111 protein-coding genes and 2 tRNA genes (2 of these 113 only partly in view) are annotated in these 112,388 nt (G+C 60.8%); 51 read left to right on the top strand and 62 right to left on the bottom strand.

All coding sequences use genetic code 11. The features are described from left to right. The 7 genes from K3819_RS01060 to K3819_RS01090 all read left to right on the top strand — a co-directional run. On the top strand, window positions 1-509 hold the 3' portion of the coding sequence (locus K3819_RS01060) for an alpha/beta hydrolase (RefSeq protein WP_007952774.1). The gene continues 73 nt to the left of window position 1, outside the view; only the last 509 of its 582 coding nucleotides appear in the window; its start codon lies off the left edge, out of view; the stop codon is at window positions 507-509. A gap of 56 nt (window positions 510-565) precedes the next feature. Then, window positions 566-1,498 carry a sigma 54-interacting transcriptional regulator gene (locus K3819_RS01065; protein ID WP_221398475.1) on the top strand — a complete coding sequence of 311 codons (933 nt, stop codon included), beginning with the start codon at window positions 566-568 and terminating at the stop codon, window positions 1,496-1,498. A 166-nt stretch (window positions 1,499-1,664) separates the two neighbouring features. Next, window positions 1,665-2,462 carry a MetQ/NlpA family ABC transporter substrate-binding protein gene (locus K3819_RS01070; RefSeq protein ID WP_011331930.1) on the top strand — a complete coding sequence of 266 codons (798 nt, stop codon included), beginning with the start codon at window positions 1,665-1,667 and terminating at the stop codon, window positions 2,460-2,462. Between the two features lie 462 nt (window positions 2,463-2,924). After that, on the top strand, window positions 2,925-3,590 hold the full coding sequence (locus tag K3819_RS01075) for an amino acid ABC transporter permease (RefSeq protein WP_007918712.1): 666 nt from the start codon (window positions 2,925-2,927) through the stop codon (window positions 3,588-3,590). Further along, on the top strand, window positions 3,571-4,230 hold the full coding sequence (locus K3819_RS01080; RefSeq protein WP_007952770.1) for an amino acid ABC transporter permease: 660 nt from the start codon (window positions 3,571-3,573) through the stop codon (window positions 4,228-4,230). The genes K3819_RS01075 and K3819_RS01080 overlap by 20 nt, the downstream gene beginning before the upstream one ends. Further along, the gene (locus K3819_RS01085; protein WP_085611219.1) at window positions 4,227-5,024 is read left to right on the top strand and encodes an amino acid ABC transporter ATP-binding protein; all 798 of its coding nucleotides are present in this window, start codon (window positions 4,227-4,229) and stop codon (window positions 5,022-5,024) included. The genes K3819_RS01080 and K3819_RS01085 overlap by 4 nt, the downstream gene beginning before the upstream one ends. Continuing rightward, window positions 5,021-5,899, top strand: coding sequence for a transporter substrate-binding domain-containing protein (locus K3819_RS01090; RefSeq protein WP_085611218.1), 879 nt, complete (start codon window positions 5,021-5,023; stop codon window positions 5,897-5,899). The genes K3819_RS01085 and K3819_RS01090 overlap by 4 nt, the downstream gene beginning before the upstream one ends. Here K3819_RS01090 and K3819_RS01095 read toward each other — a convergent pair. Beyond that, window positions 5,896-7,056, bottom strand: coding sequence for an AAA family ATPase (locus K3819_RS01095; protein ID WP_221398476.1), 1,161 nt, complete (start codon window positions 7,054-7,056; stop codon window positions 5,896-5,898). The genes K3819_RS01090 and K3819_RS01095 overlap by 4 nt on opposite strands. Window positions 7,057-7,200: 144 nt before the next feature. Here K3819_RS01095 and K3819_RS01100 point away from each other — a divergent pair, with 144 nt between their 5' ends. The 3 genes from K3819_RS01100 to K3819_RS01110 are packed head-to-tail and all read left to right on the top strand — an operon-like array spanning window position 7,201 to window position 12,415. Beyond that, window positions 7,201-8,304 carry an efflux RND transporter periplasmic adaptor subunit gene (locus tag K3819_RS01100; RefSeq protein WP_085667647.1) on the top strand — a complete coding sequence of 368 codons (1,104 nt, stop codon included), beginning with the start codon at window positions 7,201-7,203 and terminating at the stop codon, window positions 8,302-8,304. Next, entirely contained in the window at window positions 8,301-9,365 is a 1,065-nt protein-coding gene (locus K3819_RS01105) for an efflux RND transporter periplasmic adaptor subunit (protein ID WP_085611216.1), read from the top strand. The genes K3819_RS01100 and K3819_RS01105 overlap by 4 nt, the downstream gene beginning before the upstream one ends. Next, on the top strand, window positions 9,362-12,415 hold the full coding sequence (locus K3819_RS01110; protein ID WP_085611215.1) for an efflux RND transporter permease subunit: 3,054 nt from the start codon (window positions 9,362-9,364) through the stop codon (window positions 12,413-12,415). Before K3819_RS01105 ends, K3819_RS01110 begins: the two co-directional genes overlap by 4 nt. A 26-nt stretch (window positions 12,416-12,441) precedes the next feature. Here the strand turns inward: K3819_RS01110 and K3819_RS01115 are convergent, their stop codons facing one another. Then, the gene (locus K3819_RS01115; protein WP_221398477.1) at window positions 12,442-13,071 is read right to left on the bottom strand and encodes a bifunctional 2-polyprenyl-6-hydroxyphenol methylase/3-demethylubiquinol 3-O-methyltransferase UbiG; all 630 of its coding nucleotides are present in this window, start codon (window positions 13,069-13,071) and stop codon (window positions 12,442-12,444) included. 216 nt (window positions 13,072-13,287) lie between these two features. On the opposite strand from K3819_RS01115, the gene K3819_RS01120 reads away from it, so the two are divergent. Next, window positions 13,288-14,691: a hypothetical protein gene (locus tag K3819_RS01120; RefSeq protein WP_221398478.1), complete on the top strand. Its 1,404-nt coding sequence runs from the start codon at window positions 13,288-13,290 to the stop codon at window positions 14,689-14,691. A 30-nt stretch (window positions 14,692-14,721) separates the two neighbouring features. On the opposite strand, the gene K3819_RS01125 is transcribed toward K3819_RS01120, so the two are convergent. The 11 genes from K3819_RS01125 to K3819_RS01175 all read right to left on the bottom strand — a co-directional run bounded on the left by K3819_RS01125 (window position 14,722) and on the right by K3819_RS01175 (window position 26,143). Beyond that, window positions 14,722-15,366: a methionine ABC transporter permease gene (locus K3819_RS01125; protein WP_221398479.1), complete on the bottom strand. Its 645-nt coding sequence runs from the start codon at window positions 15,364-15,366 to the stop codon at window positions 14,722-14,724. Beyond that, window positions 15,356-16,480, bottom strand: coding sequence for a methionine ABC transporter ATP-binding protein (locus tag K3819_RS01130; RefSeq protein ID WP_221398480.1), 1,125 nt, complete (start codon window positions 16,478-16,480; stop codon window positions 15,356-15,358). Before K3819_RS01130 ends, K3819_RS01125 begins: the two co-directional genes overlap by 11 nt. A gap of 2 nt (window positions 16,481-16,482) precedes the next feature. Continuing rightward, window positions 16,483-17,292, bottom strand: coding sequence for a MetQ/NlpA family ABC transporter substrate-binding protein (locus tag K3819_RS01135; protein ID WP_007952748.1), 810 nt, complete (start codon window positions 17,290-17,292; stop codon window positions 16,483-16,485). Between the two features lie 67 nt (window positions 17,293-17,359). Beyond that, window positions 17,360-18,712, bottom strand: a complete 1,353-nt coding sequence (locus tag K3819_RS01140; RefSeq protein WP_085611211.1) for an LLM class flavin-dependent oxidoreductase — start codon at window positions 18,710-18,712, stop codon at window positions 17,360-17,362. Beyond that, window positions 18,712-19,905, bottom strand: coding sequence for an SfnB family sulfur acquisition oxidoreductase (locus K3819_RS01145; protein WP_221398481.1), 1,194 nt, complete (start codon window positions 19,903-19,905; stop codon window positions 18,712-18,714). Before K3819_RS01145 ends, K3819_RS01140 begins: the two co-directional genes overlap by 1 nt. A 38-nt stretch (window positions 19,906-19,943) precedes the next feature. Next, window positions 19,944-21,185 (bottom strand): SfnB family sulfur acquisition oxidoreductase, encoded by a 1,242-nt coding sequence (locus K3819_RS01150; RefSeq protein WP_039764545.1) that lies wholly within the window; start codon window positions 21,183-21,185, stop codon window positions 19,944-19,946. A gap of 266 nt (window positions 21,186-21,451) precedes the next feature. Further along, window positions 21,452-22,216, bottom strand: a complete 765-nt coding sequence (locus K3819_RS01155; RefSeq protein ID WP_221398482.1) for a hypothetical protein — start codon at window positions 22,214-22,216, stop codon at window positions 21,452-21,454. 456 nt (window positions 22,217-22,672) lie between these two features. After that, window positions 22,673-23,422 (bottom strand): L-cystine ABC transporter ATP-binding protein TcyN, encoded by a 750-nt coding sequence (tcyN, locus tag K3819_RS01160; protein ID WP_064382730.1) that lies wholly within the window; start codon window positions 23,420-23,422, stop codon window positions 22,673-22,675. A gap of 4 nt (window positions 23,423-23,426) precedes the next feature. After that, window positions 23,427-24,092, bottom strand: coding sequence for a cystine ABC transporter permease (gene tcyL / locus K3819_RS01165; protein ID WP_221398483.1), 666 nt, complete (start codon window positions 24,090-24,092; stop codon window positions 23,427-23,429). After that, window positions 24,092-24,892, bottom strand: a complete 801-nt coding sequence (gene tcyJ / locus K3819_RS01170) for a cystine ABC transporter substrate-binding protein (RefSeq protein ID WP_221398484.1) — start codon at window positions 24,890-24,892, stop codon at window positions 24,092-24,094. Before tcyJ ends, tcyL begins: the two co-directional genes overlap by 1 nt. 246 nt (window positions 24,893-25,138) lie before the next feature. Further along, complete coding sequence (locus K3819_RS01175) at window positions 25,139-26,143, bottom strand: D-cysteine desulfhydrase (protein WP_085647938.1); 1,005 nt, start codon at window positions 26,141-26,143, stop codon at window positions 25,139-25,141. A gap of 190 nt (window positions 26,144-26,333) precedes the next feature. Between K3819_RS01175 and epsC the strand changes: the two genes are divergently transcribed. After that, a complete protein-coding gene (gene epsC, locus K3819_RS01180; RefSeq protein WP_007952730.1) occupies window positions 26,334-27,260 on the top strand; it encodes a serine O-acetyltransferase EpsC in 927 nt (308 codons plus the stop codon). 289 nt (window positions 27,261-27,549) lie between these two features. Next, window positions 27,550-29,511: a choline transporter BetT gene (gene betT / locus K3819_RS01185; RefSeq protein WP_172829513.1), complete on the top strand. Its 1,962-nt coding sequence runs from the start codon at window positions 27,550-27,552 to the stop codon at window positions 29,509-29,511. A 24-nt stretch (window positions 29,512-29,535) separates the two neighbouring features. Here betT and K3819_RS01190 read toward each other — a convergent pair whose 3' ends face one another. Both K3819_RS01190 and K3819_RS01195 read right to left on the bottom strand, forming a co-directional pair. Beyond that, window positions 29,536-29,796 carry a hypothetical protein gene (locus tag K3819_RS01190; RefSeq protein ID WP_007952727.1) on the bottom strand — a complete coding sequence of 87 codons (261 nt, stop codon included), beginning with the start codon at window positions 29,794-29,796 and terminating at the stop codon, window positions 29,536-29,538. A gap of 199 nt (window positions 29,797-29,995) precedes the next feature. Then, window positions 29,996-31,033, bottom strand: a complete 1,038-nt coding sequence (locus K3819_RS01195) for a LacI family DNA-binding transcriptional regulator (protein WP_221398485.1) — start codon at window positions 31,031-31,033, stop codon at window positions 29,996-29,998. A gap of 206 nt (window positions 31,034-31,239) precedes the next feature. Between K3819_RS01195 and K3819_RS01200 the strand changes: the two genes are divergently transcribed. The 3 genes from K3819_RS01200 to mgrA are packed head-to-tail and all read left to right on the top strand — an operon-like array spanning window position 31,240 to window position 35,863. Beyond that, window positions 31,240-33,465: a TonB-dependent receptor gene (locus K3819_RS01200; RefSeq protein ID WP_221398486.1), complete on the top strand. Its 2,226-nt coding sequence runs from the start codon at window positions 31,240-31,242 to the stop codon at window positions 33,463-33,465. A gap of 1 nt (window position 33,466) precedes the next feature. Further along, window positions 33,467-34,786 (top strand): LLM class flavin-dependent oxidoreductase, encoded by a 1,320-nt coding sequence (locus K3819_RS01205; protein ID WP_221398487.1) that lies wholly within the window; start codon window positions 33,467-33,469, stop codon window positions 34,784-34,786. Window positions 34,787-34,825: 39 nt separating this feature from the next. Continuing rightward, window positions 34,826-35,863: an L-glyceraldehyde 3-phosphate reductase gene (mgrA, locus tag K3819_RS01210; RefSeq protein ID WP_221398488.1), complete on the top strand. Its 1,038-nt coding sequence runs from the start codon at window positions 34,826-34,828 to the stop codon at window positions 35,861-35,863. 160 nt (window positions 35,864-36,023) lie between these two features. On the opposite strand, the gene tauD is transcribed toward mgrA, so the two are convergent. The 7 genes from tauD to K3819_RS01245 form a co-directional block, all read right to left on the bottom strand. Continuing rightward, window positions 36,024-36,866, bottom strand: a complete 843-nt coding sequence (tauD, locus tag K3819_RS01215) for a taurine dioxygenase (protein WP_221398489.1) — start codon at window positions 36,864-36,866, stop codon at window positions 36,024-36,026. A gap of 57 nt (window positions 36,867-36,923) precedes the next feature. After that, window positions 36,924-37,763 carry a taurine ABC transporter permease TauC gene (tauC, locus tag K3819_RS01220; protein ID WP_102687495.1) on the bottom strand — a complete coding sequence of 280 codons (840 nt, stop codon included), beginning with the start codon at window positions 37,761-37,763 and terminating at the stop codon, window positions 36,924-36,926. Further along, on the bottom strand, window positions 37,760-38,554 hold the full coding sequence (gene tauB / locus K3819_RS01225; RefSeq protein WP_011331959.1) for a taurine ABC transporter ATP-binding subunit: 795 nt from the start codon (window positions 38,552-38,554) through the stop codon (window positions 37,760-37,762). The genes tauC and tauB overlap by 4 nt, the downstream gene beginning before the upstream one ends. Before the next feature lie 16 nt (window positions 38,555-38,570). Then, a complete protein-coding gene (tauA, locus tag K3819_RS01230) occupies window positions 38,571-39,548 on the bottom strand; it encodes a taurine ABC transporter substrate-binding protein (protein ID WP_134021957.1) in 978 nt (325 codons plus the stop codon). Between the two features lie 276 nt (window positions 39,549-39,824). Beyond that, on the bottom strand, window positions 39,825-41,408 hold the full coding sequence (gene gshA, locus K3819_RS01235) for a glutamate--cysteine ligase (protein WP_221398490.1): 1,584 nt from the start codon (window positions 41,406-41,408) through the stop codon (window positions 39,825-39,827). Between the two features lie 317 nt (window positions 41,409-41,725). Further along, window positions 41,726-42,109, bottom strand: a complete 384-nt coding sequence (locus tag K3819_RS01240; protein WP_064592728.1) for a PaaI family thioesterase — start codon at window positions 42,107-42,109, stop codon at window positions 41,726-41,728. Beyond that, the gene (locus K3819_RS01245; RefSeq protein ID WP_221398491.1) at window positions 42,109-44,433 is read right to left on the bottom strand and encodes a Tex family protein; all 2,325 of its coding nucleotides are present in this window, start codon (window positions 44,431-44,433) and stop codon (window positions 42,109-42,111) included. The genes K3819_RS01240 and K3819_RS01245 overlap by 1 nt, the downstream gene beginning before the upstream one ends. 360 nt (window positions 44,434-44,793) lie before the next feature. Between K3819_RS01245 and ompR the strand changes: the two genes are divergently transcribed. Further along, window positions 44,794-45,534, top strand: coding sequence for a two-component system response regulator OmpR (ompR, locus tag K3819_RS01250; protein ID WP_007952694.1), 741 nt, complete (start codon window positions 44,794-44,796; stop codon window positions 45,532-45,534). Window positions 45,535-45,648: 114 nt separating this feature from the next. After that, window positions 45,649-46,962: an ATP-binding protein gene (locus tag K3819_RS01255; protein ID WP_039764576.1), complete on the top strand. Its 1,314-nt coding sequence runs from the start codon at window positions 45,649-45,651 to the stop codon at window positions 46,960-46,962. A gap of 76 nt (window positions 46,963-47,038) precedes the next feature. Here the strand turns inward: K3819_RS01255 and rimK are convergent, their stop codons facing one another. From rimK to K3819_RS01270, 3 genes are all read right to left on the bottom strand, one after another. Continuing rightward, window positions 47,039-47,944, bottom strand: a complete 906-nt coding sequence (rimK, locus tag K3819_RS01260; protein WP_007949201.1) for a 30S ribosomal protein S6--L-glutamate ligase — start codon at window positions 47,942-47,944, stop codon at window positions 47,039-47,041. After that, window positions 47,941-48,360, bottom strand: coding sequence for an ATP-dependent zinc protease (locus K3819_RS01265; protein WP_230737646.1), 420 nt, complete (start codon window positions 48,358-48,360; stop codon window positions 47,941-47,943). The genes rimK and K3819_RS01265 overlap by 4 nt, the downstream gene beginning before the upstream one ends. A gap of 76 nt (window positions 48,361-48,436) precedes the next feature. Then, a complete protein-coding gene (locus K3819_RS01270) occupies window positions 48,437-49,216 on the bottom strand; it encodes an EAL domain-containing protein (RefSeq protein ID WP_085611198.1) in 780 nt (259 codons plus the stop codon). A 116-nt stretch (window positions 49,217-49,332) separates the two neighbouring features. Here K3819_RS01270 and K3819_RS01275 point away from each other — a divergent pair, with 116 nt between their 5' ends. Then, on the top strand, window positions 49,333-49,740 hold the full coding sequence (locus tag K3819_RS01275; protein WP_221398492.1) for an RNA-binding S4 domain-containing protein: 408 nt from the start codon (window positions 49,333-49,335) through the stop codon (window positions 49,738-49,740). Between the two features lie 66 nt (window positions 49,741-49,806). Here the strand turns inward: K3819_RS01275 and K3819_RS01280 are convergent, their stop codons facing one another. After that, window positions 49,807-50,607: a phosphatase PAP2 family protein gene (locus K3819_RS01280; protein WP_064592738.1), complete on the bottom strand. Its 801-nt coding sequence runs from the start codon at window positions 50,605-50,607 to the stop codon at window positions 49,807-49,809. A 104-nt stretch (window positions 50,608-50,711) separates the two neighbouring features. On the opposite strand from K3819_RS01280, the gene hslO reads away from it, so the two are divergent. Both hslO and K3819_RS01290 read left to right on the top strand, forming a co-directional pair. Next, window positions 50,712-51,614, top strand: a complete 903-nt coding sequence (hslO, locus tag K3819_RS01285; RefSeq protein ID WP_011331968.1) for an Hsp33 family molecular chaperone HslO — start codon at window positions 50,712-50,714, stop codon at window positions 51,612-51,614. Between the two features lie 181 nt (window positions 51,615-51,795). Further along, window positions 51,796-53,337, top strand: a complete 1,542-nt coding sequence (locus tag K3819_RS01290; protein WP_064382748.1) for a phosphoenolpyruvate carboxykinase — start codon at window positions 51,796-51,798, stop codon at window positions 53,335-53,337. A 172-nt stretch (window positions 53,338-53,509) separates the two neighbouring features. On the opposite strand, the gene K3819_RS01295 is transcribed toward K3819_RS01290, so the two are convergent. From K3819_RS01295 to K3819_RS01315, 5 genes are all read right to left on the bottom strand, one after another. Continuing rightward, the gene (locus K3819_RS01295; protein WP_007952681.1) at window positions 53,510-53,782 is read right to left on the bottom strand and encodes a type II toxin-antitoxin system RelE/ParE family toxin; all 273 of its coding nucleotides are present in this window, start codon (window positions 53,780-53,782) and stop codon (window positions 53,510-53,512) included. Next, the gene (locus K3819_RS01300) at window positions 53,782-54,225 is read right to left on the bottom strand and encodes a hypothetical protein (RefSeq protein WP_085611243.1); all 444 of its coding nucleotides are present in this window, start codon (window positions 54,223-54,225) and stop codon (window positions 53,782-53,784) included. The genes K3819_RS01295 and K3819_RS01300 overlap by 1 nt, the downstream gene beginning before the upstream one ends. Before the next feature lie 157 nt (window positions 54,226-54,382). Then, on the bottom strand, window positions 54,383-54,682 hold the full coding sequence (locus K3819_RS01305) for a hypothetical protein (protein WP_039764593.1): 300 nt from the start codon (window positions 54,680-54,682) through the stop codon (window positions 54,383-54,385). Between the two features lie 347 nt (window positions 54,683-55,029). Then, window positions 55,030-56,157, bottom strand: coding sequence for a hypothetical protein (locus K3819_RS01310; protein ID WP_085611197.1), 1,128 nt, complete (start codon window positions 56,155-56,157; stop codon window positions 55,030-55,032). Between the two features lie 102 nt (window positions 56,158-56,259). Next, a complete protein-coding gene (locus K3819_RS01315; RefSeq protein WP_085611196.1) occupies window positions 56,260-56,541 on the bottom strand; it encodes a hypothetical protein in 282 nt (93 codons plus the stop codon). Between the two features lie 304 nt (window positions 56,542-56,845). On the opposite strand from K3819_RS01315, the gene K3819_RS01320 reads away from it, so the two are divergent. Continuing rightward, window positions 56,846-57,349, top strand: coding sequence for a polysaccharide deacetylase (locus tag K3819_RS01320; RefSeq protein ID WP_221398493.1), 504 nt, complete (start codon window positions 56,846-56,848; stop codon window positions 57,347-57,349). Between the two features lie 17 nt (window positions 57,350-57,366). Here K3819_RS01320 and K3819_RS29335 read toward each other — a convergent pair whose 3' ends face one another. Beyond that, window positions 57,367-57,501, bottom strand: a complete 135-nt coding sequence (locus K3819_RS29335) for a hypothetical protein (RefSeq protein ID WP_256575320.1) — start codon at window positions 57,499-57,501, stop codon at window positions 57,367-57,369. Window positions 57,502-57,735: 234 nt separating this feature from the next. On the opposite strand from K3819_RS29335, the gene K3819_RS01325 reads away from it, so the two are divergent. The 3 genes from K3819_RS01325 (at window position 57,736) to K3819_RS01335 (ending at window position 61,460) form a co-directional block, all read left to right on the top strand. Continuing rightward, window positions 57,736-59,664 carry an ATP-dependent DNA helicase RecQ gene (locus K3819_RS01325; protein WP_221398494.1) on the top strand — a complete coding sequence of 643 codons (1,929 nt, stop codon included), beginning with the start codon at window positions 57,736-57,738 and terminating at the stop codon, window positions 59,662-59,664. Between the two features lie 109 nt (window positions 59,665-59,773). Beyond that, window positions 59,774-60,997, top strand: coding sequence for a 3-hydroxyacyl-CoA dehydrogenase (locus K3819_RS01330; protein WP_064592753.1), 1,224 nt, complete (start codon window positions 59,774-59,776; stop codon window positions 60,995-60,997). A 31-nt stretch (window positions 60,998-61,028) separates the two neighbouring features. Continuing rightward, window positions 61,029-61,460: a thioesterase family protein gene (locus K3819_RS01335; RefSeq protein WP_039764604.1), complete on the top strand. Its 432-nt coding sequence runs from the start codon at window positions 61,029-61,031 to the stop codon at window positions 61,458-61,460. Between the two features lie 65 nt (window positions 61,461-61,525). On the opposite strand, the gene K3819_RS01340 is transcribed toward K3819_RS01335, so the two are convergent. From K3819_RS01340 to K3819_RS01355, 4 genes are all read right to left on the bottom strand, one after another. After that, the gene (locus tag K3819_RS01340; RefSeq protein ID WP_011331978.1) at window positions 61,526-62,005 is read right to left on the bottom strand and encodes a YMGG-like glycine zipper-containing protein; all 480 of its coding nucleotides are present in this window, start codon (window positions 62,003-62,005) and stop codon (window positions 61,526-61,528) included. A gap of 235 nt (window positions 62,006-62,240) precedes the next feature. Continuing rightward, window positions 62,241-64,589 (bottom strand): FdhF/YdeP family oxidoreductase, encoded by a 2,349-nt coding sequence (locus K3819_RS01345; RefSeq protein ID WP_064592755.1) that lies wholly within the window; start codon window positions 64,587-64,589, stop codon window positions 62,241-62,243. Continuing rightward, entirely contained in the window at window positions 64,586-65,425 is an 840-nt protein-coding gene (gene fdhD, locus K3819_RS01350) for a formate dehydrogenase accessory sulfurtransferase FdhD (protein WP_085611193.1), read from the bottom strand. The genes K3819_RS01345 and fdhD overlap by 4 nt, the downstream gene beginning before the upstream one ends. Window positions 65,426-65,517: 92 nt before the next feature. Then, window positions 65,518-66,405 (bottom strand): LysR family transcriptional regulator, encoded by an 888-nt coding sequence (locus K3819_RS01355; protein WP_085611192.1) that lies wholly within the window; start codon window positions 66,403-66,405, stop codon window positions 65,518-65,520. Window positions 66,406-66,542: 137 nt separating this feature from the next. Between K3819_RS01355 and lysM the strand changes: the two genes are divergently transcribed. Continuing rightward, complete coding sequence (gene lysM / locus K3819_RS01360) at window positions 66,543-66,983, top strand: peptidoglycan-binding protein LysM (protein ID WP_039764611.1); 441 nt, start codon at window positions 66,543-66,545, stop codon at window positions 66,981-66,983. A gap of 102 nt (window positions 66,984-67,085) precedes the next feature. On the opposite strand, the gene yrfG is transcribed toward lysM, so the two are convergent. Further along, window positions 67,086-67,748: a GMP/IMP nucleotidase gene (gene yrfG, locus K3819_RS01365; protein WP_221398495.1), complete on the bottom strand. Its 663-nt coding sequence runs from the start codon at window positions 67,746-67,748 to the stop codon at window positions 67,086-67,088. A gap of 88 nt (window positions 67,749-67,836) precedes the next feature. On the opposite strand from yrfG, the gene nudE reads away from it, so the two are divergent. Both nudE and cysQ read left to right on the top strand, forming a co-directional pair. Beyond that, the gene (gene nudE / locus K3819_RS01370; protein ID WP_064592763.1) at window positions 67,837-68,406 is read left to right on the top strand and encodes an ADP compounds hydrolase NudE; all 570 of its coding nucleotides are present in this window, start codon (window positions 67,837-67,839) and stop codon (window positions 68,404-68,406) included. A gap of 1 nt (window position 68,407) precedes the next feature. Continuing rightward, the gene (gene cysQ / locus K3819_RS01375; RefSeq protein WP_221399651.1) at window positions 68,408-69,241 is read left to right on the top strand and encodes a 3'(2'),5'-bisphosphate nucleotidase CysQ; all 834 of its coding nucleotides are present in this window, start codon (window positions 68,408-68,410) and stop codon (window positions 69,239-69,241) included. Between the two features lie 13 nt (window positions 69,242-69,254). On the opposite strand, the gene K3819_RS01380 is transcribed toward cysQ, so the two are convergent. The 4 genes from K3819_RS01380 to rfbC all read right to left on the bottom strand — a co-directional run bounded on the left by K3819_RS01380 (window position 69,255) and on the right by rfbC (window position 73,596). Beyond that, complete coding sequence (locus tag K3819_RS01380; RefSeq protein ID WP_085611190.1) at window positions 69,255-69,710, bottom strand: thioesterase domain-containing protein; 456 nt, start codon at window positions 69,708-69,710, stop codon at window positions 69,255-69,257. Window positions 69,711-69,750: 40 nt separating this feature from the next. Then, window positions 69,751-71,139: a sigma-54 dependent transcriptional regulator gene (locus tag K3819_RS01385; protein ID WP_007952638.1), complete on the bottom strand. Its 1,389-nt coding sequence runs from the start codon at window positions 71,137-71,139 to the stop codon at window positions 69,751-69,753. Further along, a complete protein-coding gene (locus K3819_RS01390) occupies window positions 71,136-72,944 on the bottom strand; it encodes an ATP-binding protein (RefSeq protein WP_085611189.1) in 1,809 nt (602 codons plus the stop codon). The genes K3819_RS01385 and K3819_RS01390 overlap by 4 nt, the downstream gene beginning before the upstream one ends. Window positions 72,945-73,050: 106 nt before the next feature. After that, window positions 73,051-73,596, bottom strand: coding sequence for a dTDP-4-dehydrorhamnose 3,5-epimerase (gene rfbC, locus K3819_RS01395; protein WP_221398496.1), 546 nt, complete (start codon window positions 73,594-73,596; stop codon window positions 73,051-73,053). 180 nt (window positions 73,597-73,776) lie between these two features. Here rfbC and K3819_RS01400 point away from each other — a divergent pair, with 180 nt between their 5' ends. The 9 genes from K3819_RS01400 (at window position 73,777) to K3819_RS01440 (ending at window position 83,375) form a co-directional block, all read left to right on the top strand. Continuing rightward, a complete protein-coding gene (locus K3819_RS01400) occupies window positions 73,777-76,689 on the top strand; it encodes an aminotransferase (protein ID WP_085611187.1) in 2,913 nt (970 codons plus the stop codon). 177 nt (window positions 76,690-76,866) lie between these two features. Continuing rightward, the gene (aguA, locus tag K3819_RS01405; protein ID WP_007952634.1) at window positions 76,867-77,973 is read left to right on the top strand and encodes an agmatine deiminase; all 1,107 of its coding nucleotides are present in this window, start codon (window positions 76,867-76,869) and stop codon (window positions 77,971-77,973) included. Window positions 77,974-78,218: 245 nt separating this feature from the next. Further along, window positions 78,219-78,431, top strand: coding sequence for a hypothetical protein (locus K3819_RS01410; RefSeq protein WP_065257771.1), 213 nt, complete (start codon window positions 78,219-78,221; stop codon window positions 78,429-78,431). Window positions 78,432-78,674: 243 nt separating this feature from the next. After that, complete coding sequence (locus K3819_RS01415) at window positions 78,675-79,343, top strand: DsbA family protein (protein WP_221398497.1); 669 nt, start codon at window positions 78,675-78,677, stop codon at window positions 79,341-79,343. 299 nt (window positions 79,344-79,642) lie between these two features. Next, window positions 79,643-80,929 carry an OprD family porin gene (locus K3819_RS01420; protein WP_064592776.1) on the top strand — a complete coding sequence of 429 codons (1,287 nt, stop codon included), beginning with the start codon at window positions 79,643-79,645 and terminating at the stop codon, window positions 80,927-80,929. A gap of 233 nt (window positions 80,930-81,162) precedes the next feature. Then, on the top strand, window positions 81,163-81,909 hold the full coding sequence (locus K3819_RS01425; RefSeq protein WP_011331995.1) for a 2OG-Fe dioxygenase family protein: 747 nt from the start codon (window positions 81,163-81,165) through the stop codon (window positions 81,907-81,909). A 79-nt stretch (window positions 81,910-81,988) separates the two neighbouring features. Further along, complete coding sequence (locus tag K3819_RS01430; protein WP_007952618.1) at window positions 81,989-82,366, top strand: GNAT family N-acetyltransferase; 378 nt, start codon at window positions 81,989-81,991, stop codon at window positions 82,364-82,366. Next, window positions 82,363-83,079 carry an AzlC family ABC transporter permease gene (locus tag K3819_RS01435; RefSeq protein ID WP_074689485.1) on the top strand — a complete coding sequence of 239 codons (717 nt, stop codon included), beginning with the start codon at window positions 82,363-82,365 and terminating at the stop codon, window positions 83,077-83,079. Before K3819_RS01430 ends, K3819_RS01435 begins: the two co-directional genes overlap by 4 nt. Next, entirely contained in the window at window positions 83,058-83,375 is a 318-nt protein-coding gene (locus K3819_RS01440) for an AzlD domain-containing protein (protein WP_007952614.1), read from the top strand. Before K3819_RS01435 ends, K3819_RS01440 begins: the two co-directional genes overlap by 22 nt. Here the strand turns inward: K3819_RS01440 and K3819_RS01445 are convergent. Beyond that, the gene (locus K3819_RS01445) at window positions 83,292-84,218 is read right to left on the bottom strand and encodes a LysR family transcriptional regulator (protein WP_011331998.1); all 927 of its coding nucleotides are present in this window, start codon (window positions 84,216-84,218) and stop codon (window positions 83,292-83,294) included. The two genes, K3819_RS01440 and K3819_RS01445, sit on opposite strands and share 84 nt — an antisense overlap. Window positions 84,219-84,888: 670 nt before the next feature. Here K3819_RS01445 and K3819_RS01450 point away from each other — a divergent pair. From K3819_RS01450 to K3819_RS01460, 3 genes are read left to right on the top strand one after another with little or no spacing between them, the layout of a single operon-like run. Continuing rightward, window positions 84,889-85,107, top strand: coding sequence for a 4-oxalocrotonate tautomerase family protein (locus K3819_RS01450; protein WP_007952610.1), 219 nt, complete (start codon window positions 84,889-84,891; stop codon window positions 85,105-85,107). After that, window positions 85,104-85,748 carry a DsbA family oxidoreductase gene (locus tag K3819_RS01455; RefSeq protein ID WP_221398498.1) on the top strand — a complete coding sequence of 215 codons (645 nt, stop codon included), beginning with the start codon at window positions 85,104-85,106 and terminating at the stop codon, window positions 85,746-85,748. Before K3819_RS01450 ends, K3819_RS01455 begins: the two co-directional genes overlap by 4 nt. Window positions 85,749-85,781: 33 nt before the next feature. Then, complete coding sequence (locus K3819_RS01460; RefSeq protein ID WP_221398499.1) at window positions 85,782-86,492, top strand: SDR family NAD(P)-dependent oxidoreductase; 711 nt, start codon at window positions 85,782-85,784, stop codon at window positions 86,490-86,492. A 58-nt stretch (window positions 86,493-86,550) separates the two neighbouring features. Here K3819_RS01460 and K3819_RS01465 read toward each other — a convergent pair whose 3' ends face one another. Further along, entirely contained in the window at window positions 86,551-86,817 is a 267-nt protein-coding gene (locus tag K3819_RS01465) for a DUF3077 domain-containing protein (RefSeq protein WP_085702718.1), read from the bottom strand. Between the two features lie 456 nt (window positions 86,818-87,273). On the opposite strand from K3819_RS01465, the gene K3819_RS01470 reads away from it, so the two are divergent. Together K3819_RS01470 and K3819_RS01475 are read left to right on the top strand one after the other, a co-directional pair. After that, the gene (locus tag K3819_RS01470; RefSeq protein WP_041071532.1) at window positions 87,274-87,456 is read left to right on the top strand and encodes a type II toxin-antitoxin system HicA family toxin; all 183 of its coding nucleotides are present in this window, start codon (window positions 87,274-87,276) and stop codon (window positions 87,454-87,456) included. Window positions 87,457-87,487: 31 nt separating this feature from the next. Beyond that, window positions 87,488-87,913, top strand: a complete 426-nt coding sequence (locus K3819_RS01475) for a type II toxin-antitoxin system HicB family antitoxin (protein WP_221398500.1) — start codon at window positions 87,488-87,490, stop codon at window positions 87,911-87,913. Between the two features lie 129 nt (window positions 87,914-88,042). Here the strand turns inward: K3819_RS01475 and K3819_RS01480 are convergent. The 7 genes from K3819_RS01480 to K3819_RS01510 form a co-directional block, all read right to left on the bottom strand. Further along, window positions 88,043-88,118: transfer RNA gene (locus tag K3819_RS01480), tRNA-Thr, on the bottom strand. Between the two features lie 76 nt (window positions 88,119-88,194). Next, window positions 88,195-89,010, bottom strand: a complete 816-nt coding sequence (locus tag K3819_RS01485; RefSeq protein WP_085647974.1) for an FkbM family methyltransferase — start codon at window positions 89,008-89,010, stop codon at window positions 88,195-88,197. Between the two features lie 344 nt (window positions 89,011-89,354). Next, on the bottom strand, window positions 89,355-90,590 hold the full coding sequence (locus tag K3819_RS01490; protein WP_221398501.1) for a methyltransferase: 1,236 nt from the start codon (window positions 90,588-90,590) through the stop codon (window positions 89,355-89,357). Beyond that, complete coding sequence (locus K3819_RS01495) at window positions 90,571-91,260, bottom strand: ABC transporter permease (protein ID WP_039764656.1); 690 nt, start codon at window positions 91,258-91,260, stop codon at window positions 90,571-90,573. The genes K3819_RS01490 and K3819_RS01495 overlap by 20 nt, the downstream gene beginning before the upstream one ends. Then, window positions 91,257-91,952 (bottom strand): ABC transporter permease, encoded by a 696-nt coding sequence (locus tag K3819_RS01500; protein WP_085611179.1) that lies wholly within the window; start codon window positions 91,950-91,952, stop codon window positions 91,257-91,259. The genes K3819_RS01495 and K3819_RS01500 overlap by 4 nt, the downstream gene beginning before the upstream one ends. Window positions 91,953-92,030: 78 nt before the next feature. Beyond that, window positions 92,031-92,777: an ABC transporter substrate-binding protein gene (locus tag K3819_RS01505; protein WP_064592811.1), complete on the bottom strand. Its 747-nt coding sequence runs from the start codon at window positions 92,775-92,777 to the stop codon at window positions 92,031-92,033. Window positions 92,778-92,790: 13 nt separating this feature from the next. Then, a complete protein-coding gene (locus K3819_RS01510) occupies window positions 92,791-93,564 on the bottom strand; it encodes an ABC transporter ATP-binding protein (protein ID WP_007897462.1) in 774 nt (257 codons plus the stop codon). Between the two features lie 552 nt (window positions 93,565-94,116). Here K3819_RS01510 and gabP point away from each other — a divergent pair. After that, a complete protein-coding gene (gabP, locus tag K3819_RS01515; protein WP_085611178.1) occupies window positions 94,117-95,508 on the top strand; it encodes a GABA permease in 1,392 nt (463 codons plus the stop codon). Between the two features lie 70 nt (window positions 95,509-95,578). On the opposite strand, the gene K3819_RS01520 is transcribed toward gabP, so the two are convergent. From K3819_RS01520 to K3819_RS01530, 3 genes are read right to left on the bottom strand one after another with little or no spacing between them, the layout of a single operon-like run. Beyond that, a complete protein-coding gene (locus K3819_RS01520) occupies window positions 95,579-96,031 on the bottom strand; it encodes a hypothetical protein (RefSeq protein ID WP_039764661.1) in 453 nt (150 codons plus the stop codon). A gap of 6 nt (window positions 96,032-96,037) precedes the next feature. Continuing rightward, complete coding sequence (locus K3819_RS01525) at window positions 96,038-96,451, bottom strand: hypothetical protein (RefSeq protein ID WP_064592813.1); 414 nt, start codon at window positions 96,449-96,451, stop codon at window positions 96,038-96,040. 20 nt (window positions 96,452-96,471) lie between these two features. Next, window positions 96,472-97,425: an alpha/beta fold hydrolase gene (locus K3819_RS01530; RefSeq protein WP_221398502.1), complete on the bottom strand. Its 954-nt coding sequence runs from the start codon at window positions 97,423-97,425 to the stop codon at window positions 96,472-96,474. Window positions 97,426-97,690: 265 nt separating this feature from the next. Here K3819_RS01530 and K3819_RS01535 point away from each other — a divergent pair, with 265 nt between their 5' ends. Then, window positions 97,691-98,140 (top strand): carboxypeptidase regulatory-like domain-containing protein, encoded by a 450-nt coding sequence (locus tag K3819_RS01535; protein WP_221398503.1) that lies wholly within the window; start codon window positions 97,691-97,693, stop codon window positions 98,138-98,140. On the opposite strand, the gene K3819_RS01540 is transcribed toward K3819_RS01535, so the two are convergent. The 5 genes from K3819_RS01540 to K3819_RS01560 all read right to left on the bottom strand — a co-directional run bounded on the left by K3819_RS01540 (window position 98,137) and on the right by K3819_RS01560 (window position 102,347). Beyond that, window positions 98,137-98,475: a hypothetical protein gene (locus K3819_RS01540; protein WP_221398504.1), complete on the bottom strand. Its 339-nt coding sequence runs from the start codon at window positions 98,473-98,475 to the stop codon at window positions 98,137-98,139. The two genes, K3819_RS01535 and K3819_RS01540, sit on opposite strands and share 4 nt — an antisense overlap. 136 nt (window positions 98,476-98,611) lie before the next feature. Further along, a tRNA-Phe gene (locus tag K3819_RS01545) sits at window positions 98,612-98,687 on the bottom strand. A 104-nt stretch (window positions 98,688-98,791) separates the two neighbouring features. Then, complete coding sequence (locus K3819_RS01550) at window positions 98,792-99,064, bottom strand: oxidative damage protection protein (RefSeq protein ID WP_007952551.1); 273 nt, start codon at window positions 99,062-99,064, stop codon at window positions 98,792-98,794. Then, complete coding sequence (mutY, locus tag K3819_RS01555) at window positions 99,061-100,128, bottom strand: A/G-specific adenine glycosylase (RefSeq protein WP_085611174.1); 1,068 nt, start codon at window positions 100,126-100,128, stop codon at window positions 99,061-99,063. Before mutY ends, K3819_RS01550 begins: the two co-directional genes overlap by 4 nt. Continuing rightward, window positions 100,125-102,347, bottom strand: a complete 2,223-nt coding sequence (locus K3819_RS01560) for an AsmA family protein (protein ID WP_221398505.1) — start codon at window positions 102,345-102,347, stop codon at window positions 100,125-100,127. The genes mutY and K3819_RS01560 overlap by 4 nt, the downstream gene beginning before the upstream one ends. Window positions 102,348-102,701: 354 nt before the next feature. Between K3819_RS01560 and K3819_RS01565 the strand changes: the two genes are divergently transcribed. The 7 genes from K3819_RS01565 to K3819_RS01595 all read left to right on the top strand — a co-directional run bounded on the left by K3819_RS01565 (window position 102,702) and on the right by K3819_RS01595 (window position 108,533). Continuing rightward, complete coding sequence (locus tag K3819_RS01565) at window positions 102,702-104,366, top strand: OFA family MFS transporter (RefSeq protein ID WP_085611172.1); 1,665 nt, start codon at window positions 102,702-102,704, stop codon at window positions 104,364-104,366. 282 nt (window positions 104,367-104,648) lie between these two features. Further along, window positions 104,649-105,242, top strand: coding sequence for an imidazoleglycerol-phosphate dehydratase HisB (gene hisB, locus K3819_RS01570; RefSeq protein ID WP_039764670.1), 594 nt, complete (start codon window positions 104,649-104,651; stop codon window positions 105,240-105,242). After that, window positions 105,242-105,880: an imidazole glycerol phosphate synthase subunit HisH gene (gene hisH, locus K3819_RS01575; protein WP_007952546.1), complete on the top strand. Its 639-nt coding sequence runs from the start codon at window positions 105,242-105,244 to the stop codon at window positions 105,878-105,880. The genes hisB and hisH overlap by 1 nt, the downstream gene beginning before the upstream one ends. Further along, a complete protein-coding gene (locus K3819_RS01580) occupies window positions 105,881-106,141 on the top strand; it encodes a DUF2164 domain-containing protein (protein WP_011332018.1) in 261 nt (86 codons plus the stop codon). 42 nt (window positions 106,142-106,183) lie between these two features. After that, a complete protein-coding gene (gene hisA, locus K3819_RS01585) occupies window positions 106,184-106,921 on the top strand; it encodes a 1-(5-phosphoribosyl)-5-[(5-phosphoribosylamino)methylideneamino]imidazole-4-carboxamide isomerase (protein ID WP_064363356.1) in 738 nt (245 codons plus the stop codon). Between the two features lie 9 nt (window positions 106,922-106,930). Then, on the top strand, window positions 106,931-107,701 hold the full coding sequence (gene hisF, locus K3819_RS01590) for an imidazole glycerol phosphate synthase subunit HisF (protein WP_007897430.1): 771 nt from the start codon (window positions 106,931-106,933) through the stop codon (window positions 107,699-107,701). A gap of 76 nt (window positions 107,702-107,777) precedes the next feature. Next, window positions 107,778-108,533: an ABC transporter substrate-binding protein gene (locus K3819_RS01595; protein ID WP_085647985.1), complete on the top strand. Its 756-nt coding sequence runs from the start codon at window positions 107,778-107,780 to the stop codon at window positions 108,531-108,533. On the opposite strand, the gene K3819_RS01600 is transcribed toward K3819_RS01595, so the two are convergent. The 4 genes from K3819_RS01600 to K3819_RS01615 all read right to left on the bottom strand — a co-directional run. Then, window positions 108,514-109,887: a Vps62-related protein gene (locus K3819_RS01600; RefSeq protein ID WP_221398506.1), complete on the bottom strand. Its 1,374-nt coding sequence runs from the start codon at window positions 109,885-109,887 to the stop codon at window positions 108,514-108,516. The two genes, K3819_RS01595 and K3819_RS01600, sit on opposite strands and share 20 nt — an antisense overlap. A 116-nt stretch (window positions 109,888-110,003) precedes the next feature. Beyond that, entirely contained in the window at window positions 110,004-110,780 is a 777-nt protein-coding gene (locus K3819_RS01605) for a divergent polysaccharide deacetylase family protein (protein WP_085647987.1), read from the bottom strand. A 2-nt stretch (window positions 110,781-110,782) separates the two neighbouring features. After that, window positions 110,783-112,102 (bottom strand): S41 family peptidase, encoded by a 1,320-nt coding sequence (locus tag K3819_RS01610; RefSeq protein WP_011332024.1) that lies wholly within the window; start codon window positions 112,100-112,102, stop codon window positions 110,783-110,785. 31 nt (window positions 112,103-112,133) lie between these two features. Then, window positions 112,134-112,388: the 3' portion of a murein hydrolase activator EnvC gene (locus tag K3819_RS01615; protein ID WP_039764683.1), read on the bottom strand. It continues 1,032 nt past the right edge of the window; only the last 255 of its 1,287 coding nucleotides appear in the window; the start codon falls outside the window, past its right edge; its stop codon occupies window positions 112,134-112,136.

Raw genomic sequence — 112,388 nt, forward strand, 5'->3', positions numbered from 1 at the left:
ATTGGCAAAACAGCCTGCCCAACAGCGCGCGGGTGGAGCAGGCCGACTGGCTGACACCGCGTCGTGAAGACTGGGTCGCTGCGCTGGCCGAGGCGATTGCCGCCGACAGCTCGCCGGTGATTCTGATCGCGCACAGCCTGGGCTGCATCACCGTGGCGCACTGGGCGGCCACCGCGCCGCTGCATCATTTGCGTCAAGTGCGCGGGGCATTGCTGGTGGCGCCGGCAGATGTCGAGCGCCCGGCCTGCGTGCCGGCGCTGCGCAATTTCGCGCCGATCCCGACCGATCTGCTGCCCTTCCCGAGCCAGGTCGTCAGCTCCGACAACGACGCCGCCGTCAGTGCGCCGCGTGCGCTGGAGCTGGCGCGCAACTGGGGCGCCGAGGCGGGGATTCTCGCCGGCGCCGGCCATATCAACGTGAAGTCCGGGCATCAACGCTGGGAGCAGGGATTCGCTTATCTGTATCGCCTGCAAAACCGCATGGAACACCACGCCCGGCGCCGTGCCTGACCACTTTTGTTTTTTCAACGCCCCCGTCTCCCGGCGATTTGGGGCGGGAGTCTGCCATGAGTTTTGAAACCTTTGGCCAGCCGTTGCTGACCTTTCCCGATGCGGAAAAAAGTCCCCTGAGCATCCGCGCCAAGGCGCTGGTGTTCGTCGATCCACGCTCGCGCCAGTTGCGCGAGGAAATGGCCCAACTCGCACCGCGCTCGATCTCGGTGTTGATTCGCGGCGAGACCGGCACCGGCAAGGAATTGCTCGCCCGCCACATCCACCGCGCCAGTGATCGCAGCGGGCTGTTTGTCTCGGTCAATTGCGGGGCGATCAGCCCGACCTACGCCGATGCGGAGTTGTTCGGCTACGCCGCCGGCAGCTACAGCGGATCGGCCAGCAGTCGCGCCGGCTGGTTCGGCTCGGCCAACGGCGGCACCTTGTACCTGGACGAGATCGGCGACCTGCCGCTGCCGATCCAGATCAAATTGCTTTCCGCCCTGGAAAACCACGAAGTCACCCGCGTCGGTGCGCATCAACCGAGCCCGGTGGACGTGCGCCTGGTGGCGGCGACCAGCATCGATCTGGCCCAAGCGGTGGCGGCGGGGAAATTCCACGAGCGTCTTTATCACTATCTCAGGGAAGGGCATCTGGAACTGCCGGCATTGCGTGCGCGGGTCGGCGACATTCTGTCGTTGGCCGAGTACTTCCTCGGCATCTACAGCCAGCGCCTGGATCTTCCGGTGCCGCTGATCAGCGAAGCGGCGCAACAGGTGCTGGAGCAACACAGCTGGCCGGGCAATACCCGGGAGCTGGAAAACGTCATTCATTTTGCGTTGCTGGTGAGCACCGGCGACGAAATCCTGCCGGAGCACCTGAACCTGCCCGAGGTGTCTGGGCCGCTGGTTCAGATCGAACGTCAAGTGGCGAACATCAGCCTCAACGGCACTGCCGACGAACGTAAGGCATTGAAAGAATTGCTGTTGAGCCTGAGCGAGGCGTTGTAACCATTTTCTTCAACATGAACAAAATGGAATATGAAGCTGAATAAACGTTATTGTCCGGGAATAAAAAATCCCGGTATTGTCCGCTTCACGCCAGCAGTAGCACATCGCTGGCACATGTATTAATGCCGTCGTCGATGACGACCGTGATTTTCGATAAGGACACTGCATGAAAAAGGTTCTGTTGTTTACCGCATTGGCGGCTGCTCTGACTGCTTCCCTGGCCCAGGCCGGCGAGAAACTGGTGGTGGCCGCGACGCCGGTGCCGCACGCCGAGATCCTCGAATTGATCAAGCCGACCCTCGCCAAAGAAGGCGTGGATCTGGAAATCAAGGTCTTCACCGACTACGTACAGCCGAACGTACAGGTGGGCGAGAAGCGTCTGGACGCCAACTACTTCCAGACCAAGCCTTACCTGGACAGCTTCAACGCCGGCAAATACAAGGACGACAAGGCCAAGTACCTGGTGACCGTGCAAGGCGTGCACGTTGAACCGTTCGGTGGCTACTCGAGCAAGTACAAGACCCTGGCTGAACTGCCGGACGGCGCCACCATCGCCATTCCGAACGAAGGCAGCAACAGCGGTCGCGCTCTGATCCTGCTGCAGAAGGCTGGCCTGATCGAACTGAAAGATCCGAAGAACGCCCTGGCCACGCCGAAAGACATCGCCAAGAACCCGCACAACTTCAAGTTCAAGGAACTGGAGTCGGCCCTGCTGCCGCGTGTTCTGAAAGAAGTCGACCTGGACATGATCAACACCAACTACGCGCTGGAAGCCAAGTTGAACCCGACCAAGGACGCCCTGGTGATCGAAGGTGCGGATTCGCCTTACGTGAACTTCCTGGTTGCCCGTGAAGACAACAAGAACAGCGACGCCATCAAGAAACTGGCCGCTGCCCTGACCAGCCCTGAAGTCAAAGCGTTCATCGAGAAGAAGTACAACGGCGCGGTACTGCCGGCGTTCTGATCCGACGCAGCAGCAACCCCCTTCAAGGTTGAAAAAAAACGCCGATGACCAGCGATGGTCATCGGCGTTTTTTCTTGCGTGTGGCTGACTCAGGCAGCGCTGGTTTTCAGCGCCCTGCGCAAAGCCACCAGCCATTTCACGAAATCCTGCGGGTCCGGTCGCTGCGGCACTTTTACGTCCATGTTCTCTTCCTTGTTATGGGTTTGGCCGGGGAGTCTGGCCAAAAGCTGTTCGTCCTTGGAGGGCTTTCATGAAAAAAAGATCCGTCCTACAGCGAAAGGAAAAATAGCCTTCTTATTCTGTCGGGGCAAACTCGCAGGATAGTTTTTTGCGTGATATCAATATGCTTTAACGGTATTTAAATTCTTTTTCTTATGCCTTTAAAGTCGGTGCCTGCCGGACAGTTACCCGCTGTCCATGGACTGCACCATCGTCGCTTACCGAGCGGCGTCAGGATGTTTCATGACCTTCGATTACGCATTTATCCTCAGCACCCTGCCGGCGTTTCTTAAAGCCGTGGGCGTGACGCTGCAGGTCGGTTTGATCGCCATTGGCACCTCGCTGCTGGTGGCGTTGCTCAATGCGACGATTCTGGTGTTCCGCACGCCTTACCTGCAAAAACTGGTCGGCCTGTATGTGGAGCTGGCGCGCAACACACCGCTGCTGATCCAGCTGTTCTTCGTCTACTTCGCGTTGCCGGCCCTGGGAATCAAGGTTTCGGGATTCACCGCCGCGATCATCACCATGACGTTTCTCGGCGGCGCCTACCTCACCGAAGTGCTGCGCGCCGGCGTCGATGCGGTGCCCCAGGCGCAGCTTGAGTCCGGTCGCTCCATCGGTTTGTCCCACGGCCAGTTGCTGCGCTACGTGATCCTGCCGCAGGCGGGAATCCTCAGCCTGCCGTCGCTGTTCGCCAATTTCATTTTCCTGCTCAAGGAGACCACCGTGGTCTCGGCCGTGGCGGTGCCGGAAATTCTCTACACCACCAAGAGCTACATCGCGCTCTACTACAAAACCTATGAAATGCTCGCCGTGCTGACGCTGATCTGCGTGCTGCTGTTCCTGCCGCTGTCGCTGCTGTTGAGCCGTCTGGAAAGGAGGCTCCAGCATGGCCAGTTCGGGTCTTGAACTGCTCTGGGTGTCGTTGCCGCAATTGGCCAAAGGCGCCGGGCAAACCCTGTCGATCTCGTTCCTCAGTATCGCCATCAGCACCGTCGGCGGCGTGCTTTACGGTGTGCTGCGCACGCTCAACGTGACGTGGCTGAACGCGCTGCTGCGCATCTATCTGGAACTGTTCCGGGCGATCCCGGTGCTGGTCTGGTTGTACCTGCTGTTTTTCGGCTTGCCGATTTTCTTCGGCCTGAGCCTGCCGAGCTTCTGGTGCGCGGTGCTGGTGCTGTCGCTTTGGGGCGCCAGCGAGGTCGGCGAAGTGGCGCGCGGTGCGCTGCATTCGTTGCCGCGCGGGCAGCGTGAGGCGGGGCTGTCGATCGGCCTGAACGCGGCGCAGCTCTACGGTTACGTGCTGCTGCCCCAGGCGCTGAAACGCATGACGCCGCCGACCATCAACGTCTACACGCGGATCATCAAGACCAGTTCGCTGGCGGTGCTGATTGGCGTGGTGGATGTGATCAAGGTCGGTCAGCAGATCATCGAGCGCACCTACGAATCGGTGCTGATCTACGGCGCGCTGTTTCTGTTTTTCTTTTTTATCTGCTACCCGCTGTCGGCCGCCTCGCGCGTGCTGGAGCGGCGCTGGACGCAAGCATGAGCGCATTGATCGAGTTTCAGGGTTTCAACAAATTCTTCGGCGAACAGCAGGTGCTCAAGGGCATCGACCTGCAAGTGAAATCCGGCGAAGTCATCGTCATCCTTGGCCCCAGCGGTTGCGGAAAAAGCACACTGCTGCGTTGCCTCAACGGTCTGGAAACCGCCCACAGCGGTCACCTGAAATTCGCCGGCCGTGAATTGCTGGACAAGGCCACCGACTGGCGCGAAGTGCGTCAGCAGATCGGCATGGTGTTCCAGAGTTATCACCTGTTCCCGCACATGAGCGTGCTCGACAACCTGCTGCTCGGCCCGCTGAAAGTGCAAAAACGCCAACGCCGCGAAGCACAGCAACAAGTCGAAGCGTTGCTCGCGCGCGTCGGCCTGGCGGACAAGCGCGACGCCTTCCCGCGCCAGCTCTCCGGCGGCCAGCAGCAACGCATCGCCATCGTCCGCTCGTTGTGCATGAACCCGCGGGTCATGCTCTTCGACGAAGTCACCGCCGCCCTTGATCCGGAGATGGTCAAGGAAGTGCTGGAAGTGATTCAGGGCCTGGCCCGCGAAGGCATGACCCTATTGATCGTCACCCACGAAATGGCCTTCGCCCGCGCGGTGGCCGATCGCATCGTGTTCATGGATGGCGGGCGCATCCTTGAACAGAACCCGCCCGAGCTTTTCTTTACGAACCCGCAAACCGCACGCGCGCAGCAGTTCCTGGAGAAGTTCTCCTACGTCGAAGCGCTGACTTCAACGACTTCGCCCACAACGTCTCAAACCAAGGAACTGGAACTGCCATGAAAACTGCCAAAGCCTTATTCGCACTACCGCTGATCAGCCTCGCGCTGCTGGCCGGCTGCAACAAGACCGAAGAACCGGCCAAGCCGAAAGTCGCCAGCGAAAGCACCGCGCCGGCCGGTTACCTGGACAAGATCAAGGCCCGCGACAAGCTGATCGTCGGCGTATTCACCGACAAGCCGCCGTTCGGTTTCGTCAACGAAGCGGGGCGTTACGTCGGCTTCGATACCGACATCGGCCGTCAATTCGCCAAGGATCTGCTGGGCGATGAAAACAAGGTCGAGTTCGTGGCCGTGGAGCCGGCGAGCCGCATTCCGTTCCTGCAAAGTGACAAGGTCGACCTGATCCTCGCCAACATGACCGTGACTCCGGAGCGCAAGGAAGCGGTGGAATTCACCAACCCGAATCTCAAGGTCGCGGTGCAGGCGTTGGTGCCACAGAACAGCGAGGTGAAAAAACTCGACGACCTGGCGAGCCGCACCACCATCGTGACCACCGGCACTACCGCCGATATCTGGCTGACCAAAAACCATCCGGACTGGAAACTGCTGAAGTTCGAGAAAAACTCCGAGTCCCTGCAAGCCCTGGCCAACGGCCGTGGCGATGCCTACGCGCAGGACAATCTGGTGCTGTTCAGTTGGGCCAAGCAGAACCCGGGCTACCGTGTGCTGGACGAAAAACTTGGCGCCGAAGCGCCGATTGCGCCGGCGGTTAAGAAGGGCAACATCGAATTGCGCGATTGGGTGAACGCGGAGTTGGCCAAGCTGGGGGAGGAGAAATATCTGCTCAAGCTGTATGACCAATATGTGCGTAAAGAGCTGAGTGATGACACCAAGCCTGAGAGCGTGATTGTCGAAGGCGGGAAGTGGCAGGGCTAATCAGGCCAGTTCCACGCCGGCTCATCCAGAACCCTCTGCCCGACGATCTCCGTCTGGCCGAGGGTTTTTTCCAGCACGATGCAATTGCATTCCGAGTCTTCCTGCAACGCCGAAATCAATCGTCGGGCGTGGGACACCACCCACACCTGACACTGCTCTGACACTCGGATGATCAGGCGCGCCAGCGCCGGCAGCAGATCTGGGTGCAGGCTGGTTTCCGGTTCGTTCAGCACCATCAGCGACGGCGGGCGTGGCGTCAGCAGCGCGGCGACCAGCAGCAGATAACGCAACGTGCCATCCGACAGTTCCGCTGCCGACAACGGCCGCAACAACCCTTCCTGAAAGAACTCGATGGCGAAGCGGCCGCCCGCCAGCGGTGCGATGTTCAGCCGTGCGCCGGGAAAGGCGTCGCTGATCGCCGCCTGCAACGCCTCGGGATCGCCGATCTCGCGGATGGTCTGCAACGCAGCCGCCAGATCGCGGCCATCGTGATGCAGCACCGGCGTGCGCGTGCCCAGTTGCGGCTGGCGCACCGGGGCGTCGGCGTCACTGCGAAAGTGATCGTAGAAGCGCCAGCGGCGGATGAACTCGCGCATCTGGAACACCTCCGGCGAGGTGCGCAGGCTGCCGACCTGATCGAACAGGCTGTCGAAGTTTGGCGTGTGCTGGGCCAACACATCCCAGCTGCGACCCTCACGGGTGCGGATCATCGGCCCGTCGCGATCCACCAGCAGACTGGCCGGACGATAGAGCGGCCCGGCCCAGATGCATTCCTTTTTGATTTCCGGGTCGAGGGAAAAGAACGAAAGGCTCGGCTCCGGCAAGCCCAGGGCGATCGAATAGCTGAAATCTTCCCCGGCAAAGCCCAGGCGCAGGCGTTTGACGCCCTGGCGCACGGTGGACTGGATCGGCACCTCGCCGTTGCGCATGCGCCGGCTGATGGTTTCCGGCCCGGCCCAGAACGTCGAGTCGAGCCCGCCCTCACGGGCCAGCGCATTGACCACGCCGCCCTGAGCGGTTTCCGCCAACAGCCGCAGTGCCCGGTACAGGTTGGACTTGCCGCTGCCGTTGGGGCCGGTGATCAGGTTCAGACGGCCCAGCGGAATCACCAATTTATTGATCGAGCGGTAATTGGCCACCGCGAGGGTCTTGAGCATGAAAATCCTTCCTGGGTGCCCCGAAATCCGGGTCAGGATACTCCCTGCACAGAAATGCATATATCGCCCGGACGAAGGTTGAACCCTGTTCTAAGCTCACAGTCGTATCGTCACTTGCACGTTCGTACACAGGAAGGAGTCTGCATGGCGAGTCCCGGATTGAAAACAGCGGTCATGCTGAGTCTGCTCGCTTTATTGAGCGCATGCGGCGAGAAAAAGGCCCCCGCCGAATACCTGCCCCGGGTCTTCGTGCAGGAGGTGAACCCCGCCAATTACGCCGCCGCCGTGACCCTCACTGGCGACGTTCAGGCCCGTGTGCAGACCGAGCTGTCGTTCCGGGTCGGCGGCAAGATCATCCAGCGCATGGTCGATGTCGGTGACCGCGTCTCGGCCAGACAAGTGCTGGCCAAGCTTGATCCGAAGGATTTGCAGACCAACGTCGATTCCGCCCAGGCCCAGGTAGTGGCCGAGCAGGCGCGGGTCAAACAGAGCGCCGCCGCGTTCGTCCGCCAGCAGAAACTGTTGCCGAAGGGCTACACCAGCCAGAGCGAATACGATTCCGCGCAGGCCGCCTTGCGCAGCAGCCAGAGTGCCTTGAGCGCAGCGCAGGCGCAGTTGGCCAACGCCAAGGATCAATTGAGCTATACCGCGCTGATCGCCGATGCGCCGGGCGTCATCACTGAGCGTCAGGCCGAAGTCGGTCAGGTGGTTCAGGCCACGGCGCCGATATTCAGCCTGGCCCGTGACGGCGACCGCGACGCCGTGTTCAACGTTTATGAATCCCTGCTGGCCGAACGGCCGGCGGAGCGTTCGATTGTCGTCAGCCTGCTCGACAACCCCGCCATCAAGACCACCGGCACCGTGCGCGAAATCACCCCGGCTGTGTCCGCGCAGTCCGGCACGGTGCAGGTCAAGGTCAGCCTCGACAGCCTGCCGCAGGGGATGCAGCTGGGCTCGGTGGTGAGCGCCACGGCCAAGGGCACCGGCAAGTCGGCCGTTGAATTACCGTGGTCGGCGCTGACCAAGAACGTCAGCGATCCGGCGGTGTGGATGGTCGACGATAAAGGTGAAGCGCAGTTGCACAATGTCACCGTCAGCCGCTACCTGATCGGCAAGGTCATCATCAGCGAGGGCCTCAAGGGCGGGGAAAAAGTCATTGTCGCGGGTGGGCAGTTGCTGCATCCGGGCATGAAGGTCGAAATAGCCGAAAACACCTACAAGGATCTGCAACCGGGAGCACAGCCATGAAGCGTCTGGGGCTGTTATCCATTGGTGTGTTGCTGGCCGCCTGTTCGAAAAGCGAGCCACCGCCGGAGCCGGTACGGCCGGTGTTGTCGGTCAAGGTCGAAGCGATGAGCGAGGAAAACCTCGGGCGTTTCGCCGGCAGCATTCAGGCACGCTATGAAAGCAACACCGGTTTCCGTGTCGGCGGGCGCATTGCCAGCCGCAACGTCGATGTCGGCACCGAGGTTCAGAAGGGCACGCTGCTCGCCACCCTCGATCCGTCTGATCAGCAGAACCAGCTGCGTTCGGCCCAGGGCGACCTGGCCAGGGTTCAGGCACAGCTGATCAACGCCCAGGCCAATGCCCGCCGTCAGCAAGCGCTGTTCGACCGGGGCGTGGGTGCGCAGGCGCAACTGGACATTGCGATGACGGACCTGAAAACCACCCAAGCCTCGCTGGATCAGGCGCGGGCGGCGGTCAACCAGAGCAAGGATCAACTCGATTACACCCAGCTACGCTCGGACCACAAGGCGGTGGTCACCGCGTGGAATGCCGAGGCCGGGCAAGTGGTGACGGCGGGCCAGCAGGTGGTGACCCTGGCGCAACCGGACATCAAGGAAGCCGTGATCGATCTGCCGGACACCCTGGTCGATGAGATCCCATCCGACGTGGTGTTTCTGGTGGCCGGGCAGCTCGACCCGAGCATCAACACCACAGCCACCCTGCGCGAGATCGAACCCCAGGCACAAAGTGCGACGCGCACCCGCCGCGCACGGTTGACCCTGGCCAATACGCCCGACGGCTTTCGCCTCGGCACCGCGATCAGCGTCACCCTCAGCTCGGCGATCAAGCCGCGTATCGAATTGCCCGTCACCGCGTTGCAGGAGGTCGACGGAAAAGCGCGGATCTGGGTCATCGACACCCAGAGCAAAACCGTCAACCCGCGCGACGTCAGCGTGATCAGCCGCACCGATAGCAGCGTTGTACTTGCGGGGGGCGTGAAGAACGGCGAGCGTGTGGTCAGCGCCGGCGTCAACAGTCTCAAACCCGGACAATCCGTGAAACTTGACGAGGACAGTCAATGAAAGGCTCTTTCAATCTCTCCGAATGGGCCCTCAAGCATCAGTCTTTCGTCTGGTATCTGATGTTCGTCGCATTGCTCATGGGGGTGTTCTCCTACTTCAATCTGGGGCGCGAGGAAGACCCGTCGTTCACCATCAAGACGATGGTGATCCAGACCAAATGGCCGGGCGCGACCCAGGAAGAAACCCTCAAGCAGGTCACCGACCGCATCGAGAAAAAACTCGAAGAACTCGATTCCCTCGACTATGTGAAAAGCTACACGCGCCCCGGCGAATCGACGGTCTACGTGTACCTGCGCGATACCACCAGCGCCAAGGACATTCCGGAAATCTGGTACCAGGTGCGCAAGAAGATCGACGATATTCGCGGGCAGTTTCCCCAAGGCATTCAAGGGCCCGGGTTCAACGACGAGTTCGGTGACGTGTTCGGCTCGGTGTACGCCTTCACTGCCGACGGCCTGACCATGCGCCAGTTGCGCGATTACGTGGAACAGGCGCGGGCCGAGATCCGCAATGTCCCGGGGCTGGGCAAGATCGAAATGATCGGCCAGCAGGACGAAGTGATTTACCTGAACTTCTCTACCCGCAAACTGGCGGCGCTGGGCATCGATCAGCGTCAGGTGGTGCAGAGCCTGCAGTCGCAGAACGCCGTGACTCCGGCCGGTGTGATCGAGGCGGGCCCGGAGCGGATTTCTGTGCGGACTTCGGGCCAGTTCGCTTCGGAGAAAGACCTGGCCGAGGTCAATCTCAAGCTCAACGACCGCTTCTATCGCCTGGCAGACGTCGCCGACATCACTCGTGGTTACACTGATCCGGCCACACCGGAATTCCGTTTCGACGGCAAGCCGGCGATCGGGCTGGCGATTGCCATGCAGAAGGGCGGCAACGTTCAGGAGTTCGGCAAGGCCCTGCACAAGCGCATCGATGAACTGACCGCGGATCTGCCAGTCGGCGTCGGCGTGCACACGGTGTCCGATCAGGCCGTGGTGGTGGAGGAAGCCGTCGGCGGCTTCACCAGTGCCTTGTTCGAAGCGGTGGTGATCGTGCTGGTGGTCAGCTTCATCAGTCTCGGTGTGCGCGCCGGGCTGGTGGTGGCGTGCTCGATCCCGCTGGTGCTGGCGATGGTGTTTGTGTTCATGGAATACAGCGGCATCACCATGCAGCGGATTTCCCTCGGTGCTCTGATCATCGCCCTCGGCCTGTTGGTGGACGACGCGATGATCACTGTGGAAATGATGGTCACGCGCCTGGAAATGGGCGAGAGCAAGGAGGAGGCGGCGACGTTCGCCTACACCTCGACCGCGTTCCCGATGCTCACCGGTACGCTGGTGACGGTCGCCGGTTTCGTCCCCATCGGCCTCAACGCCAGTTCTGCCGGCGAGTACACCTACACGCTGTTCGCGGTGATTGCCGTGGCGATGATCGTGTCCTGGATTGTGGCGGTGTTCTTCGCCCCGGTGATCGGCGTGCACATTCTCAGTACCAACGTGAAAGCCCATGAAGCCGAACCGGGGCGCGTTGGCCGCGCATTCAACGGCGGTTTGCTGTGGTGCATGCGCAATCGCTGGTGGGCCATCGGCATCACCGTGCTGTTGTTTGTGCTGGCGGTGTTCTGCATGCGTTTTGTGCAGAATCAGTTCTTCCCGTCCTCGGATCGACCGGAAATCCTGGTCGACCTCAACCTGCCGCAAAACGCCTCGATCGACGAGACCCGCAAGGCCGTCGACAAGCTCGAGGCCACGCTCAAGGGCGACGCGGACATCGTGCGCTGGAGCACCTACATCGGCCAGGGTGCGATCCGTTTCTACCTGCCACTCGACCAGCAATTGCAGAACCCCTACTACGCGCAACTGGTGATCGTCAGCAAAGACTTTGAAGCCCGCGAGGCCTTGAGCCAACGCCTGCGCGAACGGCTGCACAAGGATTTCGTCGGCATCGGCAGCTACGTGCAGGCGCTGGAAATGGGCCCGCCGGTAGGGCGTCCGATCCAGTACCGGATCAGCGGCAAGGACATCGACCAGGTGCGCAAGCACGCCATCGACCTGGCGACTGAACTGGACAAGAACGAGCACATCGGCGAGATCATTTACGACTGGAACGAGCCGGGCAAAGTCCTGCGAATCGACATCGCCCAGGACAAGGCGCGCCAGCTCGGGCTGTCGTCCGAAGACGTGGCGAACCTGATGAACAGCATCGTCAGTGGCGCGCCGCTGACCCAGGTCAACGACGACATCTACCTGATCAACGTGGTCGGTCGCGCGGTGAGTTCGGAACGCGGTACGCCGGAAACCCTGCAGAACCTGCAGATCGTCACGCCCAACGGCACGTCGATCCCCTTGCTGGCCTTCGCCACGGTTCGTTATGAGCTGGAGCAGCCGCTGGTGTGGCGTCGTGACCGCTTGCCGACCATCACCATCAAGGCGTCGGTGCGTGACGAAATTCAGCCGACCGACCTGGTGAAACTGTTGAAGCCGTCCATCGACGCGTTCGCCGAAAAACTGCCCGTTGGCTACAAGGTCGCCACCGGCGGTACGGTCGAGGAGAGTGGCAAGGCCCAAGGACCGATTGCGAAAGTGCTGCCGTTGATGCTGTTCTTGATGGCGACGTTCCTGATGATCCAGCTGCACAGCGTGCAGAAGCTGTTCCTTGTGGCCAGTGTCGCGCCGCTGGGGTTGATCGGCGTGGTGCTGGCGCTGGTGCCGACCGGTACGCCGATGGGCTTCGTGGCGATCCTCGGGATTCTGGCCTTGATCGGCATCATCATCCGCAACTCGGTGATCCTTGTGACCCAGATCGACGAGTTCGAGCGCAAAGGCTATGCGCCGTGGGATGCGGTGGTGGAAGCCACCGAGCATCGACGTCGCCCGATCCTGCTGACCGCTGCCGCGGCGAGCATGGGCATGATCCCGATCGCCCGGGAAGTGTTCTGGGGGCCGATGGCCTACGCGATGATCGGCGGGATCGTGATTGCAACCCTGCTGACGCTGCTGTTTCTGCCGGCGCTGTATGTCGCCTGGTACAAGATTCGCGAGCCGAAGAAAGAGGCGCAGTAAGGCGAGCGCCTTGCGCTCATCGCCAACTACACGGTTTTGCGCCAGACACTCGCCAGCCAGGGCTGCTGCTCACGCGGCAGCCCCGCCGGCCGGTAGTAATGCTCAAGTTCGACAAACCCGGCAGCGGTCAACAATCCGCGCCAGGCTTCAAGATCGTGATACGAGCCGTAACGCGGTCCGTTCCAGCCCTCACGGTTATCCCCGTGCGGGTTGGAGCTGAACAACACGCCGCCCGGCTTCAATGTCCCGTGCAGCTGCTTCAGGACCCTTGGCAACTCCTGCAACGGCACATGAAACAGCACCGCATTGGCGAAGATGCCGTCGAAGCGTTCTGCCGGCAGATCCAGCTTCAGAAAGTCCTGACACCACACTTCACAACCACTGTCGTCCCGCGCCATTTGCGCGAATTTCTCCGCGCCATCAAGGCCGACGGCGAGGTGACCCATCCGCGTGAATGTCTGCAAATCCCGCCCCGGCCCGCAGCCGAAATCGAGAATGGAAAACGGCGCCTCACCCTGGATGTGCCGCAACAGGGCGTCGATGTTCTGGCTGACATCGTGATCGCGGGTGCCTTCACGAAAACCCTCGGCCACCGAGTTGTAGTGGCCGAGGGTGGTAGAGGTGATCTGTTCAAGATCGGTGGGGGTCTGCTTCATGGTCGTCATGGGCTGAAAGGAAGATCGGCAGACTATAAGCGCTTTCGCGGTTCAGAGGATCCAGATCCGGACAAAGCACAAAACGCCGGCTCAAGTGCAATACATATTTACCGCACCTGACCGTTCCCGATCGGTTGCAATAGCGCCCACGCGATAGACGACTAGCGCGATGTCTGCCCGATTTTTTCAGGGGGATTTACTCAACAAGGATTTTTCATGGGCAATACTCGAAAAACCTCCACCACGTCCTCCAGCCACAGCCTGGCAGACGCCATTGCACTGCGTAAAAGATCCGGTGCTGACTTTCCCGAGTACGAACCTGCGCACAAGAGTTTTCGGGACATGGATCAAACGGATGTGGAGGCCGTTCGCCAACCGGATATGCCAGACGCCGCAGTCATTGTTTCATCCCTGCCGACCGCCGAGATCCTGTCGGGTCGTTTCGGGGGCAGGACGCTTGCGGACTATCGCCTGAAAGCGCCGGCCACCCTGCCTGCGCCTGATGCCCTGGGGTTGAGGGTTATCAAGGGACGCACGTTCGTCGATGTCGCCCCCGGCGAGATTGTCCAGGTTCGGCAAACCGCAGCGGGCGGTGAATATCGCGCGACCTTGATGTCCGAGTGGACGGCTTCGGGACCGGTCCTGTTCTTCGATCCGCACAGCAAGATATGGTCGCCGGAACGGGCTCGGTCATCCGGCGACGCTGGCAATGTCATCGATATCGACATCGATGAGCTCATCCGCAATATCAGGAAAGATTCGGAAAAGCACAGTCGGGTCCACACCGGTATTGATGACGCGATCGAGCACGAGACAGCAAAGGAAGCCACGCTGACTGCACGGGGGCTGAAGCAGTTTCCACTGGATCAGGCTGCGATGGTCCGCACTGAGTTGCGAGTGGTCGAAAGCGTTTTCGCTGATGCCGTTCACGCCATTGGCATGAAATACGACGGTGCGAGCGCGGTTTACGAAAGTTTTTTTGGGGCAGGGCACCAGGCCGTGGCGCAGCAGTTTTCTGACTCGGTGGCGCGAGGTCTTGCGCTTTCCAGGGAGTACCAAGGGACCTGGGGCGAGGAAAAATTCTTCGCAGTGGAGGCTGAAAACAACAGCGCCGCCTGGATGTACAAGAAGGATTTTCATGGCCGGTTCTTCCTCAACCGCAAGTACATGCAGCAGGAGATTCTAGGCATGTCCCTGGGCCATGAAATGCTGCACACCAACCGCATCGACCGCTTCAGGACCATCGGTCCCAACGCCGCGGATTTCTTCTATCTGGGTGACAGCCAGCGTGGTTTGCTGAGTCTGGAGCCGCTGACCGTCTACGACATTCCGGAGCGCAGCGTTTCCGAAGTGATCATGCGCGGTGGATTGACAGTCGAGTACGTGAACGCTTTTACGGACGATCACGACAACCTGCTGTTCGGGATCAGTGATTATCTGGGGATCGGCGACGATCTGGATCTTCAGACGGCGGTCGGCCTGTTCAATGCAAATCCGGCGCTGCGCGCGCATTTGGCCGCGAACAACGCCGACAGCATTGTTTACGCGGCAAAAAGCATGCAGGCGCTGCATCGAAGCAAAACGGAATACGCGTGGCTCGACAGCCTGATCGATGATTGATGCCGGGGAGGGCAGCGCTCATCGATTGTTCTAGCGCTTGTTCAGCCCCCGCGCCAGACGATCGCCGCCCAGCTGAATCAGCGCCACCAGTGCCACCAGCAGCACGATCACGATCAGCATGATCTGGCTGTCGAAGCGCTGATAGCCGTAGCGATAGGCGATGTCACCCAGACCGCCGGCGCCAATCGCTCCGGCCATCGCCGATGAGTTGATCATCGTCACCAGGGTGATGGTGAAGCCACCGACAATCCCCGGCAGCGCCTCGGGCAGCAGCACATGCCAGACGATGTGCCAGCGCCGGCAGCCCATGGCCTGCGCGGCTTCGATCAGGCCGTAGTCGACTTCACGCAGGCTCACCTCGGCGATACGCGCAAAGAACGGCGTGGCCGCGATGGTCAGCGGCACGACGGCCGCCCACACGCCGTAGGTGGTGCCGACGATCAGGCGGGTGAACGGAATCAGCGCGACCATCAGGATCAGGAACGGGATCGAGCGAAACAGGTTCACGAACGCACCCAACGCGCGATTGAGCACCGGTGCTTCGTAGATCCCGCCCTTGTCGCTGGTGACCAGAATCACCGCCATTGGAATCCCCGCCAGCAGTGCGATCAGCGACGAAACGCCGACCATCAGAAACGTGTCGATAAAACCCTGCAGCAAGCGATCAAACCACATAACCCAGCACCTCCGCGCGTTGTGCCCATTGCCCGGCGCGCTCACGCAATTGCTCGGCATTCAGCTGCGAACCCGCGACCGCCAGCAACAGTTGCCCGAGCGCATGGCCCTGAATCCGTTCCACGCCGCCCTGGAGCAATTTCACCCGGCCACCGAGCGCGGCGAACAGCGCGGCCAGATCCGGTTCGTCCTGCTGGCTGCCGGTGAACTGCAAACGCAGCACCACAGATGCATCGGGCGACGACGGTTGTGCCTGCAAACGGCTTTGCAATTCTTCGAGCAAGGCGTGTTGCAGCGGCGCGAGCAAGGTCTGGCTGACCTCGTGTTGTGGGTTGCCGAACACTTCCCAGACCGGGCCCTGCTCGACGATGCGGCCGTGTTCGAGCACGACGACGCGATCGCAGATTTCCCGGATCACCGCCATCTCGTGGGTGATCAGCACGATGGTCAGGCCCAGGCGTTTGTTGATTTCGCGCAGCAGGCCGAGGATCGACTGGGTGGTTTCCGGATCGAGGGCCGAGGTGGCTTCGTCACACAGCAGAATATCCGGGTCATGCACCAGCGCGCGGGCGATGCCGACGCGCTGTTTCTGCCCGCCGGACAGCTGCGCCGGATACGCCTTGTGCTTGGCTTGCAGGCCCACCAGTTCCAGCAGTTCGCGCACCTTGTTCTCCCGCTGTTCCTTCGGGACGCCGGCGACTTTCAGCGGCAGTTCGACGTTTTGCCACACCGTTTTCGCCGACATCAGGTTGAAGTGCTGGAAGATCATGCCGATCCGCCGGCGCAGGGCGACGAGGCGATCCTCGTCGTACTCGCCGATGTCCACCTGATCGATCAACACCCGGCCCGAGGTCGGTTGTTCGAGGCGGTTGATGGTGCGGATCAGCGACGACTTGCCGGCGCCGCTGCGGCCGATGATGCCGAACACTTCACCGCGCTGGATCGCCAGGTCGATGCCTTGCAGGGCGGCGACCGGGCCGTGTTTGCCGTCGTAGGTTTTGCCGAGCCCGACGAAGCGCACATGAGCGCGATTCAGTTCAGGATGCAGTTCGGTGCGCTGTGCCAGCGCGGGTGGCTCTGGAAGATCCAGTCGCCGTTGGATGGCCGCGGTCATCCTCAGCTTTCCCAACCGGCCTGGTACAGCTTGCCGTGGGCCTTATCCAGTGCGGCGCGCACGGCCGGCGAATGCTGGTAGATGTCGACGAACTTGATCAGGCGCGGGTCGGTCTTGCTCTTCGGCTGGATCACGAACTGGATCACGTATTCCTTGTGGTCGAGGCCGTCGAACAGCAGCGCAGAGCCGGCATCGAAAGTTTTCGCCAGACGAATATAGGCCGGGTAGCCCTGGACCAGATCGGCGTCATCGTAGGCGCGCACCAGTTGCACGGCTTCGACTTGCAGGATCTTGATCTTCTTCGGGTTGGCGACGATGTCGTCTTCGGTAGCCTTGTAGCCGACGCCCGGTTTGAGGGTGATCAGACCGGCCTTGGCCAACAGTTGCAGGCCGCGTCCGCTGTTGATCGGGTCGTTGGCGATGGCGACGCTGGCGCCTTCCGGCAGCTCGTCGAAGCTTTTGTATTTCTTCGAGTACAGGCCGACGTTGTTGATGATCCCTGGCGCGAACGGCACGAGGTCGAAACCGGAGGCGGCCTTGGCGTTTTCCAGGAACGGGATGTGCTGGAAGTAGTTCACGTCGATGTCACCGGCGGCGAGGCTGACGTTCGGTGCGATCCAGTCGGTGAATTCCACCAGCTCGACTTTCAGGCCCTGTTTGGAGGCCTCTTCGACGGCGGCTTCCAGCGGAATCGCGAAGGCGGCGGTGGTGCCGATTTTCAACGGGGCATCTGCGGCGAACACCGCCGAGCTGAACAGGCCGAAGGCCAGGGCCAGTGCTTTGACTGGGTGGGACAGGAGCTTCTTGGTCATGGTGGTTTTCCAGTCAGTGAAATTAGCCTGATTCCCACGCCGAGCGTGGGAAGGATGAGTGCCGGGGTTAGTGTCGGTAGTGGGCGCCGGTGTGTTGCGGCGGCAGGTGCGCTTCGCCGTGAAACAGTTTTTCCCGCAGGCTGCCGGTGTCGTACGCGGTCTTGTACGAGCCGCGCCGTTGCAGTTCCGGAATCACCAGATCGATGAAATCCACATAGCTTTCCGGGGTGACGATGCGGGTCAGGTTGAAGCCGTCGAGGCCGGTTTCGGCGATCCACGATTCCAGTTCATCCGCCACTTGTTGCGGCGAGCCGACCACGGTGATGTAGCGCCCGCCCAGAGCGTGCTGATCGAGCAACTTGCGCCGGGTCCAGTCGTTGTTCTGCAGGTTTTTGGTGGCGGACTGGATGGCGTTGCTCTTCACGTACTGGATCGGTTCGTCGATTTCGTACTGGGAAAAGTCGATGCCAGTGGACGCCGAAAAATGCGCCACGCCTGCTTCGGCGCTGGCGTAGCTCAGGTATTCGGCATGCTTGGCCCAGGCCGCTTCCTCGGTCTCGCCGACGATCACATTGAGGCCCATGAACACCTTGATGTCCTCAGGATTGCGACCCGCTTCAACGGCGCTGGCGCGGACCTTGTCCACCTGCACCTTGGTCGACGGCTTGTTCTGGCCGCTGATGAACACGCACTCGGCATGCCGCCCGGCGAACAGCAGACCGCGATCCGAACTGCCGGCCTGGAACAGCACCGGCGTGCGCTGCGGCGACGGCTCGCACAGGTGATAACCCTCGACCTGATAGAACTCGCCCTTGTGTTCGACCTTGTGCACCTTGTCCGGCTGCGCGTAGATCCGCTGCTGTGGATCGTTGAGCACCGCCCCGTTTTCCCAGCTGCCTTCCCAGAGTTTGTAGAGCACTTCGAGGTACTCGTCGGCCTGGTCGTAACGCCGGTCGTGCTCGACCTGTTCGCTCAGGCCCATGGCCTTGGCGGCGCTGTCCAGGTAACCGGTGACGATGTTCCAGCCCACCCGTCCACGGCTCAGGTGGTCGAGGGTCGACATGCGTCGGGCGAACAGATACGGCGGCTCGTAGGTGAGGTTGGCGGTCAGGCCGAAACCGAGGTTTTTGGTCACCGCAGACATCGCCGATACCAGCAGCAGCGGATCGTTGACCGGCAGCTGGATCGACTCTTTCAGGGTGACGTCCACCGAGTTCTGATAGACGTCGTACACGCCGACGATGTCAGCGATGAACAGCCCGTCGAACAGCCCGCGCTCCAGCAGTTGCGCCAGTTCGGTCCAGTACTCGATGGTCTTGTACCGGGTCGAGGTGTCGCGCGGATGGGTCCACAACCCGTGGTTGATGTGGCCGATGCAATTCATGTTGAACGCATTGAGCAGGATCTTTTTCTTGCTCATCAGATGGTCCCTCGCAGCGGAGGGTTTTCATCGTTGAGGTAGTAATTGCCCACCGCGTGATATTTCCAGCGCACCGGGTCGTGCAGCGTATGTACCCGGGCGTTGCGCCAGTGGCGGTCGAGGCCGTGCTCGATCAGGGTGGCCTGGCTGCCGGCCAGCTCGAACAGGGTGCTGCCGGCGGCCAAGGAGATTTCGGTGCTGATCGCCCGTGCTTCGGCGACCGCAATCGAGGCCGCTGCAACCGTCTCGGCGTTGGTCTCGGCCTGGGCCGCGTCGAGGAATTCGCCGGCGCGTTCGAGCAGCGCTTCGGTGGCGTGCAGGCGAATACTCAGGTGGCCGAAGCTCTTGAGGGTCAGAGGGTCTTCGGTGGCCTTGTCGTTGCCCGAATCGATCCATGGACGGGTCTTGCTGCGCACGAAGTGCAGCGCATCTTCGTAGGCGGCGCGGGCGATGCCGGTGTCGATGGCGGCGTGAAGGATCTGCGCCAGCGGGCCGACCGGAGTCGGGCGCTCGAAAGCGCTCTGGAACGGGATGACATCTTCGGCGGCGACATACACGTCTTCGAACACCACCGAACCGCTGCCGGTGGTGCGCTGGCCGAAGCCGCTCCAGTCGTCGATCACGGTCAGGCCTTTGCTGTCGCGCGGGACGAAGGCCAGTTGCTGCACGCCGTTTTCATCAACTACCGACGTTGGAATCCGTTGGGCGTAAATGGCACCGGTCGCATAGAACTTACGGCCATTGATGCGATAACCGCTGCCGTCGCGCTTGAGGCTGGTGACACGGTCGTGGGCGGTCTTGGTGCCCAGTTCTGCCAGGGCATTGCCGAAGCGCTGGCCGGCGAGAACTTCGGCGTACAGCCGTTGTTTCTGCTCGTGGCTACCGTTCACCCGAAGCACTTCGAGGGCATAGAAATGGTTCTGTGGAATCTGCCCGAGCGAGCCGTCAGCCCGGGCGATCAGGGCGATGACTTTGGCCAGGGTCACGTTGGATACGCCGGCGCCGCCGTACTCCTTGGGCACGCTGATGCCCCACAGGCCGGAGCGGGAAAACACGTCGAGTTCCGGCAGCGGCAGGCGGCGTTCGCGGTCGCGCAGGTTGCTGTCGCGCTGGAAATCTTCGGCCAGGTCGCTGGCGACGATCAGGGCTTGCTCGTCGCTGGTGATGACCGCAACGGGATGGGAAAGAGTCATGTGTTTCTCCAGAGATCTGGTCAAAAGTGTTCGGGTCGTCAGATCCAGGAATGGCGAGCCGGCAACTTGCCGTTGAGGCGATAGGCGCCGACCGCGTGGTATTTCCAGCGCACCGGGTCGTGCAGGGTGTGCACCCGGGCGTTGCGCCAGTGACGGTCGAGGTTGAATTCGGCGAGGGTGGCGCGGCTGCCGGCCAGTTCGAAGAGTTTTTCGCTGGCCAGCAGTGAGATCTCGGTGGTCAGCACCTTGGCTTCGGCCACGGCAATCGACGCGCGGGCGGCGGATTCGGCGGTCAGTGGCGCGGCGTGCACCTGATCCAGCACCTGCCCGGCCTTGCGCAGCAGCGCTTCGGCGGCGTGCAGTTCGATTTTCAGTTTGCCGATGTCGGCGATCACGTAGAGGTCATCGCTGGCGCGCTCGACGTTGGCGTCGATCCACGGCCGGGCGCGGGTCTTGACGAATTCGATGGCGTCATCGATGGCGCCACGGGCGATGCCGGCGTCGATCGCTGCCTGAATCAGCTGCGACACCGCGCCCTGGGTGTTGGGCTTTTCGTTGATCTTCCAGTTGTCCACCACGAGGCCGGCATCGACCCGCACGTTGTTCAACAGGATCGTGCCGCTGGCGGTGGTGCGCTGGCCGAAACCCGACCAGTCATCGACGATGCGCAATCCCGGCGTGCCGCGACGGACGAAGGCCAGCACTTGCTTGCCGTCATCGTTGAGCGCCTTGACCGCGACCCAGTGTGCGAACAGGGCGCCGGTGGAGTAGAACTTCTGGCCATTGATCACGTAGTCATCGCCGTCGGCGGTGATGCGCGCCTTCAGTTCCAGGGTGTCCTTGGTGCCGCGTTCAGGCCCGGCGTTACCGATGCGCCAGCCTTCGAGCACGCTCTGCAGCAGATGCTTTTTCTGCTGCTCGGTGGCGCTGCCGAGGATCAGGTTGATGATGCCGAACTGGTTCTGCGGGATCTGTCCCAGCGCCGGGTCGGCGGCGGAAATGATCGCGAACACCTCGGCCAGGGTGACGAAGGAAACCTGCGGGCCGCCGTACTCGCGCGGAATCGCGATGCTGCCGAGGCCACTGCGGGTGAACTGTTCGATTTCCGACCATGGCAGCTTGCGCTGGCGATCACGTTTGGCGGCCTGCACGCGGGCGACCTGCGCCAGCTCATGGGCGGCCTTGATGGCTTGAGCGTCGTTGCGCAGCACTTGTGCGGGCAACAACAGCGGGGCGATGTCCAGGTCACTCTGGACGTTTGCGTCTGCCAGACTGGACATCAGTGCCGCTCCTTGGCTGCACGCAATGCCCTGGCGATCTGCACTGGGGTGATTGTGTTCCGGACCATGCTACCTACCTCACATCTCATGAAAAACGCCGCAAAGGTGCGGCGAACGAAAGAATGTCCGGTGGTCCGGTGTATATACCCTAAGCGCGTATAAAATTTAAATAAACTAACTTTTAGGAATATGTATAGAAGGGGGCGTGGTCTGGCTGGTTAAGCGTGCGGCGACGAGGGACGGCGTCCCTCATCGACCGTTTTGGCTCATTTCTTTTGTGGCTCTGCCGCCTTCAGCGTTTCCTTGAGCGGCACCTTGAGGTAGGGATTCACGCAACCGATCTTCAGCGTTCGCGGCGGTGCCCAGCGCGAGTTGTTGCCGACCCGGTCGAGGATGCAATAGGTCACGTCCAGACGCAGATCCTCGCCGGCCTCGGTGATGACTGCCGGCGGCACCCAGACCTGAATCGGCTTGCCGATATCGGCAGGGGTGATGCGTGCCAGATCCATCCGTACATCGCCCCAGCGCAAGGTGATGGCATCGCCTTCGGCCATGTTCAGATACGGCTCGATAGTCAGTGGCACGCCGCGTCTGATCTGGTTCGCGTTGACGCCTTGACGGCGAATGGTCTCGGGCAGCGTCACCGGTGCCAGTTGCTGGTTTTCGTCGCCACACAGCGCTGGAGGCTGTCCTCCGGGGCAGTCGAGCTTGACCGTGACCCGCGCCGCCGCCGACAGCGATGGCCCGTGCCCCACCCGCATGACCCGATAGTGGATGCGAGACGAGCCGCTGGCGATGAAGCTTTCCGGCACTCGCAGGCTGATTGGGGCCGCGACGTCCTGTGCTTTCAGCAGGTGAGAGGCGACATAGCAGTTGTTCCAGAACAGTTCGATCAGGTCGCCGGTGTCCATGTCCGGATAAGGCGGCACATCGACCAGCAGATGAGCTGCTGCCGCGAGGTTGATGCCGTTGTTTCGGGATGGCGCCAGGCTCGGCGCGGCCAGTTCGGGAATGTGCGAAGTGCGGGTCATGAAATCCTCTCCTTGAAGCCTTGCAGCGAAATCCGTTTCTGAAAGTTCAAATGGCGTGAATTGCCCGGTAATAAAAACAGGGTCGTTCGGCCATTCGTTATCGGGTCTTGGTAATGTTGTGGGGCGCGATGAGTGACTAGATAAAAGTTCGCTGAATGGCGTGTCAACGGACAGGGTTAGTTAATTGGAGAATTACGGATTTATCAGAAGCTTCCTACGCAGATAAGGCACTCTACCTATTCTGCATGGCGAATCGAGCCACAGCTTTTGCCGGTTTTTATCGTTCTGTCGTCGGTCGGTTTGTACAGCTGGAAATTTGGAGGGGGCGAACTTTAATCGCGGCGAGACTGTTGCAGGACATATATATGTAATGCAGTCACTTGATTAATTTTTTAGTGGGGAGGGCGTAAGCGAAACTTCCATCCATGGAAGTTTGTATTCCGGAAAGTTTACAGGTCAGCCGTTATTTCTGAACTTGCTGAGGAACTGTCGAGTGCGTTCTTCTTTCGGATTGGCGAACAACGCTTTCGCTTCACCTTGTTCGACGATCACGCCTTTATCGAAAAACACCACGCGGTTGGCCACATCACGGGCGAATGCCATTTCGTGGGTGACGATCACCATGGTGCGTTTCTCCTCGGCGAGGCCGCGGATGGTCGCCAGCACTTCACCCACCAGTTCCGGATCGAGGGCCGAGGTCGGCTCGTCGAACAGGATCACTTCCGGCTCCATCGCCAGCGCCCGGGCAATCGCCACGCGCTGTTGCTGGCCACCGGACAGGCGCCGTGGGTAGGCGTCTTCCTTGCCCGCCAGGCCAACCTTGGCCAGCAGCTTCTTGCCCAGGGCAATGGCTGCATCGCGAGGCGTCTTCTTGACCACGATCGGGCCTTCGATGACGTTTTCCAGGGCGGTGCGGTGCGGGAACAGGTTGAAGTTCTGGAACACGAAGCCCACATGCTGGCGCAGGTTGCGCACCAGGCTCTGCTGCTGGTTCAACGGGCGGCTGGTATCGATCTCGATCTCGCCGACCTTGATCCGGCCGCTGGTGGGTTCCTCGAGGAAGTTCAGACAGCGCAGGAACGTGGTCTTGCCCGAGCCACTGGGGCCGATGATTGCCACGACCTCGCCTTCCTTCACCTCCAGATCAATGCCGTTGAGCACGACTTGACCCTTGAACTGCTTTGTCAGTTTTTCCACGACAATCATGGGGTCAGGACTCCTGGTCGTGCCGATTGACCCGCTCTTCCAACTTGTTCTGGAAGTGCGACAGCACCGTGGCCAGAATCCAGTAAAGCAGTGCGGCGCTTAGGTACATGGTGAAAATTTCGAAGTTACGGGCGCTGATCAACTGCGCCTGACGTAACAACTCCGGCACCTGGATGGTGGCGGCCTGTGCAGTGTCCTTGACCAGGGAAATGAAGCTGTTGCCCAGCGCCGGTAATGCTGTGCGCATCGCCTGGGGCAGGATGGCCCGCCGCAGGGTTTGCGCGCGAGTCATGCCAATGCTCGCAGCGGCTTCCCACTGACCGCGTTCAATCGAACTGATCGAAGAGCGCAGGATTTCACAGATGTAGGCCGCCATGTTCAGCGAAAGGCCGATCAGGGCGGCTGGGATCGGATCGAGTTCGATCCCCACCTGTGGCAAGCCAAAATAGATCACGAACAGTTGTACGAGCAACGGCGTGCCGCGAAAAAACGACACGTAGATGCGGGCAATCCAGTTCGCCACCTTGATGCGCGACAGACGCATCAACGCCAGACTGAAACCGAGCAGGAAGCCGAAGAGCATGCCACCCAGACTGAGGATGACGGTGAAGTACATGCCCTTGAGCAAAAAGGGCATGGCCTCCCGTACGATTTGGAAAGTTGCTTCCATTATTTAGTGACGTCGGCGCTGAAGTATTTTTCCGAAAGCTTGGCCAGCGTGCCATCGGCGCGCAGCTTGTCGATGGCCTTATTTACGGCCGCCAGCAGTTCAGGCTCGCCTTTGCGCAAGGCAACGCCAGCCTCCTGACGGGAGAACGGTTCGCCGGCGGCGGTGGTGTCCTTGGCTTTTCTTGCATATTCCAGTGCGGCCAGACGGTCGATCAGGATGGCGTCGATGCGACCTACACGCAGGTCCTGGAACTTGGTCGGATCATCTTCATAGGTACGCACGTCAGCGGTCGGCACGTTGGCTTTGACCCACTGCTCGTAGTTGGTGCCCAGGCCCACGCCGACTTTCTTGCCACCCAGATCGGCAGCGGATTTGATGTTCAGGTCGGCGGCTTTCTTGGTCAACACCAGCGCCTGAATCCCCGAAACGGTGTACGGCTCGGAGAAGTCATACTTCTTCTTGCGCTCTTCGGAGATGGTCACCTGGTTGATCACGGCGTCCAGACGCTTGGATTCAAGCGCGGCGAGGATGCCGTCCCATTTGGTCGTCTGCAGCTTGACCTTCACGCCCAGCTCTTTAGCCAGCGCTTCAGAGAACTCAACTTCGAAACCGGACAGTTTGCCGTTCTCGTCAACGAAGCTGAACGGTGGATAAGTGCCTTCCAGGCCGACGTTGATAACGCCTTTGTCCTTGATCTGTTGCAGTTGTTCACCGGCAACGGCGCTGCTGATCAGACCGGCGCTCAGTGCCAGGCCCAGCGAACCTACCAGCAGATTTCGACGTAGTGCGGAAAGAATCATGACAAGCCCCTGTGTTTTCTTATGGAAGACGCTTTAAGGAAAGTTGGCGAATCCGGGAATTGGACGACAGCGCTATCCTGCCTTAAAGCAGCTTATGCGTCTCTCGCGAAATTCGCCTGCGGCGAGACTATATGACGGTTCTTTTAGAATGGAAAATAATGAATTTTCCGTTTGTTATTCATCTGTGGAATATATGTTTTTCGTATTCCGGGATGCATTCCCACGCAGAGCGTGGGAACGAGCGCGTCAGAGAAAATCCTTGTACGCAAACAACGCCGGGGCGCCGCCGGTGTGCAGGAAGATGATCGGGCCGTCATCGAAACGCCCGCGACCGATGCCGTCGAGCAGCCCGGCCATGGCCTTGCCGGTGTAGACCGGATCGAGCAGCACGGCGTCCTGACTCGCCAGCAGTTTCACCGCCGCCAGTGTCCCGGCGTTCGGCTCGCCGTAGCGCGGGCCGAAGTATTCATCCCACAACTCGACCTTGAAACTGTCCGGCAGTGCCACGCCCAGCAGGTCGGCGGTGCGTTCGGCCAGGCCCTGGACTTTCGGGCGCTGATCTTCTTCGCTGCGCGACACCGTCACGCCGATCACCGGCAGTTGTGGCAGGGCTTCACTCAACGCCAGCGCCAGACCGCTGTGAGTGCCGGCACTGCCCGAGGCCAAAACGACGGCGGAAAATTGCAGCCCGGTGTCCTTGATCTGTTCCGCCAGCTCCAGACCGGCGCGCACGTAACCCAGCGCGCCCAGGGCGTTGGAGCCACCGATCGGCACCAGATACGGCTTCTTGCCGTTGCTGCGCAGGCGCACGGCGAGGGCGGCCAGTTGTTCGTCGGCGTTGTCGAGGTTGTCGACCAGCTCTACCTTGGTGTCGAACAGGTCCAGCAGCAGGCGGTTGCCGTTGCCGGTGTAGTTGCTGTCGTCGGTGCCCAGTGGATTTTCCAGCAGCGCTACGCAACCCAGGCCCAGTTTGGCGGCCAGCGCGGCGGTCTGGCGAACGTGGTTCGATTGCAGTGCACCGGCGGTGATCAGGGTATCGGCGCCTTGGGCGAGGGCATCGGCGGCAAGGTATTCGAGCTTGCGCAGCTTGTTGCCGCCCATGGCCAGCGGCGTCAGGTCGTCGCGTTTGATGTAGACATCGCGGCCGAGCCAGGTGGACAGGCGCTCGAGCTTTTCCAGTGGGGTCGGTTGGCCGAGCAGGTCGAGGCGGTTGAAGCGTTGCAGCTGTTGTTTGATCGGTTGTGTGGACATGGTTCCGTACTGGCGGAGGAAGTTCACCGGACTATAGGCACGCCGATTTACCGGGGCAACCGTCAATCGCTTATAGCCAAATGTGCTTAGGCCAGCACTATCGGTTCTTAATTCGCCCCGGTGGGGTTGCCGTAAAGTAGGCGCCGTTGACGCGGCCAGACAGTCCGGCCGCCCGTGAGGAGTCTTTACCGTGAGCGAGCGTTCCAGCCATTGGCAATTGCAGACCATCGTCAGCCAGCTGCGTACCGCGCGGGATCAGTGGCGTGCACAGAATGGCCGCGCGTCCGGCGAGCAGGGCGGGCGCGAATTGCCGTCCCGCGATGCGATGGCGCAGATCCTTGAAGCCCTGTGCGGCGCACTGTTTCCGATGCGGCTGGGGCCGGTGGATCTGCGTGAAGAGAGCGAGGATTTTTACGTCGGTCATACCCTCGATGTCGCGCTGAATGCGTTGCTGGCCCAGGCACGACTCGAGTTGCGTTACGTCGCCCGTCACAGTGCCCAGGCAGACACTGAAGTCGAGGCTCAGGCGATCAGGATCATCCAGGATTTCGCCCTCGCACTGCCGGGCCTGCGCAGCTTGCTCGACACCGATGTGCTGGCCGCCTACCACGGCGACCCGGCGGCGCGCAGCGTCGATGAAGTGCTGTTGTGCTATCCGGGGATTCTGGCGGTGATTCACCATCGTCTGGCCCACCATTTGTACCGCGCAGGTTTGCCGCTGCTGGCGCGGATCAGCTCGGAAATCGCCCACTCGGCGACCGGCATCGATATTCACCCGGGCGCGCAGATCGGCCGCAGTTTCTTCATCGACCACGGGACGGGTGTGGTGATCGGCGAGACCGCGATCATCGGCGAGCGCGTCAGGATTTATCAGGCGGTGACCCTCGGCGCCAAGCGCTTCCCGGCGGACGAGGACGGCCAGTTGCAGAAAGGCCATCCGCGCCATCCGATTGTCGAGGACGACGTGGTGATCTACGCCGGAGCGACGATTCTCGGGCGGATCACCATCGGCAAAGGCTCGACCATTGGCGGCAACGTCTGGCTGACCCGCAGCGTGCCGGCCGGGTGCAACCTGACCCAGGCCAACCTGCAGCATGATGACGGGACGCAGAAGTAATTTTTTCTATCTGATCGTTCCCGCGCAACGCGGGAACGATCGTCCTCGCCACAGCGTCATACCCCCTCTTGAGCTAGCGTACGAAAAGTACCGCTGAGCCCTGCGATTAGTCCTTGGCGCGCTATCCATGTTTAACTTGAACGTTCATTCAAGTTAAACCGGCGGTTCGCTGCCCGCTCACAACAGGAGGCTTGCCTTTGCTGAGTCCGATCATTTCAGCCATTTCCCAACGCCTTGAGGTGCACCGTTCATGAGTGCATCGTCCACCCCCGCCAGCGGTCTGGTGCGCATGAATCCGCCGGTGTTCTGGTTCGCCGCGACGGTGATTCTGCTGTTCGGCCTGACCGTCATCGCCATGCCGGAACAGGCCGGCGCCTGGCTTCTCGAAGCGCAAAACTGGGCGGCCAACACGGTCGGCTGGTACTACATGCTCGCCATGACCCTGTATCTGATCTTCGTGGTGGTTACCGCGTTGTCGGGCTACGGCAAGATCAAACTCGGTGCCGACCACGACGAACCCGAATTCAGTTACCTGTCCTGGGCCGGCATGCTGTTCGCCGCCGGGATCAGCATCACGCTGTTTTTCTTCTGTGTGTCCGAACCGTTGACCCACATGCTCCAGCCGCCCCAGGGCGAGGCCGGCACGGCGGACGCGGCGCGTCAGGCGATGCAGATTCTGTTTCTGCACTGGGGCCTGCACGGCTGGGGCGTGTTCGCTTTCGTCGGCATGGCGCTGGCGTATTTCGCTTATCGGCACAACCTGCCACTGGCCCTGCGTTCGGCGCTGTATCCGCTGATCGGCAAACGCATCAACGGTCCCATCGGCTACGCGGTGGACGGCTTCGGCATTATCGCCACGGTGTTCGGCCTCGGTGCGGACATGGGCTTCGGCGTGCTCCATCTCAACTCCGGTCTGGACTATCTGTTCGGCATCGCCCACACCCAGTGGATTCAGGTCGGCCTGATCACGCTGATGATGGGCGCGGCGATCATCGTCGCCGTCTCCGGCGTGGATAAAGGTGTGCGGGTGATGTCCGACATCAACATGCTGCTGGCCTGTGCGTTGCTGCTGTTCGTGTTGTTCGCCGGCCCCACCCAGCATTTGCTCAACACCCTGATCCAGAACCTCGGTGACTACCTCGGCGCGTTGCCGATGAAGAGTTTCGATCTCTATGCCTACGACAAACCGAGCGACTGGCTCGGCGGCTGGACGGTGTTCTACTGGGCCTGGTGGATTGCATGGTCGCCGTTCGTGGGCCTGTTCATCGCACGGATTTCCCGTGGCCGGACCATCCGCGAATTCGTCTTCGGCGTGCTGCTGATTCCGCTGGGTTTCACCCTGGCGTGGATGTCGATTTTCGGCAACAGCGCCATCGACCAGGTGCTCAATCACGGTATGACGGCACTGGGCATGTCGGCCCTCGACAACCCGTCGATGACCCTTTACCTGCTGCTGGAAACCTATCCGTGGAGCAAGACCGTCATCGCGGTGACGGTGTTCATCAGCTTCGTGTTCTTCGTCACCTCCGCCGACTCCGGCACCGTGGTGCTCTCGACCCTGTCGGCCAAGGGCGGCAACCCGGATGAAGACGGGCCGAAATGGCTGCGGGTGTTCTGGGGTGCGATGACCGCGCTGGTGACCAGTGCGCTGCTGTTCTCCGGCAGCATCGATGCGTTGAAGTCGGCGGTGGTGCTGACCTCGCTGCCGTTCTCGATGATCTTGCTGCTGATGATGTGGGGCCTGCACAAGGCGTTCTATCTGGAGTCGCAGAAGCAGATCGCGCAGCTGCATTCCCTGGCGCCGGTCTCCGGTTCACGGCGTGGCAAGGGCGGCTGGCGTCAGCGTTTGAGCCAGGCCGTGCACTTTCCGTCGCGCGACGAGGTGTACCGCTTCATGGACACCACGGTGAAACCGGCCATCGAAGAAGTGACGGCCGTGTTCGCCGAGAAAGGCCTGAACGTGGTCACCCAACCGGATCCGGCGCACGACAGCGTCAGCCTGGAAATCGGTCACGGCGAGCAGCACCCGTTCATCTATCAGGTGCAGATGCGCGGCTACTTCACGCCGTCGTTCGCTCGAGGCGGGATGGGTTCCAAACAGCTCAACAATCGCCGCTACTACCGTGCCGAGGTGCACTTGAGCGAGGGCAGTCAGGATTACGATCTGGTCGGCTACACCAAAGAGCAGATCATCAACGACATCCTCGACCAGTACGAACGGCACATGCAGTTCCTGCATCTGGTGCGTTGATCGGGGCAGAGCGCCGGGACGCTTTCAGGTCTCGGCGCTCAGCACCATGAACAACACCATCGCCGCCAGCGGCACACCATACACGGCGCTGCCGATCGCAATCTCCGACCCCAGCGGCTGCCCGGCATGCACCACGCCGACTGCACCATTGATCACCGTCAACGCCAGCCACAACGCCGCGAAACCATAGGCCAGCGTCTGCCGACTGAAGCCGATGCGCTCGCCGATGTAGAACATCAGCGCCAGCAGGATCAGGCCGAAGAAGATGATGATTGCGGTGTGCATGGGGAGGCCTGCGGCATAGTCGGTGTTTGGTCGGGCGCCTTCGCGGGCAAGTCGAATCGTCGCACCGCCGCTCCCACAAGGGTTCTGTGTCCTCCACAGATTTTGTACGCAACACAGAACCTGTGGGAGCGGGCTTGCCCGCGAAGGCGCCACCTCGGTTTCATTTAGAGCATAGCCAAACCAGCCCACGCCATATTCGTCAGGTACTTTCCCGCTCAATAACCGTGCACTGCAGCAGGTTCAGCCGCTGCACCTCATCGCTCGGCAACACGCCAAGGCTTTCCAGTACCCGCGTTGCCGCCAGCACGCCGATCTCCAGCGCGGGCGGTTTGATCGTGCTCAGGCTGGGCAGCAGCATCTCGGCGAACGGGTAGTCGCCGAAGCCTAGGACGGCGCAGTCTTCGGGGATTTTGAGGCCGGCGCGTTGTCCGGCCAGCAGGCCGCCAGCGGCGAGGTTGTCGTTGGCGAAGATGATGGCGTCCGGACGGGGTGAGGCGTTCATCAGCGCTTGCATCGCTTGTTTGCCGGCCTCGAACGGGGCTCGATCGGCGTCCGGTGCGAATACCCACGGTTCCAGGCCCAACTCGCGGACGGTCGCCGCATAGCCGTCGCGGCGTTCCAGTGCGCTGAAGTCGCCGGGTGCGCTGTTCTGCACGAACGCGATGCGTCGATAGCCTTTGTTGTGCAGATAACGAGCGGCGCTGACCCCCACTTCAAAGTGCGAAAAGCCGATCTGCATCGGCTCGCGATCCGGCTGGTAATCCCAGGTTTCGATCACCGGGATATCCGCTTCGGCAAGCATCTTTTCTGTGCCCGCGCTGTGGAAGTGACTGGTCACCACCAGCGCCGCCGGCGACCAGCCGAGGAAGGCCCGCACCGCGTTTTCTTCCTGTTCAGTGCTGAAGTAACTCGAGGCCAGAAGTAGCTGATAACCATGACGGCTGAGGGTGTCGCTGAAGCCCTGAATGGTGTTGGCGAAGATCGGCCCGGAAATGTTCGGGATCACCATGCCAACGATTTTCCCCCGTGCCGAGGCGAGCCCGCCGGCCACCAGATTCGGCACATAACCCAGTTCGGCGACCACCGCCGCGATCCGTTCGCGACGCTCGGGCGAGACCTGTTCCGGCTGGTTGAAATAGCGCGACACGGTGATCGCCGAAACACCGGCCTGGCGCGCCACCGCGTTGAGGGTCACGCGACCGGCGCCACGGCGTTTGCGGGGCTTTTCTTCGCTCAAGGCTCGATCCTTCTTGAAAACCAAAACGCATATAAAAGTAATTTTTCAGTATTGGACGGTCTATGTCCGACTTGCCAATACTGGCGATGTTAGCGCTAACAAAGCGCGTTGTCTGCTACTCGCTCGAGCGAATGCCCAAGACACCGAGACAGGCGCTGTCGTCGCAGAACGGCAGCGGTTCAGGGCAACTTTTCGAGCGGGCAAACATGCACAACATTCCTGGGGCGACACACAAACTGGCGCAATCGATCCGCGCTGCGGGCTGGCTACTCACCGGGCTGGCCGCGCTGCCGCTGCCCGTCGCGTTCGCCGCCGACAGCACCGATCAGGAGCCGACCCTCAAATCCGTCACGGTCACCGCCACCCGCCGCGAAGAGTCGCTGCAAAAAGTGCCGGTGGCGGTATCGGTGATCGACGGCGAGCAGCTGGAACGCGACAACCGCAACAGCGTGGCGAGCATCGTCCAGCAAGTGCCGTCGCTGAATTTCCGCACCGGCGCATCGAACAAGGACACCTCGCTGTTCGTGCGTGGCGTGGGGACGATTTCCACCTCGCCAGGCGTCGAGCCGACGGTGGCTACGGTGATTGATGGTGTGGTTTATGCGCGCCCCGGCCAATCCACTCTGGATCTGCTGGACCTGGAGCGCGTCGAAGTTCTGCGCGGTCCGCAAGGCACGCTGTTCGGCAAGAACGCCTCGGCCGGCGTGCTGAACATCACCAGCAAGGCGCCGACCGCCGCGACCCACGGCTACATCGATCAGTCGTATTACAGCGGCAACGAAAGCCGCACCCGGTTCGGCATCGGCGGCAGCCTGGTTCCGGACACGCTCAAGGGCTCGATCAGCACCCTGTTCGGTACTTACGACGGCAACGTCGACAACCAGCACAACGGTCAGGAGGTCAACGGTTACAACCATCGCGGCGTGCGCGGCAAACTGGAATTCACCCCGAACGACGACGTCACCTTTACCCTGATCGCCGACTACATGCAGTCCCACGATGACGGCCCCAACGGCGTCGTGACCAAGTCGTTGACCCCGGCCTTCGCCAATGCGTTGAGCCCGGTCAGTGCCACCAGCCACAATCGCGACATCAACACCGACACCCGCTCCCACGTCGAGGACACCAACAAGGGCCTGTCCGGCCAGCTCGACTGGCAACTGGGCGATTACACCCTGACGTCGATCACCGCGTGGCGTGGCTGGGACAACACCCAGTATCAGGACGGCGACCGCCTCGGCACGGTGACGGCGGCGTTCCCCGGCACGGCGGACAAGGGCGATCTGGCCTTCGACCAGTACTCGCAGGAGCTGCGTCTGGCGTCGCCGAAAGGCGAGTTCCTCGAATACGTTGGCGGCCTGTTCTACATGCACGGCAAGGACGAGGAAACCTATCAGCGCACGCTGACCACCACCACACGAACTGATCGCGGCGTCGCCGATTACAGCACCACCAGCGACAGCTATGCGGTGTTCGGCGAGAGCACGCTGAATTTCACCTCGGATTTGCGTGGCATCGCCGGCCTGCGCTACACCCACGACGATCTCGAATACGATCACCGTCGCGTCTCCACTTCCGCCGCCACCGTCAGCGGCATTCAACCGGCCACTCGCAGCTCCGGTTCGGTGGACGAGGACGGCTGGTCCGGTCGGCTCGGTTTGCAGTACGACCTGAGCGATACCGTCACCACTTATCTGACCTATTCGCGTGGCTACAAAGGCCCGGCCTACAACGTGTTTTTCAACATGCAGCCGCGCGACACCGAAGCGCTGAAACCGGAAACCTCCAACACCTGGGAGGCGGGGATCAAGGCTTCGTCCTGGAACAATCGCCTGACCACCAACCTCGCGGTTTTCCATAGCGACTACGACAACTATCAGGCGAATTTTTTCGACACCGTCGCCGGGCAAGTCGTAACGCGCCTGATCAACGCCGGCAGCGTCAGCACCGAAGGTGTGGAGCTTGATTTCGCCCTGCAGGCGACCCAGCAACTGAAGTTTTCCGGCGCGCTGGCCTACACCCGCGCCCGCATCGACGAGTTCGCCTGCCCGGCGGGTGCGGCGGCGTCGTGCAACGTCAACGGCAAGCCGCTGCCGTTCAGCCCGGACTGGAAAAGCTACGTGCGGGCCGACTACACGATCCCGCTGGATAACGGCCTGGATATCGAACTCGGCACCGACTACAGCTGGCAGAGCGAAGTGCAGTACGACATCAGCCAGAACGCCGACACCAAGCAGGGCGCCTACGGCCTCTGGAATGCCAGCGTGGCCCTGGCCGACTACACCAACGGCTGGCGCGTGGCGTTGCTGGGCAAGAACCTCACCGACAAGTCCTATTCGCCGCTGCTCGCCAGCGGAGGCAACTACATCTACCGCGCCGTGCCTCGCGACGACGAGCGCTACTTCGGCGTGCAACTGCGCAAGGACTTCTGAGATGAGCAGACAGCTGAAACTCGGCGCGTTCCTCATGGCCACCGGGCACCACGTCGCCGCGTGGCGTCATCCAGACGTACCGGCCAACGCGGGACTGGATTTCGCCCATTACAAACGCTTGGCGCAGATTGCCGAGGCAGCGAAGTTCGACACCCTGTTCGTCGCCGACAGCGTCGCCGCGCCGACCCAGGACATCGCCAGTCGCATGGCCCGTTCCGATCATTTCGAACCGCTGACCTTGCTCTCAGCGTTGAGCGCGGTGACCGAACACATCGGCCTGATCGCCACCGCGACCACCAGTTACAACGAGCCGTACCACGTGGCGCGCCAGTTCGCTTCGCTCGATCACCTGTCCGGCGGGCGAGCGGGGTGGAACCTGGTGACCTCGGACAACGCCGCCGAAGCGCAGAATTTTGGCCGCGACGAACACATCGGCCATGCCGAACGCTACAGCCGCGCCCGGGAGTTTCATCAGGTCGTCACCGGGCTCTGGGACAGTTGGCAGGACGACGCCTTCATTCGCGACAAAGCCAGCGGCGCGTATTACCACCCGGAAAAACTGCACGTGCTGAATCACGTTGGCGAGCACTTCCGGGTCAAAGGCCCGCTGAATGTCGCGCGTTCGCCACAGGGTCAGCCGGTGATCGTGCAGGCCGGCTCGTCGGAAACCGGGCGTGAACTGGCGGCGCAGACGGCCGAAGTGGTGTTCACCGCGCAGACTTCACTGGCCAGCGCCCAGGCGTTTTACGCCGACCTCAAGGGGCGCTTGCCGAAGTACGGACGCAGTGCCGATTCGCTGAAAATCATGCCCGGCGTGTTTGTCGTGGTCGGGCAGACGGAAGCCGAAGCACAGGAAAAATGTGAAACGTTTCAGCAATTGGTCGAACCCGAGGTGGGCATCGCTCTGCTTGGGCGTATGCTGGGCAACTTCGATCTGTCGAAGTACCCGCTGGACGGGCCGCTGCCGGAATTACCGCTGACCGACAGCGGCCAGCAAAGCCGACAGAAACTGCTGACCGAACTGGCCGGCCGCGAGCATCTGACCCTGGCCGAACTGGGCCGCAGAATCGCTGGCGGTCGTGGTCATTACAGCGTCGTCGGCACCCCGGCGCAGATTGCCGACCGTTTGCAGGAATGGTTCGAGCAGGGCGCGGCGGACGGCTTCAATGTGCTGGTGCCGCACCTGCCCGGCGGGCTCGAAGACTTCGCCAATGGCGTGGTCCCGGAACTGCAACGACGTGGGCTGTTCAGAACCGAATATGAAGGCCGGACTTTGCGCCAGAACCTTGGCCTCGACCGGCCCGGCAACAGATTTGCGTAGCAATCGACACCCGATTCAAGACCGACAAGAGAGGATTCGATGACTTACACCGCTGCCGAAAACCGCTATGACTCCATCCCATACCGCCGCGTCGGACGCAGCGGTCTGGTGCTGCCGGCGCTGTCCCTGGGCCTGTGGCACAACTTCGGCGACAGCACGCCGATCGACACCCAGCGCTCGTTGCTGCGCACGGCGTTCGACCTGGGCATCAACCACTTCGACCTGGCCAACAACTATGGCCCGCCCTACGGCAGCGCTGAGACCAATTTCGGCCGTCTGCTGCGCGAAGACTTCAAGCAGTACCGCGATGAACTGATCATCTCCAGCAAGGCCGGTTGGGACATGTGGCCCGGCCCTTACGGCCAGGGCGGCGGCTCGCGCAAATACGTGCTGGCCAGCCTCGACCAGAGCCTGCAACGCCTGGGTCTGGACTATGTGGATATCTTCTATTCGCACCGCTTCGACCCGGACACCCCGCTGGAAGAAACCGCCAGCGCCCTTGCCACGGCGGTGCAGCAGGGCAAGGCGTTGTACATCGGCATCTCGTCGTACTCCGGGGTGAAAACCCGCGAGATCGCCGCGTTGCTCAAAGAGTGGAAAGTGCCGCTGCTGATTCACCAGCCAGCGTACAACCTGCTCAACCGCTGGGTGGAAAAGGACCTGCTCGACACCACCGACGAACTCGGCACCGGCGTGATTGCGTTCACCCCGCTGGCGCAAGGTCTGCTGACCGATAAATACCTCAACGGCGTGCCGGCGGATGCGCGGGTCAATCGTCCGGGCGGTGGTTCGTTGCTGTCTTCGCACTTGTCCGAGGCCAACATCGCTCACGTGCGGGCGTTGAATGAAATCGCCAAGCGTCGCGGGCAGAGCCTGGCGCAATTGGCATTGGCGTGGACGTTGCGGGATCCGCGAGTGACCTCGGCGCTGATTGGTGCGAGCCGGCCAGAGCAGATTATCGAGAACGTCGGGGCGTTGAAGAACCTGAGCTTCAGTGCTGAGGAACTGGCGGAGATTGACCGGTTTGCTCAGGAGGGCGGGATTAATCTTTGGGAGAAGCCTTCGACGGCGGAATAAGTGCCTGGCGCCGAGTTATTCGGCGCCTGCTCTGACGCTTTCGCGGGCAAGCCCGCTCCCACAGGGGCCGAGTCGTACACAAAATCTGCAAACAAAGCGGTATTTGTGGGAGCGGGCTTGCCCGCGAAGAGGCCGGCTCAAGCACTAAAGAAATCCGGACCTATTTAAAGAACGGCACATCCCCCAACACCGTAGCCCGCTGCATCACCCGCCGCGCCGGACGGTAGTCATCCACCGCGTAATGCTGCGTCACGCGGTTGTCCCAGAACGCAATGTCATCTTTCTGCCAGCGCCAGCGAATGGTGAATTCCGGCCGCGTTGCGTGGGCGAACAAGAACTTCAACACCGCTTCGCTCTCGGTCTCCGACAGCTCATTGATCTTCGACGTGAACCCTTCGTTGACGAACAACGAGCGCCGTCCGCTCACCGGGTGCGTGCGAATCACCGGGTGCGACAGCGGTGGATTCTTGCGCCGCGCCGCTTCCCACTGCGCCAGTGCTTGCGGCGTGTTGCCGTAGCGCTCCAGCGGGAAGGATCGGGTGAAATCGTGAGTCGCGGTCAGCCCTTCGAGCATTGCTTTCATCGGCGCCGACAGCGCCTCATATGCGGCAATCCCGCTGGCCCACAACGTGTCGCCACCGAACTCCGGCAACAGCTTGGCGCTGAGCACCGCGCCCATGGCCGGGGTCGGCAGGAAGGTCACGTCGGTGTGCCAGATCGCGTTGTCGCGCACGTCGGTGACGGCGGTGTCGAGAATCAGCACTTCCGGCTGTTCCGGTACGTTCGGGTAGATCGGGTGAATATGCAGGTCGCCGAAATAGGCGGCGAAGCGCGCCTGCTGCGATGGCTCGATCGGCTGATTGCGGAAGAACAGCACCTGATATTTGAGTAGTGCCTGCTCGATGGCGTCGCGCTGTTCCAGGTTCAGCGGCTGGCTGATGTCGACGCCGTTGATCTGTGCGCCGAGGGCCGAGCTTAACGGGGTGATGTTCAGGCTGCTCATGGTGGTTCTCTTCAATTCCGGGGCCCCGAAACTGTCGGGGTAGTCAGTGCTGAAAAATCAGTGGGCCTGGCCGTGCCACGGCACCAGTTTGCGTTGCAGGGCGCGCAGGCCCATCTCCATGGCGAAGGCGATCAGGGCGATGACCAGAATCCCCAGTACCACCACATCGGTGACCAGGAACTGCGCGGCCGACTGCACCATGAAGCCCAGGCCGCTGGTGGCCGCGATCAGTTCAGCGGCGACCAGGGTCGACCAGCCGACACCCAGACCGATGCGCACACCGGTCAGAATGTCCGGCAGGGCGCTTGGCAAAATCACATGGCGGATCAGTTGTGCGCGGGTGGCGCCCAGCGATTGTGCGGCGCGCAATTTGGCCGGGTCGACGGTGCGCACACCGGTCGCGGTGGCAATCGCGATCGGAGCGAAAATCGCCAGGTAGATCAGCAGCACTTTCGACAGCTCGCCGATGCCGCACCAGATCACGATCAGCGGCAGATAGGCCAGTGGCGGAATCGGCCGGTAGAACTCGATCAGCGGATCGAGCACGCCACGGGCGATGCGGTTGGCGCCGATGGCAATGCCCACCGGCACCGCGGTCAGAATCGCAAAACCCAGGCCCAGGCCGATTCGGCTGAGGCTCGCGCCCAGGTGCTGCCACAACGTCGAATCCATGTAGCCCGTGGTCGCCAGCAACCAACCTTTTTGCAGCACGGCAGACGGTGGCGGCAGAAACAGCGGTTCGATCAGGCCGGTAGCCGTGACGGCCCACCAGATCACCAGCAAGGCGAACAAGGTCAGCAGGCTGATCCAGCGAGTGCTGAGGCTGCGGCGTACGGGAATCGCCACCGATGTGGCGGCGGGTTTCACGGCGGTGGCGGAAACGTCGTAACTGCTCATGCGCGCTCCTGCCGCTGAACGGCACTGCGTTGCGAGAACACTTTAGCCAGCACGTGTTCGCGGGTTTCGATGAAGCGCGGATCGGACTTGATCGCCCGCGCCGATTCGCCGGCGGCGTAGCGCTGGCCGAAGTCGAGATGCAGGCGCTCGACGATCTGCCCCGGATTCGGCGCCAGCAGAATCAGGTCAGTGGCGAGGAACACCGCTTCTTCAATGTCGTGGGTAATCAGGAACACCGGTTTGGCGGTGCGTTGCCAGACTTGCAGCAACAGCTCCTGCATCTGTTCGCGGGTGAAGGCATCGAGGGCGCCGAATGGCTCGTCCATCAGCAATACACGCGGGTCGGCCGCGAGGGCGCGGGCCAGGCCAACACGTTGCTTCTGGCCGCCGGAAAGCTGCCAGATGCGACGATGTTCAAAACCGGAAAGGTCGACCAGCGCGAGCATTTCCCGCGCGCGCTGTTCGCGCTTGTCCTTGGCCACACCGGCCAGTTCCAGACCGAAAGCCACGTTGGCCAACACGTCCTGCCAGGGCAGCAGGGCATCGTCCTGGAACACCACGCCGCGCTCGGCGCTCGGGCCTTTGACCGGCACGTTATCGAGGGTGATGCGGCCGGCGCTCGGTTCGACGAAGCCGGCAATCAGGTTCAACAGCGAAGTCTTGCCACTGCCGGACGGGCCGAGGGCCACCAGCAATTGCTGGGGGCCGAGGGTCAGGGAAATGTCGGACAGTACCGGTTCCGGGCTGCCGGGATACTGTGCGCTGATGCGCTCCAGCTGTAGCAAGGCCATCGCAATTAACTCCCGATCAGTTGGTGATGTACTTGGCGCTGACGTACGGCGCGTAGTCCGGCAGTACCGCTTCGACCTTGCCTTGCTCCTTGAGGAACGCAGCGGTGTCGGTGATGGCTTTGGTGGTCGGTGCGCCGAGGTCGCTGACCTGATCCGCCGCCAGTGGGTAGACGTTGCCTTGCAGCAGCAATGGGATATCGCTGGCTTTGGCGCCGGACAGTTTCACCAGCTTGTCGACGTTGCTCTGATTGGCCAGCCAGGCTTTCGGATCCTTGCGGTAGTCGGCGTAGGCGTCGAGGGTAACCTTGGCGAAGGCGGTGACGATTTCCGGGTGCTTCTCGGCGAAGTCCTTGCGCACGATCCAGGCGTCGAAGGTCGGCGCGCCGAACTTGGCCAGTTCACCGGAAGTGATCAGCACTTTGCCGTTTTCCTTGGCCACACCCAGCGCCGGATCCCAAACGTAGGTGGCGTCGATGTCACCGCGTTTCCACGCGGCAATGATCGCCGGCGGGGCGAGGTTGAGCACGGTGACTTTCGAAGGATCGATGTTCCAGTGCTTCAGCGCGGCCAGCAGGCTGTAGTGACCGGTGGACACGAACGGCACGGCGATTTTCTTGCCGATCAGATCCTGCGGCGTCTTGATGCCCGAGCCGTCGCGGGCGACCAGCGCTTCGGCGGCGCCGATCTGGGTAGCGATGAGGAAGGTTTCCACCGGAACTTTGCGGGTGATTGCAGCGGTCAGCGGGCTGGAACCGAGGTAACCGATCTGCACGTCACCGGAGGCGATGGCGGCGATGATGTCGGCACCGTTGTCGAATTTGCGCCAGTTGATGTCAGCCTTGGTGGCTTTTTCATAGGCGCCGTCGGCCTGGGCGACTTTCGCCGGGTCAACGGTGGTCTGGTAGGCGACGGTGAGGTCGGCGGCCTGAGCCAGAAAACTCGCAGCAGCCAGAGAGGCCACGGCCAGCAGGCGAAGCGGGAAATTCAGTTTCATTCAAGAGCTCCATATCAGGCGACCGAGCGTCGGCGTGAAAGGAGACTAAATGATCTAAGAATCTAAAAATAAATAACTTTTTAGAATGAGCTTATGAGCGGAAAAATCTAAGAGAGAGAACGGGATAGTTGGGAGAGAAGGTGATAGTTCCCACGCTCTGCGTGGGAATTCAGCTTTTGACGCTCCGCGTCACTTGAACGCGGAGCGTCCATTGAAGCGTTACCACGCAGACGGTTCGACGCCTCGACGTGGGAACGATCAAAGAACCTTCTGATGTCAGTTGCTGATCGCCAGAATGCTCGCCTGATACGACCCGACAAACACGTCGAAATCGCCCACCTCGTTCTGCTCCAGCTCCGCCTGTTGCGCCAGCGACGAGCGCGCCAGTTCTTCGAACTTCGCTTGCTCTTCAGCCGCCAACGGCTCGCTGCGGAAGAACTCCGCGTGGGCCTGGCTCTGGCGCAGGGAGAATTGCGCGAAGCTTTCCTTGTGCGTGGCCATGGCCGCCAGCACCTGGGCCGAAGGCGTCAGGGATGAATCCTTGACCTTGGCCAGTTGCGCATCGAGCGCCTTGCTATGGGCATCGCCGCCATGGCTTTGATCCAGCATCGCCGCCAGCGGAGCGATTTTTTCCAGCAGTTCGGCAGCCCATTCCTTCAGCTCGACCGGTTGGCCGTCGCGCTGCAATTGCAGGCCCGGACGGCGACCTTCCTTGACCACGCTGAGGAAGTTGGAGGTGGCGTTGCCGCAGGAGTTGTTGGTCAGCAGCGGGCTTTCGTTCAGCGCGCAGTACAGCAGGAATGCGTCGAGGAAGCGCGACTCGGTGAGGTCGATGCCCATCGGCAGGAACGGGTTGATGTCCAGGCAGCGCACTTCGACATACTGGATGCCACGGGCCATCAAGGCCTGGATCGGCCGCTCGCCGGTGTAGGTCACGCGTTTCGGGCGGATGTTCGAGTAGTACTCGTTTTCGATCTGCAGGATGTTGGTGTTCAGTTGCACCCACTCGCCATTCTGGTGCGTACCGATTTCAACGTACGGCGCGTACGGCGTGGCCACCGCTTGGCGCAGGCTGTCGGTGTAGCTCGCCAGATCGTTGTAGCACGGGGTCAGGCCCGCCTGGGCGTTGCTCTGGTAACCGAGGTCGCTCATGCGCAGGCTGGTGGCGTAGGGCAGGTAGAGGGTGTCCGGATCCAGCTGTTCCAACTGGTGCGAACGACCGCGCAGGAAACCGGCGTCCAGCGCCGGCGAAGCGCCGAACAGGTACATCAGCAGCCAGCTGTAGCGGCGGAAGTTACGGATCAGCGCGATATAGGACGACGACTGGAAATCCCGGTCAGTGCCAACGAAGCCTTCGGCTTCTTTCAGCAACGGCCAGAGCTTTTCCGGCAGGGAGAAGTTGTAGTGAATCCCGGCGATGCACTGCATGGTCTTGCCGTAACGCAGGGCCAGGCCCTTGCGGTAGACGTACTTGAGCTGACCGATGTTGGAGGTGCCGTAATAGGCGATCGGGATGTCTTCCTCGGCCGGCAACGGGCACGGCATCGATGGACTCCACAGGTACTCGTTGCCGAGCTTGCTGTAGGCGAAGCGATGAATCTTGTCCAGGCTGGCCAGGGTGTCGGCAGGGTCCGGCAGGGCGGGCGTGATGAACTCCAGCAGCGACTCGGAATAGTCGGTGGTGATCTGTTCGTTGGTCAGCGCGGAACCCAGGGCTTCAGGATGCGGCGTTTGGGCCAGGCGGCCTTCGCCGGTCACGCGCAGGCATTCACGTTCGATACCGTGAAGGCACTGCTCAAGCAGAGAGAGGTTAGCGCGCTCGCCGAGCAGAGCCAGGCGGCGGTTGAGAAGTTCGCTCAATTTGGATTCCTTCACGCGTCATTCGCCCCAATATGGGGGTGGGCAGGACGGTCTACAAGGGTGAAGTTGAAACTGGCGTTTTCGCCTGGTTTGTCGGGCTCTGAAGCCCCCGTTGAAACGCCAACTTCACTCCCTGAATCTGGCCGATGCACGCGAAGATTACGCGGTTCCTGTGGGAGCGGGCTTGCCCGCGAAGGCGTCGTATCAGGCGAACTGATGCTGCCTGACACTCCCTCTTCGCGGGCAAGCCCGCTCCCACAGAAACGCTCGACGCTGCGATCACAGCGCCGAAATTAACTCAAAATGATGAACAACATCTACAGGACAGCGAACGTGCCTTGCGCTTTTGCGACCAGTTTGTCGCCCTGCATCACGTCGGCTTCGACCACCAGCGTGCGCCGACCCGGGTGGATCACCCGCGCCGTGCACAGCACCTCGCCATCAGAGACGGCGCGGATGTAGTTGATCTTGCACTCGATGGTCGCGCTCTGCTGGTCAAAGCCGTGGGTGCTGGAGCAGGCCAGCCCCATGGCGATATCGACCAGACTGAACAGCGCGCCGCCGTGCAGCTTGCCGCCGCGATTGCGCAGTTCGGGTTCCAGCGCCAGGGCGACTTGCGCCACCCCGGTTTCCAGGCTGTGCAGACGGCAGCCCAACAGCTTGAAAAACGCGCTCTCGACAAGCCCGGCCGGCATTTCCATCAGCGTTTCTTCAACTGCTTGGCGTTGGCGAACAGCGACGCCATGGCGTTGTTCGCCGGAGCCGCCGGGGTGGTTTCCTTGCGCGACGCCGAACCCTGCGACTGGCGTGGCGCCGAGCCCGGACGCGAACCACGGGCACCGTCGATCTTCTCGCCCGGGGTGTCGCTCATGCGCATCGACAGGCCGACGCGTTTGCGCGGGATGTCGACTTCCATGACCTTCACCTTCACCACGTCACCGGCCTTCACCGCTTCGCGCGGATCCTTGATGAATTTCTCCGACAGCGCCGAAATGTGCACCAGACCGTCCTGATGCACGCCGATGTCGACGAACGCACCGAACGCGGTCACGTTGGTCACCACGCCTTCGAGGATCATCCCCAGTTGCAGGTCCTTCAGGTCCTCGACGCCTTCCTGGAACTCGGCGGTCTTGAACTCCGGACGCGGGTCGCGGCCCGGTTTTTCCAGCTCTTGCAGGATGTCGGTGACGGTTGGCAGACCGAAAGTCTCGTCGGTGAATTTCTTCGGATCCAGACGCTTGAGGAACGCCGCATCGCCAATCAGCGAGCGGATGTCACGGTCGGTTTCAGCGGCGATGCGCTGCACCAGCGGATAGGCTTCCGGGTGAACGGCCGAGGAATCCAGCGGGTTGTCGCCATTCATCACGCGCAGGAAGCCGGCGGCCTGTTCGAAGGTTTTCTCGCCCAGACGCGCGACTTTCTTCAGCGCCGCGCGGGTTTTGAACGCGCCGTGCTCGTCACGGTGGGCCACGATGTTCTGCGCCAGGGTCGCGTTGAGGCCGGAGATCCGCGCCAGCAGTGCCACGGAGGCGGTATTCACGTCCACGCCCACGGCGTTCACGCAGTCCTCGACCACGGCGTCCAGACCGCGCGCCAGTTTCAGCTGCGACACGTCGTGCTGGTACTGACCGACACCGATGGATTTCGGGTCGATCTTCACCAGCTCGGCCAGTGGATCCTGCAGGCGACGGGCAATCGAAACCGCGCCACGGATCGACACGTCCAGATCCGGGAATTCCTTGGCTGCCAGTTCCGATGCCGAGTACACCGATGCACCGGCTTCGGACACCATGACCTTGGTCATTTTCATTGCTGGATATTTTTTGATCAGTTCGATGGCCAGCTTGTCGGTCTCACGGCTGGCGGTGCCGTTGCCGATGGCGATCAGGTCGACCGAGTGCTTGGCGCACAGGGCGGCCAGGATGGCGATGGTCTGATCCCATTTGTTGTGCGGCACGTGCGGGTAAACCGTGGCGTGATCCAGCAGTTTGCCGGTGGAGTCGACCACCGCGACCTTGCAGCCGGTACGCAGGCCCGGGTCGAGGCCCAGGGTGGCGCGCGGGCCGGCCGGGGCGGCCAGCAGCAGGTCGTGCAGGTTGTGGGCGAACACGTTGATCGCTTCGGTTTCGGCGCCGTCGCGCAGCTCGCCCAGCAGATCGGTTTCCAGGTGGGTGTAGAGCTTGACCTTCCAGGTCCAGCGCACCACTTCACCCAGCCATTTGTCGGCCGGACGGTTCTGGTTCTGGATGCCGACGTGCTGGCCGATCATGCCTTCGCACGGATGCAGGGTGCCCGGCAGTTCTTCGCCGACTTTCAGTGCAGAGCTGAGAATGCCTTCGTTGCGGCCACGGAAAATCGCCAGTGCGCGGTGCGATGGCATGCTTTTCAGCGGCTCGTCGTGTTCGAAGTAATCGCGGAACTTGGCGCCTTCCTCTTCCTTGCCGGCGATCACCCGGGCACTGAGGGTGGCTTCCTGTTTCAGGTAGGTGCGCAGTTTTTCCAGCAGGTTGGCGTCTTCGGCGAAGCGCTCCATGAGGATGTACTTGGCGCCTTCCAGTGCTGCCTTGGCGTCGGCCACGCCTTTTTCCGCGTTGACGAAGCGCGCGGCTTCGGTTTCCGGGGTCAGCGACGGGTCGTTGAACAGACCGTCGGCCAGTTCGCCGAGGCCGGCTTCCAGGGCAATCTGGCCCTTGGTGCGGCGCTTCTGCTTGTACGGCAGGTACAAGTCTTCGAGGCGGGTCTTGGTGTCGGCGAGTTTGATTTCGCGCTCCAGCTCAGGGGTGAGTTTGCCCTGCTCCTGGATGCTGGAAAGAATGCTGATGCGCCGTTCGTCGAGTTCTCGCAGGTAGCGCAGACGCTCTTCCAGATGACGCAATTGGGTGTCATCGAGGCTGCCGGTCACTTCTTTCCGGTAACGGGCGATGAAGGGAACGGTAGAGCCTTCATCGAGTAGCGCGACGGCCGCTTCGACCTGTTGTGGGCGTACGCCGAGTTCCTCGGCGATGCGGCTGTTGATGCTGTCCATAAAACCACCTGACAAATTGTGAAAGCAGGCTCGCAGGCGCGTGAATGAAGGCCCGGAGTCTGGTGGGGCGGCTTGATGCTGGCCGCTGCCTGGGTCAAAAGGCATCCCATTGACCCGTGAAATCGAACAATTACTGCGGCGCCCATGAAAATAAAGGACGGCCACCTGCGGTAACGATTCAGACGTTGCCTGACACAAAAGGCCGCGCATTATAACCAGCGTTCTGTCATTCGGGGGCGACACAGTCTGTAGGCTCAAGCCCCGGTTTTCTGGCAGTGAAGGAAAAATCTGCTAACAATGCACACGGTGCGTATAACGGCAGCTACGCCATAATGCGCGCCGAGCTAAAAGGAGCATCCAATGAGCAGCACTGCACAAACTGCTGAAGGCGAAAAAATTCTCATCGTTGACGACGATCCGGGGCTGAGCAGCCTGCTGGAACGCTTTTTCGTCAGCAAGGGCTACCGTGCCCGCGCCGTACCGAACACCGAGCAGATGGATCGACTGCTGTCGCGTGAAGTGTTCAACCTGGTCGTCCTCGACCTGATGCTGCCCGGCGAAGACGGCCTGACTGCTTGCCGCCGCCTGCGTGGCGCGAACAATCAGATTCCGATCATCATGCTGACCGCCAAGGGCGACGAGCTGAGCCGTATCAAGGGCCTGGAACTGGGGGCCGACGACTACCTGGCCAAGCCGTTCAACCCGGACGAGCTGATGGCCCGCGTCAAGGCCGTGCTGCGCCGTCAGGCCGCACCGGTGCCAGGCGCGCCGGGCAGTGAAGAAGAAAACGTCACGTTCGGCGATTACGTGCTGTCCCTGGCCACCCGCGAACTCAAACGCGGCGACGAAGTGCACATGCTCACCACCGGTGAGTTTGCGGTGCTCAAGGCCCTGGTGATGAATGCCCGTCAGCCGCTGACCCGCGACAAGTTGATGAACCTGGCCCGTGGCCGGGAGTGGGATGCCCTGGAGCGTTCCATCGACGTGCAGATTTCCCGACTGCGCCGGATGATCGAACCCGATCCGTCCAAGCCGCGCTACATCCAGACCGTCTGGGGTGTCGGCTACGTGTTCGTGCCGGATGGCAACTCCACCAAGTGATGGGTGATTTGTAGGAGCGAGTCTGCGGGGAACGGTCGGAAACGCCGTCCACGCAGACTCGCAATCCGCAATATGCGAGCATTGCTCGCTCCTGCAAGTGTGTAGCGGTTATCCATGAAAACCCCCGTCTGGTTCCCCCAAAGTTTCTTCTCCCGCACCCTGTGGCTGGTGCTCATCGTCGTATTGTTTTCCAAGGCATTGACCCTGGTTTATCTGTTGATGAACGAGGACGTGCTGGTGGACCGCCAATACAGCCACGGCGTCGCCCTGACGCTGCGTGCCTACTGGGCCGCCGATGAAGAAAACCGCGCGAAAATCGCCGATGCCGCGACCTTGATCCGGGTGGTCGGCGCCGGTGTGCCGGAAGGCGAACAGCACTGGCCGTACAGTGAAATCTACCAGCGGCAGATGCAGGCGGAGCTGGGCGCCGACACCGAAGTGCGCTTGCGCATGCATTCGCCGCCAGCGTTGTGGGTGCGCGCACCTAGCCTCGGTGATGGCTGGCTGAAAGTCCCACTGTATCCACACCCGTTGCGTGGCCAGAAAATCTGGAACGTGCTCGGCTGGTTCCTGGCGATCGGTCTGCTGTCCACGGCGTCTGCGTGGATTTTCGTCAGCCAGCTCAATCAGCCATTGAAACGTCTGGTCTATGCCGCCCGGCAACTCGGCCAGGGCCGCAGCGTACGCCTGCCGATCAGTGACACCCCCAGCGAGATGGCCGAGGTTTATCGCGCCTTCAACCAGATGGCCGAAGACGTCGAGCAGGCCGGTCGCGAGCGTGAGCTGATGCTGGCGGGGGTCTCGCATGACTTGCGTACGCCGCTGACCCGTTTGCGTCTGTCGCTGGAGTTGATGGGGGACCGCACGGATCTGACCAACGATATGGTGCGCGACATCGAAGACATGGACGCTATCCTCGACCAGTTCCTCGCGTTCATTCGTGATGGTCGGGACGAGTCGGTGGAGGAAGTGGATCTCAGTGATCTGGTGCGTGAAGTCGCGGCACCGTACAACCAGAGTGAAGAGAAAGTGCGCCTGCGCCTGGAGCCGATCCAGCCGTTCCCGTTGCGGCGGGTGTCGATGAAGCGTTTGTTGAACAACCTGATTGGCAACGCGTTGAATCATGCCGGGGGTAGCGTGGACGTCGCGGCCTATGTATCCGGGGACACGAGTGCGCCGTACGTGGTGCTGAGCGTAATGGACCGTGGGGCGGGAATCGCCCCGTCGGAACTTGAGGCGATTTTCAACCCGTTCACCCGAGGTGATCGGGCCCGGGGCGGAAAAGGTACCGGCCTGGGGCTGGCGATCGTCAAGCGGATTGCTTCGATGCACGGCGGCAATGTTGAACTGCGCAACCGCTCCGGTGGCGGGCTGGAGGCGCGGGTTCGATTGCCGCTGGGGTTGATGCTGCCAAGAGATGCCGTTTAACGGCAGCTACAAGCGGCAAGCTACAAGCCAAAGCTGCTTTTACTCGCCGCTTGCAGCTCGTAGCTCGTAGCTGCCCCTATCCCTTACCTTTTGTGCGGGTCATGTTCGGCCCGCCATTCTTTTCAAGGTGTTCGATGATGATCCCCGCCACGTTCTTGCCCGTGGTGGTTTCGATCCCTTCCAGGCCCGGTGACGAGTTCACCTCCATCACCAGCGGCCCGTGGTTGGAGCGCAGGATATCCACACCCGCTACCGCCAGGCCCATGACCTTGGCCGCGCGCAACGCAGTCATGCGTTCTTCCGGAGTGATCTTGATCAGACTGGCGCTGCCGCCACGGTGCAGGTTGGAGCGGAACTCGCCGGGCTTGGCCTGACGCTTCATCGCCGCGATCACCTTGTCGCCGACCACGAAGCAGCGGATGTCGGCGCCGCCGGCCTCCTTGATGTATTCCTGCACCATGATGTTCTGCTTCAGGCCCATGAACGCCTCGATCACCGACTCAGCCGCCGTCGCGGTTTCACACAAAACCACGCCGATACCCTGGGTGCCTTCGAGCACCTTGATCACCAGCGGCGCGCCGTTGACCATGTCGATCAGATCGGGAATGTCGTCCGGCGAGTGGGCGAAGCCGGTCACTGGCAAACCGATGCCCCGGCGCGACAGCAACTGCAGCGAACGCAGCTTGTCCCGCGAACGGGCGATGGCTACCGATTCGTTGAGCGGAAACACCCCCATCATTTCGAACTGACGCAACACCGCGCAGCCATAAAACGTCACCGACGCGCCGATCCGCGGGATCACTGCGTCAAAACCCTCCAGCGGCTTGCCGCGGTAGTGGATCTGCGGCTTGTGGCTGGCAATGTTCATGTAGGCGCGCAAGGTGTCGATCACCACCATTTCATGCCCGCGCTCGGTTCCGGCTTCGACCAGACGGCGGGTGGAATACAGACGCGGGTTCCGCGACAGCACAGCGATCTTCATGCAACACCTGTGGAGGAGGTAGATACCGGGAACACCGGCTTGTCTTGTACATATTTGATGCCCGGATTGACCACCAGCTGGCCGTCGATCAGGGCTTTGGAACCTAGCAGCAGGCGATAGCGCATGGACTTGCGGCAGGCGAGGGTGAACTCGATCGGCCAGACCCGATCACCCAGGGCCAGGGTGGTGCTGATCACGTAGCGCACCTGAGCCTGGCCATTCGAACTCTTGATGGTCTTGCGGGCGACCAGCGGCGCTTCGCAGCGTCGATGGCGCAGTTGCACGACGGTGCCCAGGTGCGCGGTGAAGCGCACCCACTTCTCGCCGTCGCGTTCGAACGGCTCGATGTCGGTGGCATGCAGGCTGGAGGTGCTGGCGCCGGTGTCGATTTTTGCCCGAAGGCCGGCGACTCCCAGATCCGGAAGCGCCACCCACTCGCGCAGACCGATAACGGTCAAATGGTCAAATGTCTTCAATGGAAAAAACCAACGATTAACGCGTCCACGCTTCAGGGGATACCTGGGCCAACGCTTTGAATGCGGGCCTGGCGAACCAGTAACCCTGCATCAGAAATATTCCGCAGTCCGCCAGGAAATCCCGCTCACCCGCGCTCTCGATGCCTTCGGCGATGACTGTAACGTCCAACTCCGCACAGATTGTGACAATCCCCCGAACGATAGCCTGACGAACACGGTCATGGTCGATATCGCGAATCAGCGCCATATCGAGTTTGATCAGGTCCGGTTGGAAATCGGCCAGCAGATTGAGCCCCGAATAGCCGGCACCGAAATCGTCGATGGCCGTCTTGAAGCCGAATTCGCGGTATTCACGCAGAATATTGGTCAAATGGCGATAGTTATCTACATGCTCGCTTTCCAGTGTTTCGAAAATCAGCCGGTCGATCGGAAAATTGTGTTTCCTGGCGGCCTCCAGGGTGCTGCGAATGCACAACTCTGGACGATAGACGGCGTTGGGCATGAAGTTGATCGACAAGTGTGTCTGCATATTAAGTTCGGCCGCGCCTTCGATGGCGCGAGTCCGGCAGAGCTGGTCGAAACGGTAGCGGTTATCTTCTGTAACCTGATCCAGCACGGTTAATGCGCCTTCACCGGCCACACCACGGACCAGTGCCTCGTAGGCGTACACCGACTTGTCACGCAGATCCACGATGGGCTGATACGCGAAGGAAAAGTCGAAGCCCAGCGGCTCGCTTTGCTGGCAGCCCAGGCACCCGGATTTGGGCGAGGTCAATGAAGACGGAAATTTGGTCACTCGATCACTCCATGCCGTTGAACCGGCGAAGATCACAGTTTATCTGGAGGGCCGAGTTCTTGCGCCCGACAGAATCGGTAGTACAGTTCCGACTACTGGCTGAACGAGGAATTCATATGGCACAAAAAAGCGAAGAGGACGACAAGGTTCGTCTCGATAAGTGGCTGTGGGCCGCGCGTTTTTTCAAGACTCGCGCCATGGCCAAAGCCGCCATCGAGAGTGGCAAGGTGCATTGTCGGGGAGAGCGCTGCAAGCCTGGCAAAGAACCACGCATTGGCGATGAATTCGAGATTCGCGCCGGCTTCGACGAAAAGACCGTTGTGGTTCAGGCCCTGTCGATCGTGCGTCGCGGCGCACCTGAGGCGCAGACGCTGTATGCCGAGACCGAGGCCAGCATTGCCAAGCGTGAAGCGGCTGCGGCGATGCGCAAGGCGGGCGCTCTGGGTGTCACCACCGACGGTAAACCGAGCAAGAAGCAGCGTCGGGATCTGTTTAAATTTCGTGGGAACAGTAGCGGCGAATAAAAAACGCAGCCTGCCGGCCTGGGATCAAGACCCGCCGGCGGCTGCGTTTTTTTCAGTAACCGTTGATTACTGCGCGGACACTACACTCATCCGCGAAACCACCGGCAGCTTGCCCAGCAACCGGAAGACCGGTGCCGTGACCTTCAACCAGAAGTTCGCCGCGTGATAAGCAAACGGGGTGTAGTAACCCCAGCCCAGTGCCCACACCGCCAGCAGCATGCCGCCGATGTAATCGTCCTGGCCCCAATGAGCACCGGCGACCAGACGCGGCAACATGAACAGCAGCGCCAGGCCCCAGATCACCAGAAACTGACCAGCCGTACGGCTGAACACGCCCATGAACAGCGCCCAGATCAGCAGCACCGAGGCGTGATCACCGGGGAAGCTCTGGCTCGAGCGATCTTTCAGCTCCCAGGTCTTCTCCAGATGCGGGAAGTAATCGCTGATATGCACGGCACCTTCGAGCACCATCGACGGGCTGCTGTGCTGCCAGCCCATGTGATCGGAGAACTTGGAAAACAGCGCGCGGATCACCACCATCAGCAGCAGGATCGAGAAAAAACCGAAAAAGGCGCGGCGCACGTCAATCGCCCTGAACACCCAGTCGCCCTTGATCAGCAGCGTCAGCAGAATCAGGCCGACGACGATGTCGAACGGTCGCAGACTTGCAATTGCCCAGATGTGGAGCCATATGGGGTTGCTGGCCAGCGGTGCGTTGAGTGAGCGGAACAGCCACTCGTCGAAAATCACACACAGCATCTGACCTGTAGGCCATAACCAGAAAGCCAGTAGTGCTAATGGCACAACGTTGCACAGAACCAGCCGGCCGAGGTTCCACCTTGATTGGAACAAACCCGGATTGTTCATAAAATGCCTCCCGTGGCTGAACATCGGCATCAAAAAGGATGCCAGAAGCGCGGGATTTTCATTCTTTGTAACCATTTTGTCATCACATTCAGATACCCAGACCTATGACCGATTTCCTCGATACCGATTACACCCAACGCTTCATCTTCGATGACAGCGACACGCGCGGCGAACTGGTGTCGCTGGAGCGCAGCTACGCCGAAGTGCTCGCCAAGCACCCGTACCCGGAACCGGTTGCGCAATTGCTGGGCGAACTGATGGCCGCCGCCTCGTTGCTGGTGGGCACCCTGAAATTCGATGGCTTGCTGATTCTTCAGGCCCGTTCCGAAGGCCCGATCCCGCTGTTGATGATCGAGTGCTCCAGCGAGCGGGAAATCCGTGGCCTGGCGCGCTATCACGCCGAGCAGATTCCTGCCGACGCGACCCTCGGCGACCTGATGCCGAACGGTGTCCTGGCCTTGACCGTCGACCCGATCGCTGGCCAGCGTTATCAGGGCATCGTTGATCTCGACGGCGAAACCCTGTCCGACTGCTTCACCAACTATTTCGTCATGTCCCAGCAGGTCGGCACTCGCTTCAAGCTGTGCGCCGACGGCCGTCGTGCCCGTGGTTTGCTGCTGCAGCAACTGCCGGCCGATCGCCTGAAAGACGAAGAAGAACGCGCCGCCAGCTGGCAGCACATCACCGCGCTGGGCAACACCCTGACCGCTGATGAACTGTTGAGCCTGGACAACGAAACGGTTCTGCACCGCCTCTACCATGAAGAGCAGGTTCGTCTGTTCGATGTGCAGAAACTGCGCTTCCACTGCAGTTGCTCCCGCGAGCGTTCGGGTAACGCACTGGTCAGCCTGGGTCTGGAAGATGCGCAGGCACTGGTGGCCGAGCAAGGTGGCCAAGTCGAGATCGATTGCCAGTTCTGCAACCAGCGCTACCTGTTCGACGCGGCAGATATCGCTCAATTGTTCGCTGGCGCGGGCGTCGAGACGCCGTCAGATACCCGGCACTAAAACGGTTCAGCGCAGGTAAATTCACTGCTCAACGACGGAATTACGCCGTTACGACGGGAGGGCCCTACTCTTTTTGGGCTTTTCTGGCATAATCCGGCCCACTTTTTTCGCGGTAGTAGTGCACGACTTTCTACTACAAAACGTTTGGAGCACACTCGGCCACTGGCCGACGGGGAACCTCATGACGCAAGCCAATAACGCCGTGTACACCGATCTGAGTGTTGATGATCTGGTAAAAGAAGCCCTGAACCGCGGTGAAGGCGAGCTTGCCGATACCGGCGCTCTGGTTGTTCGCACCGGTCACCGCACCGGCCGTTCGCCAGTCGACCGTTTCATCGTTGAAGAGCCTTCCACCCAGGCTGCCATTGCCTGGGGCCCGATCAACCGCAAGTTCCCGGCCGACAAGTTCGACGCGCTGTGGGCTCGTGTTGAAGCATTCAACAACGCGCAAGAGCATTTCGTTTCCCACGTGCATGTAGGCGCGGCCGAAGATCACTACCTGGCCGTGAAGATGACCACCCAGACTGCCTGGCAGAACCTGTTCGGTCGTTGCCTGTTCATCAACCCGGCCCAGTACAACCCGGCCGGCCGCGAAGAGTGGCAAGTGCTGAACGTCGCCAACTTCGAGTGCGTGCCAGAGCGTGACGGCACCAACTCCGACGGTTGCGTGATCATCAACTTCGCCCAGAAGAAAGTGCTGATCGCCGGCATGCGTTACGCCGGTGAAATGAAGAAAGCCATGTTCTCCGTGCAGAACTTCCTGCTGCCGGCCGCCGACGTGCTGCCAATGCACTGCGCTGCCAACATCGGCGAAGACGGCGACGTGACCCTGTTCTTCGGTCTGTCGGGCACCGGCAAGACCACCCTGTCCGCCGACGAAAGCCGTTACCTGATCGGTGACGACGAACACGGCTGGGGCGAAGGCGTTGTCTTCAACATCGAAGGCGGCTGCTACGCCAAGTGCATCGACTTGTCCGAGAAGAACGAGCCGGTCATCTGGAAAGCCATCAAGCACGGCGCGGTGTTGGAAAACGTCGTGATCGACGACGCCAAGCACGCCGACTACGCCGATGTCAGCCTGACCCAGAACAGCCGCGCGGCCTACCCGCTGGAGCACGTTGCCAAGCGTTCCGAGAAGAACCTGGGCGGCGAGCCAAACGCTGTGATCTTCCTGACCTGCGACCTGACCGGCGTCCTGCCGCCAGTGTCGATCCTCAACGAAGAACAAGCGGCGTACCACTTCCTGTCCGGCTACACCGCACTGGTGGGTTCGACCGAAATGGGTTCGGGCAGCGGCATCAAGTCGACCTTCTCCACCTGCTTCGGCGCACCGTTCTTCCCGCGTCCGGCTGGCGAATACGCTGAACTGCTGATCAAGCGCATCCGCGGCTTCGGCTCCAAGGTCTACCTGGTCAACACCGGCTGGACCGGCGGCGGCTACGGCGTCGGCAAACGCTTCAACATCCCGACCACCCGTGCGGTGATCGCAGCGATCCAGAGCGGCGCGCTGATCGGTGCAGCCACCGAGCACCTGGACACCATCAACCTGGACGTGCCACTGGCCGTACCGGGCGTCGAAACCAACCTGCTCAACCCGCGCAACACCTGGGCTGACAAGGCTGCGTATGACGAAGCTGCAAAAGCACTGGCCGGTCTGTTCATCGAGAACTTCAAGAAGTTCGAAGTGAGCGACGCGATCAAGGCTGCCGGGCCTAAGTTGTAAGACTGGGTTTGTAGCGAATGAAAAAGCCGCCTCTTGAGGGCGGCTTTTTTGTGGGTGATGGGTTGGACTTCATTGTCAGATCAACTGCCATTATTCCCGCAGAATCCGCGTTAAACAGCCAGAATAATGCTACTTAAGGAGGCGCGAACTCCTAGCGTTTTCTCCCCAGCCATCATGGCCATTGCCGTCTGGTATGCAGCACTCGTAGCATTTCCACAACATCAACTTTGACTGTGTAGATGATGACGTAGTTTGGAGTGACGACGATTTCGCGGGTACCTCCCGCGATACCTTTTCGGTACAGGGCTGGGTGGTGCCGAGCGCTTTCTCCTTTCAGTTCGAAGGCCTCATCAAGTTCAATCGCTGCAGCGGGATTTTCCTGGCCGATACGCTCCATGATGTTGTCTCGGTCATCCAGCGCCTCTTGGCGCCAGACCAACCTCATCAACGTACTCGCTGACGCAGGGCATCCCGCTTGGCGGCAAATATCCTGCGAGCGTCTTCATCGCTGACGCTGGGTCTTGGGTCATCAATACTGATTTGTACCTGTTGCTTGACCCATTCCTCATACGCAGCTGCTTCATGAGCTTGTTTCATCGCTTCGGCGCGATCAGGGCGGGCATAGGTTTTTATCTGAAGAGGGTCATAACTGGAGGCGTCCACATCGAAGTGATTGATGCCCACCCCTTGCAGGTAGGTCACCAGTGTTTCGAACCGCTTGAACAGCCGCACCTGACCACTGCGCTGTGCGGTCAGTGAATATTCTTTGCTTCCTTGCTGAATCTGAATCGACCAGCCACCCGGTTTGGCGACGATATGTGCGCTACTGATCGAGCCGTTCTCAAACAGCCGCGTGAGAGTGCTGTGATCAATGGTTTCAGTGGTCATGAAGGCAAGCCCTTGGTTGAACAATGGCTCCCATCGTACGCAATCAATAATAGTTTGCAAAATCCTGATCCTTAAGTTTCGCGCCGGAGATGTCAGCGTCAGTGTTCGAGATAGGGGCAGGCAGTTCTAGCTGTGAACACGCCTGCCGAGGAGTTCGTCAGGCCGGCGCTTTCCAGTTGAGCATTCGCTGCTGGGCGACCTGGAGCAGGTCATAGCCGTCTTTGGTGAGAAGGTAGAGCGCGTGGGTGATGTGCGGGATGTCTTCAACGTCGGCGTGTTTGAAGCAGAGGCAGTAGAGGGTTTGCAGCAGGTCGCTTGATGCGCGCAAGCGCTGGACGGCGCATTCGAGGATGTCTTGCGGGTTGGCTTCGGTGTCGATGACCAGGGGCTTGGTGTCGGTGAGGTTGGAGTCGAGTGGGCGGTAGCGATTGGAGTGGAGCTCGTTCCATGATTTCATTTTTTAGATCCTCAATTGCTTCGAATGAAGCCACCACATCGTGACCAAGCGACTGGAGGCGACTGTGTTCGGGTTGGTCAACCGGTGAGGATCATGCACATACCCGGCACGCTCGGAAGCGTCCCAAACACAGCCACCATAACGCTACTGGCAATTGAGTGCCGGCAGCATACAGCGGACGCGAATGCATGTTCCATTCGGGTGACCAAGCCCGAGTCGCTGAATTGGCAGCGACAGTCACAACTATAGGTTTCGGCCCACTGGCGCCGATAGAAGACAAGGCGCCGCTGCGTGTAGGAACGGGATGTAGATTCGGGCAGTCCGTTCCTACAGATCAATCACGGTTTTCAACGAATAGCCCGATACCCCTCAACATCCAGCACACTCGTCGTCAGCCCGGTCGCCGGGGTGTAGATCGCGCCTTTCACCGTCGAGAACGGCACGCCTTTGCTGCCCAGCGATACGTAGCGTTCGCCTTGATCCAGTTCGGTGAACCAGGTGTAGGAACACTTTTCCATCGCCTTGTATTTCACCGCCGCGTTGACGATGGCGGCGGTGTGGTTGCGAAGGTCGGTGTCGGTGAGGTTGAGGTTCTTGTCGAGGACGGTGCCCCAGCGTTTCAGGCAGACCTCGGCAAAGTGACGGACGATGAGGCCGGGTTCGGCCAGCACTTTTGGACCACTGTTGCCGTCGGCGGAGGCGTTGCCGACCAGGGTGGCGTGACGGCCGGGCATGGGGAAGATGCTGGTCTTGGTGCCGGTCGCGGTTTGCGGAATGACGCAGCTGAAACCCTTGGAGCGTTCATCCCGCGCATAGAAACCCACATATTCTTTTACGTTGCTGTTGAGCTTTACCCGGTGTTCCTGAAAGTTACCGATGCCCGGCACCGGGTCGATGGCAAAGATATTCACTGGAATGTTTTTCAGTGCACTGTCGTTAAACATGGCATTGGCCAGCATATGACAACTGATACCGCCGCGGCTCCAGCCCACCAGATTGACTTTTGTTGGAATAACACCGTCCTTGCGAAAGGTTTTGATAATTTGCTCCTGTAACTTCTGTTGCGTGACGCTGCGATCACCATAGTTATATTTACGCCACAGCCAGGAACCTTCGACTTTTACATCTTCAATCGGAATGCCGGCGGCTTTGAGGCGGTTGTATTCCGCTTCGGTCAATTGCTCGCGCTGCCAGTCACATTGGCCTTTGATGATGTTCATCGCGTGCTGGACGTTTTCCTCCCAGCCCTTGCCGAACAGGGTTCCGCTGAGGCCGTAGTCCTTTGATTGGGTAAACAGCTCATCGGCTTGCAGGTTGCTGGTGCCGGGGCCGTCGACCACGATCCAGTCGGCGAACTCGCGCCCGGTGTGGTGAGCGGCAAGTGTGGAGACCAATTCCCCATTCCAATAGTTAACGTGTGCATTATCAAACTTTGTCGAACCTGTACCGCAGAAGAAAATAGTCAGAGTTGTCATGTTATTGCTCTTGGTTGATGTAAGAGCAGACAGACTAGTTCCGGTTTTTGTTGTAATGGAAGCGATGGGTTGTTGCGAACTTTGTAAGTGTGGCTGGCAGTGTTATTTATTTATTTGTTGTCTGGCAACTTCCAGCAAGTCACAACCGTCTTGGGTCAATAAATAAAGCGCATTGACGATGTTGGGAATATCTTTCACATCGGCCTGTTTGAAACACAAGCAGTAAAGAGTTTCCAGCAGATCGCTGGCGGCGCGCAGGCGTTGGTCGGCGGCATTGAGCAGGTCGCCCGGTTTTGCTTCGGTGTCGATAACCAATACCGGTTTTTCAATGTCGCAAGTCTTGAGAGGGCGAAAACGGGGATTCAGCGGTTTGTACATATTCATGATCAAGGTGTGTCCCTTACGAAGTCGCTTCGGTGAGCCGACACAGAGTTTCCAGTCGCGCCAGCCACTATAGAAGGGGGCTGACCGCAGGGACAAGACGGCCGCAATGGACAGATTTCGTAAGGGTTTTTTCCACGATATGGGCATTTGCCCTACATGTTTTTTCGGTTTTTCAAAGCCAAACCCTTATTGGCGAATTTTCCGACGTGATTATCAGGCGTTTCAAAGTAAACCTCTGTATGGTGCGCGCCAGAATCCGTAGGGCGTTTCCAAACGTCCGACACAGACTTAAAGGGAATTAGGTATGCAGTGGCTACGAATGGCCTCGATCGTTTTGCTGTGGGTGAGTGGCTGTCGTTTGGCGTTGGCCTCCGACACGGGCAACGGGTTGGTGCTTGCCAACCTGGAGCGCACCGGTTGGCCCGACGCGCTCGCCACTCAGGCTGACATCGACACAGCGGCCCGCGCTGAGGTGCTGGTTTTCGGCAAGGCTCTGCTGGCGAGCGAAGCCCTGGACGAACCGGGACTCACGCAACGACTGGGCGTGCAGCAAATACAGCTCAAGTCGATCAGACAAGTACGCGACGGTCTGTGGGATCGCTTGCTCAACACCTACCGCAATGCCAGCACTCACTGCGACGAGAAAGCATTTTGCCCCCGGGTGCGCAGCGTTGCCGACTTGCGTCAACTGGCGGCAGCCTTCACCGGCGATATCAGCCCGGCTCATGCACGATGGGCGAGCCAGAGCCTCGATGTGCATGAACGGGTCCTGGATGAGCAATTGCGGGTAGCCGTATTGCGGCCCTGACACAGCGCTTGTGGGGGTTAAGTCGAGGGCGCTGCGGTGACGGTCACGGCGCTGGCCAGGATCGGCGGAAAGTCTTCGGGAGAGGGTGTGCAGCCTCCCAGCAGCAGGGATGCAAAGATAAGGGCGAGGGGCAGTTTCAAGTTGTTCGACATGTTCACTCCTTGGTAAAAATCCATGCGCATGGGCCGTCCTGGCTCAAGGCGTGACGGACATTACCCTCGGATCGCTTCACCCGGCGATGAACAAAGTGTTTCATTTGTTTGATCCCTTGACCGTGCCGTCGACGCTGTATCATCCCGTATCGATTTGACCCCCGACCTATTCTCGACGCGCTGAGATCGCCCGCTAGGCTGTTGGCATCACAGCGGTCAACGGAGTGACAGCGAATGCACAACACCCTGGAACAGGTTTTCGGTTATCCACAGTTTCGACCCGGGCAGGAGGACGCGATCAGCGCTGTTCTCGCCGGGCGCTCGGCAGCCGCGATATTTCCCACCGGCTCCGGCAAATCCCTTTGTTACCAGGTCCCGGCACTCTTGCTGCCGCACCTGACGCTGGTGGTCTCACCGTTGCTGGCGCTGATGCAGGATCAGCTCGAGTTTTTGCGCCGGCACGGGATATCCGCAGGCAGCATCGATTCGGCGCAGAGCCGCGAAGACGCCAACGATGTGATGGCCCGCGCCCGTTCGGGCGAACTGAAGATCCTGATGATTTCCGTGGAGCGTTTGAAGAACGAGCGCTTTCGCAACTTTTTGCAGCAGGTGCCGATCTCGCTGCTGGTGGTGGATGAGGCGCACTGCATCTCCGAGTGGGGCCACAACTTTCGCCCCGACTACCTCAAGCTGCCGGACTACCAGCGCCAGTTCAACATCCCGCAAACCCTGCTGCTGACCGCCACCGCAACGCCAAAGGTCATCGACGACATGCAGGCGAAATTCGCCATCGCGGCAGACGATGTGGTGACCACCGGTTTCTATCGGCCCAACCTCAGTCTGCTGGTCGAGCCGGTGCGTGGGCAGGACAAGCGCCGGCGTCTGGTGGAGTGGATGAACGAGCGCGCAGGTCAGCCGAGCATCGTCTACGTGACCCTGCAGAAAACCGCCGAGCAGATTGCTGAACATCTGGAGCGCAATGGCATTCAGGCCGAGGCTTATCACGCCGGTTTGCCCCATGAGCAACGGGACGCGATCCAGAAGCGCTTCATGGGCGGGCAGTCCGATTGCATCGTCGCCACCATCGCCTTCGGCATGGGCATCGACAAGAGCGACATCCGCAACGTGGTGCATTTCGACCTGCCCAAATCCATCGAAAACTACAGCCAGGAAATCGGTCGCGCCGGGCGTGACGGGCAGCCGTCCGACTGCCTGGTGTTGGCCAACCGCGACAGCCTCAACGTGCTGGAAAACTTCGTGTATGGCGACACTCCGGAACAGGAGGGCATTCGTCATGTGCTGGACGAGCTGCAGGCCGCCGCGCCGGTAGGCCAATGGGAGTTTCTGCTCGGGCCGCTGGCGGATCAGAGCAACATTCGCGCGTTGCCTTTGAAGACGTTGTTGGTGCAGTTGGAGCTGCGAGGACTGATTGCCCCGCGCTACGCGTACTACGCCGAGTACCGTTTCAAATACCTGCTGGAGCCCGAGGCGTTGCTTGAGCGTTTTGAGGGTGAACGCAGGGATTTCGTCGCCGCGATCATCCAGACCTCAAGCCGCGCGCGTACCTGGGCCACGGTGAATTTCCAGGCGATGTACGAGCAGTATTCCGCCGAGCGTAACCGCGTGGTGAAAGCGCTGGATTATTTCCAGGAAAAGGGCTGGGTCGAGCTTGAGAGCAAGCAGATGACCGAGGTCTACAACGTTCTGCGCGGCGATTTCGACAGCCAGACCCTGAGCGCTGAACTGCATGACTATTTCACCCGCCATGAGCAAACCGAAGTGGCGCGGATTCACGCCATGCTCGAGCTGTTCGCCACCGAGCGATGCCTCGGATATCGGCTGGCGGAATATTTTGGCGATCACAATGCGCCGCAGCAGTGCGGACATTGCTCGGTGTGTCACGGGCACATCGCCCGGCTCCCGGCGCCTCCGGAATTGCCGGCGCTTGTGGATAAAAGTTTTGCGGCGTTGTGTGGGGAATTTATCCACAGGCATCAACAACTGACCGGCAGTGCTCCGTCGGCCGAGCGGCTGACCCGGTTTCTCTGCGGAATCAGTGTGCCGCTGTTTACCAAACTCAAGGCGCGGGCCATTTCCGGGTTTGCAGCGCTGGAGGAATATCCCTACGCCGAGGTTCGGGCCTGGACTCAGACGCATCTTTGAGATTCCGAATCCATCTGCTGAATGTCGATCATCACGGCAATGAACTTCAAAAATGCCCGGTGGCTGACTATGGTGATGGCTGTCTTCGGATCGCCAACAAGAGAACAACATGAGCCAGACATCCTTCGCTATTCAGCAGGCCGCCGTGATCGGCGCCGGCACCATGGGCCGCGGCATTGTCATGTGCCTGGCCAACGCCGGCGTGTCAGTGCAGTGGGTCGATAACAATCCACAGATGCTTGAGCAGGCGCTGTCCACCGTGGCCGAGACCTACGCGCACAACGTGCGACAGGGGCGGATCGATCAGGCCGAAGCCGATGCGCGGATTGCCCGTGTCAGCGCGGCGGCGGACTATGTGGCAATCCGCAACGTCGACCTGGTGATCGAAGCGGTGTACGAGAACCTCGAGCTCAAGCAGAAGATCTTCCGTGAACTCGATGGCGTGTTGAAACCCGAGGCGCTGCTGGCGAGCAATACTTCGGCGCTGGATATCGACGCCATTGCCGCCGCGACACGGCGACCGGCTCAAGTGCTGGGCCTGCATTTCTTCAGCCCGGCGCACATCATGAAGTTGCTGGAAATAGTCCGTGGCGCACAAACTTCTCCGGCTGTGCTTGAAGCCGCTCTGGAGCTGGGCAAGCGCATGGGCAAGGTCAGTGTGGTGTCGGGCAACTGCCACGGTTTTATCGGCAACCGCATGCTGCATCCGTATGTGCTCGAAGCGCGCAAGATGTTGCTTGAAGGGGCGTACCCACACCAGGTCGATGCGGCGTTGCAGAGCTTCGGTTTTGCCATGGGGCCGTTTCGCATGTACGACGTGGTCGGCATCGATCTCGAGTGGCGTGCCCGCGAACTGGCGGGCAAGGGGCAGGATGCACCGGAGGTTCAAGTGGATAACCGTCTGTGCGAGTTGGGCCGGTTCGGTCAGAAGTCCGGCAACGGTTATTACCACTACGAACCGGGCAGTCGACAGGCCGAGCATGATCCCGAGGTCGATGCGCTGGTGTTGAACGTCAGCGAAGGGTTGGGGTTTCATCGCCGGGATATTGGCTCGGAGGAGATCCTTGAGCGGTGCCTGCTGGCGTTGGTCAACGAGGGCGCGAAGATCCTGCAGGAAGGGATTGCCGAGTCGGCGTATGACATCGATCAGGTTTATCTGAATGGCTACGGCTTCCCGGCAGAGAGAGGCGGGCCGATGGCCTGGGCGGATGACCAGGGGCTGGCCGACATTCACAAGCGATTGCTGGCGCTGGAGACCCGGCAGGGCGATCACTGGCGGCCGGCGCCATTGATTGGCGAGCTGGCGGCGCGCGGCAAGGGTTTTTATCTTTAGACTGAGCAGGTCACTTCAGGAATCGACACTGATGTCCAACCCGATGCCGCAACGCAGCGATTACCCGCACTTCCAGCCGATCACCACGCGCTGGCACGACAACGACGCCTACGGTCACGTCAACAACGTCACCTATTACAGCTTCTTCGACACCGCGGTGAACACGTACCTCATCCAGGTCGGAGGGCTGGATATCCATGACGGCGAGGTGGTGGGGTTTGTGGTCAGTTCGTCTTGCGACTATTTCGCGTCGATCGCTTTTCCGGATCGAATCGAGATCGGCTTGCGGGTAGGCAAGCTGGGTAATAGTTCGGTGCAATACGAGCTGGCGGTGTTCAAGGCCGAAGAAGACGAGGCCTGTGCCGCCGGGCGCTTCGTGCATGTGTTTGTCGACCGGGCGTCCAATCAGCCGGTATCGATTCCAACCCGATTGCGCGAAGCGCTGGAACGCCTGGCGATGTGACAGGCAAAAAAAATCGCAGCCCGGGGGAGCTGCGATCTGGATGTATCGGCTAAAGAGGCCTGGCCTCAGTCGCGGTAGTAGCGGTGATGCTTGCGATGGCCATAGGCATGGCCACGACCTGGGTGACGGTCACGGTAGTAGCGACGATCATCATGGCGACGGTCGTAATGACGATCATCGTCATCGCTCTTGTTGCCCATGTAGTTGCCCAGCGCGCCACCCGCGCCGCCGCCGGCTGCTGCGCCGATCAGGCTGCCGGTGGTGCCGCCCATGCTGCGGCCGACCACGTTGCCGCCGGCTGCGCCCAGCGCACCGCCAATGGCTGCTTCACCACGGCTGCGCTTGTCGGCGCCCACCGCACTACCACCCGCGCCGCCCAGGGCTGCGCCGATGGTTGAACCTGTACTGCCGCCTAACGATTGACCGACGACCGAGCCAAGAACCCCGCCCAATGCGCCGCCCACACCTGCTTCGGTGGTGCCTCCGGCAGAAGCGAAGCCACTGACCAGGCCAAGGGACAACAAGAGAATCGAGGAGAACTTCATAGAGGAGCCTCAAAGGGATGACGGCGCGATCCTGAGGCTCTGGAATGGGCGTGACAATCGAAATCCGACGAATAGCACGACCTGTATACAATTCTGCAAGTTGCTGATTTTTGGGCGGAACTTAACGGTTTTTCGCCGGTCTTTATCTACTTCGGACAGGCCGCTTTGATCACAAAGCGGCCTTTTTTGTGGGCGTTCTAAAAGTGCTCGCGAAGGCGCCCGTTCAGGCGCCGTATCAGGCCGATCTGGCCATGATCAGCCCCGTTTCGCTCGCCGCTTCCAGGCGAATGGCAATGAACTTCGACGTCGGCGTATGGCTGCCATCGCCAGTGCTCTCCAACGGCACCAGCGGATTCACCTCAGGGTAATAAGCCGCTGCCTGCCCTGCAGGAATATCGAACGCCAAGAGCGTGAAGCCCTTCACCCGACGCTCACGACCATCGTCCCACAGCGACACGATGTCAGCCTTCTGCCCCGGCTTGAAGCCCAGACGGATGATGTCGGCTTCGTTGGCGAACAACACATCGCGCTGTCCCTTCACCCCGCGATAACGATCGTCGAGACCATAAATCGTGGTGTTGTACTGATCATGTGAGCGCATCGATTGCAGGATCAGGTCCGGCAGTTTGCCGGTGGCGCGAGTGCGTTCGTGGATCAGGTCCTTGGGGAGCATGTTTGGCTTGAAGTTGGCCCGGCCCGACGTGGTGTTCCACTTGCGCGCGCCGGCGCTGTTGCCGAGGTAGAAGCCGCCCGGGTTCTTGACCTTCTCGTTGAAGTCCTTGAAGCCCGGAATGGTGTCGGCGATCAACTCGCGGATGCGCCGGTAGTCGGCCACCAGCCAGTTCCAGTCCACCGGTTTGCTGCCCAGGGTCGCGGCGGCGATGCCGGCGATGATCGACGGCTCGGAGCGCATCTGGTTCGACAGCGGCTGCAACTGACCGTTGGAGGCGTGCACCATGCTGAACGAGTCTTCCACGGTGACGGCTTGCGGGCCTTCGGTCTGGATATCGATGTCGGTACGGCCCAGGCACGGCAGGATCAGCGCGTCCTTGCCGTGGGCCAGGTGGCTGCGATTGAGCTTGGTGCTGATCTGCACCGTCAGGTCACAGTTGCTCAGGGCCTGGAAGGTGCGCGGGCTGTCCGGCGTGGCCTGGGCGAAGTTGCCGCCCAGACCGATAAACACCTTGGCGCGACCTTCGGCCATCGCGTGAATCGCTTCGACCACGTTGTGCCCGTTGTGACGTGGCACCTTGAACTGGAAGCGGCGCTCAAGGGAATCAAGGAACGCCACCGGCGGACGTTCGTTGATGCCCATGGTGCGGTCGCCCTGCACGTTACTGTGGCCGCGCACCGGGCACAGACCGGCGCCGGGTTTGCCAATGTTGCCGCGCAGCAGCATCAGGTTGGCGATCTCCTGGATGGTCGGCACCGAGTGGCGATGCTGGGTGATGCCCATCGCCCAGCACATGATCACGTTCTTGCCTTTGGCGTACATGCGCGCCGCTTGCTCGATTTCCACCAGGGTCAGGCCGGACTGGGTGACGATCTGCTCCCAAGGGGTATCGTCGACGACACCAATGTACTCGAGCACATTGACGCTGTGCTCATTGAGGAAATCGTGATCGAACACGGCCGGTGCGCCAGCCTTCTGCGCATCGCGCTCCCATTGCAGCAGGAACTTGGCCATGCCGCGCAGCACCGCCATGTCGCCGCCCAGCGCCGGGCGGAAATACGCGGTGTTGGTCGGCTTGTCGCCGTTGGTGAGCATTTCCAGCGGGTGCTGCGGATGCTGGAAGCGTTCCAGGCCGCGTTCTTTCAGCGGGTTGACGCACACCACCTGGGCACCGCGTTTCACTGCTTCACGCAGCGGTTCGAGCATGCGCGGGTGGTTGGTGCCGGGGTTCTGGCCCCAGACAAAAATTGCATCGGCATGTTCGAAGTCGTCGAAGGTCACGGTGCCTTTGCCGACGCCGACACTCTGCGCCAGGGCCACGCCGCTGGCCTCGTGGCACATGTTCGAGCAGTCGGGGAAGTTGTTGGTGCCGAAGGCGCGCACGAACAGTTGATACAGGTACGCCGCTTCGTTGCTGGCGCGGCCCGAGGTGTAGAACTCGGCCTGATCCGGGCTCGACAGCGCTTGCAGGTGTTTGCCGATCAGCGCGTAGGCATCGTCCCAGCTGATGGGTTTGTAGCGGTCGGTTTCGGCGTCATACACCAGCGGTTCGGTCAGACGACCTTGATATTCAAGCCAGTAGTCGCTCTGCTCCAGCAACGAGGTGACGCTGTGCTTGGCGAAGAACTTGCCGTCGACCCGACGCTTGGTCGCTTCCCAGTTCACCGCTTTGGCGCCGTTCTCGCAGAATTTGACCATGCCGCTTTCCGGCGAGTCGCCCCAGGCGCAGCCCGGGCAGTCGAAGCCGCCGTTCTGGTTGGTCTTGAGCATCATGCGCAGGTTTTTCAGCGCGTTGTCGCTGGTCAACCAGGCCTGGGCCACGCTGATCAGGGCGCCCCAGCCACCGGCCGGGCCCTTGTAAGGCTTGTAGCGCGGAACGGGTTTCTGGTCGGCTTGATGATGTTGGCTCACGGGTGTTTCTCCATTTCTGGGCTATACACCCGCGGCGCGTTCTTCTGCGGCAGGTGGATGAGATTGAGGTTGTGGCGTCGCGCCCATTGCACGGCGAGACCGGTAGGCGCGGACAGGCTGACCAGGGTCTGAATCCCGGCCCGCAGGACTTTCTGGATCAATTCGAGGCTGCAACGGCTGGTGACAATTGCCAGGCCGCCGGCTGTGGATATCTTTTGCCGGATCAGACCGCCGATCAGCTTGTCGAGGGCGTTGTGCCGGCCGATGTCTTCGCGGCCCAACAGCAATTCACCGCTGGCGTTCATGAACACCGCCGCGTGCACTGCGCCGCAATGCTGACCCAGCGGTTGGAATGCGCCGATACGCTGGCGCAAACCATCGAGCCATTCGGCGGGCGGCAAAGGTGCGCCGGGCAAGACCTTGAGGTCAGGCAGCGCCTGCTCCACCGCTTCCACGCCGCACAGTCCGCAACCGCTGGTGCCGGCCAGTTGCCGCCGCTGCTGCTTGAGGTTCCAGAAGGCGCGGTTGGCGATGGTCACTTGCGCGTATTGCGCCGAGCCCGAACCGCTCAGTTGCAGGTCGTAGATGTCCGAGGCGTCTTCGATGATGCCGCTGCCGAGGCTGAAGCCGACGATGAAGTCTTCAAGGTCGGTCGGCGTCACCAGCATCACGGCCTGACTGATGCCATTGTAGGCAATCGCCAACGCGACTTCTTCGGCCAGCGCGGTGCTGGCCGATTCCGCGAGGGGGAGATCGCTGTAGCTGTAGGTCTGACTGGCGGCTGGCGCGGGCGTCTCGAGAGCAGGCGCCGCGCAGGCCGGGCGCTTGGCGTTCATGGCATCACCGACGGATTGATCAACGTTAAGACTAGGCGCGGCAAGATGTCGCGTCTAATCGCTAGTGTCGATCCTTCGATAGATGCCGTCGATCAAGTGTCCGTGGGTGATTTTTGATAGAGCGCGAAACAGGCCTCGGCCAGCGCCGAGCGTGGGGCGCCGCGACGCATGATCAGGCCCAGTCGGGCGAGGGTCTGGGCGTTTTCGATGGGTTGCAGGCGCAGATGATCGGTCAGGTTTTCCAGGCCGCCATCCAGTGGCATCACCGCACAGCACAAGCCGCCGTGCACCGCTTGCAACAATTGGTGAACGGCGTCGGTTTGCAGTAACGGCTGCGGCGTCAGGCCACGACTGTGGAAGTTATGGTCTATGGACTGGCGAAAGTGCATGCCGCTGGTGAGCATGCCCAAGGGCAGTTCGATCAGCGATTCCCAACTCAGCGGCGCCTCACCAAAGTTGAAGAACCGCTGGTCGTAGAGCAGACCCATCTGCGTTTCGCTGAACGCCAGGGATTCAAACCGCTCGCCGTCGAGGCGGTCCAGGTAAGACACGCCAATGTCGATGCGGTTGTTCGCCAGTTGCTCCAGAACCTGTTCGGAGCTCAGCGAGGACAGTTCGAAGCGCAGGTTCGGATGTTGTGCGTGCAGGCGTTGCATCAACGGCAGTGCATCGAAACTCGACAACGGCACCACGCCCAGGCGCAGGGTGCCGATCAGATTGCCGCGACAGGCCGCCGCTTCCGCCTGCAAACCGTCGTAGGCCGCCAGTACCGTGCGCGCCCAGGCCAGCACCCGTTCGCCCGGCGCGGTGAACCCTTCGAAGCGCTGGCCACGGTTGACCAGTGGCAGGTCGAGTTCTTCCTCGAGGCTGCGCAGGCGCATCGACAGGGTGGGCTGGGTGATGTGGCAGCGGGCGGCGGCCTGGCCGAAGTGGCGGGTTTCGTCGAGGGCGATGAGGAATTTCAGCTGCTTGATGTCCATCTTCGCTCCGGGGCGCTGGCAGGGGTGGGCGATTCTACCGCTTGAGTGACGGCAGGGTCATTGGTCGGCTTGGAACCGGGTTTGTCCGGGGTGGTCTAGGCTTGGGCGTCTGGAACCCAAATCAAGGAGTGTGCGCCATGAGTCTTTTGAGCTTTGTGAAAGAAGCGGGTGAGAAACTGCTCGACCTGCTGACCCCCGGCAACGCCAATGCCAGCGAGCAGTTGAAGGAACACATCAGCAAGGTCGGGTTGGGTAACCCGAATGTCCAGGCAACCGTGGACGGGGACAAGGTGACCGTTACCGGTGAAGTGGCGAGCCAGGAAGAGAAAGAGAAGATTCTTCTGGCAGTGGGCAACATTGCCGGTGTCGGCAGCGTCGATGACCAGATCACCGTGACCGGGCCGGTTGTGGCGGCGGCGCGTTTTGTGGTCGTGAAGAAGGGCGACACCCTCAGCGCGATTTCCCTGGCGGTGTATGGCAACGCCAACCAGTACAACAAGATCTTCGAGGCCAACAAGCCACTGCTGTCACACCCGGACAAGATTTATCCGGGGCAGACGCTGCGTATTCCCGAGTAACCGCAGATACCGCAGATACCGCTATCGCGAGCAGGCTCGCTCCCACATTGGAATGCATTTCAGTTGTGGGAGCGAGCCTGCTCGCGATGGGGACGATGCGGTCTACAGGCCCGCAATCAAATCCCGATAATCCTCGACCGCCGCGAACTCCCCGGTGTCCTTCGGCCCTTTGCGGCTGTCCGGCTCTTTCACGGCCAACAGATGCGCCACGCCGAAATTCCGTGCACTGCGCAGGATCGGCAAGGTGTCGTCGATGAACAGACTACGCGCCGGGTCAAAACCGATGTCGGCCTGCAAGGCGTCCCAGAATTGCGGGGCTTCCTTGGGGAAACCGTAATCGTGGGAGCTGATCAGCCGCTCGAAGTACGGCGCCAGTTCGATGCGTTCCAGTTTCAGCGACAGTGAATCGCGGTGGGCGTTGGTGATCATCACCACGCGTTTGCCGGCTCGCTTGATCGCCTCCAGAAAAGTGTCGGCGTCCGGGCGCAGGGCGATCAGGTGGGCGGTTTCCCGTTTCAGTTCGCGAACTGACAGCTTCAGTTCGGCGCTCCAGAAGTCCAGGCAGTACCATTGCAACTGACCGGCATGGCGCTCGAACAACGGCTGCAATTCCATTTCCGCCATGGCCCGGCTCACGCCATGCAGTTCGGCGTAGCGCTGCGGCAGGTGTTCGAGCCAGAAGTGGTTGTCGAAGTGCAGGTCCAGCAACGTGCCGTCCATGTCGAGCAGAACGGTATCGATGTCGGACCACGGTAATGAAGGCATGGCAACGTCTCGAACGGTAGAAAGATATCCGACGCAAACAATCGGAAAAGCCGCGTTATAGTAGCGCGTTCACGCCAAGGAGCTTTGCATGCGCCAGAAACCCACCGTACTCGCCCGCGAGATCGTCGCCACCAGCCGGCTGTTCTGCGTCGAAGAGCTGAAGCTGCGTTTCTCCAATGGCGTGGAACGCACCTACGAGCGACTGGTCGGCAAGGGCGCCGGCTATGGCGCGGTGATGATCGTGGCGATGCTCGATGCCGAGCACGCGGTGCTGGTCGAAGAATACTGCGGCGGTACCGACGAATATGAACTGTCGCTGCCCAAAGGCCTGATCGAGCCCGGCGAAGATGTGCTGGCTGCCGCCGAACGCGAGCTCAAGGAAGAAGCCGGTTATGGCGCGCGACAGCTGGAGCATCTGACCGAGTTGTCGTTATCCCCCGGTTACATGAGCCAGAAAATCCAGGTGGTGCTGGCCACCGACCTGTACGAAGAGCGTCTCGAAGGCGACGAACCCGAGCCGATGCGTGTAGACAAAGTCAATCTGCGACAGCTGTCGGCACTGGCGCAGAATCCGAATTTCAGTGAGGGCCGCGCCCTGGCGGCGCTGTACCTGACCCGCGACCTGCTGACCCAGCGCGGATTTTTCAGTCATGAGTGAGATATCGATGAATTTTCCCCATCCGTTGATGGCGCCGGTGGTTGAACTGGCCCTGCGGGCCGGTGAGGCGATCCTGCCGTTCTGGCGTGCCGATGTGGCGGTCACCGCCAAGTCCGATGATTCGCCGGTGACGGCGGCGGACATGGCCGCTCACCACGTGATCGTGGCGGGCCTGACGGCGCTGGACCCGAGCATTCCGGTGCTGTCCGAAGAGGACGCCAACATCCCGCAAAGCGTGCGCGCCGGCTGGCAGCGCTGGTGGCTGGTGGATCCGCTGGATGGCACTAAGGAGTTCATCAGCGGCAGTGAGGAATTCACCGTCAACATTGCGTTGATCGAAAACGGCCGGGTGATGTTCGGTGTGGTGTCGATGCCGACCAACGGGCGGTTCTACGTCGGCGGCGCGGGACTCGGTGCCTGGCGCGGCGACACGGGCGGCACGCCGGTGGCGATTCAGGTTCGTGACGTACCGGGGCCTGGCGAAGCGTTCACCGTGGTTGCCAGCCGCCGTCATTCGAGTCCGGAGCAGGAACGCTTGCTGGCCGGTTTGAGCGCCAGCCTTGGCGAGTTGCAGCTGGCCAACATCGGCAGTTCGCTGAAATTCTGTCTGCTGGCCGAAGGTGCGGCGGATTGTTACCCGCGACTGGCGCCGACTTCGCAATGGGACACGGCGGCGGCGCAGGGCGTTCTGGAAGGGGCGGGCGGTGAAGTGCTCGACCTGAGTGGCGCAGCGTTCTGTTACCCAGCTCGGGAGTCTTTGTTGAACAGTTTCTTCCTGGCGTTGCCGGCGAAAGCCGCATGGCGGGCGAAGCTGCTCGAACTCGCCCGCTCGTAAGCGTGTTCAGTCTTCAGCGGTGCAGGACGTACTGCCCGCTGAACGTCACTGCATCCTCATCGCTCCCGGCATTGACGACCCGCGTGTGCAGCGTCAGTCGCGCCCGCCCGTAGCGCTGATACATTGTCAGAAATTTCTTCCACTGCGCTGCGCTCGGTGACGGGCAAATCGCAATGGCATCACCGGTCACCGGCAGTGGATAACTGATCTGCCCCTCCTGGATCACGATGTGGCCGTCGGTGATGCCTTCTTCCTTCAATCGCAGATGCAGCCAGCCCCAACCGGCCAGCACCGCGCCGCAATACAGGCTGCCGCCGAACATGGTGCTCTTGTGATTGACGTTGGCGTCCAGCGGCAAGTGCAGGCGTAGTTGCTGTTCCTGCCAGTCGAGCACCTTGAGGCCCATGTCCCGGGTCAGCGGGATGTCGTGGTGAAGAACGGATTCCAGATAACGACTGTCGTGCTTCATGCCCGGACCTCTTGCGGCAGAAAAGTGAATTGAGCGTGCTTCATTCGGATTCGTCGGAATGGCCGCCGCTGCCAGCGAAATTCAGCCCGTGCTTGCGCAGTTTGTCGTGCAGGGTCTTGCGCGGAATGCCCAGGGCTTCGGCGAGACTGCGCACGGAACCGTGAGAGCGGGCCAGTTCGGCGGCGATGAGGGATTTCTCAAAATTTTCCACTTGTTCGCTGAGCCCTCCCGCCGTGATTTCGACGGTGGTGCCGGGGCTGCCATCGGGTTGCGTGTTGTCCAGTGCCAGTTCCAGGCCGAGGGCAAAACGCTCTGCCGCGTTCTGCAATTCCCGCACGTTGCCCGGCCATGAATGGCGCAGCAGCAACGCCCGTTGCGCCGGTTGCAGTTCATGCGGTGGTAGACCGTGGCGGGCGCTGGCTTCGTCGGCGTAATGCTGGAATAGCATCAGCGCGTCCTCGCCCCGTTCACGCAGTGGCGGAATGCGCAGCGGTGCCACGTTGAGGCGGTAATACAGGTCGGCACGGAAGCGTCCCTGATCGGCGGCCTGACGTAGGTCTTCCTTGGTCGCGGCGATGACGCGGATGTCCAGCGGGATCAACTGATTGCCGCCCAGCCGTTCGACCACGCGCTCCTGCAGCATGCGCAGCAGTTTGACCTGCACGTCCATGCTCATGCTTTCGATTTCGTCTAGGAACAGCGTGCCGCCATTGGCGAATTCGAACTTGCCGATCCGGCGCTTTTGCGCGCCGGTGAAGGCGCCGGGTTCGTGGCCGAACAATTCGCTCTCGACTACCGATTCGGCCAGCGCCCCAGCGTTGATCGCCACGAACGGGCCGTTGCGCCGGCTCGACAGGTCATGCAGGGCGCGGGCGACGACTTCCTTGCCGGCGCCGGTTTCGCCGAGGATCAAGACGTCGGCTTTGGTCGCCGCCAGCGCGCCGATTTGCTCGCGCAGGCGCGACATCGGCGCCGACTGACCGACCAGCCGCGCGCTCAACTCGTTGCGATCACTCAGGGCCATGCGCAGGCTTCGGTTGTCCAGCACCAGACGCCGCAGGGCCAGGGCGCGGCGCACGCTGTCGAGCAGGGCGTCGCTGGCGAAGGGCTTTTCCAGAAAGTCGTAGGCACCGGCGCGCATGGCTTGTACGGCCAGCGGCACATCGCCGTGGCCAGTGATCAGCAGCACCGGCAGCTCCGGATCTTGGGCGTGCAGTTCGCTCAGCAGTTCCAGGCCATCCATGCCGGGCATGCGGATGTCGCTGACCACCACGCCCGGCCAGTCGCGCTCCAGTTGCGCGGCCAGACCCTTGGCCTCGGACAGCGGAAGAATTTTCAGGCCGGCCAGATCCAGAGTCTGGCCAAGGGCCTGACGCAGGTGTGGATCGTCGTCGATCAGCACCACCTGAATGCGGTTGTCGATGGTCATGCGCTTCGATCCTCGGACGGTTGCAGGCTGACCCCGGGCGCGCCGGCGCGCAGCCGCAGGGTGATCAAGGCGCCACCTTGCTTGTGGTTGGCGAACGACAGTTCACCGCCGAAGGCGCGCATCAGGGTTTCGCAAATGGCCAACCCCAGACCCAGACCCTGGGTGCGGGTCTTGGTCGTGTAAAACGGTTCGCTGGCACGGCCCAGCGCTTCCATGCAGAAACCCGGGCCGTTGTCGCGAATGTACAGGTTGACGCCTTCGTCGGTGGATTCGGCACTCAGCCACAATTTGCGCGGCGGGCCTTTTTCGGTCAGGGCGTCGAGGGCGTTGGCCAGCAGGTTGCCCAGTACCTGGCGCAGACGGGTTTCCCCGGCCTCGACCCACAAGGTCGCGGCGGGCAGGTCGCGGATCAGTTCGACATCCATGCTCCGGCGACGTTTGGCCAGCAAGGCAAGTGCGTCGTCCAGCGCCGGTTGCAGGGCCACGCTTTCCGGGGCGTGGCGGTCACGGCGGGCGAAGGCGCGCAGGTGGGCGATGATCGAGGCCATGCGCCCGGTCAGCTCGCTGATCAGTTTGAGGTTGCCGCGGGCATCTTCGGTGCGTTGGTGGTCGAGCAGCACTTCGGCGTTTTCGGCGTAGCTGCGGATCGCCGCCAGCGGCTGGTTGAGTTCGTGGCTGATGCTCGCCGACATCGTCCCCAGCGCCGACAGCTTGCCAGCCTGTACCAGATCGTCCTGGGCGCGCACCAGTTCCTGCTGGGCCTGTTCGCGTTCAAGTACTTCCTGTTTCAGTCGGCGGTTGAGCCCTTCGAGATCACTCGTGCGCTCGGCAACCCGGCCTTCGAGTTCCCGTCGGGCCTTGGCTTCGAAGGCGATCCGTTCCAGGTAATGACGACGACGCTGCATCATCAGGCCCAGCAACAGCATCACCACCAGCAAGGTGGCGCCGCCGATCGCCACCACCGTGCGCACCGGTCGGTCGATCAAGGTGCGCGGGGCGAGGATGCTGACGCTCCAGCCGGTTTCCGCGATCTCCTGGGTTTGCGGCAACCACGCGGTCGGGCTCAGGTTCAGCGGGCGTGGCTCGCGGGTCGGGTAGGGCTGGATCGCGGCGATCGCCGCGCGCTCGGTATCACTCAGAGTGCGCGTTGCGCGAAAACGCCATTCCGGGCGCGAGGTGAGGATGACCACGCCGTTGTGGTCGGTCACCAGCAGTTGTTCCGGGGTTTTGCCCCACAGGCTTTCGGTGTGGTCGAGGTCAACCTTGATCACCAGCACGCCGATGATTTTTTCGCCGTTGCGCACGGCGGCGGCGAAGAAGTAGCCGCGCTTGGCAGAGGTAGTGCCCAACCCGAAGAAGCGCCCGAGGCGTCCGGCCATGGCTTCGCTGAAGTACGGCCGGAATGAGAAATTGCGCCCGACGAAGCTGTCGTGTTTGTCCCAGTTGGACGCCGCGAGCGTCTGGCCGCTGGTGTCCATCAGGTACATGACTTCGGCGCCGGTCTGTGCGGCGATATTCTTCAACAGGCGGTTGGCGTTGCCTTGGGTCACGCCGTCGTCCGGCGCCCCGAGCACCGCGCGCAGGGCCGGCAGGTCGCCGAGGATTTGCGGCAGCACTTCATAGCGATGCAGCGTGCCCAACAGGTTGGCGACGTAGAGGTCGAGGGTCTGGCGGTTCTGGCCGGCCAGTTCGCTGCGGTAATAGCGCTCGGCCAGATGTTCCAGCGGCCACAGCAGCGGTGCCAGGCACAGAGCCAGCAGGGCAAGACTGCGCCAGCGGGGGCGACGGGGAAGGGTCGGAGTCATGAGCATCGAGCGCCTGTGGGTACAGGCGCATTATGCCTAGGCTTGCCGGCGCAGTCTGCGCACCCGTGGCCGGGTGTGCAGCGGCGCTGAAGATTCACACAGGACTTCAGGAAAAGACGTCGGCGTCCTTGAGGAAGGCGGCCGCCTGATCCTTGGCCGACAATTTTGGCGCTTCGTCGAGTTGCCAGTCGATGCCCAGATCCGGATCGTCCCAGCGAATGCTGCGCTCGGAGGACGGGTTGTAGTAGTTGGTGGTCTTGTAGAGGAATTCGGCGAATTCGCTCAGCACCACGAAGCCGTGGGCGAAACCTTCCGGTACCCACAATTGGCGATGGTTGTCGGCGGACAGGCGCACGGCGACCCACTTGCCGAAATGCGGCGAGCTGCGACGGATATCCACGGCGACATCGAGGACTTCGCCGGCGGTAACGCGGACCAGTTTGCCCTGAGTATTTTCCAACTGGTAATGCAGCCCGCGCAGAACGCCTTTCTGCGAGCGCGAATGGTTGTCCTGGACAAACTGCGTGTCGAGGCCGGTGGCGTCCTGAAAGGCCTTGGCATTGAAACTTTCGTAAAAGAACCCGCGCTCATCACCAAACACCTTGGGTTCGATGATCAGGACACCAGGCAGGTCAGTGGGGATTACATTCATGGGGATATTCCAGTGGCAGGTTTGAATGGCCGACATTCTTGCGCAAAGTGCCGGTGGGTGCGAGAGGGGCATGCAAATCCCCCTGCTTCGCAACCTGTCAGGGGACGGATGGTCTGGGGGTTGCTTATCGCCTGAAGCAATGGCGATATAGGCGCCTAATAAAATTTCAGGGGTCGCTCCATGTCGTTCGCCACGTTGATTCATCGCGCCAGTTTGCCCAGCCCTCAGGTTTCGCTGGAGCAGGCACGGCATCTGCTGGCGCAGCATTACGGCTTGAACGGCACGTTGCAGGCCCTGGGCAGCCAGCAGGATCTCAATTACCGGGTCGACAGCGAGCGTGGGCGGTTCGTGCTGAAGATCTGCCGGGGCGATTATTCGCTGGTCGAGCTGCAAGCCCAGCATGCGGGCCTGAAATATCTGGCTGAACACTGCGATGTCCACGTTCCCCGGGTCATCCCGGCCAGTGACGGCCAAGACCTGCTGACCCTGGACGTCGAGGGCGAATCGGTGCATGTGCGGCTGCTCGATTACATCGAGGGCCAGCCACTGACGGCTCTCGATCATCTTGGCCACGAAGTTGTTGCCGGGTTCGGCCGGCTCTGTGGCGAAATGGATCTGGCCCTGGCCGGGTTCGACCATCCGGGGCTCGAACGCACGCTGCAATGGGACGCGCGCCACGCCAGCGCACTGATCGAGCACCTGCTGCCGGTCATCGAAGACGAACGCCAGCGCGCGCTGATCGCCGAGGCTGCCGAACAGGCCAGACTTCGTTTGCAGCCGCTGCTGGAAAAGCTGCCGGTGCAGGCGATCCACATGGACATCACCGACGACAACGTGGTCTGGCAACGGGATGCCCGGCGGCACTGGCAGTTGCAGGGCGTGATCGATTTTGGCGACCTGATCCGCACCTGGCGCGTCACCGACCTGTCGGTCACCTGTGCCGCGCTGCTGCATCACGCCGCCGGCGATCCGTTGGTGATTCTGCCGGCGGTGCAGGCCTATCACGCGGTCAATCCGCTGCAGCACGAAGAACTGCTGGCGCTGTGGCCGCTGATCGTGGCGCGGGCGGCGGTGCTGGTGCTCAGTGGCGAACAACAGGTCGGCATCGATCCGGGCAACACCTACAGCCGCGACAACCTGACCCACGAATGGGAAATCTTCCGGGTCGCCACCTCGGTGCCGCTGGCATTGATGGAGGCGGCGATTCTTACGGCGGTCGGCCAGACATTGCCGGCCATCGACAGTGAAGGTTTTGCGCCGCTGTTGCCCGATCTGGTCGGGCGCGAATTCGCGTTGATCGACCTGGGTGTGTTGAGCGCGCACTTCGAGGCGGGGAACTGGGAGCAGCCTGGCATCGATCAGCGTCTGTTGAACGAGGCCGCTGTCATCCATGGTCTGGCGGCCAGTCGATACGGGCAATATCGGTTGTCGCGCACCCGGCCCGACAGCGCCGATGAGCCAGAGACTTTCCCGCTGCACGTCGAATTGCATGTACCCCAAGGTTCGACGGTGGAGGCGCCGTTCGCTGGCGTACTGCACCTGTCGGCCGACGGCGCACTGCGACTCGACGGCCCGCAACTTAGCCTGCGTCTGTGGGGCGTGAAACCTTCGTTGCACAGCGGCGCTGCGCTGGTGAAAGGTCAGGTGCTGGGTTCGGTGGACGGTCCGTTGATCGTGCAATTGATTCGCGGCGCACAGCTTGAGGCGCCGCTGTTCTGCACGCCGAGCCGTGCGGCTGCTTGGCAAGCACTTTCCCCATCACCGGCCGCGCTGCTGGGCCTGGCCTGTGACGCCGAACCCGAGCTGGACGCAGCAACCCTGCTGGCGCGTCGCGACGCCAGTTTCGCCCGCACCCAGAAACACTATTACGTCGACCCGCCGCGCATCGAGCGCGGCTGGCGCAATCACCTGATCGACATGCAGGGCCGTTCCTACCTCGACATGCTCAACAACGTCGCGGTGCTCGGCCACGGTCACCCGCGCATGGCGGCGGTGGCGAGCCGGCAGTGGTCGCTGCTTAACACCAATTCACGGTTCAACTATGCGGCGGTCGCCGAGTTCTCCGAACGCTTGCTGAAGCTGGCGCCGGAGGGCATGGATCGGGTGTTCCTGGTCAACAGCGGCAGCGAGGCCAATGACCTGGCGATCCGCCTGGCGTGGGCCGCCAGCGGTGGCCGCGACATGATCAGCGTGCTGGAGGCCTATCACGGCTGGACGGTCGGCGCAGACGCGGTCTCGACCTCGATTGCCGATAACCCGCAAGCCCTGAGCAGTCGCCCGGACTGGGTGCATGCGGTGACCGCTCCGAACACCTATCGCGGCGAGTTTCGCGGCGCGGATTCGGCGCCGGATTATGTGCGCAGCGTCGAGCATCATCTGGCGAAGATCGATGAGCAGAAACGGCAACTGGCCGGGTTCATCTGCGAGCCGGTCTACGGCAATGCGGGCGGGATTTCGCTGCCGCCGGGTTATCTGAAAAAGGTCTATGAATTGGTGCGCGCCCGTGGCGGCGTGTGCATCGCCGATGAGGTGCAGGTCGGTTACGGCCGTATGGGCCATTTTTTCTGGGGTTTCGAAGAGCAAGGCGTGGTGCCGGACATCATCACCATGGCCAAAGGCATGGGCAACGGCCAGCCGCTGGGCGCGGTGATCACCCGCCGGGAAATCGCCGAGGCGCTGGAGGCCGAGGGCTATTTCTTCTCGTCCGCCGGCGGCAGTCCGGTGAGCTGCCAGATCGGCATGGCGGTGCTCGATGTCATGGAAGAAGAAAAGCTCTGGGAAAACGCCCAGGTGGTCGGCGCCCACTTCAAGGCGCGGCTGGAAGCGCTGATCGATCAATATCCGTTGGTCGGCGCAGTGCACGGTTCGGGGTTCTATCTGGGGGTCGAGCTGATCCGCAATCGGGAAACCCTGGAGCCGGCAACCGAGGAAACCACCCTGTTGTGTGATCGCCTGCGCGAGCTGGGGATCTTCATGCAGCCGACCGGCGATTACCTGAACGTTTTGAAGATCAAACCGCCGATGGTCACCTCGCGTCAGAGCGTGGATTTCTTTGTCGACATGCTGGCGAAGGTGCTTGAAGAAGGGCTTTGAGGCGATCCGCAATCTTCAAATACCGATTTGTATCGGTATTTGAAGGGGTTAATTCAGATTGTTTTTTATTATTGGCTTCTAATGCCGATATTTATCGTTTATAAAGTCGCCATAGTCCGTCGTCCAACCTGTACGGCGTGTTGAAAACCCTCGACGGTTCCCTGGAGTCTGATCGACATGACCACATTGAAAAGCACACCACGCGCCGATGGCTTCTACATGCCGGCCGAATGGGCACCGCAAACCCAGACCTGGATGATCTGGCCCGAACGTCCGGACAACTGGCGTCTGGGCGGCAAACCAGCGCAGGCCGCTCACGCCGCCGTGGCCAAGGCCATCGCGCGTTTCGAACCGGTAACCGTGGCGGTGTCCGCCGGCCAGTACGAAAACGCTCGCGCTCGCCTCGACGTGCCGAATATCCGCGTGGTCGAGATGTCCAGCGATGACGCCTGGGTTCGTGACAGTGGTCCGACTTTCGTGATCAACAACAGCGGCGAAGTGCGCGGTGTGAACTGGGATTTCAACGCCTGGGGCGGCTTTGACGGTGGCCTGTATTCGCCGTGGAACCGTGATTCCCAGGTCGGCGGCAAGATCCTCGAAATCGAGCGCAGCCCGCGCTACCGCACCGAAGGCTTTGTGCTCGAAGGCGGCTCGATTCACGTCGACGGCGAAGGCACCCTGATCACCACCGAAGAATGCCTGCTCAACCGCAATCGCAACCCGCACTTGGGCCGCGAAGAAATCGAAGCGGTGCTCAGTGAAAACCTGTCGGTGGACAAGATCATCTGGTTGCCGGATGGCCTGTTCAACGACGAAACCGACGGCCATGTGGATAACTTCTGCTGCTACGTGCGTCCGGGCGAAGTGCTGCTGGCCTGGACCGACGATCCGCAGGATCCGAACTACCCGCGCTGCCAGGCCGCGATGAAAGTGCTGGAAAGCAGCACCGACGCCAAAGGCCGCCCGTTCACGGTGCACAAGATGCCGATTCCGGGGCCGCTGTTTGCCACCGAGGAAGAATGCGCGGGCGTGGACCCGGTGGACGGTACTCAGGAACGCAACCCGAGCGTGCGCCTGGCCGGTTCCTACGTGAACTTCCTGATCGTCAACGGCGGGATCATCGCGCCAAGCTTCGACGACCCGATGGACGCTCCGGCCCGGGAGATCCTGCAGAACCTGTTCCCGCAACACGAAGTGGTGATGGTGCCGGGGCGCGAACTGTTACTGGGAGGCGGCAATATTCACTGCCTTACCCAACAGCAGCCCGCGCCGCACAAAGAGTGAGTGCGGATGTAACAGCTTGAGTTGATTGGAAAATCGACCAGGCAGTCATTTGTTGCCCACGCTTGAAGAGAAACCCGCAGCCCGTCAGGACTGCGGGTTTCTTTATGTCCGCTGGTCGACAATTGCCAGACATTGGCATAGCTCTTGTATCGCTCATGGCGCACTAGGGAGGGGGGAGAACTTCAACAGTTCTGTCATATACCTTGGATAACTTAGCCGCTCATGAACGGGGAGAGAGCGCTGAAATGAACGCCGAAGTGAACGTAATCAGCGAGCGGACGTTGCATCCCATGGCTGTAAATAGTGAGTCGCTCCAGATTGTCGCGCACTGGTTGAAGTCCAATGGAACGCGTCAGATCAGGGAACCTGATCCGCGCCGGATGATGATCGAGCGTTACCCCGCTGGCCTGTTCAGCGAGGCCGAACTGGACGCATTGTGGGATGTGATGGAAGGATAAGAAGAACAAACAGGGATTGTAAAAAGCGCTGCCGGGATGGCAGCGCTTTTTTTATGAGCGCGATATCAGAAGCTGTAGGTGCTGGTGACCACCAGGTTGTCTGCCTGATCCGGTAGTGGCGGCTGCCGGTCTCGATTTGACCGATTGCCGAAACACACTGAAAGCCATTCCGGCGTTTTTCCGCAACGACCGAGGGACTAATGTGCCGACATCATTTCCCCACCTTCCAGCCGGAGCTTTCCGATGACCCTTCACTACATTTACGACCCGTTGTGCGGCTGGTGCTATGGCGCCAAACCGCTGGTGCAGGCCGCGCAACAAGTGCTGCCGGTGATCGTCCACGCCGGCGGCATGATGACCGGTGCCAACCGCCAGAGCGTTTCGCCGCAACTGCGCAATTACGTAATGCCTCATGACCGGCGGATCGCCGAATACACCGGTCAGCCGTTTGGCGAAGCCTATTTCGAAGGCCTGTTGCGCGATCACACCGCGGTGTTTGATTCGGCACCGCCGATTGCCGCTGTGCTGGCAGCGGAGAAAATCGACGGCCGTGGCCTGGAACTGCTGGGGCGTTTGCAGACGGCGCACTATGTCGAGGGGCGCCGAATTGCCGACGAAAGTGTGCTGTTGGAATACGCGGTGCAGCAGGGTTACGACGCCGCTACTTTCTTGAACGCCAAGCAGTCCGTCGACACCGAGCAACATATGAAGAACAGCCGCGCTCTGTTGGCGAAACTCGGCGGGCAGGGTTTTCCGACTCTCGCACTGGAGCAGGATGGTCAGTTCACAGTGGTGGATATCGGCCCGTGGCTCGGTAAACCGCAGGCCTTCGCTCAATGGTTGAGTGAGTCGTTTACGCCTGCGACAGCGGCGCATGCCTTGCCGGTCTGTGGCCTCGACGGGTGTACGTGACCCGGCATTAAAATCCCTGATTACAGGCGTTTCCCTGCACGAAGCCACCGCAAAATTTACTTTTTTTAGACGTTTTTCGCCTATTTAAAGACGATTCTTGAAATTGACACATTGTTGAGGGCGCGGCTACGATTCGGCCCAACGCCTGTGGCTAACCGCCATGACTCAAAATCAGGAGCAGGCCCGCCATGACATTGTCTTGAGCGGGTCTTTTTGTTTCGGGGTGAATAAAAGAGTGCAATAAGCGCCGTTTCAGCCGTTCGACACAGCGCGTTTCAACCCGTAATAAGGAAAACAAAATGTTGAACAAGCGAATCAGTTTGATCGCACTGGGGATGTTGAGTGCCACTTCGGCCATGGCTAACGACCAGGCCGAGTCCAAGGGTTTTGTTGAAGACAGCAGCCTCAAAGTGCTGCTGCGCAATGCCTACATCAATCGTGACTACAAAGATGGCAACCAGGACAAAGCCGAATGGGGCCAAGCGGCCATCGGTACGTTCTCGTCCGGTTTCACTCAAGGCACCGTGGGTGTGGGTGTGGATGCCTTCGGTCTGTACGCACTGCGCCTGGATGGCGGCAAGGGCCGCAGCGGTGCCGGCGGTATCGACTTCTTCAAACAGGGTGACAGCGGCAACGCGGCTGACGACCTGTCGAAGGGTGGCGCAGCGGTGAAATTCCGTATCTCCAACACCGTACTGACTTACGGTGACCAGATGCCGGCCCTGCCGGTGCTGAGCTACGACAACGTGCGTCTGCTGCCGGAAAGCTACACCGGTACCTTGATCACTTCCAAAGAGATCAAAGGCCTGGAGCTGAACGCCGGCCGTTTCACCGCCGAATCGCGCAAGAGCGCTGAAGGCCGTGACAGCGGTGGTCTGAAGTCGATCAACGTGTTGGGCGGTAGCTACCAGTTCACCGAACAGTTCAAGGCAGCGCTGTACGCTTCCGACGTCGAAGACGTGCTGAAGAAGCAATACGTGAACGCCAACTACGTGTTCCCGATCGACAAGGATCAGTCCCTGACCCTGGACTTCAACGGTTACCGCACCAAGCTGGACAACTCCTACGTCCGCGAAAACGGTGTGACCGGCGACGACAACAAGATCTGGAGCCTGGCAGCGACCTTCGCCACCGGCCCGCACTCGTTCACCGTGGCGCACCAGCGCTCCACCGGCGACAGCAACCTGGGTTACGCCTACGGCGGTTATCAGAAAGGTCAGGGTCGCGTGGGTGACGGTGGCAACACCATCTACCTGGCCAACTCCTACTGGTCCGACTTCAACGCTGAAGACGAGCGCAGCTGGCAGTTGGGCTACGGCCTGGACTTCAGCGCATTCGGCGTACCGGGTCTGAGCTACAACTTCGCGTACGTGCGTGGCGACAACATCACCACGTCCACCAGCGAAGGCGGCACCGAGCGTGAGATCTTCAACCAGTTCAAGTACGTCGTGCAAAGTGGCCCGGCCAAAGACCTGAGCATCAAGCTGCGTAGCTCGATCCTGCGTGTGTCGCAGAAATCCAGCGAATACAACGTCAGCGGCAACGAACTGCGTGTATTCGTGGATTACCCGATCAATATTTTCTGATGATCGGTTGAGCCCGCGAAACGCGACAGAAAAACCCCGACTGGTTCGGGGTTTTTTTTTGACGCTTTTTGAAAAAACAGCATAAAAACCCGTGTTTTTGTCATTTGAAATGCACTTTCAAGCCGTTTCAAATCGCGTTTCAAACAGGGCTTTAAATGCCTGAAATTCTTTCTCATGGACGCAAATTCTCCACCTAATAGATTAGGCCGCTCAATGCAGCGGAGAATTTGGTAATGATCGTTTTAACCAGAGAAGTGGGCGAATCGCTACGGCGCGACAAGTACGCCAATGTGCAGGGTGCTGACTTCAATCTCTACGGTCATTTCGCCGACTTCGTCAGACTGACCAAAAGTTGGGAAAACATGGAGCCTGACAGTTACTACGGTCAGGCCGAAGCCGGCATGCGTTACCGTCGTTACAGCGACTTTGAGTACAACCCCAAGACTCGCGAACTGAAGCAACTGGAACATCGCGCGTACGTGCAGTCCAAGGCCAACAACAGCTATGTGGGCGGCGTGGTGCGGCACTTCCAGGACTTCTCGGACGAAGTCATCAGCTCGCCGGTGATGCGCAGCCTGATCGACACCGATTTCGAAGTGTACAAAAGCGTGTTGCCGGAAGAGCTGCACGATGAAATCTGGCAGTGCCAGATCCATCAGATCCGCATCGAGATCAAGCCCGGCAAACAACTGGAAATCACTCCGGAAGGGATTCACTGCGACGGTTACCCGTTCAGCGGCGTGCACTTCTGGGGGCGCAACAATGTCGAGGGCGCCGAAAGCCGCCTGTACGACATCCACGAGCAGCAACTGGCGTCGACCACTTACCAGGAAATCCTCGACACCACCTATTTCCTCGACCGTGATATGCGCCACTACGTGACACCGGCACGCAACACTCACTCCCACGCCATGGCGTACCGGCAGATCCTGGCGATTTCCTTCTCGCGGCCCGGGACCGCTTTCGACATTGTTCGCTAATCAGATCACCCCAATCGACGGCGTCGAATGCTCGACGCCGGTGGTGCTGCGGCGCGCGACGGCCAAGGACGCGCAGCGCATGGAGCGTTTCTTCCGCCAGTTCGATGAAGTGTCGTTCTGCGAATGGCAGGACGCCAAATGCCTGCGCGGCGTGTTGATCCAGAAAACCACCACGGCCTATCTCGCCTTCGACGTCGAGGGCGAGATCGTCGGCGCGGTGCTGGGCGGCATGCTCGGCAGCCGTGGCACGATCAACCATCTGGCGGTCAGCCTGCGCTATCGCAGCCAAGGCGTGGGCCAGCGGCTGGTGGAAGCGGCGTCCGCCGACATGAAACGGGTCGGAGTGCTGCGGATGTTCCTGTTCGTCGATGATGCTAACCTCGCGGGCAAGCGTTTCTGGACGGCCCAGGGTTTTTGCGAACCTCACGGCGAGCGGACATTTGAGAGGGATCTATGAATGAAACATCCGGCAGTGCGCCGCTGATGGTCGACCGTCAGCCATCGCGCACCTTTGCCGAAGCCAGCCCGGTGGTCGCTGGTTACTTTACCGTGTCGTTCGTGTTCGGGCTGATGGCGGTCAATGCCGGGCTGCCACTGTGGCTGCCGGTGGCGATGTGTCTGTTCGTGTATGCCGGGGCTTCGCAGTTTGCGGCGCTGGCGCTGATCAGCAGCGGTGCGTCACTGACCACCATCGTGCTGACCACGTTTCTGATCAACGCGCGGCACATGTTGATGTCGGTCTACATGGCGAAAGCCCTGCGGGCGCTGGGCCTGAGCCGCATGGAGCGCTGGTGCTATGCCGGCGGGCTGACCGATGAGTCGTTCGCCTTTCACAGCGTCAAACTGGGCACCGGGGCACCGGTGAACGTTCGCTATCTGATCGGCTTCAACCTGTTCTGCCACACCTCCTGGGTGATCGGCGGATTGCTCGGCGCCCTCTGCGCGCAGTACGCGTCGCACCTGATCAAATACCAGCTCGATTACGCGCTGACCGCGATGATGCTCTACGTGCTGGTCTCGCTGTGCAACACCCGCAATAAACTCATCGCCGCTATGGCTGCAGTCGTCTGCATGGGCGCACTGAGCCTGGTGGGCAGTTCGCCGTTCAACGTTTTCATCGCCACGTTTGTGGGCTGCGGAGTGGGTGTATGCCTGACCAAACGTTCCTGATCCTGGTGGTCGCGCTGATGATGGCCGTGACCTTCCTGCCACGGGCCTTGCCGCTGCAGGTCAATACCGAGCACTGGCCGCCCTTCGTCGCCCGCGCGCTGGAATACCTGCCGGTGGCGATCGTCGCTGCGATCAGCCTGACACCCTTGTTGATCAAGGATCAGCACATACAGCTCGATCGCCCGGAATTTTATGCCGCGATTCCGACGCTGTTATGTGCGTATTTCAGCAAAAACCTCTTTCTCAGTGTGGCGGTTGGGACGGCTGCGTACATTGCGCTCGGCTCGTTCATGTAGCGGCAGATCGACCACGTCGTTCAACGCCTGGCCGGACAGATCCGGGTTGTTCACCGCCAGGCGCACTTCGAGGAAATCCTCGAACCCGGGGAAGATCGTCAGGCCGTTCTTCTGCGCGGCCTCGCGGGAGACCATGCCGACCGCGTCCATCTGGGTGATGAGCGACAAGGTCAGCGTTTCGCTGCAGGAATAAATCGTGCGCTGGCTGTTCTCGTGATTGCCCAGCCCGGCGTCGAGAAAACGCAAAAAGCTGTGGGAATACGGACAATCTTCTGCGGGACGCACCTGAAACTTGTTGCCAAGCAAGGTCAGCGGATCGTTCTCCTGACCACAGTGCGCGCCGACCACCTGCACCTGTACTTCAGGCAGGACAATGCTCGGCAGACCCGGACGCTGCGGGCCTATCAGCACCGCAAGGTCAAAGTCCTCGTTCTTCAGCTTGCTGAGGTTTTCCATCGACTCGGCGTAGCTGAATTCCATCTGGTAGTCGGGAAACACCTCGATCAGGCGCCCGATCAATCGCCGGTTGAAGTCCGGCGCCAGCGTGGTGTTCAACGCCACTTTCAACGTGCGCTGTCCCGGCACCTTCAACGCTTCGACTTTCTCTTCCATCTGCCGCGTGGCGATCAGCACTCTGTCCATATAGGGCGTCAGCTCGGTGCCTTGCGGCGTCAGCGTCAGCCCCTTGTTGGATCGTCTAAACAAGCGGAAACCGAACTGCTCTTCGACCTTGTTCAACTGTGCGGCCAGGGCCTGCACAGTCAGGCACGAATGCTCGGCTGCGGCCGACAACGAGCCGGTCTGCACGATGCGCATGAGGTTGCGTAAGGTTCTGCTATCCATGGGTAATGCCCTCTGAAGTGGGCTGGGTATTGTTGTGTACGTGACAGCCTGAACGGCGCCATTTGCCGGCTATATTCCTGTACCTGAGCATAGTTGTCGCGCAATTAGTAGCGAATCGATGTCCCCGCCGATGGCTGGAGGCTGACACAGGATCGGGGTTTTTGGTGACGTGGGGGTGATTGGGGTCAAAAAAAGTGCACGGTTTGGGTGCGTCTGCGGGGATTTATCAAGAGAAACGACTGACAGGGTCGGCGCGTTATGTCAGCAATTGCAGGTATATCTCAAAGGAAGTTCAAAAAGCGCCCACAAAAAAGCCGACATCACTGTCGGCTTTTTTGTCGAAGTCACTCGAAATTGTGCTCCCTCAAGCAGGGGAGAAGAGGTCTCACCCGAACGCTGATTTTCAGGTCATCAACGAGGTTCCTAACGCCGACTATCGCCACCTGATGGCAGTCGGTTTCGCGCTCTTGGGGCCGATTCTCGGCCACTGAATCAGATGTGTCAACCTACGACTTCAATGGGTAAACGGTAGCGAGATGGGTGTATCAATTCATTACACCGCATCACAAATGAAGTACCCCACCCCTACTTTTTCCCCTCCCGGCACACGCCTACATTGAGCTCCAACACCTGACCATCATCCCGAGGGCAGGTCACTGGAGTAGTCGTCATGCCATTTGTCAGCGTACGCATCACCCGCGACGGCGTTACCCGTGAGCAGAAAGCTCAGGTGATCGCCGAAATCACTGAAACCCTGGAACGTGTCCTCAACAAACGCCCGGACCTGACCCACATCGTGATCGAAGAAGTCGACACCGATAACTGGGGCTACGCCGGCATCACCACCACCGAGTACCGCCGACAGCTGGCGGAACGGGGCCAGTCATGACTCCGACCGTGACCATCGATTTCGTCTCCGACGTGGTGTGCCCCTGGTGCGCACTCGGGGCGACAGCGCTGGAGCAGGCGATCGGCAATCTGGCCGACGAGGTTTCGGTGGAGCTGACCTACAAGCCTTTCGAACTCAACCCGGACATGCCCGCCGAAGGTGAACCGGCCGTGCAGCACCTGATGCGCAAATACGGCCGCACCGCCGAAGACGTCGCCGCCGGCAAGAAGATGCAGATCGAACGCGGCAAGGCCATCGGTTTCGAGTTCGACCTGGAGAAACGCACGCACTTTCACAACACCTTCGACGCCCACCGATTGCTGATGTGGGCGGCGCAGGAAGGGCGGCAGATCGCGCTGAAAAAGATCCTGCTGCGCGCTTACTTCCGCGACGGCGACAACCCCAACGATCACCCGACGCTGATCCGTCTGGCGACCGAAGCCGGGCTGGATGCCGCGAGGGCCCGCAAGGTGCTGGCCAACGATGAATTCGCCAGCGAAGTGCGGCAACTGCAGGCGTTCTACCGGCAGCACGGGATCAACTCGGTGCCCGCGCTGATCCTGAACGGCAAGCACCTGGTGTCCGGTTCGCAATCGGTCGAGTACTACGAACAAATGCTGAAACAACTGGCTGCGGCCTGATTCAACACCTACTTATTGATTGAGGATTTCATCATGAGCAACTCGAAAAAAACCGTCGTCATCACTGGCGCCTCTCAAGGTCTGGGCGAAGGCATGGTCAAGGCCTTCCGCGAACTGGGCTACAACATCGTCGCCACCTCTCGGTCGATCAAACCGTCGAACGACCCGCAGATCCTGACCATCGCCGGCGACATCGGCGACCCGGCCACCGCTCAACGCGTGATCAGCGAAGGCGTGGCCCGCTTCGGCCGCATCGACACCCTGGTCAACAACGCCGGCATCTTCGTCGCCAAACCGTTCACTGCCTATACCCCGGAAGACTACGCGGCGGTGCTGTCGGTCAACCTCAACGGCTTCTTCTACATCACCCAACTGGCCATCGCCGAGATGGAAAAACAGAGCAAGGGCCACGTGGTCAACATCACCACCAGCCTGGTCGACCACGCCATCGACGGCGTGCCCTCGGTCCTCGCTTCGCTGACCAAGGGCGGTCTCAACGCTGCGACGAAATCCCTGGCCATTGAATACGCCAAACGCGGAATCCGGGTGAACGCGGTCTCGCCGGGCATCATCAAGACACCGATGCACGGCGAGGAAACCCACGCGGCGCTGGGTGCGCTGCATCCGGTTGGGCACATGGGCGAGATCGACGACATTGCGCAGGCGGTGGTGTATCTCGATAACGCGAATTTTGTGACCGGCGAGATTCTGCATGTGGATGGTGGGCAAAGCGCTGGGCACTGATTGATCCGGTAACACAAAGCCCTCGCCGCGATGCGAGGGCTTTTTTATGGGCGACGATTTATGGATCTGGACTCAACACTTTGACCGCGTCATCGACCAGCGCCTTGCTCAACTCCTGCAAGTATTGCGAAGCGCAGGCGTGGAGTTCTGGATCGTTGGCGGCAGAAGTATCTGATGTGAGCAGTTTGGAAATGTGCAGCAGGTGGGAGGCGTGGGAGAGGGCGGTGACGACCGGGACGCCGGGGTTGGTGCGGAAGAGTGCGTGGTTGGACTGGAAGGAAAAATGGGTGAGGCCGAGGGTTTTCAGATCATTTGGGTTAGTCATGGCTTCACCTACCGTTGGCTGGTTGGTGGAAGGGGCAGATTTTGGACGGATCGATGCTAATCATTTGTGAAACTCCCTGTATCAAATGAGCGCTGCCAATTCGTTATCAGGCGAATGGGGTGGCAGCTATGCGCAGGCTGATAAACCGGAGATACAGGAACCCGGCAGACCCGAAGGTCTCCCACGCACAGCCGCCATTACACGGAATTGCAGGCATGAAAAAGCGCCGACAAACGTGGGTTGGGGCGCTGGTGCGCCTGTATCTTACGCGGGTTATCAGGCCCGGTCGCTGGATTGGCAGCGACGGGTTTGACGGTAGCGTGGGGGAGGGATGAGTGCAATCGTGGCCAGGTGGTGGCGGGGCTAGCGATCTTCCAGATGTGCGGCGCAACAGTTATGTTGCATGCGCAACAAATATGTTGCACATTCGCTCTACCGAAACAGCGAGTGATGCACATGAAGTACAGCGAGTTTCGGCGATGGTTGAAGGCCCAAGGCGTTGAGTTCCAAACCGGCAAGGGCAGTCATTTCAAGGTTTCCTTGAATGGCAAATCAACTGTCTTTCCCGACCACGGAGCCAAGGAGATGGGCGAAGGGTTGAGAAAATCGATAATCAAACAGCTGGGCCTCAAGGATTGAGACCCAGCTGTACCCCATGAGAGGAAACGTGATGTTCGAATATGCGTTGGAAGTCCACGAGGAGCCGGGCAGTGTCTGGTTGTCCTGCGCAGAAATTCCAGAGATGCACGCCGCTGGCGACACCCTCGAGGAAGCACTCGACGGCGCTATAGATGCGATGGAAACGGCCTTGTCGATTTACGTCGATGATCGCCGGTTGATTCCGACAGGTGATGCGGGAGAGCAGGAAAGTGACGCGGTATTGCGTCTGCCTGCACTGACTGCCGCAAAGGTCGGGTTGTGGAATGCCCTTCTCGAGTCTGGGGTGAGCAAGGCTGAACTGGCACGGCGCTTGGGTGTGCAACGACCCCAGGTAGATCGGTTAGTCGATTTCCTGCATCACTCCAAGATTGAGAATGTTGAGCGTGCGTTGCAGCAGCTTGGACGGCGGATTTTACTTTCGGTTGAGGCTGCGTAGGTTTCACAATCGAATGATGGAGAAAAGCCCCCGGCAGCAATAACTGTGGGGGCTTTTTCATTTGGGGCGGAAAACACAAACCCCAGAAACAACAAAGCCCCTGCATTTCTGCAGGGGCTTCGTTTTGTATGGTGCCGGCACCAGGAATCGAACCCGGGACCTACTGATTACAAGTCAGTTGCTCTACCATCTGAGCTATACCGGCGTGTGGGCGACGATTATAGCGACTCGGGTGCTTCTGTAAACCCCTGAATTCAGACTATTTTTGCGCCCTCTGCGATTCACGCCCGGCGCAGGACGTTGCGCAGTTTTTGTACAGCGCGCCAGGCGCGGCTGTTTTGCATGGCGCGCAGTTGGGCTTCGGCTTGTTCGGCGCGTTGCAGGGCGGTTTCCAGGGCCGGGTTTACCGGGTGGGCGAGGTTGTGGCCTTTGCACAGCTGGAAGTTGTCGAGGTTGCACGGTGGCAGGTCGAACGCGGGTTTGAGGTTGATGTGTTCGTTGGCGAGGAAGAAGCTGTTGAGGCCGTCGAACAGGACGTTGGTGTAGCCAGCGTCGGTCACCAGGTGTTCCCAGGTGTGGTCGCGCTCCCATGGGGTTTCGATGAGGATGATCCAGGGGCGGAAGCGGCTGAAGTCCATGCCGCGCAGGACGGTCTCTTCGTGGCCCTCGACGTCGATTTTCAGGAAGTGGATCGGCCGCTCGGCGGCGTGTTCTTCGCAGATCGAGGTCAGTGTGCGTGCGTTGACAGTGAAGCTTTGCACGTCCATGCCGAGGTTTTTGCGTTCTTGCGCAACGACCGGGTCAGCGGTGGACAGGCCGGTGTCCGCAATGCCGTAGAAGGTCAGTTCGCCCGGCTGGTCGCTGGCCACGCATTGCAGCGTGGTGTCGCGGGGGCGATGCTGGCGGAGTGCGTCGTAGTAGTTCTGCATCGGTTCGACGTTGATGCCTTGCCAGCCGCGATCATAAAAGGCCTTGGTGACCGAGTCGTGGATCGGGTCATTGGCGCCGACGTCGATATAAAAACCGTTTTCAAAATACTGCAGGGCGCGCCAGAGGCGAACGTCCTCGAAATTCTGTGCGTAAGAAATGAACGTCACGGTCGCTTCCTGTCGGTCAGATTTTTCTTGTTCGGGCGTGCGCTACCTGCACGGCGTAGGTCTGTATAGCAAGGGCGGATGGCAGGCGCAATTGCCCGCTGCCGGCGTCCGCGATTCGGCGGTTATGTCCTTTTGGTCGAGGGCTTATGCACAACAGGCTTTGAAGAGGGCGGGCTTAGGCAGGTTTTTGTGGACGGGTTCTCATTTGAGTCGCAAATCCCTGTTTTGCCGGTTTTTTATTTATGTGAACAAAAAATGACCAGCGCTGTTAATGGCCTGAAACAGCCGTGGATATTGGATCCACGATAAATCCATCAACAGAGTTATCCACAGGCTGTGAAAGATTAAACGCGTTCGGCCAGCAACAGGAAATTACGCGGTGTGATCGGCGCCTCGCAGAAGGTGCCGAGACGTACGACGTATCCCTGTTCGGTGAGGAAAAGTGCCCGATCAAGATTCAGCCAAAGCTCCAGCGGCCGTCGGAACAGTCCGCGCAGCAGTTCCAGATTGCGAACTTCGGCCAATCGCTGCCAACCGGCAGCTTCGAGCGCTACCCAATCTGGCGAGCCGATTGTGGATAACTCTTTCAACGCTGCCAGATCGCGGCAGTAATCAGCGAACGGTTTGTCCAGCCAGGCGCTCGGCAGGGACGGCGTCGGCAAGTATTCGTCGACGCCACGCACTTGCCGTTGCAACAGATCGAAAGCCAGTCGGCGGGCCATGGAGGTGTCACGCTGACGTCGGACGCGGGCACCGGCGGTGACGGTTTCGCTCATCGGCAGGGACAGATCTTCCAGCGAGAGCTGTAGGGCGGAGCATGAACCTGCGGAGGACAACGCCTGATATTCAGTGCGACTGATCCGGTTGTAACAGCACGGTGCAATTGCCAGTTGTCGACAGCCAGCGGCGGAGGCCAATTGCATCAGGCGTACATGCAGATCGCCACAGGCATGCAGGGCGACAGGCGTGTGCTCGGCGTGCAGCAATGACGCGGTGTTCGCCGCGAGCACATCCTGCTCGACATGCAGCGCATGCAGGTGATGACGCTGACTCAGTGCCTGGCCGCTGGCGACCAACTCCGAGTCGTATTCCAGACAGGTGAGTTGCTGGCCAGTGCCGAGCAGACGCCGACCCAAATGGCCTTTGCCCGAACACCAATCCAGCCAGTGCTTCGGTTGCGCGGCAAACGACAAGCGGCTGGCGAAGGCTTCGATCTGCTGCCATTTGCGCCCCGGCACATCGACATTCAGACGGTGCCCGGCGGCTTTCAGCGAATGTGCAGGCAGCTCACCGACCGTACTCAATTCAAGCGACAACGCCGCCAATGAAGCGAACGGCTCCGGCGCATCCAAGAGTTCGGCAGGCTGGTTATGCGCGTTTTCCGCATCTTCCAGCGAACGTCCGCGTAGCCACGAGGACAATTCAGGGTAGGACGCTTCCCACGGCAGCTGCAGATGAGTGAACGGGCGGGGCTTCCATAGCGCCTGATGCGCTGTGAGAAATGTATCCAGTGCCGTGAAACGGGCGAGCAGGGCCTCGCCCGTCAACACGTCGGAAGAATCAGCGCCCCTGGCACGCATCGACGCGCAGCCAGCGTTCCAGTAGCTTGAAGCCGCGAACCAGCACGTAAGCCATCACCAGATAGAACACGCCAGCCGCGAAGAAAATCTCCACCGGCAGGTAGGTGCGGGCAATGATCGTGCGCGCCATGCCAGTGAGTTCCAGCAGAGTCACGGTGCTGGCCAGAGCGCTGGCCTTGAGCATCAGGATCACTTCGTTGCTGTAGGCCGGCAGGCCGATGCGCGCGGCGCGCGGCAGGATGATGTAGAACAGCGCTTTCGGCCGGGACATGCCCAGCGCCCGCGCCGCTTCGATCTCGCCCGGCGGAATCGCCTGGATCGCCCCGCGCAGGATTTCGGCGATGTACGCCGCGGTGTGCAGGGTCATGGTCGCAGTGGCACACCAGAATGGATCGCGCAGGTACGGCCACATCGAGCTGTTACGCACCGCGTCGAACTGCGCCAGGCCGTAGTAGACCAGGAACAGTTGAACCAGCAACGGCGTGCCACGGAAAAAGAAGATGTAGGCGTAGGGCACAGCGCGCACGTACCACAGCTTCGAAGAACGGGCGATGCCCAGCGGAATTGCCAGCAGCAAACCGGCGATCACGGCGATGGCCACCAGCTCCAGGGTCAGCGTCGCGCCCTGGGCCAGTTTCGGCAGCCACTTGATGATGACTTCCCAATTCATTGAGCGCTCCTCGCGAAGCCGCGTGCGGCGCGTTTCTCCAGCAGGTGCATGCCGATCATCGCCAGCACGGTCAGGCACAGGTACATGAGCGCCGCCACCATATAGAAGGTGAATGGCTGCTTGGACACGGTCACGCCGATCTGCGCGTGACGCATGATTTCTTCCAGGCCAATGACCGACACCAGCGCGGTGTCTTTCATCAGGATCATGAACAGGTTGCCCAGGCCGGGCAGGGCGATGCGCCACATCTGCGGCATGATCAGTTTGGTGAAGATCCGCCATTTCGACAGGCCCAGGGCCACGCCAGCCTCGCGGTGGCCTTTGGGAATGGCGAGGATCGCGCCGCGAAACACTTCCGTGGCGTAGGCGCCGAAGCACAGGCCCAGCGCAATGACGCCGGCGGCGAAGGCGCTGAGTTCCAGTCCGGGATTGCCGATAAACTCACCGAGCGCGCGCATGGCGTTGACCGTACCGAAGTAGATCAACAGCACCCAGAGCAATTCCGGGACGCCGCGCACCAGGGTCGAATAGGTTCCGCCAAGCCATTGCAACGGCTTGTACGGGGAAGTCTTGGCCAAGGCGCCGAGCAGACCGAGCACCAGCCCCAGGCACAGGGCCGAGAGTGCCAGTTTGACGGTCATCAGCGCGCCGGCGAAGAGCGCCGGGCCGAATCCGTAGAGGTCGATAATCATGGATTTCTTTTCAAATCGCGGCAGGCAAGGCCGGGGATCGGCACCGTCATGTGACGGCGCCGATCCGGCAGGTCAGGATCAGTAGATGCTGAACGGGAAGTACTTGTCGTTGATCTTCTTGTAGGTGCCGTCGGCAACGATTTCCTTCAGCGCAGCGTTCAGCTTCTCGCGGATCGGGTCGCCTTTACGTACAGCGATACCGATCTTGTCGCTTTCTTCCACCGGATCGCCCTTGAATTCATAGGCTTTGCCGGCGTCGCTTTTCAGCCACTCGTAGTTGACGTATTTGTCGGCGAGGATGCCGTCCAGACGACCGGAGGTCAGGTCGAGGTAGGCGTTTTCCTGGGTGTCGTAGAGTTTCACTTCGACGCCCGGCATGTTGTCTTCCATGAAGGTGCCGGCGAGGGTCGCGCGCTGGGCGCCGATCACTTTGCCTTTCAGGGAGTCCTTGTCGGTCTTGAACTCTTTATCCTTCGGCGCGATGAACTGCAGCTTGTTGGAGTAGTACGGGTCGGTGAAATCCACCGCTTGCTTGCGCTCGTCGGTGATCGACATCGAGGAGATCAGGAAATCGAACTTCTTGGCGTTCAGGGCCGGGATGATGCCGTCCCAGTCCGAAGTGACGACGGAGCATTCAACTTTCATCTTGGCGCACAGGGCGTCGCCGATGTCTTTGTCGAAGCCGACGACGTTACCGCTGGCGTCTTTGTTGTTGAACGGCGGGTAAGCCGCTTCGATGCCCATCTTCAGGGTCTCGGCCATGGCACCGGCGCTGAACGCGAGGGTGACGGCGGCGGCCAGGAAGACCTTTTTGTAGTTCTGCATGCGGGTAGCTCCGTTAGCGGTTGCTGGACATGAATTGTTTGCAGCGCGCCGAAAGCGGGTTTTCGAACACCTGCTGTGGCGATCCTTGCTCTTCTACCAGGCCCTGGTGGAGGAACACCACTTCGCTGGAGACCTGACGGGCAAAGCCCATCTCGTGGGTCACGAGCAGCATGGTGCGGCCTTCTTCGGCCAATGCGCGGATGACATTAAGTACTTCCTGGACCATTTCCGGGTCAAGGGCGGAGGTGGGCTCGTCGAACAGGATCACCTTGGGCTGCATCGCCAGCGTGCGGGCAATCGCCGCGCGCTGTTGCTGGCCGCCGGACAGTTGCGCCGGATAGGCGTGGCGCTTGTCGGCGATGCCGACCTTGGCCAGCAGCGCTTCGGCGACTTCGATGGCTTCGGCCTTGCTCTGGCCGAGCACGCGGCGCGGGGCTTCGATGATGTTGTCGAGCACGCTCATGTGCGGCCACAGATTAAAGTTTTGAAACACAAAACCAATCTCGGAGCGCAGGCGGTTGATCTGCTTGCCGTCTGCGGCAACCAGTTCGCCATTCTTGGCGGCCTTGAGCTTGAGTTCTTCCCCGGCCACCAGGATCTGGCCCTGATGCGGGTTTTCCAACAGGTTGATGCAACGCAGGAACGTGGACTTGCCGGAACCGGAGGAACCCAGGATCGAGATCACATCGCCGTCGCGGGCGGTCAGCGAGATGCCTTTGAGCACCTCAAGCTGTCCGTAGCGTTTGTGCAAGTTGCGGATTTCAAGCGCGGGCGTGGCCTCAGCCATGTGCGTTCCTCATATATGTTGCGCTCCTGCTGTTGGTTGGCCTTCCTGGCGAGGCGGCCAAGCTAGCATAGCGTTTCAATGGCAGCCAACAGCGCTACGAGCGGTAAACGGATGGCGTGTGGCAGGTTGTCGCATCGGCGCAGCAGACTGTCGCCCCATCAACAACCGAACGGGTGTTTGAACGTGGATTCCCGTGGGTGTCGCGTAAAAAAAGGCGCGATGTTGCCACCTTTGGCGGGGTGTTGGAAGCGCTATCCGGCCGATCGTTCCTCATTCGCCCTTTTATTGTGCATCCCGCACTTTTTCAGTGTGTTTCTGGTGCGCTCGTTCGTTTGAAAAGTGAGTCGCAGGGTAACGCTTTGGCGAAAGGCCATTATTCTCAAGGACTTGCGATGACTGTCCGGTCGCGCGGAAAACCGCACGGCAGAAGAGTTTGAAACATTTTGGCGCATTTATTGCGTGCAGAATCCGGAACGCCCCGTTGGATTCTTTTTACGAGAAGGAACGCCAGACGGGCCGGACGCAATCGCTTTCCTCGCAAAGGTAGTTCCAATGAGCAGTACCCAAAGCTCCAATGGCCTCGAACAGGGGCTCAAACCGCGTCATGTGACCATGCTGTCGATCGCCGGGGTGATCGGTGCAGGTCTGTTCGTCGGCTCCGGCCACGCCATCGCCGCTGCCGGTCCCGCTGTTCTGCTGGCTTACGCCGCTGCTGGCGCGCTGGTTGTGTTGGTGATGCGCATGCTCGGCGAAATGGCGGTTGCCTCGCCTGACACTGGCTCGTTCTCGACTTACGCCGACCGCGCTATCGGTCACTGGGCCGGTTTCACCATCGGCTGGCTGTACTGGTGGTTCTGGGTTTTGGTGATTCCGCTGGAAGCCAACGCCGCCGCAACCATCCTGCACGCCTGGTTCCCGGGTGTGGAAATCTGGGCCTTCGCCCTGATCATCACCATGCTGCTGACCGTGACCAACCTGTTCAGCGTGAAAAATTACGGTGAGTTCGAATTCTGGTTCGCCCTGCTCAAAGTCGTGGCGATCATCGGTTTCATCATTCTTGGCGTCGCGGCCATTTTCGGCTTCCTGCCGAACAGCCAGGTCAGCGGCGTTTCGCACATCTTCGACACCCAGGGCTTCCTGCCGAACGGCATGGGCGCAGTGCTGGGCGCGATCCTGACCACCATGTTCTCCTTCATGGGTACCGAGATCGTGACCATCGCGGCCGCGGAATCGAAGAACCCGGGCAAGCAGATCTCCAAGGCGACCAACTCGGTGATCTGGCGAATCGGCCTGTTCTACCTCGTTTCGATCTTCATCGTCGTGGCCCTGGTGCCATGGAACGATCCGGTTCTGGCCAGCGTCGGTTCCTACCAGACCGTGCTTGAGCGCATGGGCATCCCGAACGCCAAGATGATCGTCGACATCGTGGTTCTGGTCGCTGTAACCAGCTGCCTGAACTCGGCGCTGTACACCTCTTCGCGCATGCTGTTCTCCCTCGGCAAGCGCGGCGATGCCCCGGCCATGGCGACCCGCACCAACAAAAGCGGCACCCCTTACTGGGCGGTAATGCTGTCCACTGGCGCGGCGTTCCTGTGCACTTTCGCCAACTACGTAGCCCCGGCGGCGGTGTTCGAGTTCCTGCTGGCCAGCTCCGGCGCGATCGCGCTGCTGGTGTACCTGGTGATCGCGATTTCGCAACTGCGCATGCGTAAACAGCGCATGGCTCGCGGCGAGAAAATCGTCTTCAGCATGTGGCTGTTCCCGGGCCTGACCTACGCGGTGATCGTGTTCATCGTGGCGGCCCTGACCATCATGCTGTTCCAGGATGCCCATCGCGTGGAAATCCTCGCGACCGGCCTGCTCAGCCTGCTGGTGGTCGCGGCCGGTCTGCTGGTGGCCCGCCGCCGCAATCTGGAAAAGCGTGGCGCCGCGGTGCTGAACTGATCCGCAACGCGTAACGCAAAACGGCCGCTGTCAGTGATGACAAGCGGCCGTTTTTGTTACTGCGAGCGGTTTATTCGCTCTTCTCTTCCTGCGCTTCAACCGACTGACCGTAGGTGTCCAGCGCAATCCCGAAATCGCTGATGAACTGCGGTTCGCTCAGCCAGGCCTGGGCGGTCTCGCGATCCATGCCATCGGCCCACATGCGGTAGTCGATCAGCATGTCGGCGGCCAGGTGAGTGGCGGCCATGCCTTCGTTCTCGGCATTTTCCATGTCCAGCAGTTCAGGATGGTCGACGATGATGAACGCCAGCTCACGCAGCAGCGTCAGCAGCATTTCGTTGCGGCTGACGGCTTCGGCGTCGCGCATCTTGCTGAACATCGCCAGGGTGTATTCCGGGATCGGCTCGGCCAGGTGACCGAGGTCATCGTCCTGCGCCAGGGGTTTGCGACCGACCATGCGGATCTGCTTGGCTTTGGCCTTGGCGCGTTTGGCGCGTTTCTGTTGCTTGTTCAGGGATGCCATGGGAACTCAGTTTTTCTGTTGGGTTTGTGCGGCGATTGCGTCGGACGCGGCCACATAGTCTTTCTGGAAATCCGGCGATTCGATCCACGCCAGAGCGCCAGCCTCGTCAGTCTCGGTGGCCCACTGGCGGTACTCGATCAGCGCGGCGAGGATGAAGTCCATCGCGCCTTCTTCGCCTTCCTGCTCGTACACCAGCTCCAGCAGCGGGTCTTCGAGGAACGCGGTGCACAGGGCCTGCTGGCTGATCTTTTCGGCGTCGATCATTTTCTTGAACAGTTCGGTCAGGTCCACCGACTCAAAATCGATGCGGTCGTCGTTCGGGTCCAGCTCGACCGGCGCTTCCGCACGTTTGGTGCGGTTCTGCTTGGCCTTGGTCTTGGCCCGGGCGGCGCGTTTTTGCTGCTTGTTGGCGGAAGCCATGGTGTGTGTTCCGTGGTGCGTTAAAGGGCTTGGCTGCGTGGGATCTTGCGCCCCGGTGTGTCGGAGGCCAGTTCGCCGGTCTGCAGCCAGGTCAGAGCGATGGGCCATAGTGTGGCTTGGTATGCGCTGCGAAAAAAGGCGAAATGTCCGACTTGCTGTTCGCCGATGTCCTGCGGCTCGATTCGCAGGTGGGTCTTTTGCGCATTGTGGAAGTAAGCCAGCAGGCGTTCGATGGCGGGAATCGTGCCGTAGGGATCGTCACTGATGCTGATTGCCAGGGCTTTGGCCCGGACGTTGGCGAAGGGCAGGTTGCGGATCGTTCTACCGCTCGGACGCCGCTCATAACGTGCGGCAGGTGTGCTCCAGTCGCGCACCACGCCGGCGGGCGTATCTTCCAGCCAGCCAAGTCGCTTGCCCGGAAAATATCCACAGAACAGCGTGACCAGCGGCATCAGCAGATGCCATTTGCCGAACATCCGCCAGCGATGCTCGGGCGCGTAATCGCGCCAGTAAGCGAACTGCGCGCCGACGGTCACCAGTCGTCGGATTATCTTCCCGGACGCCCCCAGGCCTGCTGCGCAGCCGCCGAAGCTGTGTCCGACCACATCGATCGGCTGACCGGGAAACTCTCGCTGCGCGCGTTTGAGCATCGCCTCGAAATCCAGCGCGCCCCAATCCGTCCACGAAGCCTGCAAATGCCTCATCGACTTTGGCCGCGATTCACCAATGCCGCGGTAGTCGAAAATGATCACGTCGAACCCATTGGCGAACAGATACGCCGCGAAGCGCGAGTAGTGGCGGCAACGCACGGATGTGGCGGCGTTGATGATCACAACCGGGCGTTGTGGATCCGGTGAGGCGTGACGCCAGGTGAAACCGCCGAGCAGATAGCCGTCGGCGGCGGGCTCGCGGAAAGGTTCGCTTTCAATGTCGGATGCTTGGCCGAGTGGAGGTGGTGCACTTTGTAGGTTCATGGGTTTCGAGCCTGGCTAGGACGGGTCGAGAATGAACTTCATGCGGGATGCAGCGCAATGATTTGGTATGCAGTGTGTACCGGATTGACGGTTCGATTAGGCGGTCGCCAATTCGTGACGCAGTGCGTCATGAATTGGCTGGGAAAAACTTGTGTAGTCTTTTTTGCATTCAAAACAACTCCCAATCGTTCTAAAACCCACTCCGCAAGACAAAATCTAAAAAGAGGTAACGATTGGGTTCCGCGAGAACCCGGGAGTCGTCCTCATGAAACGCGTTCTTTCATTCGTGCTGCCCGTCGCCGCTGCGGCGATATTGCTGTTTCCGCTCATGGCGCAGGCTGAAAGTCTGGCACCGATCGACAGTTCCGCCCTGCAGGTTCAGCAGCAGGAGCAAAACGGTGTTCGTTATCTGGCCGGCGGGATTGGTGAAGATGAGTCGAAAGCCATTCAGCAATCCGCGGGCTACAACCTGCACATGACCTTCGCTGTCGGTACGCAAAACGAATATACCGCCGATGTCGACGTGGCGATCCAGAAAGCCCCCGGTCAAACCGTGCTGACGCTCAATCAAACCGGGCCATTGGTGTACGTTCAGCTACCGCCAGGCAAGTACACGGTCGTCGCCACCCGCAAGGGTGAAACGCGTCGGGATGTGGCGGAAGTAGGCGGCGGTGCTGCGCGCAATCTGGTGTTCCACTGGAACGACAACAGCTAACGTCGCCGACGGTCACGCCCGGGTGGCGTGACCGTCGCGGTGCGTCCCATCCAGATCAGAAGCCAGGCAGCGCCCGACAGGAAGAGTGCGAAGAGGCAGTGCGTGGCAACAGTGAACCAGAAGTCGAAGGACTGTTCGGCCTGTGAATACACGGCGAAGTGTTTCCCCCGCGCCATGTTGCTGATGCGTCCCTGAATCAGGCCGTTCACCGTTTCATAAGTGATCAGGCCTACGCAGAGGGTCAGTACGATGCCGAGAGCAATCATCAGCCAGTCGGTGCGTTTTACGGGTGGCGCAGGATGGGGCAGGGGGACGCGGGTTCTTTTCTGGTTCATCGCGGTGATGACCCTCTTCCGTAAGGGTTGAGCAACGTATCGCCAATTCCGGCCTGCAAGAAGGGCGGAATCGGGCCGTGATCAAATCGCAGGCATAAAAAAACCCTGAATCTTGCGATTCAGGGTTTTCGGTATTTGGTGCCCAGAGACGGAATCGAACCGCCGACACGGGGATTTTCAATCCCCTGCTCTACCGACTGAGCTATCTGGGCAACGGGGCGCATTAAAAGGGTTTTTCGGATTTACGTCAAACACTTTTTTAAAATTTCTTAAATTAATTCCGTCGCTTACGATCCGACCCCCGATTTCGCGGGGTTTACTCTGCGGGCGGAACGTAGCCTTCGGCCTGAGCGTATTCCTCGCCGGAGAAGTACTTGTCCATTTCGCCCTGAAGAAATTTGCGGTCTTCGGCGTTCATCATGTTCAGGCGTTTTTCGTTGATCAGCAGGGTCTGGTGTTTCTGCCAGTCAGCCCAGGCCTTGGCCGAGACGTGTTCGAAAATATCCTGGCCCTTGGCGCCCGGGTACGGTGGGCGCTCCAGACCTTCGAGTTGTTCTTTGTACTTGCGGCACATTACGGTGCGGGTCATGTCGACTCTCCTGCATTCAAGACGGCGGCCGCGCGTTCGAGCAAGGTCTTGACCGGGGCGGCGAGGCCCAGGCGCGGCGGGGTGGCGAGGTTATACCAGAGCCAGTCGGTCTCGGCCACGTGACCGCCGGCTTCCTGCACCTGAACCAGCCAGGGTTCGATGGACAGCTGGAAGTGGCTGAAGGTGTGGACAAGGCTCGGCAGTGCCTGCTGCTCGCCCAGTTCCAGCGAGTGTTGCGCGGCGAGGTGTTGCAGGTCGTCGAGGTCGTCGAGTTCCGGCAGGCTCCACAAACCGCCCCACAATCCGCTGGACGGGCGGCGATAAAGCAGAATCGCGCCGTCCTCGTTGGCCAGCAGCGGCATCAGCGTGCGTTTCTGCGGGATGGCCTTGCGCGGCTTGGGGATCGGGTAGCGCGTTTCCAGCCCCAGCATGTGCGCTTCACAGCCGTTTTTCAGCGGACACAGCAGGCAGCTCGGTTTGCTGCGGGTGCAGAGCGTGGCGCCCAGGTCCATCATCGCCTGGGTGTAGGCGTTGACCCGATCCTGCGGCGTGAAGCGCTCGGCGTTGGCCCACAGTTGCTTGGCGACCTTCGGCTCGCCGGGGTAACCCTCCTGCGCGGTAAAACGCGCCAGCACCCGTTTGACGTTGCCGTCGAGGATCGGCGCGCGCAGGCCCATGCTGATGCTGGCGATTGCGCCGGCGGTGGACAGGCCGATACCCGGCAGCTCGGTGAGTTTCTCGACATCCCGGGGAAACTCGCCGCCGTACTGGCCGACGACGATCTTCGCGGTCTTCTGCAGATTGCGCGCGCGCGTGTAGTAACCGAGCCCGGTCCACAGGTGCAGCACTTCGTCTTCCGGCGCTTCGGCCAAGGCTTCGACCGTCGGCAGGGCGGCCATGAAGCGGTCGAAGTAATTGAGCACGGTGCTGACCTGGGTCTGCTGCAACATGATCTCGGACACCCACACCCGGTACGGGTTGATGTTCTGTTGCCAGGGCAAATCATGGCGGCCGTGGCGGTCGAACCATTCCAGCACCGCCGTGGAAAACTGCTCCGCTCTCATCGCTTGAACAGCCCCTTCAATGCGTTTTTCAGTTCCGGGCTGACTTTGTCGCCCAGTTTCTCGTCAATTTTTTCGCTGATCTTGTCGCCGGCCAGTTTGCTCGCGACCTGGCCCATGCGTTCGTTGTCCACGCGGCAGGCCTTGGCGCCCAGCTCCAGCGGGCCTCGGCAGCGCAGCGGCCATTCGATGCCGACGAATTTGTCGCCGACCTGGCAGGCCGGATCCGGCATGGCGCTGGTATCGCCTTCGACGATGATGCCGACGCGGTAGTCCATGCCCAGCACCTTGAGGTCGATATCGCCATCACCGTTGACGCTCATGCCGGGGATGCGCACTTTCAGGTCCGGGTTGCTGGCCACCCCGTTGCGGAACGTGAGGTTGCCCTTGAGCTCCTGGAACGGTGTGTCCTTGCCGCGCGGTTCGCCGCTCAGGGATTTACGGTTGAGGGTGGCGATGCCTTTGCACAGTTGCTGCTCAAGGTTGGCGTTGAGCAGCACGCCGTTGTTGATCACGAAACTGGCGTTGCCGTTGAGGGTTTCGATCAGCGCCTGCTGGCTGTTGCCGCTGCCGGTGACCGTGCTGGTGAGATTGACCAGACCTTTGACCGGAGGATTCTTGCCCTGGCTTTCGAGGATTTTCTCCACCGGCACCCGGTTGATCCGGGTTTGCAGGTTCAGCACCGGCGCCGTCTGGCGCACGTCCAGTGTGCCCTTGGCTTCGAAGTCGCCGTTGTACAGCTCGCCGCGCAGGTTCTCCAGGGTCAGCAGGCCGCCCTGGCCGGTGGCTTTCAGTGCGGCGTTCTGGATCGGTAACTTGTCGAGGGTCAGCTGGCCGAAGGTCAGGTCGGCGTTGACGTCGAGCTTGCTCAGGCGCTCAACAGGGAGCAGGCGCTCGGTGCTCCAGGCGCTTTTGCTCGGTTTTTCCGGCAGCGGGGTGCTGCCGGCCCCGGCCATCGCATCGGCCTCGGTGCTGGCGACTTCGGCTTGGCGGACCTGCGTGGCGTTGTTGGCTTTTTCCGATTTCGGCGGCAGGTAGCGGTCGACGTTGAAGGTGTCTGCCTTGAGGACCGCCCGCAGCGATTGTTTGGCGAAATCCTCGACGGCGATGCGGCCGCTGAAGCTGCTGTCGTCAAGTTTCAGGTTGATGTTGTCCAGCGCCAGGCTGGTCGGCGTCGCGGCGACACGGCTGACCAGTTCAACCTTGCTCAGGCTGCCTTCGGCCATGGCTGGCAGGGTCTGGCCGATGCTGTCGACGAATTTCGCCAGATCGAACTGGGCAATGGAAATTCCGCCGCTGATCTGTGGCGTCTTGTCCAGGTCATTGGCCTTCAGCTCGCCGAGGGCACGCAGTTGGTTGACCGAAAGCTTGATGCCGGTCCATTCGGCGACGTTGGCGGCCTTGTCCAGCAGCAATTGCCCTTGGGCGGCGAAGGTCACGGTCTTGCCCTGCAACGGATCGCCGGCGATTTCGCCGGAAAGCTTCAGGTCTTCGAACTTGTAGCGTTGCAGGGCGCGCTCGAAACGCAGCTCGCCGTTGAGCTCGGTGCGCACCCGCAGCGCCGGCTGGTTGGTGCCGAGGAACGCGGTGGCCTTGACCGGAATGTTGGTCGAATCGTGAACAGCGCCGGTGCTCAGCTGGATGCTTTCGGCGCTGAATTGCTTGCCGGTCAGCTCGTCGTTGTACTCCACGCGGGCGTTGTTGACGGTCAGGCTGTCGATGTCGAGGCGAATCGGCTGGGCCGGTTTTTCCACCGGGGCCGGTGTTGCTGGAGAGGCTTCCCCGGCGGTCGCTGGCGGTGTGCTTCCGGCGGGAGCCGGCACCTTGCCGATGTCTTCCCAGTTGCCGTGACCATTCTTGTCACGGCTCAGGCGCAGGTTCAGGCCTTCAACGCGCACGTCGCTCATTTGCACCTCGCGGCGCAGCAGCGGCAGCACGCGCACGGACAGACCGAGCATCTGCAGGTCGGCAAACGGTTCTGCAGGCTTGGCCAGGGTCGCGACGCTGGCCTCGTGCAGTTCCAGGCCGAGCCACGGGAACAGGCTCCAGCCGATATCGCCATTGAGCGTCAGCTCGATGTGGGCCTTGTCGCGGGCTATCTGGCGGATCTCGTCCTTGTAGTCGTTGGGATCAAACAGGTGGGTCAGGGCGAAGCCCGCCGCCACAATGATCAGCAACAGCCCGAGAAGTACCAGACCCAGGATTTTGCCGAACGCTTTCATGGGCGAGTCCTTGTAAGTAGTCGAATTCGTAATTTAGCCGGGGAGTATAGCGCTGCATCAACCCTCGCTGTCGCGGTGCCCCGTCAAGGCTGCTGAACCGCGATATACAGCGCTTCGACAACGATCGGCATCGGGGTTCCCGGGCGTCCTGAGATCAGATGACATGAAAAAGGTGATATCAGTTTGGTTTTTCTGTCACGTGCAAATGGTAACCTTCGCCCGTTCGTCCGCCCATCTGCGACTTAACGTCGCGCTTTCAAGGAGCTTCACCCGCAAAAAACGGTCATGCCTGCGTGCATAAAGGCCGGGGTGGGCAGTGGCTGGCGAACCATACTAATAATTGGGGGATACACAATGAGCACGACCATTACGGCGGACGGCTTCAAAGCCGATCAGCCCGGGTTCCTGTCCAAGGAACGCATCATCGCCAAGCCCGGTTTCAACCGTTGGCTGGTCCCGCCGGCCGCTCTGGCCATTCACCTGTGCATCGGCATGGCCTACGGCTTCTCGGTGTTCTGGTTGCCGCTGTCCAAGGCGCTGGGCGTCACTGCTCCGGTGGCTTGCGCACCGGACATGAGCTTCATCGCACAAGTCTTCTCGTCGCAATGCGACTGGCCGATCTCCATGCTCGGCTGGATCTACACCCTGTTCTTCATCTTCCTCGGCTGCTCGGCAGCGATCTGGGGCGGCTGGCTCGAACATGCAGGTCCTCGCAAGGCCGGTGTTGTATCGGCACTTTGCTGGTGCGGCGGTCTGCTGATTTCTGCGCTGGGTATCTATACCCACCAGATCTGGCTGATGTGGATCGGCTCCGGCGTGATCGGCGGTATCGGTCTGGGCCTGGGCTATATCTCGCCGGTGTCGACCCTGATCAAGTGGTTCCCGGACAAGCGCGGCATGGCGACCGGCATGGCGATCATGGGCTTCGGCGGTGGCGCGATGGTCGGTGCGCCACTGGCGACCGCTCTGATGAGTCACTTCGCTTCGCCAACCGGTGTCGGCGTGTGGCAGAGCTTCGTGGCCATGGCCGCGATCTACTTCGTGTTCATGATCGGTGGCGCGCTGGCGTACCGCGTACCGCCAACCGGCTGGAAGCCTGAAGGCTGGACCGCGCCGGCGAAGAAAGCGTCGAACGCGATGATCACCCACCGTCACGTCCACGTGAATGTGGCGTGGAAAACCCCGCAATTCCGGCTGGTGTGGCTGGTGCTGTGCCTGAACGTGTCCGCCGGTATCGGCATCCTCGGCATGGCTTCGCCACTGTTGCAGGAAGTGTTCGGCGGCAAGCTGCTGGGTAACGATCTGCCGTTCGGTCAGCTGGACGCCGGTCAACTGGCTTCCATCGCTGCAATTGCGGCCGGTTTCACCGGTCTGCTGAGCCTGTTCAACATCGGCGGCCGTTTCTTCTGGGCCTCGTTCTCGGACTACCTGGGCCGCAAGAACACTTACTTCGTGTTCTTCGCACTGGGTTTTGCGCTGTACGCGCTGATCCCGAACCTCGGTCACCTGGGCAACGTTGCGCTGTTCGTGGCGGCGTTCTGCATCATCCTGTCGATGTACGGCGGTGGTTTCGCCACCGTTCCGGCGTATCTGGCCGACCTGTTCGGTACGCAAATGGTCGGCGCGATCCACGGTCGTCTGCTGACGGCCTGGGCTGCCGCTGGCGTGCTGGGTCCGGTGCTGGTGAACTACCTGCGTGAGTATCAGCTGAGCATCGGCGTTGAACGCGCCGCCGCTTACGACATCACCCTGTACATCCTCGCCGGCCTGCTGGTGCTGGGTTTCCTGTGCAACCTGCTGGTACGCCCGGTGGCCGACAAGTACTTCATGACCGACGCCGAACTGGCTGCCGAACAGGCGCTGGGCCACGACAAGGGTGCTGACGCCAGCACCGTGCTGGAGTGGAAAGCCGCGCCGGGCAGCAAGCCGTTGGCGATCGCTGCGTGGCTGGTGGTGGGGATTCCGTTGGCGTGGGGTGTGTGGGTGACCCTGCAGAAGACGGCGGTTTTGTTCCACTAAGTAACCGTTAAAACGCAGTAACCCTGTGGGAGCGGGCTTGGTCCGGGCGGCGATCCGACGAAGGCGTCCGGTCAGTCGACATCACTGTTGGTTGACCCACCGCTTTCGCGAGCAAGCCCGCTCCCACTTTTTTCCGGGCGCCTGTAATGGCTTGTATGGACATGTCTATCCCCGACAGCACGGGGTTCTATCCGTCAGTCATTCCACCTATCGTGTTTCTGTTTCGGCCCCGCGCCCCTATAATGGCTGCCTTTTTCGCCCAATGATTTTGCGGAGCTGGTGATGGCCGAACGTAAGGCGTCTGTCGAGCGCGACACTCTGGAAACCCAGATCAAAGCCTCGATCAACCTTGATGGCACCGGAAAGGCCCGATTCGATATCGGTGTTCCTTTTCTTGAGCACATGCTGGATCAGATCGCCCGTCACGGGCTGATCGACCTGGATATCCAATGCAAGGGCGATCTGCATATCGACGACCACCATACGGTGGAAGACGTCGGTATCACCCTCGGCCAGGCCTTCGCGCAAGCCATTGGCGACAAGAAAGGCATCCGTCGCTACGGCCACGCCTACGTGCCGCTCGATGAAGCGCTGTCGCGCGTGGTGATCGACTTCTCCGGCCGCCCAGGCCTGCAGATGCACGTGCCGTACACCCGCGCCACCGTTGGCGGCTTCGACGTCGACCTGTTCCAGGAATTCTTCCAGGGCTTCGTCAACCACGCGCTGGTCAGCCTGCACATCGACAACCTGCGCGGCACCAACACCCACCACCAGATCGAAACCGTGTTCAAGGCATTCGGCCGCGCGTTGCGCATGGCCGTCGAGCTGGACGAGCGCATGGCCGGCCAGATGCCTTCGACCAAAGGCGTCCTGTAATGCAGACGGTTGCAGTTATCGATTACGGCATGGGCAACCTGCACTCGGTGGCCAAGGCCCTCGAGCACGTCGGTGCCGGCAAGGTGCTGATCACCAGTGATGCGGCAGTGATCCGCGAAGCTGACCGTGTGGTATTCCCCGGTGTCGGTGCGATTCGCGATTGCATGGCGGAGATCCGTCGCCTCGGTTTCGATTCGCTGGTGCGTGAAGTCAGCCAGGACCGTCCGTTCCTCGGCATCTGCGTCGGCATGCAAGCCTTGCTCGACTCCAGCGAAGAGAACGACGGCGTCGACTGCATCGGCCTGTTCCCGGGCGCGGTGAAGTTCTTCGGCAAAGACCTGCATGAAGACGGCGAGCACCTGAAAGTCCCGCACATGGGCTGGAACGAAGTGAAGCAGGCGGTGGATCACCCGCTGTGGCACAACATTCCGGACCTGGCGCGTTTCTACTTTGTGCACAGCTATTACATCGCCGCCGGTAACCCACGGCAGGTGGTCGGCAGCGGTCATTACGGCGTCGATTTCGCTGCGGCACTGGCCGAAGGTTCGCGTTTCGCCGTGCAGTTCCACCCGGAGAAGAGCCATACCCATGGCCTGCAATTGCTGCAGAACTTCGCGGCGTGGGACGGTCGCTGGTAAATGGCCGTCAAGAAATCCAAACCGCCGATCCTGACCCTCACTCCCGAGCAGGAGAGCGAGGCCAACCGCAAGATTCAGCGGTTCATGGAGGATCGTTTCGAACTGGACCTGGGTTCGTTCGAGGCGGCGGAAATTCTTGAGCTGTTTACCCGCGAAATTGCTCCGCACTATTACAACAGGGCGATTTTCGATGTGCAGACCCACCTCAAGGAGCGGTTTGAAAGCATCGAAAGCGACCTGTGGGCGCTCGAGAAAAACTGATTTCCGAGCCAAGCTGAACATTCAAATTTGAAGGTTTGCCAGATGCTGATTATTCCCGCTATCGATCTCAAAGACGGTGCCTGCGTACGTCTGCGCCAGGGCCGCATGGAAGATTCCACAGTGTTCTCCGATGACCCGGTGAGCATGGCTGCCAAGTGGGTGGAGGGCGGCTGCCGTCGTCTGCATCTGGTCGATCTGAACGGCGCTTTCGAAGGCCAGCCGGTCAACGGCGAAGTGGTGACCGCGATCGCCAAGCGCTACCCGACCCTGCCGATCCAGATCGGCGGCGGCATCCGTTCGCTGGAAACCATCGAGCATTACGTCAAGGCTGGCGTCAGCTACGTGATCATCGGCACCAAAGCGGTGAAGGATCCGGCGTTCGTTGCTGAAGCCTGCCGTGCGTTTCCGGGCAAGATCATCGTTGGTCTGGATGCCAAAGACGGTTTTGTCGCCACCGATGGCTGGGCTGAAATCAGCACCGTGCAAGTCATCGACCTGGCCAGGCAGTTCGAAGCCGACGGCGTGTCCTCGATCGTTTATACCGACATCGCCAAAGACGGCATGATGCAGGGCTGCAACGTGCCGTTTACCGCTGCGCTGGCTGCTGCCACGAAGATCCCGGTGATCGCATCCGGCGGCATTCACAACCTGGGTGACATCAAGTCGCTGCTCGACGCCAAGGCACCGGGCATCATCGGTGCCATCACCGGCCGGGCGATCTACGAAGGCACTCTCGACGTCGCTGAAGCGCAAGCTTTCTGCGACTCGTACCAAGGCTGAGGACTGACCATGGCGCTGGCCAAACGCATCATCCCTTGCCTGGACGTGGACAACGGCCGGGTCGTCAAAGGTGTGAAGTTCGAGAACATCCGTGACGCCGGCGATCCGGTGGAAATCGCCCGTCGCTACGACGAGCAGGGTGCCGATGAGATTACCTTTCTCGACATCACCGCCAGCGTCGATGGCCGTGACACCACGCTGCACACCGTCGAGCGCATGGCCAGCCAGGTGTTCATTCCGCTGACCGTCGGCGGCGGTGTGCGGACCGTGCAGGATATCCGCAACCTGCTCAACGCCGGTGCGGACAAGGTGTCGATCAACACCGCTGCCGTGTTCAACCCGGAATTCGTCGGCGAAGCGGCGCAGCATTTCGGCTCGCAATGCATCGTCGTCGCCATCGACGCCAAGAAGGTTTCGGGCCCGGGCGAAACCCCGCGCTGGGAGATCTTCACCCACGGCGGCCGCAAGCCGACCGGCCTCGACGCGGTCGAGTGGGCGAAGAAAATGGAAGGCCTGGGCGCCGGTGAAATCCTCCTGACCAGCATGGACCAGGACGGTATGAAAAACGGTTTCGACCTCGGCGTGACTCGCGCCATCAGCGATGCGCTGGGGATTCCGGTGATCGCTTCCGGTGGCGTCGGCAATCTGCAGCATCTGGCTGACGGCATCCTCGAAGGCCACGCCAGCGCGGTGCTGGCGGCGAGTATTTTCCACTTCGGCGAATACACCGTTCAGGAAGCAAAGGCCTACATGGCTCACCGCGGTATCGTAATGCGTTAAACATCCATACAGGCCAGTGGACAGCATGGCGTACCCAAGGCACTCTTGGGCACGCCATGGATTTCGGTAGCCCGACATGATCAAACGCCTGCTTCTCGCCCTCGCCAGTGCCTCTGTGTTGTTGATCAACAACGGCCACGCCGAAGAAAGTCCCGACACCGATCTGGTGCTCCTCACCGAAAACTTCCCGCCGTACAACATGGCGAAGAACGGCAAGAATTTCGCCCAGGACGAAAACATCAACGGCATCGCCACGGACATCGTGCGCGAGATGTTCAAGCGTGCCGGCATCACTTACAGCCTGACCCTGCGCTTCCCTTGGGAGCGGGTCTACAAGCTGGCGCTGGAGAATCCCGGTTACGGCGCGTTCGTCATGGCGCGGCTGCCGGATCGCGAAAAACTCTTCAAGTGGGTCGGCCCGATCGGCCCGGACGACTGGGTCATGCTGGCCAAGGCCGACAGCAAGATCACCCTCGAAACCCTCAACGACGCGCGCAAATACAAGATCGGCGCCTACAAGGGCGATGCGATTGCCGAGACCCTGACCAAGCAGGGGCTGAAGCCGGCAGTGGTCCTGCGCGATCAGGACAACGCCAGAAAACTGGTCAGCGGCCAGATCGACCTGTGGGCCACCGGCGACCCGGCCGGACGCTATCTGGCGCGGCAGGATGGCGTGACCGGGCTGAAAACCGTACTGCGCTTCAACAGCGCCGAGTTGTATCTGGCACTGAACAAGGACGTACCGGACGAAGCCGTTACCAAGCTTCAAGCCGCGCTCGATCAGATGCGCAAGGAAGGCGTGGTCGACGAAATCATGGGGCGCTATCTGTAGCAGTCGACGAGCCCGGCGACGATTGCGCAACAACGTCGGCGCCGCTCGTGATGGTTTCTGTCGATGGGTTTGCCGCCATGACAGGCATTGGAGTTGCTGTCTCGACGGCTTCTGGCGGGTATTCACTCATGACAAGACGGGTGTCATCGGTGTAACCAAGCGGGACGGTGACTTCAGTGCCATCCTCCCGGACCAGCTCGTAGTGACTTTCCATCTGATACACCGCGACCGATTTGAGTTTCGCCGCCATGGCGATGACGACCCGAGAGCCTGATTCGCTCCACTCGCTGGAGGACGTTTCGGTGTGAGTGAAATCCCGCGGCAGGCACGCCGAGAACTTTGTTGCCCGGATATCACTGGGCATCGCAGCCGGCCAGGCCTTGGTGAATTCCACGGCGGTATGGCGATTGAATAGCCGCATGGCCGCTGCATTTTGCGCCCTTGGCGCCTTCCATTTGATCGACTGAGCCTGCTCCGTGGCATTTCGGCCGTACCCGACCAGCACATATTGGTCGGTTCTTTTCAGATCGTAGTAACGCGAATGGTGAAATCCATCATTGGGTTGAGCGTAATCCCTGACTGCGAACCATGGCAGGCGGGCAGTCTGCGTGACCTTCGCCACTGCGCTTTCGGGATTGATGTGTGCAGTCAGTACTGGAGCTTCTGCAGGTGCGCTCACTTGAACCGGAATCGGTATCCGTAATGCATGCGCGAAAGGGCCGGTTGCCGGTTTGTTGTGGCTCGGGGCGCCGATGAAGGTGCCGGGCGCAAAGCAGATTTCGCCCGCCGCGGCGGTCGGGGGATCAATGCTCCAGGCGCTGAAGTTCAGCGTTGCACCACTGCCTTTGTCATTCCAGAGCAGATCGCCGAGGTCGGCAGCAACGACCAGATCGGCCCTGACGCAACGGATGGCGTTGAGTGAGGGTTTGCCGTGATCGCTGGAGCAGGTCATACCCAGGGCGACATAGCCTTGCGGCGCAATCGGGCGCCAGATTGAAGTGCGCGTGGCGGCTCCCGATCCGGATTCTTTCCAGACAAGTTCGAAGTCGGTGGGTCGGCTGAGTGCTTTGCCCTTGGTGTTACCGTCGTCTTGTAACGTTGCCTCGCAGACCACTGCGGCGACAATTTCGCCGTTGATGGAGGTGGTGTTGGGGATGAGGATGTCTCCCAGCGGAAAGTATCCCGGCAGAAGATCGGGGGCCGGCGCAGGGCGCCAGAAGGTGGCGGGCCTGGCCCGTGTGCCGTTGCTGTTCCAGATACGGTTGAATTCGCTGGTGAAGTTGATCAGCAGGTTGTCGAGCCTGATCGGCTCCATTGGCCTGTCTCGCAATGAAGCATTGTCGTTGGTAGTCATAGTCAATCCTGATAATTGAATGGCAACTCGAAAGAGTTGCGACCTGTGGCAGGTCTGACTATCCGGAAAGAGGGCAGGCGTCAGGCGGTAACTATTTATGGGCGTGTGTCGGTTTGTTACCGATAAATCCCGTCTTTGCCATGCGCGGCCGTGGCGCGATTGCTGCGCACACTGATCATCTGCTTGATGTCGATCCACTCGATGCCTTGGGCTTTCAGCTTCGGCAGTTCCCGCTCCAGCACTGCCAGCGTCTGTGGATAAGGGTGCCCGATCATCACGGCCGAACCCTGCTTGTGCGCCAGACTGATCGCTGTCTGCAATTGAGTCAGGATCGCCGCTTCTGTGCGCTCGTCATCGAGAAACACATCCCGCGAAACACTCGCCAGATCGATCTTTTGCGCTTGCTGCGCTGCCACAGTCTGCGCGCTGGTGCGGCTGTCGACGAAGAACTTGTGGCGGCGCTGCAACTCGCCCATCAACCACGCCATGGCCACCGGCTGTGCGGTCATGCGACTGCCCATGTGGTTGTTGATACCGGCGGTGTAGGGGACCATTTTGAACGCAGCATTCAGCCGTTTTTCGAGTTCTTCGATGGGCAGTTCGGGATGCCAGGCGAACGGGCCGGTGGCCGGGTCCATCGGCATGTGCAGGATCACGACCTTGCCGGCGCGATGGGCTTCGCGGGCGAATTCGGTGGCGTGCGGGGTGTCGGGCATGATCGCTGTGGTGACCGGGCCGGGCAGGGCCAGCACGCGGCGATCCCGGGGCAGGTTCTGCCCCAGGTCGTCGATGATCAGCGTCAGGTAGGCTTTTTGAGGTGTGGGTCTGGCAGGTTCTGCGTAAGCAGCACCCGCCAGACAGCACAGCAGGACAAAGAGGAAACGCAAAGACATCCTCAACGGCCGGACGTGATGCTCAGGCCTTTGAGCAGGCTCAGGGCCTGGGCCAACTGGTAGTCGTCATCCTGCGGCATCGCCTTGGCCTTGCCGCCGGAGCCGGTCGGTTTGTCCGCGCCGCCGTTGCCGTTGCCCAGATGACCTTGCAGGTCGGCTTCCTTGAAGTAGTCGCTGTCCGCCTCGTTGGTGATCTTGGCGCGGCGCACTTCGATGTCCGGGACGATGCCCTGGGCCTGGATCGAGCGGCCGTTCGGCGTGAAGTACAGCGCCGTGGTGATCTTCAGCGCGCGGTCGTTGTTCAGCGGCAGCACGGTCTGCACCGAGCCCTTGCCGAAACTGGTGGTACCCATGACCACGGCGCGTTTCTGATCCTGCAGGGCGCCGGCGACGATTTCCGAAGCCGAGGCACTGCCACCGTTGATCAGCACGACCATCGGCACCGCTTCGCTTTCGTCCTTGCCGGTGGCGGAGAAGCGCAGTTCGGAATTGGCGATTCGGCCCTTGGTGTAGACGATCAGGCCTTTGGTGATGAAGTGATCGACCACTTCCACCGCCGCTTGCAGCACACCACCCGGGTTGTTGCGCAGGTCGAGGATGATGCCGTTGAGTTTCTTGCCGTTGTCCTTGCGCAGCTTGGCCAGGGCCTTGGAGACCTCCTCGCCGGTCTTGACCTGGAACTGGGTGATGCGGATCAGGCCATAGCCGGATTCGAGCAGCTGTGCCTTGACGCTCTTCACCTGAATCACCGCGCGGGCGAGGGTCACGTCGAACGGCGTGCCGCCGTCGCGCACCAGGGTCAGGGTGATCTTCTGGCCGATCTTGCCGCGCATCTTGTCCACGGCTTCGGTCATGGTCTGGCCGCGGGTCGGCGCCCCGTTGATCTTGACGATGAAGTCGCCGGCCTGGATGCCGGCCTTCGACGCCGGGGTGTCGTCGATTGGCGACACGACCTTGATGAAGCCGTCTTCGGCGCCGACTTCGATGCCCAGACCACCGAACTCACCGCTGGTGCTTTCCTGCAACTCGGCGAAGTCTTCAGGGCCGAGGTAGGCGGAGTGCGGATCGAGGTTGCTGAGCATGCCCTTGATCGCGTTTTCCAGCAGGGTCTTGTCGTCCACCGGCTCGACATAGGCGGCCTTGATCCGGTCCATGACCTCGGCAAAGGTGCGCAGCTCTTCCAGCGGCAACGGCGCCTTGGAAGTCGCGGCAGTACCTGCCGGAGCGACGGCCGGAGCCGGTTGAGCGGCGAACGCCAGAGGCGCGCCGATCACCAGGGCGATCGTCAGGGCCAGCGAGGTAAGGCGGGACAAATGCAGCATGTCGAACGAACTCCTGAATTAGATGGCGTGCTTATCCTTGCGCACGGCACCATTGCGCCGGATCACTCGGGTGACCCTGCTGACGAATTGCGAAATACAGCGCTGGTGTGTCCTGGCCGCCACTGTTACCCACAGTGGAGATGGACTCACCGGCTTTTACCACGTCACCTGCCGACTTCAGTAGCGTCTGGTTGTGACCGTAAAGACTCAGAAAACCGTTGCCGTGATCGAGGATCACCAGCAGCCCGGCGCCGCGCAGCCAGTCGGCAAACACCACGCGCCCGCC

It is taken from the genome of Pseudomonas sp. 3-2 (assembly GCF_019710535.1).
Lineage (GTDB): Bacteria > Pseudomonadota > Gammaproteobacteria > Pseudomonadales > Pseudomonadaceae > Aquipseudomonas > Aquipseudomonas pharyngis.

Bases quoted from the DNA above. Each gene is read 5' to 3' on its own strand.
- K3819_RS01600 (WP_221398506.1), bottom strand. From the start codon at position 109,887: ATGACTACCAACGACAATGCTTCATTGCGAGACAGGCCAATGGAGCCG.
- K3819_RS01460 (WP_221398499.1), top strand. From the start codon at position 85,782: ATGAGCAACTCGAAAAAAACCGTCGTCATCACTGGCGCCTCTCAAGGT.
- K3819_RS01150 (WP_039764545.1), bottom strand. From the start codon at position 21,185: ATGTCCAGTCTGGCAGACGCAAACGTCCAGAGTGACCTGGACATCGCC.
- K3819_RS01140 (WP_085611211.1), bottom strand. From the start codon at position 18,712: ATGAGCAAGAAAAAGATCCTGCTCAATGCGTTCAACATGAATTGCATC.
- K3819_RS01240 (WP_064592728.1), bottom strand. From the start codon at position 42,109: ATGGAAATGCCGGCCGGGCTTGTCGAGAGCGCGTTTTTCAAGCTGTTG.
- K3819_RS01105 (WP_085611216.1), top strand. From the start codon at position 8,301: ATGAAGCGTCTGGGGCTGTTATCCATTGGTGTGTTGCTGGCCGCCTGT.
- tauA (WP_134021957.1), bottom strand. From the start codon at position 39,548: ATGAAACTGAATTTCCCGCTTCGCCTGCTGGCCGTGGCCTCTCTGGCT.
- K3819_RS01320 (WP_221398493.1), top strand. From the start codon at position 56,846: ATGCAGTGGCTACGAATGGCCTCGATCGTTTTGCTGTGGGTGAGTGGC.
- K3819_RS01380 (WP_085611190.1), bottom strand. From the start codon at position 69,710: ATGAAGCACGACAGTCGTTATCTGGAATCCGTTCTTCACCACGACATC.
- K3819_RS01135 (WP_007952748.1), bottom strand. From the start codon at position 17,292: ATGACCAAGAAGCTCCTGTCCCACCCAGTCAAAGCACTGGCCCTGGCC.
- K3819_RS01610 (WP_011332024.1), bottom strand. From the start codon at position 112,102: ATGCTGCATTTGTCCCGCCTTACCTCGCTGGCCCTGACGATCGCCCTG.
- tauB (WP_011331959.1), bottom strand. From the start codon at position 38,554: ATGGCCTTGCTACAGCTGGAGCGCATCAGCGCACAGTATCCCGGCAGC.
- tauD (WP_221398489.1), bottom strand. From the start codon at position 36,866: ATGAGCAGCCTGAACATCACCCCGTTAAGCTCGGCCCTCGGCGCACAG.
- K3819_RS01530 (WP_221398502.1), bottom strand. From the start codon at position 97,425: ATGAACCTACAAAGTGCACCACCTCCACTCGGCCAAGCATCCGACATT.
- rfbC (WP_221398496.1), bottom strand. From the start codon at position 73,596: ATGAATGTAATCCCCACTGACCTGCCTGGTGTCCTGATCATCGAACCC.
- K3819_RS01400 (WP_085611187.1), top strand. From the start codon at position 73,777: ATGTCGTTCGCCACGTTGATTCATCGCGCCAGTTTGCCCAGCCCTCAG.
- K3819_RS01245 (WP_221398491.1), bottom strand. From the start codon at position 44,433: ATGGACAGCATCAACAGCCGCATCGCCGAGGAACTCGGCGTACGCCCA.
- K3819_RS01580 (WP_011332018.1), top strand. From the start codon at position 105,881: ATGGCCGTCAAGAAATCCAAACCGCCGATCCTGACCCTCACTCCCGAG.
- K3819_RS01300 (WP_085611243.1), bottom strand. From the start codon at position 54,225: ATGACCACTGAAACCATTGATCACAGCACTCTCACGCGGCTGTTTGAG.
- K3819_RS01505 (WP_064592811.1), bottom strand. From the start codon at position 92,777: ATGCAGAACTACAAAAAGGTCTTCCTGGCCGCCGCCGTCACCCTCGCG.
- K3819_RS01085 (WP_085611219.1), top strand. From the start codon at position 4,227: ATGAGCGCATTGATCGAGTTTCAGGGTTTCAACAAATTCTTCGGCGAA.
- lysM (WP_039764611.1), top strand. From the start codon at position 66,543: ATGAGTCTTTTGAGCTTTGTGAAAGAAGCGGGTGAGAAACTGCTCGAC.
- K3819_RS01315 (WP_085611196.1), bottom strand. From the start codon at position 56,541: ATGAATATGTACAAACCGCTGAATCCCCGTTTTCGCCCTCTCAAGACT.
- K3819_RS01535 (WP_221398503.1), top strand. From the start codon at position 97,691: ATGAAACGCGTTCTTTCATTCGTGCTGCCCGTCGCCGCTGCGGCGATA.
- K3819_RS01355 (WP_085611192.1), bottom strand. From the start codon at position 66,405: ATGGACATCAAGCAGCTGAAATTCCTCATCGCCCTCGACGAAACCCGC.
- K3819_RS01200 (WP_221398486.1), top strand. From the start codon at position 31,240: ATGCACAACATTCCTGGGGCGACACACAAACTGGCGCAATCGATCCGC.
- K3819_RS01490 (WP_221398501.1), bottom strand. From the start codon at position 90,590: ATGCGTGCCAGGGGCGCTGATTCTTCCGACGTGTTGACGGGCGAGGCC.
- K3819_RS01420 (WP_064592776.1), top strand. From the start codon at position 79,643: ATGTTGAACAAGCGAATCAGTTTGATCGCACTGGGGATGTTGAGTGCC.
- K3819_RS01495 (WP_039764656.1), bottom strand. From the start codon at position 91,260: ATGAATTGGGAAGTCATCATCAAGTGGCTGCCGAAACTGGCCCAGGGC.
- K3819_RS01325 (WP_221398494.1), top strand. From the start codon at position 57,736: ATGCACAACACCCTGGAACAGGTTTTCGGTTATCCACAGTTTCGACCC.
- K3819_RS29335 (WP_256575320.1), bottom strand. From the start codon at position 57,501: ATGTCGAACAACTTGAAACTGCCCCTCGCCCTTATCTTTGCATCCCTG.
- K3819_RS01115 (WP_221398477.1), bottom strand. From the start codon at position 13,071: ATGAAGCAGACCCCCACCGATCTTGAACAGATCACCTCTACCACCCTC.
- K3819_RS01455 (WP_221398498.1), top strand. From the start codon at position 85,104: ATGACTCCGACCGTGACCATCGATTTCGTCTCCGACGTGGTGTGCCCC.
- K3819_RS01080 (WP_007952770.1), top strand. From the start codon at position 3,571: ATGGCCAGTTCGGGTCTTGAACTGCTCTGGGTGTCGTTGCCGCAATTG.
- gabP (WP_085611178.1), top strand. From the start codon at position 94,117: ATGAGCAGTACCCAAAGCTCCAATGGCCTCGAACAGGGGCTCAAACCG.
- K3819_RS01290 (WP_064382748.1), top strand. From the start codon at position 51,796: ATGACGCAAGCCAATAACGCCGTGTACACCGATCTGAGTGTTGATGAT.
- K3819_RS01070 (WP_011331930.1), top strand. From the start codon at position 1,665: ATGAAAAAGGTTCTGTTGTTTACCGCATTGGCGGCTGCTCTGACTGCT.
- K3819_RS01520 (WP_039764661.1), bottom strand. From the start codon at position 96,031: ATGGCATCCCTGAACAAGCAACAGAAACGCGCCAAACGCGCCAAGGCC.
- K3819_RS01095 (WP_221398476.1), bottom strand. From the start codon at position 7,056: ATGCTCAAGACCCTCGCGGTGGCCAATTACCGCTCGATCAATAAATTG.
- K3819_RS01310 (WP_085611197.1), bottom strand. From the start codon at position 56,157: ATGACAACTCTGACTATTTTCTTCTGCGGTACAGGTTCGACAAAGTTT.
- K3819_RS01425 (WP_011331995.1), top strand. From the start codon at position 81,163: ATGATCGTTTTAACCAGAGAAGTGGGCGAATCGCTACGGCGCGACAAG.
- K3819_RS01340 (WP_011331978.1), bottom strand. From the start codon at position 62,005: ATGAAGTTCTCCTCGATTCTCTTGTTGTCCCTTGGCCTGGTCAGTGGC.
- K3819_RS01450 (WP_007952610.1), top strand. From the start codon at position 84,889: ATGCCATTTGTCAGCGTACGCATCACCCGCGACGGCGTTACCCGTGAG.
- K3819_RS01430 (WP_007952618.1), top strand. From the start codon at position 81,989: ATGGAGCGTTTCTTCCGCCAGTTCGATGAAGTGTCGTTCTGCGAATGG.
- K3819_RS01605 (WP_085647987.1), bottom strand. From the start codon at position 110,780: ATGTCTTTGCGTTTCCTCTTTGTCCTGCTGTGCTGTCTGGCGGGTGCT.
- K3819_RS01100 (WP_085667647.1), top strand. From the start codon at position 7,201: ATGGCGAGTCCCGGATTGAAAACAGCGGTCATGCTGAGTCTGCTCGCT.
- K3819_RS01410 (WP_065257771.1), top strand. From the start codon at position 78,219: ATGAACGCCGAAGTGAACGTAATCAGCGAGCGGACGTTGCATCCCATG.
- K3819_RS01390 (WP_085611189.1), bottom strand. From the start codon at position 72,944: ATGACTCCGACCCTTCCCCGTCGCCCCCGCTGGCGCAGTCTTGCCCTG.
- rimK (WP_007949201.1), bottom strand. From the start codon at position 47,944: ATGAAGATCGCTGTGCTGTCGCGGAACCCGCGTCTGTATTCCACCCGC.
- K3819_RS01595 (WP_085647985.1), top strand. From the start codon at position 107,778: ATGATCAAACGCCTGCTTCTCGCCCTCGCCAGTGCCTCTGTGTTGTTG.
- K3819_RS01510 (WP_007897462.1), bottom strand. From the start codon at position 93,564: ATGGCTGAGGCCACGCCCGCGCTTGAAATCCGCAACTTGCACAAACGC.
- K3819_RS01305 (WP_039764593.1), bottom strand. From the start codon at position 54,682: ATGAAATCATGGAACGAGCTCCACTCCAATCGCTACCGCCCACTCGAC.
- hisH (WP_007952546.1), top strand. From the start codon at position 105,242: ATGCAGACGGTTGCAGTTATCGATTACGGCATGGGCAACCTGCACTCG.
- ompR (WP_007952694.1), top strand. From the start codon at position 44,794: ATGAGCAGCACTGCACAAACTGCTGAAGGCGAAAAAATTCTCATCGTT.
- K3819_RS01280 (WP_064592738.1), bottom strand. From the start codon at position 50,607: ATGAACAATCCGGGTTTGTTCCAATCAAGGTGGAACCTCGGCCGGCTG.
- K3819_RS01155 (WP_221398482.1), bottom strand. From the start codon at position 22,216: ATGACCCGCACTTCGCACATTCCCGAACTGGCCGCGCCGAGCCTGGCG.
- yrfG (WP_221398495.1), bottom strand. From the start codon at position 67,748: ATGCCTTCATTACCGTGGTCCGACATCGATACCGTTCTGCTCGACATG.
- hisB (WP_039764670.1), top strand. From the start codon at position 104,649: ATGGCCGAACGTAAGGCGTCTGTCGAGCGCGACACTCTGGAAACCCAG.
- K3819_RS01415 (WP_221398497.1), top strand. From the start codon at position 78,675: ATGACCCTTCACTACATTTACGACCCGTTGTGCGGCTGGTGCTATGGC.
- tcyL (WP_221398483.1), bottom strand. From the start codon at position 24,092: ATGGAAGCAACTTTCCAAATCGTACGGGAGGCCATGCCCTTTTTGCTC.
- K3819_RS01110 (WP_085611215.1), top strand. From the start codon at position 9,362: ATGAAAGGCTCTTTCAATCTCTCCGAATGGGCCCTCAAGCATCAGTCT.
- K3819_RS01475 (WP_221398500.1), top strand. From the start codon at position 87,488: ATGTTCGAATATGCGTTGGAAGTCCACGAGGAGCCGGGCAGTGTCTGG.
- K3819_RS01190 (WP_007952727.1), bottom strand. From the start codon at position 29,796: ATGCACACCGCAATCATCATCTTCTTCGGCCTGATCCTGCTGGCGCTG.
- K3819_RS01330 (WP_064592753.1), top strand. From the start codon at position 59,774: ATGAGCCAGACATCCTTCGCTATTCAGCAGGCCGCCGTGATCGGCGCC.
- K3819_RS01130 (WP_221398480.1), bottom strand. From the start codon at position 16,480: ATGACCGCGGCCATCCAACGGCGACTGGATCTTCCAGAGCCACCCGCG.
- K3819_RS01145 (WP_221398481.1), bottom strand. From the start codon at position 19,905: ATGACTCTTTCCCATCCCGTTGCGGTCATCACCAGCGACGAGCAAGCC.
- K3819_RS01550 (WP_007952551.1), bottom strand. From the start codon at position 99,064: ATGACCCGCACCGTAATGTGCCGCAAGTACAAAGAACAACTCGAAGGT.
- K3819_RS01540 (WP_221398504.1), bottom strand. From the start codon at position 98,475: ATGAACCAGAAAAGAACCCGCGTCCCCCTGCCCCATCCTGCGCCACCC.
- K3819_RS01465 (WP_085702718.1), bottom strand. From the start codon at position 86,817: ATGACTAACCCAAATGATCTGAAAACCCTCGGCCTCACCCATTTTTCC.
- K3819_RS01295 (WP_007952681.1), bottom strand. From the start codon at position 53,782: ATGAGGTTGGTCTGGCGCCAAGAGGCGCTGGATGACCGAGACAACATC.
- K3819_RS01525 (WP_064592813.1), bottom strand. From the start codon at position 96,451: ATGGCTTCCGCCAACAAGCAGCAAAAACGCGCCGCCCGGGCCAAGACC.
- K3819_RS01255 (WP_039764576.1), top strand. From the start codon at position 45,649: ATGAAAACCCCCGTCTGGTTCCCCCAAAGTTTCTTCTCCCGCACCCTG.
- K3819_RS01435 (WP_074689485.1), top strand. From the start codon at position 82,363: ATGAATGAAACATCCGGCAGTGCGCCGCTGATGGTCGACCGTCAGCCA.
- K3819_RS01565 (WP_085611172.1), top strand. From the start codon at position 102,702: ATGAGCACGACCATTACGGCGGACGGCTTCAAAGCCGATCAGCCCGGG.
- tcyJ (WP_221398484.1), bottom strand. From the start codon at position 24,892: ATGATTCTTTCCGCACTACGTCGAAATCTGCTGGTAGGTTCGCTGGGC.
- K3819_RS01470 (WP_041071532.1), top strand. From the start codon at position 87,274: ATGAAGTACAGCGAGTTTCGGCGATGGTTGAAGGCCCAAGGCGTTGAG.
- K3819_RS01065 (WP_221398475.1), top strand. From the start codon at position 566: ATGAGTTTTGAAACCTTTGGCCAGCCGTTGCTGACCTTTCCCGATGCG.
- nudE (WP_064592763.1), top strand. From the start codon at position 67,837: ATGCGCCAGAAACCCACCGTACTCGCCCGCGAGATCGTCGCCACCAGC.
- mutY (WP_085611174.1), bottom strand. From the start codon at position 100,128: ATGAGAGCGGAGCAGTTTTCCACGGCGGTGCTGGAATGGTTCGACCGC.
- K3819_RS01125 (WP_221398479.1), bottom strand. From the start codon at position 15,366: ATGTGGTTTGATCGCTTGCTGCAGGGTTTTATCGACACGTTTCTGATG.
- K3819_RS01075 (WP_007918712.1), top strand. From the start codon at position 2,925: ATGACCTTCGATTACGCATTTATCCTCAGCACCCTGCCGGCGTTTCTT.
- fdhD (WP_085611193.1), bottom strand. From the start codon at position 65,425: ATGAACGCCAAGCGCCCGGCCTGCGCGGCGCCTGCTCTCGAGACGCCC.
- betT (WP_172829513.1), top strand. From the start codon at position 27,550: ATGAATCCGCCGGTGTTCTGGTTCGCCGCGACGGTGATTCTGCTGTTC.
- mgrA (WP_221398488.1), top strand. From the start codon at position 34,826: ATGACTTACACCGCTGCCGAAAACCGCTATGACTCCATCCCATACCGC.
- aguA (WP_007952634.1), top strand. From the start codon at position 76,867: ATGACCACATTGAAAAGCACACCACGCGCCGATGGCTTCTACATGCCG.
- K3819_RS01275 (WP_221398492.1), top strand. From the start codon at position 49,333: ATGGCACAAAAAAGCGAAGAGGACGACAAGGTTCGTCTCGATAAGTGG.
- K3819_RS01440 (WP_007952614.1), top strand. From the start codon at position 83,058: ATGCCTGACCAAACGTTCCTGATCCTGGTGGTCGCGCTGATGATGGCC.
- K3819_RS01335 (WP_039764604.1), top strand. From the start codon at position 61,029: ATGTCCAACCCGATGCCGCAACGCAGCGATTACCCGCACTTCCAGCCG.
- K3819_RS01385 (WP_007952638.1), bottom strand. From the start codon at position 71,139: ATGACCATCGACAACCGCATTCAGGTGGTGCTGATCGACGACGATCCA.
- K3819_RS01445 (WP_011331998.1), bottom strand. From the start codon at position 84,218: ATGGATAGCAGAACCTTACGCAACCTCATGCGCATCGTGCAGACCGGC.
- K3819_RS01175 (WP_085647938.1), bottom strand. From the start codon at position 26,143: ATGTCCACACAACCGATCAAACAACAGCTGCAACGCTTCAACCGCCTC.
- hisF (WP_007897430.1), top strand. From the start codon at position 106,931: ATGGCGCTGGCCAAACGCATCATCCCTTGCCTGGACGTGGACAACGGC.
- tauC (WP_102687495.1), bottom strand. From the start codon at position 37,763: ATGAGCAGTTACGACGTTTCCGCCACCGCCGTGAAACCCGCCGCCACA.
- hisA (WP_064363356.1), top strand. From the start codon at position 106,184: ATGCTGATTATTCCCGCTATCGATCTCAAAGACGGTGCCTGCGTACGT.
- K3819_RS01090 (WP_085611218.1), top strand. From the start codon at position 5,021: ATGAAAACTGCCAAAGCCTTATTCGCACTACCGCTGATCAGCCTCGCG.
- tcyN (WP_064382730.1), bottom strand. From the start codon at position 23,422: ATGATTGTCGTGGAAAAACTGACAAAGCAGTTCAAGGGTCAAGTCGTG.
- K3819_RS01560 (WP_221398505.1), bottom strand. From the start codon at position 102,347: ATGAAAGCGTTCGGCAAAATCCTGGGTCTGGTACTTCTCGGGCTGTTG.
- hslO (WP_011331968.1), top strand. From the start codon at position 50,712: ATGACCGATTTCCTCGATACCGATTACACCCAACGCTTCATCTTCGAT.
- K3819_RS01500 (WP_085611179.1), bottom strand. From the start codon at position 91,952: ATGATTATCGACCTCTACGGATTCGGCCCGGCGCTCTTCGCCGGCGCG.
- K3819_RS01120 (WP_221398478.1), top strand. From the start codon at position 13,288: ATGGGCAATACTCGAAAAACCTCCACCACGTCCTCCAGCCACAGCCTG.
- K3819_RS01205 (WP_221398487.1), top strand. From the start codon at position 33,467: ATGAGCAGACAGCTGAAACTCGGCGCGTTCCTCATGGCCACCGGGCAC.